We start from the raw sequence: 115,343 nt of genomic DNA on the forward strand, positions 1-115,343 counted from the left end.
AGTGTTGGTGAGAGATTGCGATTTTGATTACCTTTACTTAGTAACTTCACCCCAAGTTGATATTTTCTATAATATCAGTAATCGAACCACCAAAGGAATTGAAAATCAGATGACACTTAACGAAAAACTAGAAGAACTCAACATGCTCAAAATAAGAGCGAATACTTTACGTCCTCTGTCTGCTAATCAAACTGCAGAACTCGCGCAACACGTCCGAACTGCACACGTTTGGTCTTCCAATGCTATCGAAGGCAATACGCTCACTTACTGCGAGACAGTAGCAATTCTAAATACCGGAATGATTATTCATGCAGTTCCCGTCAAAGACGTTCTCGAAACTCTGGACTTGAACGAAGCTTACGAGTATATGATGACACTGGCTAGTCAAAAAACGCCCTTAAGTTCAACATTGATTCGGACGCTCAATCGAATTGTGACGCTACAAACAACCACGGACAAGGCTAATGCTGGTGTCTACCGAATTTTAGCTGCCTGGTCATATAGCAGTGAAGATAAGCCATACGTTGCCCCATTCGATATTGCGCCTCAAATGGATGATTTAATTACTTGGTCGCAAACTGCACAAAACGATCATCATCCTGTTCAATACGCCGCCGATCTCCACCAAAAATTCGTCTCGATTCACCCCTTCGCTGATGGCAATGGCCGCACCGCACGGCTACTCATGAACATGGCCCTAACCCAAGCAGGCTACCCCGTCATCAACGTTCAACCTAACAGGGAAGCCCGTAGTGCCTACATGGAGGCGCTGGCTAAGTCTCGTGAAGCGGGAGATCTCGAACCCTTCGAATCGTTGATTATCAAATACGTGCGAGAAACGCTGAACGAACGTATTAGTATCCTCCAACTTAACGAGAAGAATCAAAATGATGCGAAGAATGATGTCGATGAGCGCTTTGAAAAGTTCTTGAAAGAAAGGCAGCGGAAGAAGTAACGCTCTTGCCCGATAGTTTATTTAAAATCGCAATCTCTTGCCAACGCCTGGCAAAGAGATTGCGATTTTTTGATAACTAATCAGTCCGTATTTGCTTCCACTAATTCAACAACCAAACTTCTAAAATATAGCACCACCGGCTGAACCCCTCCGTTGCAATCAAATAACTTCCCGGCAAAGGCAACATCTTCTTACGCTTGGGCTTTTTCCCAACTCGTCTACCCATTCATTTCCCCCAATTGAGATTTTTTCTCAAAAATAAATATTCTGCTAAAGCCGCGCGCGATTATCGTGCCTATGTACCCCAAACGGCCGCCCCTCAATCCGAAGGCCGACCGCCGAGATGTTGCGTTACGTTTACCTTAGTGACTTGAGACTAGCTGACCTTAGACGGCGGGTGCCGGTTGTGGGCCACCCACTAGCGCCGTCTTCGTGGTCTCCACGATTTCGGCGCGCAGGGGTTCGGCGTACAGATCGACATCCCCCTTGGCGAACAACTTGGCCGCGGCGACCTGCTTCATCAGGTTTTCGACTTCCGCCGGCGCGAGGTCGGTGTTGACGTACTTGAGGCGCAGGTGCTTGACGCGTTTGTCGGAACCTTTAAAACTCAATTCTAATGTCTTCATTTAGAGACTTCCTTTCTATTCTGCGGGCGTGACGGTCGTTAGGCGACGGCGCTTTGCGTGGACACGACGGCGGTGCGGAACGGTAAACCAGTTAAGCTGGAGAGGTACCCGCCGAAATCTTCGACTTGCTTGGCGGCTGGCGCGTTAATCGCGTTTTGCAACACGATCTTAACGGGGGCCTCGTCGGTGTCGCCGAAGATAAAGGTGATGGTCGTTTTCTTCCAATTCGTTTGCATGGGTGGTGCTCCTTCCGTGGTGCGAGATTTTATAAGTGGCTGGCCAACCCTTACACTTATTACTAATGTAAAAAATGGCGATTTTGTTGCACGATTTCGGAAAAAAGTTTAAAAAAGTTTTTCCGGCGGCGTCAAAGTCCGCAGTAGACGGCGGGTGAGCGACCGGCGCCAGCGAAAGACGGTGGTCCGATTCACGTTGTACTTCGTCGCAATCTCCGCCGGGGTCAGTTGATCGACCACGGTGCCAACCAGAAACCGCCACTCGCCGGTGTTACCAGCCCCACCAATCAGTTGGATCAGATACGTCCGGTAATCATTGAGGCCAATCGCGGTGAGCACGTCCTCATCGCTCGGCAGTTCGGCAATGACCGGTTCGTGGTCGCCCGGTTCCAGGGGCAGTGCCTGTCGGCGGCGGTTGCGGAGCTGATTGCCCAGTTCCCAGATCAGTGCACGTTGGGCGTAGGCCAAGAATTGGTGTGGTTTTTCCTCCGGATCGTCGGGAAAGTTGGCGTAGATTTGCGGAAAGTACGCCCGCCCCTCCTGCAGATAGTCGTCGTACTCGTCCTGGTCGGCGCGTAGGCGCAGGTGTTTCAAGGCGGCATAAATAATCGTTTCGTGATCGCCAGCAAATAAGAAGCGGTATGCGGCGGCAGTATCGGTGGTCATCTCTGAATCATCCCTTCAAGTGTGGTGATCCATAGCGCTATGGTCAGCCCCCACCTTACCGGAGTTCTACTGGGCCCGCGAATGGCGTTTTTTCGTAAAAACCAGGGAAAATTCCCCAAAAATGTCCTTGCTTTCGGCATCGAAAGTTTCCCAATCCCGGCAACTTGCGATCCACCCCGTTGCCGGAAATTTCCGGATATGGCCGTTTTTTTCACTTTTTTGGCAAAAATAAATTTACCTGCGGCGGCCCGGTTATTTTGTGTTATAAATAGTTATGTAGAGAAAATTTAATGTCGTTGGACGTTCCGGCGACCCGACACCCGCCTGCCAGGCCCCGCACGGCGCACCAACCCATGATTCCAGGAGGAGTTTTACAGATGAACAAGACAGCAATTCTGACGACCGTCGCCGCGGCGGCCCTATTCTTCGGTGGCAGCACCACCCTGGCGCAGGCCAAGACGTATAACCAAAAGGGCAATGCCCTCGCTAGCTACAACGTCAAGAAGTACAAGACGGTCAAGAACAAGAACCTTTTCGTTAAGCGCTACACGTTTAAGACCAGCTACAGCAACATTTTCCAGACCAAGCCAACTAGTATTCACACGACCAAGGGTAAGAAAGCCACGTTCAAGTCCAACGTCTTTCTGCCAGTAACCTACAACCACTCCGCCGACTGGGGCAACCCACAGGCTGAGGTTCTCTCCAAGGACGGCAACACCCTCTACGAACTGATTACGCAGAGTAGTGGCAGCAACAAGGGCTGGATTGTCAAATACAACCTGGGCCAGTTGCGGCACAAATTTGGCATCAGCACTAGCCACATGGACGCCCTACGCCGGGCCAGCTACGACCATTCCGTCGGGAAGATGACCAGCAAGGACAAGCAAATCATGAAATACGTCAAGGTTGGGCCAAAATTCAACACGGGCCACGGCCAGTCGCTGGCCATGAATCCCAAGAACGGTCAACTCTGGTTCATCGGTAAGCCGGTCGCCGTCAAGACCAACGTCCAACGCATCGGTACCAGTAGCCTGAAGCCAATCACCAAGATTAACTTCAAGCTGAAGAGCACCGTCACGATGGGCTCCAACCTGACCTTTGACAAGCACGGTAACGCCTACTTCTTCACTTATTCCAACGGGGGCTGGGCGCCTAAGGGTGCGGTCAAGATCTACCAAGGTAAGATTGGCAGCAAATCCGTGAAATTCCATCTGGTCATGCAGGGACTGCGCAACCGTCCGGGTACCAAGCCACAGGCCATGGCCTACAACGCCAAGCGTAACCGCCTGTACTTCGTTTCCGACAGCAGTATCTCCTCAATCCCCGTTTCCAAATTGGGCAAGCTCAAGGCTAGCCAAGTCGAAGCAGCTAACTTCAGCGGCAAGCGCGAGTTCGAAGGCATCCAATTCGCCAAGAACGGTGCCAGCTACCTCTTGGTCAACAAGGGCGCCGAGTTGATGCAGGCCACGAATAACAAGTTCTAGTACCATTTGCCGCCTGCGAATGTCAGGGCTCCGCCTGCTGGGGGGACTATGGTGAAACCAGTCGCCTTACCGTTCGCCAAATCTGGGCTCACTCACGGCTAAGCCAGTGTACAGCCACAACAGCGTTTCCAGCCGACTACGACAGTGACGCCACAACTGGTCGTTATTTCTTATGAACATAGCCGGAGGAGGCCAGAGATGGCGCCAGCCGTGAGCGTGAAGTTAGCTGACGTCTCTTGTCAGGTTGCTTCACTGGACGCGTTTGAAGACGTGGGTTACGGCTTCAAACCGAGGTGCGAGACCGCTCTGTGGCTCGCACCGGTCCCCACCGCAGGCAGAATCTCTGGCAGCCGTAGGCGATCTCCACTCAAAAAATAAAAACCAGTTACCCACCCACCGTTTCAACGGGGAAGGTAACTGGTTTTGTATTTTATAGCATTAATCCCGTCCGAAAGCAAGGTTTTCGGACGAACCAGGCCGATGATTCCGTAAAATTTAACCGCTTTCTCAGCCCAATTACTGCTCAAACGCCGTGCACAATGTTATACTGGCCCCGAGACGGATTGACATTTTAGCCGAATCCGCCTGGAATAACTACCATAACTCAATCTCCAACAAAGGGAACACCAACGCTTGTCTGACGTTGACGTTCCCTTTGCTAGCTGTTACAGGGCTATAATAAAGCGAAAATAACCGCAATCATCATTAAGACGGCTAGGCCGATACCAGCCTCGTACTTGCCTCGGCGCGGTGTGCGCTCGACACTCAAGGTGAGGTGGGGTCCGTCGACTAACTTCATGATGGTCTCCTTTCACGTAACCCGCGTTACTGCGTTCTACCCAAATAGTGAAAGTCTGGATCACGACCCACGCGGTAACAGGCGAAGGCCCGCGTCAGTTCATTGTGAAACGTCACCAGGATGGCAGGCGTGGCCCAAGTCGAGGCCGCCCAGAAGACGGTATCGTCCGGCTCACGGGGATCGTTGGGATAGCGGTAGTAACCGCGGTCTTCATCCCAAATGGTCCCCTGCGTATTCAACCAATCCTCGGCCAACCCCGCCTGCACCACCGCCATGACATCGTGGTTATCCCGAATCAATGCGGCTAGCTTGTCCCAATCCAACTGCCAATCGTTTCTCTTCGGCAATTGGCTGCGTGTGCCCAGTGGCGTATGCCGCAGGGCAATCGGGGTTAAATCAATAAAATCCATGGTGGTTGACCTCCTTGTTCTTCGGGTCAATCATACCGCATTTTTAAGGTCCCAGCCTACTCACACGTTGGGGTACAAATGGTCCTCAGATTAACCAGCATCTGGGGGCCATTTTTCACTGCCTATCATACCTGAAAGCGCTTAGAATTGCGACCCTTATGCCCGCAATCCATTAAGCTGATTAACCAACAGCCTATCTCAACCATTAGTCAAAAGCGGCGGGTCTCGCTGTCCCCGCCGCTAGGTCTATTCATTATTTTTTTCGGCCGCTACGCCCGTCAGACACCGAATCTCCGTCAATTGGAGTTGACGATACTGGTCGTTCGCCAAGCGCACCACAATCTGGTCATCCGCGACCCCGGCAATGACGCCGTCGAGGGTCGCGATGCTCTGGTCATCATCCACGCTATTTAACTGCAAGTGCACGGGCCGCCCCGCACGCCAGGCCGCCGCTAATTGCCGACTCAACACCGGCAAGGCTTCCTGAGCATGGGCACGCTCAACCCGTTCTGCGGCGTGCATTTTCGCCAGGGCGCTGGTGTGATCGGACAGGTAAAACCCGCCCCACTTCAACATGCCACGGTCGCGATAATCACGGCGCAAGAACTCGGCAGCTAACCGATCATCGGGTGTCTGATGGAGAATCATGGGTCGTCACTTCCTTAACGAATCCAACGCTGGCTCACCGGCCATCGGACCCGCCCGAAATTCACGAAACGCAGGGACAACTGCGTCTGTTGCTGGAGCTCTCGAATCACCTGTTCCAAGACCGCCAAGTCGGTTGTCCGTAACGTATGCAGGGGGATCGAGCGTTCCCGATGATGCTGCCGTTGAATGTCCATAAAAAAATTAAAGGTCTGGCCGTACTGGTCGTTAACGACATCAATCCGGTACTGGCAGTGCCACTGCGTCGTGAACAGCTTGGCTAGCCGGGCATCAATCAAATCCGCTTCTTTTTTGGGCTCAATCAAAACTATTCCCCCCATTATGGCCACCGACCAGCGCTGCCCGCCGCAACATGGTACCGCCGGGCATGAGACTGCTGGCCGGAATCACCGCGGTCTTGCCGAACTTATCCCGGAGCTCGTCAATCACTCGGTCGAACCGTTCATCCTTAATCTGACGGTGGGGGTCCTGAAACATATCGAGTTGTAGGCCCCGACTCGCGTTTAGCCGCGACAGACCCACACTGATATTGCGAACGGCCTGCCCTGCCCAATGCTGGCGAAACAGCCGTAGGAGGGTGGCCACAATGGTCTGCGCGTTGTCGGTCGGTTCAATCCGACAGCTATGGTGAAAGCCACTCCGGCCGTCGTCCGCCTCATCCGCGCGGGCAAAGCCAATACCCAGACTGACGCACCCCGCCTGTTGATGGTGATGGCGCATCCTTGAAGTGGTCTGCTGACCAATCTCACGAATCACCAGCTCAATCTCCTGTTGGATTCGGTAATCACGGGGCAGTACCTGCGAATTACTCCAGCTCTTCTCCTTGGCCGGTCGCAGCTGATGGAGTTGACTACGGTCGATGCCCCACGCCAGCGCAAAGAGTTGAGCGCCAATTGCGCCCATCTCCGCACGCAATTCGTACGGATTCACCATCGCCAAGTCACGCATGCTGTGAATGCCCAGCCGCTGCAAATGAGCCGCCGTGCGATGACCAATGCTCCAGATACTATCCAGCTTGGTGATCGGCCAGATTTTTTGCGGAAAGGTCTCATAGGTTAGCCGGCCAATCAATTCATGGTCGTGTTTGGCCTGCAGATCCAGCGCCAACTTGGCCTGAACGGGATTCTCACCAATTCCCACGGTCGTGTACAACCCCATCTCACGGCGAATCCGCAACTGAATTCGGCGGGCGACTTGCTCGGGCGTCTGGCCGAAGAGGCGCCAGGACTTGGTCATATCCAGGATGGATTCATCGATCGAGTACGGAAACAGGTCGTTATCGGCCACGTACTCCCGGAAAATTTTATTGATCTTCAGATTCTCCTGAATATATAAGTTCATGCGCGGTGGTACGACCAAGATACGGGGGTCATCGGGCACTTCGTACTGGCGCGACACGTTACTGATGCCGAAGAGCTTCTTCGCCATGGGGGATGCGGCTAAGACTAGGCCACTGCCCGTGTTGTTCGCCTCCGACATCACCACAATCACCGAGCGCAACGGGTTGAGCCCCCTGGCCGCACTCTCCACGCTGGCGTAGAAGGACTTATTATCAATCATAAAAAACAAGCCATGCGGTTCATTGTGATAATCCATGTCCGTTCCCCCTCACTTGTTGTTTTTATTATACGAACATCTGTTCGGAAACGCAAGCTTAATTTTAAAAATTGTGTCGCGAAAAAGATCACGCTTCATCCGGGCTTTAGCCGGTATACAACGTAGACCATTTAAGCGCAAAATTAAGTCATTCAGTAAACTAGTTCACCGAACAAAGTGGCGATTCACTTAGGTTCTCGCTTCCTGACGTGCCCGTTTTATAAAAAATTAAATTTCAGCATTTAGGTAGCTTTTCTTGATTATCCGTGATACTATGTACTTGTGAAGTTAGCCCTAGTCAACTAGCTTCCTCAACTTTAAATGCAGGATCAAGTTTACCGTCACTTAAACGCGGTAAAACTGGTCCTGTTTTTTGTATAATTGATATTTTTCAAGACTGTTACAGTGTTAATTAATTGTTACAAACCGATAGTCAATCATTTTATCAACCGATAGACTAAAAAGGAGCAGTCACTGACCGGATGCTCTCCGGTTCAATTGACCACTCCTTTAGCTTATTTTATCTAATTAGGCGAAGGCTGTCCGCATGGCCAACGTATCGGCCTGCGGGTCCTGACTCCGCGTCAACAGGGTGATGACAGCCACCCCGGCCGCGCCCGTCGCCGCAATGGCCGGCAACGACGCCACCGTCACGCCCCCAATCGCCACGATGGGAACGTTGGCTTGGGCGACTAACGCCTGCAGACCCGCCACGCCCATCACCGGATCGGCGTCGTCCTTGGACGTCGTCGGGTAGATTGGCCCGCTACCAATGTAGGAAATGCCCGCGATCTGGTTGGCCTGGGCGACCTGTTCCGGCGTATTACAGGACAAGCCCACGAACATCTGCCGGCCGTCCACCGTTTGGAGTACCTTGGTAATCCGCTCGTCGCTTTGTCCCACGTGAATGCCATCCGCGTGTAGCGCCAGCGCCAAGTCAACGTCATCGTCTACGATGAAGGGCACACTCGCCGCGCGGCACTGTTCCCGCAAGTCGCGGCCTAGCGCTAGCCGCTGGTCGGGTGTCAGGGTACTAGCCCCTTTATCCCTGAATTGAAACGCGGTGATGCCGGCCTTTAGCATGGTCGCCAACACCTCACGCAAATCTTGACCGGGAACGTCTTGGCTCCCCGCCACAAAGTAGGCCCGTAAGAGTCCGGGCTCAAAAGTTACTGACATTATTCAGCGCCTCCTTGGCCAAACGCCCAATGATTCAAGGGTCCGTGGCCGTTTCCAACTGCAATGGGATTGGCAATGGCCGCCGTCACGTAGTCCTTGCCAATGCGAATGGCCGACTCGAAGTCTTGGCCCTTCGCCAATTCCGCCGTGATGCACGACGACAGCGTGTCCCCGGTGCCGTGCGTCCGCACCGTATCCACACGCGGTGCCGTCAACCAAAATGATCGGCCGTCGGCGAGCAACACGAAGTCGCGGGCTTCCTTCGGCGTGGTCTCGTGACCGCCTTTGATAATGACGTTCTTAGCGCCCAGGTCCTGCAAGACCACTGCGGCCGCCTCCATCGCCTGCTCGTCTTCAATTTTCACGCCGGTCAAGCGCTCAGCCTCCGGTAAATTCGGCGTCAACACGTCGGCCAACGGTACCAGTTCGTCACGCACCGTGGCTACGGCATCATCGGCCAGCAGTGCCGCGCCGCCCTTGGCAATCATCACCGGATCGACCGTCAAGGGGCCAAAGTCATAGCGCTTTAAATTCTCAACGACCCCGTGGACGTGCTCGGCATCCGCCAACATCCCCGTCTTGCAGGCCCGAATCTTCAGGTCGGCCGCCAGTGAGGCGAACTGTTCATCAACTAATTTCTGTGGTAAGGCCATGAAGTCCTGAACCCCCAGCGTATTCTGCGCCGTCACCGCGACCACCACGGCCGTTCCAAAGACGTTACGCTCCTGCATCGTCTTCAGGTCGGCCATGACGCCGGCGCCACCTCCGCTATCGGTTCCCGCTATCGTTAACGTCTGTGGAAATTCATTTGCCATCCTACATACATCCCTTCTACTGATAAGCCGCGATTGCCTCAATCTGGGCAGTCGTGGTTACTTGTAACCCGTCCAATAATTGGACGATGAAACTACCGGCCCCGAGGTTCGGGGTGGCCTGCGCGACCCGTTGACCGATCGCCGCGAAGACCAGGCAGGCCGTCTGGGCGGCTTCGAAATAGTCGTCATCCACGGCACAAAAGGCGGCCACGATACTCGACAACATGTCGCCGGACCCCACGTGAATCTGGAAGAGCGGCGTGCCGTTTAGAACCTTCACGACCCGCGTGCCATCGGTAATGATGTCGGTCGGCCCGGATAAAATGACGACACACTTTAATTTCTGCGCGCAGGCCTGTGCAATCGCCACGAGATCGCCGGACCCCTCACCGGCATCGATTCCCTTGGCCTGCCAGTCCACGTCGGCCAATGCCGCAATCTCACCGGCATTTCCCCGGATCACATCGGGTTGGAAATGCGTCAACAGGTTCACCGCCACGTGCTTGCGGTACGTTACCGCCCCCACGGCCACGGGATCAATCACCAATGGCTTGTGGTGCTGGTTAGCCAGCTCGCCAACCTTCCGAATCTGCTCGACCTGCGGCTGGGTGAACGCGCCCAAGTTCAGGCAAACGGCGCTGGCGAGGCCAACCATTTCATCGGCTTCGGTGACCTCTTCGGACATAATCGGTGAGGCGCCTAGCGCGTTCAGGCCGTTGGCAACGTCTTGGACCGTAACGAAGTTGGAGATGTTGAAGACGATTGGGTTCTGCTGGCGTAAGGTGTCTAACAAGTCTAATTTCATAATTTTCCCCCTTAGGAATCTGACTGGCAACTCTTCTACTGCAGGTACTGGGTTTGTGGTGGATAGCTGCCGCCTTGCCGTTCGCCAAATCTAGGCTGGAACGCTGGGGAAGAACCGGAGCGAGCCTGAGAACCGGTCTCGTTCCTCGCTTGGAACCGCCACAACCCGGCGTTTCCAAGACGTCAATACTTCCGACAGACTACGCAGAAGTCGCCAACTTAGCTGAATCAACCCATCCTTGCCAAACAGCACGGCACAGCCACTTCCACCCAACACCCACTCCATCCACTAGACGTGTCCCCCAATCGACCCTACTAAAAATGGGCCGCCCGCTCACAAGGTTTGTGAACCGGCGGCCCTTAAAGTGCCACGACACATTCCCTTCGCAAGTTCCAACTTGACAGGTTCCAAGGGATCACGGGCATTCCCGCATCTCAGTCCATTGTGGACACCCCTAGTGTTCTGGTTATTTCCAGCATAACAGGTTTTTCAATTACGTCAACGATTCTCGTGTTACCGTGTTATCTGTTCAGCCGCTTTACCAATCAACCGCCACAGGTGATCGAGGGCCTTGTCCGATAACAGCTTCCGGGCCAATAAGATTTCGTTGCCGGCCCCCGCCGTGTAACGGGTCTTCGGCCGCCGCGACAACGCCGCACGGTCGACGAGGCGGGCGATGACTTGGGGTTCGCTGGCGAAACGCTTGGCCGCCGTTAAGATGGCCGCTGCCCGGCGCGCGCCTTGTTCGTAAGGCCCCTGTGCGGAGGTTTCTTTCAGATGTGCCGCCGCAATATCCGACCATTCGGATTGGATACCACCCGGTTCAATCACAGCGACCTGAATCCCCTGGTCGGCCAGTTCAAAGCGCAGGGCATCCGATAGCCCCTCCAGCGCAAATTTTGATGCGACGTACCACCCACCAAAGGGCTGGTCCACCTTGCCATCGACCGAAGAGATATTGATAATCCGGCCGGCGTGCTGTTGGCGCATCATCGGTAGCACCGACTGAATCAGCCGGGCCACGCCAAAGACGTTAACGTCAAACTGGTTTTGTGCCTGATCTAGGGGCACCTCTTCGACGGCTCCCAGTAGACCGAAGCCGGCATTGTTGACCAGAATATCGATGCGCCCCGTCTCACTCACAATCCGATCGACCACGTGCTCCACGCTATCGGGGTCGGTGACGTCCAGGGCCAACGTGGTAATCCCCAAGTCGTCCAAATCATTCATCCGGCTAACCCGACGCGCACCCGCGTAGACCGTGACGCCGTTTCGCTGTAAATTCCGTGCAATCGCATTGCCAATGCCCGATGATGCTCCCGTAACCAACGCAACTTTTCGATGTGCCATACCCAATTACCTCCTAATTTGACGGACCAACTAACTGCTTACGTTCATTATAAAACTCGCGGTACGCCCAGTAACAGGCCAAGACCGACCCAATGCTGGTGGCCGAGGTCAACATGAACACGACCATAATCTGATACTTAATCGCCCGTACCGGGTCGACGCCGGCAAAGATCAACCCGGACATCATCCCCGGCAGACTGACAATTCCCATCGTCTTGGCCGAGTCGATGGTGGGCTGCATCCCCGTCTTGATACTGGCGCGGACGATTTCTCGCGAGGCATCCTTGAGGTCAGCCCCCAGCGCCAATTTTTCCAAAACGGCCTGTCGTTCCTGCTTGAACTGCGCGTTAAGATTGCGGTAGCACAGGCCGATGGCAACCATCGAGTTCGACGCAATCATCCCGGCGATGGGAATCATCTGCGACGGGATAAAGGCGATGGCCCCAGCCAGCATCAGGACGCCCAGCGTCACGGCCGTGCTGATCAGAATCGCCCCGACAGAGATCGGCAAGGCGTGGGGAATCCCGTTACTGCGCTGCTTGGCGTTATAGCCGGCATTGAAAATAATGATGAAGATTAGCGTGGCCGTCAGCCAAACGTTGTTGACGCGAAAGATGTATTTCAACAGGTAGCCGACCACGAAGAGTTGGACGACCGCCCGTACCACGCCGATGATCATGTCCCGGTCGATGCCGAGCTTCTCGTGCCAGCCAATCGCCAGCGCAATCATCACCAACCCCAGCGCCAAGAGTAACGATTGATTATTGACTGCTAAGTTCATTGTGCACCTCCCGCAACAATTCTGCCATTAACTAGTGTGACCAATCGCTGAGCCGTCTCAATCTCCGCCTGATCATGGGTAATGGCGATGATGGTGAGACCATCGTCGACATTGAAATGCCGAATCAGCGACCAGACAAACGCCTTGTTCTCGGCGTCCAACCCGGCCGTCACCTCGTCTAAGATCAAGACTTCCGGATAAATCATGACATTGCGTAATAGGGCCACCCGCTGGCGCTGACCGCCGGAAAGATCGACCACCGCCTTGTCCAGGTCACTTTCCGCCAAGCCGACATAATCCAGTGCGCTCACCGCGCGTTGCCGGTCAAATGGCAACTGGCGAATCTGATAGGGGAACTGGAGATTGTCCCGCACCGTCTCGCCAAAGAGCGTGGGCTGCTGAAAACTATAGGAGACGCGGCGACGATAGGCGATCGGGTCGTAATCGTCGATAGATTTACCCGCAAACGTCAGCTCCCCACTGGTCCGGCTCAATAACGAGGCGATAATTCGGACCAACGTGGATTTACCGCCACCGGAAGGTCCAGAGAGCGTCACCCATTCACCCGCGTCAATCGTGAGGTCGATATCCTGTAAAATTGGGGTTGCGCCAACGCGATACCCCACCTGCTTCAACGTCAATAAACTCACGGTTAATGGCCTCCTTCTCGGCTGTTTTGTCTGTCGCTTGGGCGTTGTCGGCCACCGCCAATCAGCGTGCCGACCGCCAGCACCACATATAAATTGATTATACCCAACCGGCGTTGGCTTGCCTATGGAAACGGCTTCATTTTCCCGAAAAAAACCGCAAAACCCCGGCGACCGCTAAAGTTTGGTATAATGTTGACGACCGTAACTGTTCGGAAGAAATAATCAGTACACTCATGTCAACCTAAGTAGGAGAACTATATGCCAAATTATGAGTCAAAGAATCACCGCGGTTTTCACAACGACCGCAACGACCGGCGTCAACACGGCGCTGGCAATCACAACCGTTCCAACACCTACCGTTCGAACCGCCAACGCCGCGAGACGCCGCAGGTTCAAGTCGAGATCGGCCAACGGTTTCCCCTGACGATCAAACGCATGGGGATTAACGGCGAAGGTATCGGCTATTACAAACGGATGGCCGTCTTCATCCCCGGCGCACTGACCGGCGAAGAGGTCGTCGCCGAGGTGACTAGCGTCGCCACCCGCTACCTGCGCGCCAAGGTTCACCGGATTCGTCAGACCAGCCCGCACCGGGTCGACCCCCGCGATAGCTACGCCGATCAAGTCGGTGGCTTCGAGCTGGAACACCTCGACTATCCGGAACAATTGAAGTTCAAACGCGATGTGGTCGCCCAATCTCTGGAACGCTACCAACCAGAGGGCTACCAGCACTACGACTTACGGCCCACGCTGGGGATGGACGACCCCTACGGTTACCGTAACAAGGCCCAGTTCCAAGTGCGGCGCAACGCCGAGGGACAGGTTGAGGCCGGTCTCTACGCCGAGCGCAGTCATGATTTAGTCGACCTGCCGACCTGTTCCGTTCAGATGCCGGTGACCATGCACGTCATGCGCGCCGTGGTCGCCATGCTCCAGGATCTCGACATGCCAATCTACGACGAAGAACAGGGCTCCGGGATCGTCAAGACGCTGGTCGTTCGCGCCGCCGCGCATACCGACGACGTCCAACTGGTCTTCATCACCAACTCGCCGAAGCTTCCGCACAAGCACGACCTGTTAACGCGGATCGCCGCCGAGCTGCCGGAAGTCACCTCGGTCATGCAAAATATCAACCCGGGCAAGACATCGCTGGTCTGGGGCGACGATACCCAGCACCTAGCTGGCGCGGAAGCCATTACCGAAAAGCTAGACGGTTTGGCCTTCAAGCTATCGGCGCGGGCCTTCTTGCAGTTGAACCCGTACCAGATGGAGGTCCTCTACGCCGAAGCCAAGAAGGCGCTAGACCTACAACCTGGTGAAACCGTGGTCGACGCCTACTCTGGCATTGGTACGATTGGCCTATCGCTGGCCAATGTGGCCGAAGAGGTTCGGGGCATGGACGTGATTCCCGAAGCCGTGGCCGATTCAAACGAAAACGCCGCCGCAAACGGCATCACCAACGCCCACTACGAACTGGGGACGGCCGAAGAGCTCCTGCCCAAGTGGATCATGGCCGGTTTCCATCCGGATGCCATCGTGGTCGATCCACCCCGCACCGGTCTGGACAGCACGTTAATTGAGACCATTTTAGCGGTCCGCCCGCCAAAATTGGTCTACATCTCCTGCAACCCGTCAACTTTGGCGAAGGACTTGGTTGAGCTGACCCACGACTATCGCGTCGACTACATCCAATCCGTGGATATGATGCCGCAAACCGCCCGGTGTGAAGCGGTCGTTAAGTTAAGTCGCCGTCAATAAGCCCCCCTCACGGCCGGACTATCAATAGATTAATAGGCACACACGTCTTTTCGTGTTAGACTTTTATTTAACGTAACCACTCAGAATTCTGTAGAAAGTTGCCAAATGACATGCAAGATCCTTTCAAGGGCTTTAACAACGATGATGATCCAGATAACCAAAATGGTGACGGCCCTCAAGGTCTGCCGTTACCGCCAAACTACGCAACCGTTGTTAATCCGGAGACGGGAAATATGCGTATCGCCAAGGTCGGCTTTTCTTGGACCATGTTCATCTTTCCACCGTTCCCTACGATGTTTCGCGCAGACTGGTACAACCTGTTCTGTATCTTAGGGGTCGAACTCAGCATCATGATGGTGCTGTCGATGATGGTGCCCGTCAATCAGCTCGCGCAGTTCTTCGCTGTCGGCGGTTGGGAAATGTTGCGAGGCTTCCTCTGGGGAACCCTCTACAACATGATGTACTTCAAGCACCTGTTCACCCGCGGCTTCGTGCCGGCAGACGAACGGTCCAAAGACTTGTTGACTCGCGCGCGTTACTGGTCACAACCTAAAGATAACGATTAAAGCTTAGGCAGACGTTCTTCACGGACGCCTGCCTTTTTTGGTGGTTGGTTCGATTGATTGATTGCTGACGAGGTCAGTTGGTCCTGGCCGCCTTCCGTTCGCCGAATCTGGGCTGGAACGCTGGGGAAGGCCGTTTCGAGCCATGGGGCGGTCTCGAAACTCTCTTGGAACCACCAAGGACCGGCGTTTCCAATTCGCCCACTGGTGGCTGGTTAGCCAGCCACCAGTTCCCCGGCTGAGCCCAGATTCGGCTCACTCACGGCTAAACTGATTTCAACAATAACTCCTGTTCAACCACAACCACCAAATAGCCCTGAGACCAATGACATTCGCGAATAATTTGCCAACCTCGCAAAAACTGGGTCAACCTATCAAGTAGCCGAGAGTGAAGCGAGAAATGAGATCAGCCGTGGGATTCCCTTAGCGGTGGGGTTTGCCGGTTAGGGAATAGCGACTTGAAAACACGTGGGCTTCGTGGTTTCAAGCGAGTCCCGAGACTGCCCCTCAGGCTCGGGGCGTCCTGCCCACCGCGTTCCAACCCAGATTTGGTGAACGGTAAGGCGGCGGCACTAACTGATTGCAAATTAAGCCTTAAGTTCCCGCCGTTTAAGTTGCGTCCGGGATAGAGATTTGATACATTAGGACTACTAATCCGACTGTTAACTAACTGATAAGGAGTAACGTATGCAAACGACGCGATCCGATAGCGCCATCAAACGCTTCTTCAAGGGCGTCATCATTGCCCTGGGCTTCATTCTACCCGGGGTTTCCGGTGGTGTACTGGCTGCTATCCTGGGAATTTATGAACGGCTACTGGGCTTCATGGCCCACTTTCGCCAAAATTTTAAACGCGACTTCTGGTACTTTGTGCCGGTTGGACTCGGCGGCATCGTGGGTATTGCCCTGTTGTCGGCACCGCTGGAATACTTACTGGCCCACTGGCAGGTGATTGTCCTCTGGGGCTTTGCCGGCGCCATCGTCGGGACGCTTCCTGCCTTGATGGCCACGGCCAGCTCGCAACGACCTCGTGATGCGGTTGATTACGGCTGGTTTTTGGGCACCCTAATCATTAGCGGGGGTCTGCTCTATTTCATGAGCGACCTCTTTGGCACGCTACCGGCGAACTTCTGGGGCTTCATGGTCGCCGGCGGCTTAATCGCGCTGGGCGTATTGGTTCCGGGGTTAAGTCCGTCCAACTTACTGTTGATTCTGGGGCTTTTCACGCCCATGTTGACGGGCTTCAAGAACTTCGATTTGCTCGGCGTCTACCTGCCAATTGCCTTGGGAGGCGGTCTCGCCATGATCCTATTTTCCAAGGGGATGGACTACCTGATTCACCGGTTCCACTCGCGCGTCTACCACTTCATCTTGGGGATCGTGGTCGCCAGTACTGTGCTGATTCTAGTTCCCAACCCACACGCGACAGAAGGCATTTCCTACGCTGGGGCCACCGGAACGACTTTTCTCTTCAGCCTACTGGCGCTCCTCGTGGGGGTAGCATTGGGTTACTGGATGAATCGCTTGGAAGTCAAATATAAATAAACATAAGTGTACGACTGGAACCAAAACGCTTGTGTTTTAAATTTAGATAGCTAAGGTTGAAAGTTTGCGAACACGCTCCGATCACCAGCTGACAGGGGTGATCACCATTAAACGAGTCGTCAACGCCACCTGCGGCTGTCAGAGATTCCGGCGCTGTGGGGACCGCCTGCGGCCTGAGGAACGGTCCTCCGGCTCGGTTTGAAGCCTAGCAAAATTCGCCAGTCTCCAAACACGTCCCGCGCTGTAAGCTGACCCGGAACGTCAGCTAACACCGCTGCCACGGCTACCTTCATCTCTGACTACCTCCGGTTATGATGGTTGAAAACCACTAAACGTACGGTGATATCGCTGGAGTAACAACGTTCGGCCAGCTTAATTGGATACCCTCAGGTAGCCGTGAGTGAGTCAAATTTGGTCTCAGCCGTGGGATTTTCCAAGAGTTCTTCTTGGAAAATGGCGCCTTTGAGACGCGGGCTGACGGCTCAAAGCGAGGGGAAAGACCGCCCTTTGGCTTGTCCCGTCCTGTACTAGTCCCTGTCAAGTTGTCATTCGAAATAATATAAAATGGATATTTACTCTAAGCGGCTTCATTCCAGTATTCTACTGGGGTGAGGCCGTTTCTTTCTGGGGAACGATCCAAGTAATTAAAGTAGTGGATGCCTTCGTTTACCAGCTCCACAAACTCTCGATACGTTTTTGGCATTGGATGACGTTCCATCCAATGCGCTTTAAATTCATTCCACCAACGCTCCATTGGCGCGTTGTCGTAAGGTGTTCCTGGTCGGGACATACTGCGCATCACTTTATGTTCTGACAGAAAGTTATTGAAAGCTTTAGCGGTGTAAGCAGCTCCACGGTCCGTATGGATCAGTGGGTGTACATCGCCAGCCTGTTCAAAAGCCTGTTTAAAAACCTGGATCTCTGCCACAGCTGTTTCTGTAGTGCTCAAAAATGAGGCGATCAGTCTCCGGCCGCATAGATCTAAAACACCACTCAGTCGGATTTTGAATTGACCCTTTGGTCCGTAAGACAACTCAGTCGAATCCGCAAGCCAAACCTGGTTGGGACCGGCGACTTTAAAGTTACGATTCAAAACATTGTCCTGAATGTATTGTTCCTGTTCCTTGATACGTTGGCGCTTCTTAACCCGAATCTGACACTTGATATTCAAGTTACGCATAATTCGTTTAACACGCTTGATTGTTACCTTAAACGTCACCTGTTCATCATGCTGTAGATTGGACAAGATCTTGCCAGCTCCGATTGCTTGATGATGTTGATTGAACCAATAAGTGATTCGCTTTTCTAGAAGCCGCTCTTGAGTCTCCCACGGCGTTTCTTGCCGATGAAAAGACTTGTTATAAGCTTGCCGACTAACTCCGATATGCGTCAATAATGTCTTAATGGCGCCTCGCTTTCCTTGACTGACCTCACTGATTGCCTGATATGCCAGTCGATGTTGCTGATTCACCCCTTGTGCTGAATTTCTTGAAATTTTTTTACGAATTCTTTCAGTAATTCCATGTCGGCGACTTGACCTTCTAGTTGCTTAATCCGCAAATTGGCCTTATCTAAGTCGGTTAATTCTCGTTGTGGCTTACGGTGTCCGCGTCGATCCTCTAAGGCGTTGTAACCACCTTTCTTAGCTCTAAGCACCCACGAACGGGCTTGTTGGTAGGAGACGCTGTAATGTTCAGCTGCTTCGTTATATGAGTGGTTCTGCTTGGTAATGTACTCAACCACTTCAATACGCTCTGCCAGAGTAGTTTTTCGGCTCATCGTTGGGACCTGCTTTCTAGACGGGGTTGCCGTCACAGTTTTGTCCCTATTATACCTGGAAACCCAGTAATTTACCTGCGTAGCTGAGCGCAAACCATACTTCATTGCTACTTCTCGTTGTGAACCTTCGCCGTTCAAAAAAGCATACACGACTCTTAGCTTAAAGACCTCACTGTATCTGCGACAACCTTTAGATTCTTTAAGCCCATCAAAGCCATCTCGTTTGTACAACGCCCGCCACCGAATGACCGCCTCCTTGTCTGCCAAACCATGTTCTCTGGCAAAGCCAATATTAGTTTGACCTGATGCTTCAAACTCATTAATCAACTCCAGCTTCTCCACGGCACTATACTTGATCTTCGACATGTCATATTCCCTCCGTTGATTGTCAGATGAATTATATTATTTCATTTGACAACCCCAAAGGGATCATAACATCCCTACCCACAGCGATCCAGACCAAATTTGGCGAACGGTAAGGCGGACAACACGTGACTAGTATATTATGCGTTATCCTTGTCACACTAGGGATTTTAGCTGTTTTCTAACTTTCAGCCCTTAGTTACTTTAACAATTATTGATTATCTGGTTTAAATGCCCGAGTAGCCTTCACCGCCTGCTTCCAGCCGGCATACAGGCGTTCGCGCCGGTCCGGCAACATATTCGGTGTGAATAACCGCCCGGCACTGCGAATCTGTTTGACCTCTTCCAAGCTCTTCCAGTAACCCACGGCGAGGCCGGCCGTAATCGCCGCCCCCATGGCCGTGGTCTCCTCATCGGCCGCCCGCTGAACCGGTGTGTCAATGATATCGGCTTGGAACTGCATCAAGTAACGGTTCCGCGAGGCCCCACCATCGGCCATCAGCTCGGAAATAGCAATTCCCGTATCCTGCTTCATGGTGTGAAGGACGTCGCGCGTCTGGTACGCGATCGACTGCAGGGTCGCCTTTACAAAGTCGTTGCGGTTCGTTCCACGTGATAGGCCGAAGACCGCCCCCTTGGCATCGGGATCCCAGTACGGGGCCCCCAATCCGTTGAAGGCCGGCACCACATAGACTTCATCATCGTCGGTTGAGGCCATGGCGGCCTGGCGGGATTCCGGAACGTTGTCGATAATCTTCATGCTTTCGTGTAACCAGGCCAGCGCCGTGCCGGCCACCAGAATGGACCCTTCGAGCGCGTAGGTCACTTGCCCATTCATCTTATAGGCAATCGTGGTCAACAGGTTGTGTTCGGACGTCCGCGGCTCATCCCCCGTGTTCATCATGACGAAGGCCCCGTCCCCATACGTGTTCTTGACAGTTCCCGGCTCCAGCGCCAGTTGCCCCAGTAAGGCGGCGGATTGGTCCCCGATAATCCCAGCAATCGGCACCTCGACGCCGTAGAACTGGAAGTTTTGGGTGACGCCGTAGACCTCGGAACTAGACTTGACCTCAGGCAACATGGCGGCCGGAATGTTCAGCCAGTCCAGAATGTCCTGATCCCATTTCAGCTCGTGAATGTTAAATAACATGGTCCGGCTGGCGTTACTGTAGTCGGTCACGTGAATCTTACCGCCGGAGAGCTTCCAGGCTAGCCAGCTATCGACGGTTCCGAACAACAGGTCACCGTTCTCCGCGCGTTCCTGTGCGCCGGGCACGTGGTCTAAGATCCACCGTACCTTGGTGGCACTGAAGTAGGCGTCCAGCACCAGCCCCGTCTTGTCCTTGATGGCCTTGGTCCGGCCGTCCGCCACAAGCTTCTTGGCCAGACTGGCGGTTTGCTGACTTTGCCAGCCGATAGCGTGGTAAATCGGCTCGCCGGTCACCTTATCCCACACGATCGTGGTTTCCCGTTGGCTACTAATCCCAATGGCTTGAATGTTCTCTGGATGAATGGACGCATCGATCAAGGCGCTGGCGATCACTGACAAGACGCTGTTCCAGATCTCGTTAGCGTCGGACTCAACCCAGCCCGCGTGCGGATAATACTGGGGAACCTCCTTGTAACCTTCAATGACTTTGCGCCCGGAGCGATCAAAGATCAATGCCCGCGTACTACTGGTCCCTTGGTCAATCGCTAAGATGTAATCTTCCGGTTGTTTAAGTGCCATATGTATTTACTCCCTCCATAACTGCTTTCGAATCGGAAGCGGTTCCAATTTTCACTTCACTAATCATAGCACGACCCTAGTGAAAAACACCAGATTTTGTATCGGCCATGACGGTGTTTGATCATTTCTTAAGGTTTACGACGGGCTTAAACAGTTAACCGGTGCCCCGCCAAAAACGACTGGGCGAAATCGGCCTCGTCCTTGACCCGCTTGCCGAACTCGTCGATCAGCGCGTGAAATTCTTGATAATCGCTCAGACCGAAGTCTAACTGACCCATCACCTTTTTCTGAAAGGCGGGATAGGTCTTGGGCATGGTCGCCCCTAGCCAGGTGAAGAGCCGACGTGCGTAGGTATCGACCATGAAGGCGCCGTGATCCAGCGTGTACATCAAGATGTAGTCGGCCGTTTCGTTGCCAATGCCCGTGATACTCAGCAGGTCGGCCCGTAGACTGGCGCCATCCCGTCGCTTCAACGCTGCCAAATCATCGTCGGCCTCACCCAACCACTCGGCTAGGGCCAGAATCGCCGCACTCTTCCGCCGGTAAAACCCACTGCTACGAATCACCGGCATCAATGTTTCCGGCGTATAGGCCCGCAACTTTGCCGGCGTAAATCCCGTCTGCGCCTTGAGTTTGATGAGCGACGGTTCGACGTTACGCCAGTTGGTATTTTGCACCAGAATGGCGCCCAACATGATCTCTACCGGCGTCTCGGCCCATGGCGTTCCCGGTCGTAACCACGGTTGTGGCCCCATCTCCTTGGCCATCGTGCGATATAGTTCTTCTAGTGTCACGTGCGCTACCTCCTCGCGGATCATTGCAATCCTTTCTATTCTAACGAACCTGCCCAGTCGACACCAGCGCTGGGACTCAAAAAGAGCTTGGATGCACCACCCAAGCTCCCGCTAATTCTAAAAATTTGAAACGTGCAACGAACTACCATAACCGTGATGCGTTGACGCTTAAACCCGCTTGATGACCAGGCGAATGTCTGCATCGCCTTCGGGGTTCAGTTCTTCTTTGTAGTCGAAGTTAGCACTCTTGAAATACTTCTTGATTTCGTCGTTTAACTCCTCAACAGGCCGAACGTCCTTGTCTTGTCGTTGTAATAAAAGCGTGTATTCCTTTGAATCCTCATCGACGTTTTCAAAGCTGTAAAGAATCGCTTCGGAATTCAAAATTTCTTGAATCACTTGCCGTTCTGTCATCATGTTTACCTCGCTTTATTTTTTTGTCTACTATTCTATTGTAGGTTTATTCAAAAAAATTGTGAACTATTTTGTCAAAATATATTTCGTCAGACTTCCCAGCCGGCGGTCAAGGCGTCACCAGTCTCGTCCCACCGCTGACGGCCACCCCACCATTGAGGACAGCTTGGCTGGTAAATCGGCGTGACAATCCGCCACCATCATGGGTATACTAAGCAGTATCATGGTTGCTTATGCTCCGTGACGACGACCAGAATCTGTCGATTGAACTGAAAGGAAGCGACGCTATGCGCCCACGAATTGCACTCCCCGCCGACACGCTCGACGAAGCGACAAACATTATTAACGAACGAAACGCAGCCTTTGCGCCCCGCCCTGCCGTCGAAGCCATCGTTAAGGCGGGCGGACTCCCAATTATTCTCCCGAGCGTTGACCCTACCGACGTGGCAGACTACTTGCCGTTATTCGACGGTGTGGCCTTCCTCGGTGGTGCCGACGTCGACCCCACCTTTTTCAATGAGGAGCCCCACCTGCGCCTGGGAAAGACCTACCGCAAGCGCGACCTCTTCGAAGTGGAACTGCTCAAGCAGTCAGTCGCCAGCGGCAAAGCCATTCTGGGCATCTGCCGCGGCCTACAACTGATCAATGTGGGCTTGGGCGGCACACTCTATCAGGATCTGAGTGAAGATCCCGATGCTCAGATCAAGCACAGTCAGGCCGCCATGGGCAATCAGCCCAGCCACCACGTGACCGTGCGTCCCGGTAGCATGCTTAGTCCCCTGGTCGGCGAACGGCCGTACGTCAACTCGCGGCACCATCAGGCCGTTAAGGACGTGGCACCCAGTCTCCAGGTAACGGCAACCGCCGATGACCACGTGATTGAGGCCCTTGAGTCCCCGGACAGTGACCAGATTCTGGCCGTTCAGTGGCATCCCGAGAATATGTACAAGCACCACAGCGAGTCACGGCGGATCTTCGAGAACTTTGTCCAGCGCGCGGCCAAGCGAACGAAAACTTTGTGAAAATAACTTCCCATCGCGGCCAAATTAAACTACACTAGATAATGGACTGAAGAAAGCAGGTGACGATTAGTGGCAAAGATGAAAGATTTTGGACAACGCATGCGCTTTTTGGTGTTCTCCATTTTTCTGAACTCCGCCGCTAACGCCCTCACCATCTCCACCAACCTCGGGAGTGCTGTCTGGACCGGGTCGTCTGTAAACTTGTCGAATTGGATTCACGTCCCACTGGGTACGACCCTATTTGGTTACGGTATCGTGGTTACCATCATGAACCAATTGTTCTTAGGCCACTTTGACCGTAAACGCTTCGTATCCAACCTGCTCTACATCATCCCCTTCAGTTACTTGGTCGAATGGATCGGCTACTTCTGGAACTGGATTGGCGTGAACACGCTGAGTCTGACCGGTCGTGTCATCGTCGACATCATCGGCCTGTTCGGGGTGGCGGCCGCCGTGTCTATTTATCAGCGTTGCAATATCATTATGCATCCCAACGATGACTTGGCTTACATCTTACGGTTCCGCTTTCTAAGGGGCTCCGCCGTCGTTGCCCAGTGGGCCAGTTACATTCCACCGGTTACGATTATCGTGCTGTCCTACATTTTTACGGGGCAGCTCCACGCCATTGGATTCGGAACGGTGCTGGCGCTGGTGGCTCAAGGCGCCGTCATGGGTTGGTCGGATTATCACGTCTTCCCGCAGTTGAAACACCACGTGGATGTTTAAAATTTAAAAATATTTTGATCACGAAACGCGACTGATTTTTTAAATCGGCCGCGCTTTTTTCATCCGTCCATTTAGGCGTGGGCTAACTTTTTCGTCTTCCCCCTTAACCTTATCTTGTTGCAACGACCAGTCTCGCTAAAGTTGATACCACTGGACTTGGACACTGATTTTTTCGAGGACTTGGCCCCCTTTAAACGTTTTTTAACATATTTATCGCCCGATTACCACAAGTTAGTTATCCTGAGCAACCAACATTTTTCAGCAAATATACGTTTATTCAAATAATATCAGTCCGCTTACATTGTTGATACAACAACATTAGCGGGTATTAATATAATTATAATTATGTTATACTGCTCTCTAATGAGTAAGCAAAAAGTATAAGGGGTGAGCTAAATGCTTAAAACAACACGAACACTTGTAACCGCCTGTCTAGCATTGATTCTCTTTGGGGGAGTCGTCAGTCCCAGTGCGGTTTATGCCGATAACTCTTCAACGGCGACAACAGCTACCGCGGCCACGACTAAGGCCAGCGACAGCGAGACAACGGCGCCTACGATTAGCTCGGTTGAGATGCCATACACCTTATTTAGCGACAAAAGTGGGCTTAACAAGGTATATACGTATCCCAAGGCACCAACCGTCTTAACCGCCGATCAAATCAATGACGACGCTTACATGGCCAAGCTGATTAAGGAAACTCCAGCTCTGGCAAACTTGCGAGATACGCTTCAAGCTATGGTTGCAGATGGGGCCAACCACAATTTAAAACAGAGCTATCTTGACATGGCCTATTCAAGTGATGAGAATGAATACACCAAAGCAGAGGTAGCGGAGATATCAGCCACTAGCATTTATAATATAGCTTGGTTAATCAGTCGAATGGCGCAGATTGATCTCCATCAACGGACTTTTGAACAGGTACAGACGGAATATCATGATTCCCTATATCTCAAACTCACCAAATATCCCGCGACAGCTTCCATACTTCAGATGTCGAACCCACTATTTGAAAATGAAGAAAATTACAATAATAGATGGAAACTAATCTACGAATCCTTCATGAACTCGGGCTCGTTCGCAGGTTACTCCGAACAAGAACTCAGTAGTCTGGATCCCGATGCCTCTTACCGCCAGACGGTCGCTATCATCAACAAGCCGATGTCCGATTTCTTCAAAAAACAAGCTGACGGCACTTACCAAATCGACGGTTTATTCTTAAACAACCTTATGGCATACAGCTTCTGGTATGAAGATAAGCCTGCCATCCCAGATCCCTTGCCCACACCACAGACTAGCCAGCCGGTAACGGTCCACTACGTCGATGACCAGGGGAAGACGTTGAAGCCTGACAAGACCTTGACCGGCGAGCTGGGGACGACCTACACCGCCACGCCACTCGATATTGAGGGGTATCAGTTATCCCAGACGACTGGCGAAGAGACCGGCACGTTCAGTAGTACGGCGAAGTCCGTGACCTACACCTACTCACCCGTTACGACAACCGGTGGTGCAGCCGATACCATTGCGCCCGAGGGGTCCGTCATCTATACCACTAAGAAGATTGGTCTCTACAAGAACGCCACCTTTACCAACCAGGCCCGCAAGCAATGGTACGCTAAGAAATCCCGAATTAATCGGCCAATGTTTGTCGTCACAGGCTACGCTAAATCCAAGAACGGGGTTGAACGCTACCACGTAAAGGACGTTAACCACCACAGTAAGACGGCTGGCCAGACCGGCTACGTCACGGCAAATGCCAAGTATACCAGTCGGGTTTACTACGCGACTAAGCAGAAGACCATTACGGTGATTAATCCCAAGGGGATCAACGCCTATGGCAAGAAGAATCTGACTAACAAGAAGGCCCACTACCGCCAAGGTCAAGTTCTGAAGGTCAAGAAGATTGTCAAACAAAACCTGACAACGCGTTTCGTCCTCAACAACGGGCGCTACATCACCGCCAACAAGCTACTGGTAAAGACGGGCAAACAGGCCCTACCTAAACGCATTCAGGCCAAGACCGCGCTGAATCGCTATAACAACGTAAACCTAACCAAGCAGAATAGACATTACACTAAGAAGACTCACGCAACCTTTAAGATAAAGGGCTGGGATTACTCTAACGCCAACGATTTCAGTAAGGGCGATACCCTGCGCTACCAGATAGCCGGGGGTTACATCACCGGTAATCGGCAGTTTGTTTCCGTCTTTGACTAAATTTAAACCGCTCTCCTGAAAATTGGGAGGGCGGTTTTTATATCCATACCGGCATTGACGCTGACCGCTCCCGTTTAACCCCCAAAAAAGGGGCGCTACCAGTCAACAACTGATAACACCCCTCCGCACATTTATACCAACTCACCCGTTAGAATAAACTGCTTAATCTCTTTAAAGGTTTTCTTCGACTCCGGTAAGTCCGGCCATAAGATATAATCATGCAACATAGACTTCATGGCGTGCGCCGTAAATGGCGTACCATCGGCGTCCGCTAGTTTCTGCAGCAGTCGCTGATCGTCGGCCCACAGCAATTCGTTGGTCCCATAGTACACCATGATGGGGCCCAGATTGTCAAAATTCCCATAGATGGGACTCACGACCGGATCGGTCACGGGCCGGTCACCAGCGTATTGATAGCCAATCTTCTTCAAGGTGGCCAACGTCAGGAACGGATCATGTTTAGCCGCGACATTGAGGTCGGGATTCATCATGCTTAGGTCGGTCCACGGTGAGATGAGAACCGTCCCCGCTGGCAATGTTTTTTGTTGTTCCTGCAACTGCTGAAGCACGGTCAACGCCAGGCCACCACCGGCCGAATCCCCCATCAAGAAGAATTGATCGTCCGGATACTGGGCCCGCAAATAATCATACGCATTCAACGCGAAGGACACGGTTTGGTCCACCGTGGCTTCGGGCACCAGAGGATAATCCACGTAAGATACGCGCAGATTGGCCTGTTGAACCAGGGCCACCATTAATTTACGATGGCCAATCGTCCCCTGCATGGTGTAGGCACCACCGTGCAAGAGAATCACGTGTTGGGGCAATGGCGCGCCGGAACCCGCAGTCAGAATTCGGCCCCCGAAAACCTCGCGTTCCTTCGTCACCACGGACTCGGGAAACTTCTGCGGGATCACGGCTTGATTCTGCCGACTAGGTTGTAAAAATGCTTGCTGCATCTGCTGTTTGAGCTGACTATGCTGGGTCTTGAAAAGTAACCATTTCCCACGCAAACTCACGACTATCACCCTATCTTTTTGCCTTCACCAGTCTCTTTCTCTCGTGTTTCTACCCTGATGCCAGTATACAGCGTTTGACGAAAAAACGCCCCCCTCAGAATCAATTACTAGGTAATTTTCGCAAAAACCGTTAGAATAGAACGCGTAGCAACTGATAGGAAAGGGTGGAAAATTAATGACAAACAACCGAATTTTAGCCGTGACAGGTGGCCACAACTTCAGAGAACTCGGGGGTTACCCCACGGTTGATGGGCACACCGTTAAATGGCGTAAACTGATTCGGACTGCCGGTTTGGCCAACCTCACCCCCGCTGATCAGCAGCATCTCAGTGACTATGGTGTCGTGGCGGATGTGGACTTCCGATCCAAGGACGAACAAGCCCAAGCCCCCGACAAGGTTCCAGCCGGCGTCAAATATCATTTTCTCCCCGTCTTTCCGGCCGACGACGAGACCGACGCTTCGGCCTCGCAGATTCAACTGGCCCAGCGTTTCTCGAAAGATGACCAATCCGGCTACCGACACATGCTGGATGTTTACCGGCAGATGATGACATTGCGGTCCGCTCAGGTCGCCTACCACGATTTCTTTGACACGCTACTGGCCAATGACCAGCCCAACCAGTCCGTCTTGTTTCACTGTACGGCGGGCAAGGACCGGACTGGGATGGGCGCCTACTTTGCGTTAAGTGCGCTGGGCGTTGATCCCCAGATTATCCGCGAAGATTACCTGCTCACCAACAAGGTTATTGCCCCCCGCATTGCGCAGCAGAGCGCCGACGCCAAGCAACGCGGACTAGGCGACATCTTCGTCACCAACATGCGGGCTTTGTACACCGTTAACGCCGACTACTTCGACGCGGCGACTAAGATCGTCAACACCCAGTATGGCGGCGCCCAGGATTACTTGCGCGACGTTCTCGGTCTGTCCAATCGCGACATTACCGATTTGAAACGCCTCTATCTCGACTAACTCACGGCCAGACTAACTGTAACTTGGTTAGTCTGGTTTTTCACCCCAGAAAGGACTTGATTGATTGAAGAAGAAAACGTTGACTTGGACCCTCCCATTGGCAGGGATTGCGGCGACGTCACTGATTGCGAGCGAACACCTTTTTAATTTCGCGTTTAAGCGGGTCAATTACGTCCCCGAAACCTCGGCGGATAAGCAGAAATACGCCGATGCCTACTACGCCTACGTGGATTGGTACAAGGCCATCCCCAAGGAGAAATGGTATCTCCACGAACACGACCCCAACAACCGGATGGTGGCGGAGTACATTCCTGCCGAGACGCCGAGCACCCGAACCGTGATTATCTCCCACGGCTACAAGGGTAACGGCGAGACCATGGCCAACTTTGTTCAGATGTATCACCGCCTGGGCTTCAACGTCTTGTTACCAGATGACCGGGGCCACGGCGAGAGTGCCGGCAAGTACATTAGCTTCGGCTGGCTCGATCGCTTGGACTATTTACAGTGGATTCAGCAGGTTATCGACCGGGCCAACGCCGACGTGAAGATTCTCCTCTTCGGCGTCAGCATGGGTGGGGCCACGATGGAAATGCTGTCGGGCGAAAGCTTGCCGCCACAGGTGAAGGCGATCATCGCCGACTGTGGCTACTCCAGCATCGAAGCGGAATTAACCTATCTATTGAAGCGCCAATTTCATCTACCGAAATACCCGATTGAACCGCTGGTCAGCACCATTTCTAAGCGTCGGTTGGGCTACTACCTCGGCGACGTGACGTCCACCGATCAGCTACGGAAAAACAAGCGGCCGATCCTCTTCATTCATGGTGAGAAGGATGTCTACGTGCCGGTCGGAATGGCCTACGAGAACTACGCGGCTACCCATGCGGCCAAGCAACTGTGGATTGTTAAAAATGCCTCGCACGCCGAGAGTTTCTGGATCAATCCCGCTCGGTACCAAGCACACGTGGAAGAGTTTCTCCAGACTTACTTTGACCCCGAACACTAGAAAAACTTTAGACGTTTAGATTTCCTTTAATAAATGGTCAAAAAGTCGTCACAGCTTTCCCCCGATTCTATTCACAAACGTCGGGTATAGTTATAACCATAGTAATTAGCCGATAGCTGTTACTACTCAATTCTATATCCAATCCCTTTTTAGATTCTCTCCCCCTAAGAGAATCAATCCCTGGTTAGGTTCCCTCAAGCCTAGCCAACTCCTCTAAACTGAGTGTCACTCCCCCTTAAAGTGACCTCACTCCTCATGAAAAATCCGCACCGTCTCTCCCCGAGATGATGCGGATTTTTTGTATTTTCGTGTGCGCTTTGCCTGCGACTGCGCCGACAATCAAACTAACGTCGACTGTCTTCAGTACGCTAACCTGCCGATTACACTAGAGGATTAGCCAATCACAGCACCGAGAAATTACAAATGCCCCCACGCGCGGTACAGGTCCGCACGGTGGTGTTGCTCCGTGGTTTCCTTGGTTGCGAGGAGTTGCTTTTGAATCGCCGCCCAGCGGTCTTCGCTGAGGAGAACGGCGCCCTGATGATTGCCTTCAATTTTAACTGGTTTTCCCGCGTTAGCCGCTTGCATCAATGCTAAGAAATTCTGTTGTGCGTCAGTCAGTGAATAGGTCGTCTTCATACGCCATTCCCCCTATAGTCGTTGGCTAGTCTAAGCCTAGTCGATGGAAAATATAATCTACGCGTCGTAAGTGATAGTGATAATCAAAGGCATCTTCAATCTGATCGGGCGTCAACCGGGCCGTAATCTCGGCGTTAGCCTCTACCAACGGCCGGAACTGCACCTGATGATCCCAAGCCTGTGCTGTCAACGGTTGAACCAGATCATAAGCATCTTCGCGGCTCAGGCCGGTCTCAATCAGCTTCAATAATAGTCGCTGACTGTAAATCAACCCGTACGTCCGCCCCATGTTGGCCTTCATCGTTTCGGGGAACACGTCCAAATTCGTCAAAATCCGGTTGATTCGATGCAACATGTAATCCAATAACGTGGTGCTCTCCGGTAAAATCATCCGTTCCGCCGAGGAGTGGGAAATATCCCGCTCGTGCCACAGGCTAACATCCTCATAGGCCGTAACCATGGTGCCGCGTAAGACCCGGGCCAGCCCCGTCACGTTCTCCGAACCGATCGGATTGCGCTTGTGCGGCATCGCCGAAGAGCCCTTTTGGCCGGGATTGAAGTGTTCCTCGACCTCATGAATCTCCGAGCGTTGCAAGCCCCGAATCTCAGTCGCAATATTTTCGACACTGGTGCCAATCAACGCCAAGGTCGCCACGTAATCCGCATGAAGATCGCGGGGCAAGACCTGCGTTGCGATCGGCTGTGGCGTAATGCCCAGCTGGTCACAGACGAAGGCTTCCACCTCGGGCGGCACGTTCGCAAACGTGCCCACGGCCCCACTGATCTTGCCGGTCTCGACTTCGACGGCCGCACGATCGAAACGACCCAAGTTACGTTGCATCTCTTCATAGAAGCGCGCCATCTTCAGCCCAAAGGTGGTTGGTTCGGCCTGCACACCATGTGTCCGCCCAATCATGACGGTCTTCTTGTACCGTAAGGCTAGCGTCTTCAGGGTCGCAATCAGGTCGACCAGACTCTGACGAATCACCACGTTAGCTTGCTTCAAGCGATAGCCCTGCGCCGTATCGACGACATCGGTGCTGGTCACGCCAAAGTGAATCCACTTTCGTTCGGCACCCAGTGATTCCGAAACGTTGCGGGTGAAGGCCACAATATCATGATGGGTGACGGCTTCAATCTCCGCGATGCGATCCACATCAAAGGTCGCGTTGGCCCGGATTTTCTGGGCATCGGCTGCCGGAACTTCGCCCAACTGAGCCCACGCTTCGTCGATGGCCACTTCAACGGCTAACCAAGATTGGTATTGATTCTCTAGCGACCAGATCTGACCCATTTCTGGTCGGGTATAACGTTCTAACATACGTTTCCTCCTATGAATATGGACTAAAACCCGAACATTATTTTAATTGTTCCGTTTATTGCTCCACAAGGTATTTTACCACAGATCATCCCACTTTCGCCAGTATTTTTCATTGATTGCGCCCCATAATTACTTTTATATAGATATAAATAGAACTTTATTAGCCATTAATATAAAAATAGTTCGCTTTTAAGTTGATTTTTAATCCCGAACTTGTTACACTAATTCTTGCTGGGTGTTCGGCCTAGCAAAATAAAGTAATGAGGTGTTGTTATGTCATCAACAGTTGTAGTCGGTAGCCAATGGGGCGATGAAGGTAAAGGAAAGATCACGGATTTTCTAAGTGAGAAGGCTGATGTCATTGCCCGCTACCAAGGTGGTGACAACGCCGGTCATACTATCGTTTTCAACGGTCAAACGTTTAAACTGCGGTTGATTCCTTCGGGGATCTTCTACGCGGATAAAACCAGCGTCATCGGCAACGGTGTCGTCCTGAATCCCAAGTCATTGGTTGAAGAGCTGACTTATCTGCACGATAACGGTGTGGCCACCGATAATCTCCGGATTTCCGATCGGGCCCACGTGATCCTGCCTTACCACATCCTGCTGGATCAAGCCCAGGAGAAGACGAAGGAAAATAAGATTGGGACCACCAACAAGGGGATCGGCCCCGCTTACATGGACAAAGCCGAACGTATCGGGATTCGCGTGGCGGATTTGCTCGACCACGACATCTTTGCCGACAAGTTACGGCAAAACTTAATTGAAAAGAATAACGTTTTAACCAAACTCTACGATGAAAAGCCATTAGACTTTGACGAGATTTTTGAAGAATACTACGCCCTCGGGCAACAAATTAAGCACCACGTCACCGACACGTCCGTCGTCATCAACGACGCACTCGACGCCGGTAAGAACGTCCTCTTTGAAGGTGCACAAGGCGTGATGTTGGACATCGACCACGGAACTTACCCATTCGTGACGTCCTCTAACCCCGTGGCTGGTGGGGTAACCATTGGCGCCGGCGTTGGTCCGACGAAGATCGACCACGTGGTTGGCGTCTGCAAGGCCTACACGTCTCGGGTCGGCGATGGTCCTTTCCCTACTGAACTCTTCGATGAGATTGGCGACACCATCCGGGAGACCGGTCACGAATACGGCACGGTAACGAAGCGCCCTCGCCGGATTGGCTGGTTCGACAGCGTGGTCCTTCGGCATGCCAAACGCGTGTCCGGCTTGACCAGCCTGTCACTGAATTGTCTGGATGTCTTGACTGGCCTAAAGACCGTCAAGATTTGCAAAGCCTACGAACTTAACGGCGAGACCATCTACCACTACCCAGCTAGCCTCGTGGACCTGGACGCTTGCCAACCAATTTACGATGAACTGCCCGGCTGGACGGAAGACATCACCCACTGCCACTCGGTTGAAGAACTACCCGTTAACGCCCAAAACTACGTGAAACGACTGGCCGAACTGGTAGGCGTGGACATTGCCACGCTTTCCGTTGGCCCCGACCGCGAACAGACGAACATTTTACAAGACGTCTGGAACGCCTAACTTACACGACTAAGGAGTGACCCCTATGCATCCTGCCGAAGTATTTGATTACGAAGATATTCAACTCGTTCCTAACAAATGTATCATTGATAGTCGCCACGACGCCGATACCAGTATTGAATTTGGCCCCCACCGCTTTAAGATTCCGGTGGTTCCTGCCAATATGGAAACGGTCATCAACGAGCCCTTAGCCGTTTGGTTGGCGCAAAATGACTATTTCTACGTCATGCACCGGTTCCAACCCCAAGAACGTCGGGGATTCATCGAACGGATGCACGACCAAGAGTTGTTCGCCTCCATCAGTGTTGGGGTGAAACCCGACGAACACGCCTTCATCGATGAACTGGCGGCGGCCAACCTAGTGCCGGAATACATCACCATCGATATCGCCCACGGCCACAGTGATTCCGTGATTCGGATGATCCAACAGATTAAGTCTAAATTGCCGGATAGCTTCGTCATCGCCGGTAACGTGGGGACGCCTGAAGCCGTACGTGAACTGGAAAATGCCGGTGCGGACGCAACCAAGGTCGGCATTGGCCCCGGTAAGGCCTGCATCACCAAGCTCAAGACCGGCTTCGGGACTGGCGGTTGGCAGTTAGCGGCCCTCCGTCTCTGTGCGAAGGCCGCGCGCAAGCCCATCATTGCCGATGGCGGTATCCGCTACAACGGCGACATCGCCAAGTCCGTACGTTTTGGCGCTAGCATGGTCATGATCGGGTCAATGTTGGCCGGTCATCAACAATCGCCGGGTAGTCTCCTGACGATTGACGGCCGGACGTTCAAGCAATACTGGGGCTCCGCTTCCGAAAAGCAAAAGGGCGCCTACCGCAACGTGGAAGGCAAGCAGATGCTAGTGCCTTTCCGTGGCGACATCGCCGACACGCTGACCGCCATGCAAGAAGACCTCCAGTCCTCAATTTCTTACGCTGGTGGCCGCAACCTGCTGGACATTCGGACGGTGGATTACGTCATCGTCAAGAGTTCCATCATGAACGGCGACAACTACTAGTCGTCCCGTTCCACTTAAACTCGTGCACCCTTGCAATACTCTAAAATCACACACAAAGTCGCCCCCTGCCGTTCGGTACACCACCGCATGACAGGGGGTGGCTTTTCGTGATGACTGCTTTACTAGAATTATTGGGTTACGTTGGTCTGAGCTGGTCGCCTTACCGTTCTCAGAATATGAGCTGGATCGCGGTGGGCAGGACGCCCCGAGCCTGAGAAACGGTCTCGGCGCTCGCTTGGAACCACCAAGGATCGGTGTTTCCAAGTCGCCATTATCTAACCGGCTGACGCCGCTGAGATAATCCCACGGCTGAGCTCATATTCTGCTTCACTCACGGCTAAGTTAGCGGTCAGCCTCGACTTTGACCTGTTTACGTGACACACAAAAGTAGCTGCCAACACGGCCGGAGGCGGCCAGGAATGGAGCCAGCCGTGACGACCCAGTTAGCTGGCGTTTTGAGCCAGGTTACTGGGTGGGACGACTTGGGAGACTTGCGGTCCTGGCAAGGCTTCCAAGCGAGGTGGAAGCCCGCTTCTTGGCTGGAACCGTTCCCCACAGCAGGCGGAATTCCTGGCAGTTGCAGGCCACTTTGTCCGCTCATATTTTGCAAACGGTAAGGCGGCCAGTTACCGACCAGTCATCGAACCACCAGAACCGTGATGGGCGCGTACTTGGCCATGTAGGCGGCTTGGCTCCCGAAGTGCCGGCTTAATCCGCGCTTGGCCAGCGATCCAATCACCAGGATATCGGGCTTAACGTCCGGAATCACATCCTTCACAATGCTCTCGCCGGGTTCCCCCGTGGTAATCATCATCCGGACATCGGCGACCCCCGCCGCCATGGCTTGCTGGCGATACTGCCGCAAGCGTTGCTCCAACTCGACGTGTTCACCGTGAAGATAGTCGCTATCCAACGTCTGGTAAATACTCAATTGTTCATTTTCCAAGACCGTCACAATCACCAACTCAGCCGCATCGCGTTTGGCCAGTTGAATCGCCGCGTTTAGGGCGAGTAAGGCATCCTTTGATTCATCCACACCGACTAAGATCCGTTTAAATTTGGTCATCAGCGGTCATTCCTCCTTCAACTCTCTGCTTATGCTCTTACCTTCCAGTGTACTCACCGGGCGGCGCCACCCGTCACGAAGCAGTCGTATCTGAAAGGTAACGCAGCAAACCACGCGAAAAAAAGCCGCTAAACTGGAAATTCCCAGCTCAGCGGCTTCAGTTATTTAAAATTATTTAGCGAATGACCAGCACGGAGATTGGCGAATACTTGGCCATGTAGGCGGCCTGACTCCCGAAGTGTTTCCGAGCGCCCTTCTTGGCCTCCGACCCGACAATTAACAGATCGGGCTTAACGTGGGGAATCACATCCTTGACGATCGTTTCGCCAGGATCACCCTCAGCCACCAACATCTTAACCTTGTTGACACCGGCGTCTTCGGCCTGCTTTTGATATTTCGCTATGTGCCGCTCCAACTCACGACGTTCACCGTGAATGTAGTCGGAATCCAACGCCTGGTAGACGTTCATATCATCATTTTCCAGAACAGAGACCACCACCAACTCGGCATCGTCTCGCTTGGCCTGATGAATGGCGTAGTTAAAGGCTAATAACGCGTCGGCCGAATCATCGACCCCTACTAGAATTCGTTTAAATGTCGTTGCCATTGCTGATCTCCTCCTTAGTGACGTTCCTGATTACCGGCTGCTGCATCGGCTGTCATCTGCTTAGCACTCCGGTGAAGTTCGTAAACGGTCCAAGCCAGTAAGACAATAATCGCGAGATTCAAGCCCCAGGCAATGACCGTTGCCATTGTGGTGTCACTGGCCGATGGCGTATTGCCGAAGAAAGCTAAGATAGAAGCCGGCATGTTGTACAGGTTCAAGCCCGTCAATAGAAGAACGGAGAACCAGCCGAGCCCCTTAATCCACCAGGAGTTCTTGAAACGCTGGCCCATTTCCAGCTTGCTATCCGTCATCATCAGCAACGGTAACATGGAGAATGGTAAGGCGAAGGCTAAGAAGACTTGCGAGTTGTTCATCAAATCATTCAACGCGGTGTGTTCATCGATCGCACTCTTACCGCTGGTTAACATGACACAGATCAGCACCGGAATAACCGAAATCAACCGGGTGACTAACCGCCGTAACCACAGTGGCATCCGCATGTGGACGAACCCTTCCATGATGACCTGACCCGTTAAGGTCCCGGTGATGGTTGAGTTTTGCCCTGAAGCCAGTAAGGCGACCGCAAACAAAGTTGACAAGACCCCGGTCTTAGCGACACCGGCCAGTAAGCCATTGCTCATGGTGCTGGTATCGGATAAGGCTTGGAACAGACCGAAGAAGGAAGGATCCTTAACTGTCCCACTCTTGAAGACAGCCACCCCCATGATCAACAGTAAAGCGTTGACGAAGAAGGCCAAGGTCAGTTGAATGTTGGAGTCGAGGCTGGCGAACTTAACGGTCCGCGCAACATCGTCCTCATCCTTATGGTTGATCTGCCGCGTTTGTGAAATCGCCGAGTGGAGATACAGGTTATGTGGCATAACCGTCGCCCCGATGATCCCTAAGGCCCCACTGATTGGCGTTTGACCGCCAACCGTTGGCGAGGACGCAATCGTCTTGGCGTTTGGAATCAAGCCGGCAAAGACACCGGCCCAGTCTGGCTTAGATAAGGCTACTTGGTAGGCGAAGACGAAGAGAATGACCAGAATCAAGCAAACCACGATGGCTTCGATCTTCCGGAATCCAATCTTGGTCAACAGTAATAAGAGCAAAACATCGAAAACCGTGATAAATACGGCGATGACCAATGGAATGTGGAAGAGTAGGTACAGCGCAATCGCCGCCCCAATAACTTCGGCAATATCCGTGGCCATGATAGCAAATTCCGTCATGATCCACAGGACAATCCCTAACGACTTACTGGTCCGGGCCCGAATAGCTTGGGCTAGATCCATCTGACTCACGATGCCAAGTTTAGCCGCCATGTATTGCAGTAACATCGCGATCAAACTTGAAATCAAGATAATGGACATTAAGAGATACTGGAAGTTTTGCCCACCGGTAATGGATGTTGACCAGTTCCCGGGATCCATGTATCCCACGGCAACCAGCGCACCAGGCCCGGAATACATAAACAGCGCCTTCCAAAAACTAATATTCTTGGGAACTGCCACCGTACCGTTAATTTCTTCTAGCGAACGGCCGTTGGCATATTCAATCAATTTGTGCTTCTTAACATTATCGCTCATGTTAAAAGCCTCCTCCTCGAAAATTCTAACCGGGATCATTGTACCGTAAAAGTTAGTCCTTGCAAATACTTTTTTAGGCCCACTTAACTTTAAAATATGAATAAATTAAGAAAATTTCGTGATTGTTAAGCGGTTACATTCCCATGGATTTAGCCTTCTCACTTGTGAAGCTGTCTTTTCTAATCCAACGAAAAGTTTTTTTGACTTCCTTAACATCCAATCGACTAAATGCCCACAAATCAACGTTTTGTCTACAAAATATACTAAACTTTCATAGCCGCCAATCTGACCAAATTCAGAAAAAGTTGCAAGATAGCCCCGCATCCACTAAAATTCATATTTGGAAATATATTTTTTAGGGGACCTTAACTATTTTTCAAATCACTGGGGAGTTGATGAGATGTTACATCATCGGAATACTTATTTAAAAATCATTGCCGAGTGCAGCTTTGCCCGGCCCCGCGTCAGCAATAAACAAATTATCCACTTTGCCGCGGTGACCCCGGCCACCGTCACCGAGATGACCCGGTCGCTCCAAGCGGCCGGGCTGGTCAACCGGCGGCGGTACACCGGCGTAACCCTCACGGCCGCGGGTCAGCGACTGGCGAGTCAGCTCCTGCACCACTACCGGCTCTGCGAGACCTTTCTCGTGCGAAAACTCCAGCTACCACTGGCTGCCGTGCCCGACCAGGCCTGGGCCATGGCGAATACATTGACGCCGGAGACCGCCCTAGCCTTGAAACAGTACCTGGCTGACCCCCAGCGTAGCCCCTTTGGTGGTCTAACCGACCCGGATAGCCTACTTGACGACCACCAGATCCAACGGCTCAGTACCGTCACGGCCCCGACAACCGTGATTCTAGAAAGCTACTTGGAGACGGCCTCATTGGTCGACTACCTGCAGCATCTCGCCTTACCATTAGGCGTGCCGCTTCACGTGACCAAGTACGATGCGAGCCTGAATTTATTCTATTTAGAAGACGCAGACCATCATGAGATTACCGTCAATGACCAGGCGGCCGACTACATCTACGCTAAAGTTGATACCCTAAAAAAGGCGTGAGCTCACTGCTCACGCCTTTCAGAGGATGCGATTATTTAAGTCCGTATTCCGGTCGCCAGTCAGTGAATTCTAGACGTTCACTGACGCCCACAGTGGCCGACGCGGAGAAATCATTTTTTGTTGGTGACTAAGCTCCTTGGCCCTCACGACCTGGTTCGGCCATGGTTGCGGCGGAAGCACTGCTGTCATCAGTGGATGGCAACCGCTTCAAGCCCACGCCCGTGAAACCACTGAGGATGGAGAAGATCGGTGACAACAGACTGAAGAAGCAGAATGGCAGGTAAGCCAGCGTGGAAACGCCCAACGTGTTGGCGGCAAAGACGGCAGCAACCCCCCAAGGAACCAGGTAGTTGATGACGGTCCCACCATCTTCAAGGACCCGACTCAAGGCTAAGTTGTCTAAACCTAGTTCGTTAAAGGTCTGTTTGAAGGCCTTCCCAGGTAAGATGACGGACAGGTACTGTTCCCCAACGAAGATGTTGACCCCAATCCCGGAGAGAACGGCGGCTGTAACCACGGAACCGGTATTCTTCAACCGTTGAGCCAGTGGTACCATGGCCGTCTGGATGATGTTGAATTTCATCAACAGACCACCTAAGGTCAGCGTCAGGATAATCAGCGAAACGGTGGACATCATGGCGCTAATTCCGCCACGCGTCAGTAAGGCGTCGACACTGGCGTTCCCGGTCTTGGAAACGAAGCCAGATTCAATCATCGTGGCAACACTGCTGAGTGACGTGCTAGGCTTTTCGATAAATAACATCACAATCCCTAATCCAACGTTGAGTAATAACGTGGCGATAGCTGGAATCTTCCGCCATGCGCAGACGAACATCAGAATGATGGGTAAAGCGGCCCACCAAGTGATGGAGAAGTTACCATTCAATGTGGCAATCGTCTTGTTAATCTTGCCCAATGCGTTGGCGTCAGAAGAACCGGTGCCCATGAAGAAGTACAGTACCAGCGATACCAAGAAAGCAGGAATCGTCGACCACATCAGGTTCTTGATGTGGGCAAATAATTCGGATTCGGCGATGGCCGACGCCAAGTTGGTGGAGTCGGACAGTGGTGACGTCTTGTCCCCGAAGATGGCTCCGGAGATGATGGCCCCGGCAACCAGTGCGGGGTTGAAGCCCATCGTGGTCCCCATCCCGAACAGGGCAATCCCAATCGTGGAAATAATGGTGAAGGCACTCCCGATAGACGTACCGACAATCGCACAGACCAGGAAGACGGACGGCACGAACCACTGCGCAGAAATCAAGTGGAACCCGAAGACCATCATGGATGGAATAATCCCAGCGGCAATCCAAACACTAATCAATGCCCCGATTAACAGGAAAATGAAGATAGGAATAATCCCCGTCTTGATGCCGTCGATAATCCCGCCGTGAATGTCATCCCATTTGGCACCACGTAACTTAGCCCATAAGATAACCAACGCAATGACCAATAATACGGGAGTCATCGGGGATAAACCAAACTTGATAACGCCTAATCCCATAACCAATAACATCACAATTAAGATAATCATGGCTTCGCCGAAACTAACCGGCTTCCAGTTTTGCTGACTGTTTTGTTCTTTCATAGAAATCGCTCCTCTTGTTTATGCCTAGATTATGTACAAAAAAATCGCCCCCGCTGCAATCAACATTGCAACAGGGACGATTTAGACTTCAACCGTGGTACCACCCAGCTTGAGCCACTGGTTCTAGACCCAGTAACTCCACTCACTAGATGGTAACGGCTCTAGTTATTCTCCGCCTGCCGAAGCAGGACATTCCACTGTATTTCGTCGTAATCACCCTGATCGGTTCGCAGCAACCACCGACTTTCTGACACCCAGATGACACGCTACTTGGTAATGGAAATTAGCGTTCGTTATTTGATTGATTTGATAATAGCACGATGAGAAAAGGGCGTCAACCTTTAATCCAAAACTTATTTAAACGACGCGGGGTATTCGAGCATCCCCCCGACCCGAGCCAAAGCCCCAGCCGTCAGCGGTTTAATCAGGTGACTACCCATCGGTACCGCCAGGCTATTATGAATTGAAAAATCTTCCGCCATGACGTAGCCACGGCTCCCAAAGAAATTCATGTCGCCGACTACGCTAACGGCGGCAAAGCCGGCCAACCGAGCCCGGGCTTCCAATTCACTCAGCAGTTGACTGCCGATAGCTTGCCCCTGCCAGGTTGGATCCACTGCCAGTGACGCCAGCGCAAGGATCGTCGTATGCCGATTTCCCCGAACGGTGACGGGACTCAATAGGCCATGGCCGACCACCTCATCAATCTTGGGCTTGGCCACAACCTCTAGGCTGGGTTGATAATCGTAGGTTGACCGCAGCCGATGAACCAAGTTACCCGCAGTTCCCGCAGTTGCTTGGGCGGGCGTAAAGGCTGCCGTAACCAATTGGTCTACCTGGTGGTAATCTTCTGGTTGGATGGTTTCAAAGCTTAAATTCAATTCATTTACCTCTCATTTCCAAAGCGGTCTGCATCAATACTGTGCTATTATACACGACTCACCATTAAATGCGAAATTTTCGTTTGGCCTTAACGATGACCTAAGTAAATCTTAAAGAGTCCCTCGGTGCTTTTCAAGCCAGTCGCCCCCGCTCGCCCCAGAAAGTTTGGTCACCACCGTTTCATTCGACGAATCCGGGCGAACCTACACCCACTGATGATAAAAAATGACTTGAAATTTGGCCGCAAAGTCCGTAAACTAGACAAAATCATTCAAGAATCGAGTTGAACCGCATGACCTCCAAATTATTTTGGGCGATCATTTCAATCTTACTGTACGTGGCCTTCGTGGTCGTCGCCATCTTCACCAACATCATTGACCCACAGCAAGTGGGCCTGGAATGGACCATCTTCTGGTATTTCACCGCTGCTGGTCTCTGCTACTACTTTTACTTCAAGAACGTCAGTTACCGCGAAGTCATTTATTACGCCAAAAAACTAGGTTATCACAAGGATGACCTAGTCTCAATGGTGACTAAATTAAAGGAAACGCAGGACGTGCCCGACCCGGACCACCCGCGCCTCTTCAGTCCCTTTGCCAAGGTGCCGCTCAGCGTGGTCAATCAATTAACCGACCAACTGGAAGCCCAGGCTAAGGCACAAGATATTCCCCGTTACCGCTAGTTATTTACGGCTGGAGTAGCTTTGCGATTGTTTGAGCCAGGCCTCATCGGCTGGATCGGGACCCACCCGTTTGCCGGCGTCTAGGTCACTGATGGCCCGCATCTCGTCTTCATCCAAGCCAAAGGCAAAGACGTCTCGGTTCTGTTGAATCCGTGCTTCATGGGTAGACTTAGGAATCACAATTTCTTCGCGTTGAATGTGCCAACGTAAAATAATTTGGGCAGCACTGACATCGTGGGCGGCGGCCAATTCGTTAATCACGGGATCGGTCAACGCGCTGTTCTTGCCCCCACCTAATGGACTCCAGGCTTCGTGCAAGATGCCCTGCGTCTCCAAGTAAGCGTGTAAGTCGTCTTCTTGGAAATACGGGTGCGTTTCGATCTGGTCGACCACGGGCTTCACCGTCGCCGTCTCCATCAGTTTCTCCAATTGCGCTTGATTGAAGTTGGAAACCCCGATATTCTTGATCTTACCAGCCTTGTACAGGTCTTCCATGGCCCGCCAACTTTCGGCGTAACCGGGAGCTGGCCAGTGAATCAAGAACATGTCCAGGTAGTCAAAGCCCAGCTTGTCCAGCGTGGTCTGAAAGGCCTTCTTGGTCTCGTCATAGCCGCGTTCACTGTTCCACAGTTTGGACGTGACGAAGATGTCTTCACGCTTCACGCCGCTCTCGCGAATGGCTTCGCCGACCCACTGTTCATTGCCGTAATATGCAGCCGTGTCGATGTGACGATAGCCCGCAGCCAACGCCCATTTGACGGCGTTCTTAGTATCTTCGGCGTTGTCGACTTGAAAGACGCCCAGACCAAGTTGGGGAATCCGGTTGCCGTTATTTAGAGGTAATTCAGGAATGTCATTATGCAAAATAAAAACCACCTTTCAAACTTAGTTCCACTACCATCATACAATATGCTGACCGTTTCCGCGGTAAGAAAGCAAGGAAATCGTAAAATTTAGGATTAAAATTTTCTTCTCCGGCCATTTTGCGTTAAGATGAAGAGTGTGGTAGTTTGTCGTTTCAGCGACAAGCTTGTTTTTTCACACCGTTTCTGACATGGAGGTTTTTCAGTTGAACAACCAAGAACCAAAATCACGCGTACAACGGTATAACTTTAATCAGGACCCTAATCGGCCTACCCGTCAACGGCCACGTAAGCCGCGACGCTGGTGGCCGTGGGTCATGACGCTATTAACGTTGGCCATCGCAATTCTGTTGGTCTTAGGCATCACTCACCATAACAAATCAGTCTCCAATACCGCTTCCTCCACGAGTAACAGTGCTTCACTCGTGGCCAAGGCTTCATCTGTCTCCGAGCAGAGTGCCTACGAGAGCTTCAAGAATAAGTACGATGATTACAACGATAACGGCATTACCGTGACGCAAAAACAAAAGTTGCAGAACATCATTAACGACGAGTCGAACAGCGCCGTGCAGTCCCGGGAACAGAAACTCTTGGACCAAGCACAAACGAAGTCGTCGGCCACATCTAGTAGCAGCGCGGCCAGCTCATCGGAAAGTAGCCACAATCCGACGTCCTTTGATTCTGTACACACCTTCTCTTCTGTTGATGACGCCCAAAATTGGGCACAAGCCTCTAAGAATCAATGGCTGCAAGCGGGCTACACGACCTACACGATTACGTCGGATGGTCAAGGAAATTACAATTTACAGTTTGTTCGTTAAACGCGACGCTCTCCGGGGCGGACGCGTTTTTTTATGGCCTCGAGTGAGTCTTGGACCTAACTGGCAGCGACAACTGCTGACAAACACAGGCAACGAATTTCATCCAAAGATTGGTCGGAGAACACAGTTCGCTCAGTTATTGACGCTGATCATGCTTGGCGGCATCCAACTGGTGTTGTAGATGGTCAACCTTCTCCGTGAGCGCGTCGATCTTCGTCAGCAGCTGGTCCAGATCCGCCTGTTCATGGTCTTCCTGTTGCGCGGCCACCCGCTGACTGCGGTCGGCCACAAAGCCACTGATGGTGCTCGTCAATAACCCAATAAAACCGATCCCACCAACCATCAGAACGCTCGCAATAATCTTGCCAAAGACCGTGTGAGGCGTCTCGTCACCGTAACCCACGGTGGTCGCCGTGGTCATCGCCCACCACAGTGAGTTAGCCAGACTCTGCTTTTCCGTGAGTGAGAAGAGAAAGGCGCTGAGAACGATGATGCTAACACTGATGGAGAAAAGATAAATGAAGCCGGTTTTATAGATAAACTGATGGTAGGCGCGGGTCCATTTGCTATTAATCCGTAAATGCCAAAACAGGTGGTGGTAGCGAATCAGCCGCACGAGACGACCCAACCGGAAGAACGCGAAGACCGGATGGAGTGGAATAATTCCCAGCAAATCGAAGGCCGACTGAATCAGAAAAATCTTACGGTCTGGTGCTAGGATGAGGCGACTAAAATAGTCAATGGCAAACACCGCCAACAACCCATTAATCAGGGTTAATTCCAGGGTACGATCGCCCCAATCCATTAACAGCAAACTCACCAAGATAATCGACAATAGCGTTAACAGTGTGATGCCCACATGATAGGCCATCAATCGGTAAGCTTTACGTTTAGCCATGTTACTCCTCTCCCCGTTTACAATTATCTTCAACTGCAAGCTGAAAGCTAAAAAACAGCTAGAATCCGTAGTGTGATAAGGATAACGCCCACTATAATAGGGTAGCCGCGCGCTGACCGCCTTACCGTTCGCCAAATTTGGTCTGGATCGCGGTGGGAAGGATCGGGAAAAGCCAAAGGACGGTCTTTTCCCTCGCTTTGAGCCGTCAGCCCGCGTCTCAAAGACGCCATTTTCCAAGTAGAACACTTGGAAAATCCCACGGCTGAGACCAAATTTGACTCACTCACGGCTGCGTGAAGGGTATCCAATTAAACTGGCTGAACGTTGCCACGCCAACGATTTCACCCGTTTAGTAGCTTTCAACCATCGTAACCGGAGGCAGCCAGAGATGGTGGTAGCCGTGACAGCGGTGTTAGCTGAGCATCAGCTTACAGCGCGGGACGTGTTTGGAGACTGGTGGATTTTGCTAGGCTTCAAACCGAATCGGAGGACCGCTTCTCAAGCCGCAGGCGGTGGTGATGACTCGTTTAATGGCGGTAAACCTTGCCAGTTGGGGACAGGAGCGTGTTCGTAAACTTTCAACCTTTAGTCTTCAATATAAACCGTCCTGGGAGAATTACCAGTCCAGCGTCCGAAATTTTAGAAGTTTGCTAGCTTCTATAGGTAAACTTAAGCATTGAACCGAAGCGACTGTTGGACAATAAAAGCGCGTCCCTCATGGTTGGGGACGCGCTTTTCTACTGGATTTAAACTTCTTCGGTCTGCTGCACACTGGCTAAAAACGCCGGTACCAGCGCCTCATAAACCGCTACGGCTTGAAGGTATTCTTTAATCGAAATGTACTCATCGACCTGATGCGACGTGTTACTGCCCGGGCCAATTTCAATGCTCGTAAAGTCCGCCTTGGCCCGTAAGAATTCGGCACCATCGTTTGCGCCACCGGACCCCACAATCTGGGTGTCGTGACCACAGACCTCATCGCTAATCTGCTTGGCGAGCTGGACCAGTGGCGCCTGGGGATTGCCGGGAATGGCCTCCTCGGGGAAGCTGTAGCTCAGATCAAGTTGGACTCCGGGTTCCTGATTGAGTTGGGCAATCAGGGCTTCCAATTCATCATAGATGACTTGGTTGGGATAAGCGGGAATGGTCCGCATATTGGCCATAAGTTCGGCGTGCGCAGGGATCGAGTTGACCTGTTCCCCGCCGGAGATTAAATCGACGTTATGGAGCAGCCCCCCCAAGACGGGGTCGGTCTGGGTATATTTAGCCATCACCGGTCCCACGGCGTTGTAAAATTTCATCAAATTATCAATGGCGTTGATGCCCTTCTCTGGTTGGGCACTGTGAACGCCCTTGCCGGTAGATACGACCTTGTAGTCAATGACGCCCCGCGCCGTATACACCACATTATCCAAGCCGCTGGGCTCCGCAATCACGAGGCCGGCAAGGTGATCGGCATAGCCCGCATCGGTCAGTTGGGCGGCGCCGTATTCGCCGGTCTCCTCACCCACGGTCGCCAGCAACCGAATACTACCGGGAAGTTGCGTGCCCTGTTCCAGGAATTCCAGCATGGTGATGACGATGGCGGCGAGGCCACTCTTCATGTCCGAGGCTCCCCGACCAAAGAGTTGATCATCGACAACTTCTCCCGCAAAGGGCGCATGTTGCCAGGCGGCTTCGTCCCCCGCGGCAACAACATCCATGTGGCCACAGAGACCGAGCTGTGGGCCAGCGTTCCCAATCGTGATGACCAAATTGTCACGGCCAGGGGCATAGGTGACCTTTTCAATTTTAGCTTGAGGATAGGGTGCAAACAGGCTGGCAATGTAGTCGGCAACTTGCGCCTCATGGTCGTTTACTGAAGGAATCTGAATCAAATGCTGTAAAATTTCAATCTTTGCTTGAGGGGTCATCCGCGTCAATCCTTTCGTCGTTTCGCTAAGTTGTTCTTAGCATACGCCCTTTTGTGCAAAAATCAAGCTATTTTTGCAATTATATTAGTTATATTCTATTTATTCGTATTTTTATACATTATTCATGAATATTCGCGACTCGTGAATGACTGCGGTATAATGAAGAGTGTGATTAATATCTAGGAGGGATTTCATGCGAATCGTTGTGCCAACCGAAGAAAATGGCTTTTTAGCCGATGAATTTAGCAAATATGCGACGGGCGATGACGTCTATGGCGGGCAACCCGTTAAGTCATTTCCCATCAAGCTTCATAAGATTCCGAAGAAGACCCAAACATTAGCGTTGAACCTCATTGATTTCGATGCCGTTCCCGTAAGTGGATTTCCATGGATTCACTGGGTCGCTGCCAACTTTCCTGGTAGTACCCGGGATATTCCGATGGACGTCTCCCGGACCAACGCCATCCCCCACGTTCACGGTCGCAACAGCAATGCCGGTTCGCTCGTGGGTAACACGGACCCACTGATCAACCAGAATTACACGGGACCCTTCCCACCGAACGCGGATCACGACTACAGTCTGACCATTTACGCGCTAAACACTAAGCTTGATTTGGCCGATGGCTTCTGGTTAAATGACCTCCTCCATCAAATTAACGGCCACGTCCTGGACACCGCCACTATCACTTTACGCGGACGCGTCTAGGGTCAATTCAGTTCAAAGAAGAAGGCTAATTATGGGACAACAATACCAACAGATCTTAGTGCCCGTCGACGGCTCTGTTCAAGCGGAGTTGGCCCTCAAAAAGGCGGTGACCGTGGCCCAACGCAACCACGCTCACGTCGATCTGCTCAATGTCTTGCGGATCAACCACTACGGCTTCTATGCCAGCGGCTCGATGCCCGGCAGCGTAATTCACGAACTGGCCACCGATGCCACGTCTTATTTAACTTCACTAATGGAAACAACCAAGGCCGCCACGGGCTTTACCGATCTCGACATTCACGTGCGGTTCGGTAATCCCAAGACCGTGATTGCCCACGAATTTGTGCGCGACCATCACAACGACCTCATCATGTTGGGCGCTACCGGGATGAGTGCGGTCGCACGGATGGTTGAGGGCTCGGTCACCGCGTACGTCAGCCGGATGGCCCAAGTCGACGTGTTGGTCGTCAGAACAGATGAAGACGGTCAACTGGTCGATACCAAACAAGTTGCCGTTGAGAACCAGGACCAACCGAAACTTTAATTTTATGATAGAAACGAAAAAGCACCGTGATTGCCACATTGGGCAGTCGCGGTGCTTCGTTATTTTCTTATAAGAGCCGTCGGAACCAGCAGACTCCATATGTCACCACGCTGAGGAGCGTGCCGATTAGGCCAACCCAGCCACCGGGAACGTGATAGCTCACGACGACGTGATTATTGCCGGGCGTTACCGGAATCGCCGTCATATCGCCTAAGACCGTTCGCGGCTTAACTGGCTGATTGTTGACCGTGATTCGCCAGCCTTGCTCCTGTGGCAGACTCAGGTAGGCCCACCGCTTCGTCGTGGGCGCACTGAGCATCCCCTGATAGTCCGTGTGTAAATGCCCGCGCTGACGTCGAAGAATCAGGTGGTGCGCACTCACAGACCGGTGAACCGCCGCCATGCAACTGGCCGGTAGGGTTGCAACCACTAGCGACTTGGGCGTTGGCCGATTGCTGGCGTATGTGATCGTCAGCGACTGACTACGCCGATACTCACCTAAGTTAATCATGCTGGTATTGCCGTCCGTCAGCATCTTGGGCGCTACGGCATGCCCGTTAACCCGCATCGTTGAATACTTACTAGAGCTGGTGGGATCAAACAGATACAGGCGGCCCGTCGCTTGCGGCGTCACGTGCCAGACGTGATTGTAAACGAAATTAGTCGGATGATTGTTCACGCGCCAGATGGCTTTGACCTGATCGTGTCCGGCAACCACCGGTACAAAGTAGGCCTGGCGACTCGGCCGCAACGCCTGTAGGATGGCCTCTTGGTTTTCAATCGCGTTAGTCGTCAATTTAAGCTGCGTGAACCGTGGACCAACCGCAAATCCCATTCCGCTGTAGCTACCAACGACAACGGTCCCGGCCTTAGTCAACTTTTGGCGAATTCCAAAGAGCATCTCCGTGACGGGCGTGAACCCTTGATTGCTCAGGCGCCGCTCGTTACGGGTGTATAGGCCCAAATCCTTGGCCATGGCAATGGTGTTGGCTAAAATGGTTGAACTGTAGGCGGTCGACCCGTTGTACCCCAGCCACATGCCGTCATTATAGGGATTGTAGTGCCCCTGAAATCCCGGTGCCACGGTCGGAGTGTCGTTGCGAATCCGGTAGAGCGTCTGGGCCGTCGTAATCGGCCGCAGTCGTTTGACGGACTGGTCGTAAGCCCGCGCATAACGCTGCTGGCTCCCGTAATCGACGCCGACCAGAGCAAAGCTAAAGTTAATCGTGACTTCAACGACCACGATAACGCCGAGCCATAACGGCTGGACTTTTCCGGTCCATAGCAAGCTGGCCGTGATGGTGAGTATGAGCAGACTGGTGATGATTGCCGGCCAATTTAATGGCAGTAGGCTAGCATAGTAGCTGGACTGGGTCAGCGTCTGCATCAACGGGATGAGCGCACTTCCCAGTAGCATCAAGCTACCGAGCCCCAGCGGAATTCCCCACCGCCAACGTCGTGGCAACTGCGAAATACCCGCGTGCCAAGCACTGCTGGCGAGGAGAATTAAGACAAAACTGAAGAAAAAACTATTGCGAAATGGATAGCCCGCGGGCGGCGTCATCAAGTGCCAAATGGTATTGAAACCGCGAAGCCACATGCCTAGAAATAACAGCAAGAGCAAGCTGGCGGCCCGGCCCTTGGCCCACCGGGTCACTTGTGGCAACCCGAAATAGGCCACGACTAGGAGCACAACCAAGGAGGATGCAAAGATGGCCGGTCCGTGATTGAGCCGCTGAAGATAGTTCGCAGATCCGACGCCCAGTTGGCTGAAAAATTCAAGACCAAACGTTGGGACGAGGTGGAAGTTTCCCGCCTGCGATTGGGTCTTCGGCGTTTCCAACATGCTTAAAACGGTGGGAAGTAACAGCGTCAACGTACTGCCCACGCTCAATAGTGAGGCGGCCAGAAAACGGAAGATGAGCCGTTGCTTAGTATGTAGCCACGCACGAATGGACTGTCCAGCGGGCCACTCCGCCGTCAACATGTAACTAAAGTAGCCCACGACGAACAAACAGGTCATATAACCTAAGTAATAGTCGGTCAACACGCTAACGAATAACCAGCCAAAATAGCCACCGGTGCGACCGGAAACCACTAGCCGATCGAGCCCCCACGTCACCAACGGCAGAAAGATGAGCGCGTCCAGCCACATCAAATTGAAGAAGTTCAACGCGACAAAACCACTGAAGGCAAACGCTAGACCAAATACAACCACAAACGACTGCTGGGTCCGCCAGTGTTCCTGCAGGTAGAATTTCATGGTTCCCGCCATAGTCGCAATCTTCAATAAGATGATGATCGCTAACGCCACGGGAATCTGACTGGCCTTGAAGAAGACGAGTAGCAGGTTAAACGGACTGAGCAAGTAGTAGGCGATGACTGGCACCCAGCTACCGCCAAATGCCTGATGAAAATTATATAAATCCCAGGTGTGGCCGTGAATGAGCCGCGTAAAGTCCGTAAAAAACGGGATGTACTGCGTCCCCAAATCCCCGATGAGGAGGTTGTGATCCCCAAACGGCGTCACCCCCCGAACCGCAAACAAAAAGGTCAACACCGCGAGGGCCAATAGCCCTGCTAGCACCGGCAAACGCCAGTGGTTGAACCGTAATCTTTCTCGTCGCATTTTTCTAAAAATCTCCCCGATAATTCAAATTACACCGTATCGACAGAGGCGCCATCAGCCCCTAACTGATCGCGTCTCTATCCGATCGTCAGCCACGTGAACTGGCCGACTGAAGCTTTTCTCATTGTACCATTTACCCTCAGCAAAATGGGGGTTGGTCAATGTAAATTTCGCTTGCACAACACATTTAATAAAACTGCTGAAGATTGAAAGTCCGCAAACACACTCTGGTACTCAGCTGATGAGGTTTACCGCCATTAACCGAGTCACCAACACCACCGGAGGCAGTCAGAGATTCCAGGACTCAAAGCGTCAGCTAACACCGCTGTCACGGCTACCTCCATCTCCGACTACCTCCGGTTACGGTGGTTGAAACCCATTAAACTTACGATAACATCGCTGGCGTGACCACGTTCTGCCGATTTAATTGGATACACTTCAAGTAGCCGTGAGTGAGTCAAATTTGGTCTCAGCCGTGGGATTTTCCAAGTATTCTGCTTGGAAAATGGCGTCTTTGAGACGCGGGCTGACGGCTCAAAGCGAGGGACAAGACCGCTCTTTGGCTTGTCCCCGTCCTGCCCACCGCGATCCAGACAAAATTTGGCGAACGGTAAGGCGACCAGTACGCGACTAGCATATTATAGTAGGCGTTATCCTTGTCACACTAAGGATTCTAGCTACTTTCTAGCTTTCAACCTTCAGTAAAATCACAAAAACCGGTTCCTTCCTATTGGAAGAAACCGATCATTTAATAGCATTATCTACTTACGCCAGAAGGTCGTGCAGGCCACTTTATCGGCGATATTGAACGCAATGATCTGGTGTAAAAGTGCATAATCCACTGGCTGCGTCCACCTGATCCGGCCGAACTTCTTCCCGGGATTGTACTGATCCGCAGCAATCTGCTCGGCGAATTTGGCCATCGCCGGACCTTCGGGCGCAAAGGCCAGGTGAGGCTTGGCCACGCTAAAACCGATGATAAACGTACCATGATCGGTAAACATCGGCTGATTCCAGGCGTAACGCGGTTTTAACTGGGGAAATTCGGTCTGGACCCAATTCAAGACTTCTCGGACGCGCGCTTGTTGTGTTGGGTCCTCGATTTTACGCAAGTATTCTTCAAATTCAGCAATCATGGTGTCACCCCACAGATAGTTGGTTAAATCTCCATTTAGTATAGCATTGCGGGCGAACTGACGGGTCATTATTCCGAAATTAATGACGAGCGTTACCAAATCTCTACACAATCTACATGTGAATAATACATTGGTCAGATAAGCTAGACCTAGACAATAAAAAGAGGTCACCCTCTCAGGAGTCACCTCATTTTAAACATGATTCATTTAAACTACTTCGTGGCACTAGCCGGTTCTGCTTCGCCAGCCTTGGCACGTAACGTGGCTTCGATCTCTTCCAGAGAACGGTTCCGCGTTTCGAAGACCTTGGCGTGAACGAACCAGATGGCCAATAAGCACAAGACACCGTAACCGATGAACAGGCTCCCAGTGCCGAAGAAGTCCAGCAAGGATGGGAACGTCAACGAAACAACCATGTTGGCTCCCCAGTTAATAACACTGGAGAAGGAGTTCCCTAACCCACGAATATTCAGTGGGAAGACTTCACCAATCATAACCCACATAACAGGACCCCAAGTAGCGGAGAAGAATGCGATGTAGATGGTTAAAGCGATAACGGAAATGATAGCAGCCACGTGTGACCCACCAGAGAACTTCATCCCGAAGCTCATGACGAACAGCGAAACCGCCATCCCGATAGCCCCGTAAATCAGCATCTTCTTCCGATCGACTTTATCCATAATCATCACGGCAACGGCCGTCACAATAACGTTGAAAATCCCAATCCCGATGTGGGCCAACAGCGCAGCGTTAACCCCGAAACCAACATCCGTAAAGATGGTTGGCGCGTAGTACAACACGGTGTTGCATCCCATAACTTGTTGGAAGATCGCCAAGCCTAGCCCAATGATTAAGGATGGACGAACCATCTTGCTGAAGAGTTCACTCCAGCCACCACTCACAATTTTAGCTTGTTCCTGAATCTGAGCCAATTCCTTGTTAACGGCCTTGGTATCATGCTTGTTCATGGTATCCAGAACTTCACGCGCATTATCAACGTGACCCGTCTTAACTAAGAACCGAGGACTTTCTGGTAAGACCAGCCCACCGATGAACAGCAAGGCAGCTGGAATGGCAGCAAAGCCTAACATCCAACGCCAACCAGTGTACATCCCGGCGAAGGAGTAGTTGGTGATGTAAGCCAACAGAATCCCAGTCATAACCATCAGTTGGAATAGACTGGACATGGCTCCCCGCTTATCAGCAGGTGACAATTCAGCCAAATACGTTGGGATTAAGGCGGAGGCGGCCCCAACGGCCATCCCTAAAATAATCCGTGAAACGATTAACGTCCAGAATTCCGGTGAGAACGCGGAACCTAAAGCCCCAATGAAGAAGATAATAGCAGATAACAGTAAGAGCTTCCGCCGACCAAACCGGTCAGACGATGGCCCAATAATCGCGGCACCCAAAACGGCACCTAATAAAACGGCACTAACGACCCAGCCTTGTTGCCAAGATCCCAGGTGCATTTGCTTCTGAATAAACAGAATAGCTCCCGAAATTACCCCGGTATCATACCCAAAGAGGAGACCTCCCAAGGCGCCGAAGAAGTAAACGAATCCGGTAGATACTTTTCGCATTAATATTACTTCCTTTTACGGTTCATCGCCGTTGAATTATGCAATATGTAAGTTAATTAGCATTTGTTGGTTGATTGCGGCAACCAACTATGTGTCTATGATAACACTTACATTTTATTTTTGAAAGCGTTTACCGAGAAAAAAGTAGCAAATTTACATGATTTTTGAAAATTAGTCATCAGATTACCATTGGCCAGCCATTCCAGCGCCTGGTTCGACGGCCCACCGATTATTTTAAATTTCTGCGATTTTTACACCTTTTATACATAATGTTAATCAAAACTACACATCAATTCGGTACACTTAACGCTATTAAAAAAGAGATTACCTGTGCTAGGCAATCTCTTCGAGCGAGCTTGAGACAAAACTTCCCCAACGCCTGCATTTTAAATTTAGATAATCGAAGCGGGCCCCCAAAGGTAGCCGATTCCGCTTCCTAAGTCTTCGTTTATTCTTGCCACAGCGGCTCACTGGCATCTTTATCTGATACAAAGGGTCCTGGCACTGCGGAAACACCCCGATGGTTGCCGAAGTAGTCTTCATTGAAGATGATATCGTCGCCATTTGGTTGCTCGTACCGCTGTTCGGGTTCAAAGGCCTCACCCAAGGTGTCCGTGGTAACAATTCCTTCATAGTAATCACCAATCAGGTCGTACAGGTTCGTTTTAACGGAAACTTTGCCGCCGTCTTCAACCAGCTCAACAGTGACTTGATCACTCGTGTTGACCAAGTTGTCTGTTTCCTTCTTCCAGGCTTTAGCACCGTTAAAGTAAACGTTACCCGCAGCCCAGACTGGTAAGTGGCCATAGTGGGCACTCATCAAGTCGTTCATGTCCGTTTCCTTGGCAAACGTCCCATCAACGTGACTGAATTGTGCGTACCATTCGTCATAGGTTGGATACTCATCAAAACCGTTCGTCCCAACTTGTTCGGTATCTTCGTGTTCCCGATCGACCAATGTTTCGTTTTCTGGATCTTCAACTGGCCAGTTCTGAACGAAGATGTTGTTGTAGAAGCGATCGTCCCCGTGCAGGATGGTCATAAAGCCAGCAACTTCAGTCCGGTGTTGAATATGATAAGGCGTAAACCGTGGTTGGTTCTTACCATCCACAAAGAAGTCGGTATTCGCACCAATCGAAGTAATGGAACCTAACATCAGATTGTGGACACAAGCGACACCTTGAGTCGCCAACCGTAACGAAGCCTTAGACAACAGCAAGTTATTATCAATTAAGGTTGGTCCGTGGCCGACTTCAACGAAGATGTCTTGGCTTTGCATCGCCCCAACGATCCGTTCTGCAGTGCCAGTAGGCGCATAGTTGTGATCCAACAAATTCTGCGTGATCCGCGTCCCTTGGGCTTCCCAGTCGGTCCAAATCCCCATCGTGCAATCGTTGATGTGGTTGCGGCGAATGATGACATCGATTGCCGCGTGCATCTTGATCCCGGCAATTTCGGCACCAGCCAATTCTTGCATATTGTTGATGTCATGAATGTGGTTATCTTCAATGATACTGAAGACGCCACCCTGCCTACCAACAATCCCATCTTGTTCGCAATGATGGATATTGTTCCGTCGAATGATGTGATGACCAATATTTTCCTTTAACCAACCGTGATACTGACCGCGGCAGACGGCGTCACGTTCCATTTGCGTTGGACTCTTCACGTGCTTGTAGGTGAAGTACTGATTGTTAACCGGATCTTCGTACTTCCCTAGTGAAATGCCGGCACAACGACTATGACTAATGTCACAATCTTCAATAATCCAGCCCTTTGACCAGTGCGGCCCAATCATGCCATCTTGATAAGATGCAGGCGGTGCCCAAGTCGTGGCTGCTTTATTGACGTTGAATCCACTCACGGTGATGTTGTTAATTCCCGTTACTTGTGGCATAAAGACTTCCCGCCGAACGTTAATTTCAACGTCTTCTTGATTCGGATTCTTGCCTTGGAAGTTGGCGTAGATGACCGTTTCATTCCGGTCGGTGTCCTGTTCGGTATACCACTTGTAAACGGAATTCTTACGTTCCCATGACCGCGCGTAAACCTTGGCTTCAACACAGTCTTCAAGCGAAGTCGTTTCGTAGAATTGCCGGTCGTTCATGTAAACCGCACCGGTATGCTTGTTCACAGGGCCAAAATACCAATCACCCATCACAAACTCGGTGTAGGGATTGTAAGAACCGAACAAACCATTGTTAATTCGGCTCACCCAGACGTTGCCTTGATAGTGTTGCCAATTCTTAACAGCTTCCGCACCGGTAATTATTGCTTTTAAATGTTCGACACTGCGATATGTAATCCGTTCGTCTTCAGTCCCACCGTGCTTAGGATTGACATATTCTCGGTAAGTTCCCGGAAATACCAAGACTTCATCACCCGGTTGGGCAACTTGGGCAGCCGTATTTATTTGTTTATACGGTGCCACTTTAGTCCCATTACCATCGTGGAGCGCTTGAGCATCAACATAGATCTTCATGAAAAATTGCCTCCTTATTTCTAACAAATATCCTTAACGTCGATTCACGGGAAAAAAGCATATAAAGCGCTTACACAAAATATTTTACCGAGCATTTTGGCAATTTGTTTGAAGAAACATCTGATTTTTTGAATATTTCGGATATTCTGTTTTCTCCCCCAAATAGAATTGACCGCCAAAAAAGGAGGCCACCCTTCAGCAAGCCTCCCTCACCCTATCAAATTCTATTTAACAGTACTTAAGTCTTCGGCACCAGCCTTGGCCCGTAACGTCGCTTCGATTTCTTCCAGTGAACGGTTCCGCGTTTCGAAAACCTTCACCTTCACGAACCAGATGGCTAAGAAGCACAACACACCGTAACCGATGAACAGGCTCCCAGTTCCGAAGAAGTTCAGTAACGTTGGGAACGTCAAGGAAACGACCATGTTGGCCGACCAGTTAATCACACTGGAGAAGGAGTTCCCCAATCCACGAATGTTCAATGGGAAGACTTCACCAATCATAACCCACATCACTGGTCCCCAAGTTGCCGAGAAGAAGGCAATGTAGATGGTCAAGGCAATAACCGAGATAATGGCGGCGGCTTGTGAGCCACCAGAGAATTTCATCCCAATACTCATAACGAACAAGGAAAGTCCCATCCCAATGGCACCGCCGATCAGCATCTTCTTTCGGTCAATCTTATCCATAATCATCACGGCAATTGCAGTCACGATCACGTTAAAGATCCCAATCCCAATATGTGCTAACAGCGCGGCGTTGACGCCAAACCCAACATCGGTAAAGATGGTTGGCGCGTAGTACAACACCGTATTACAACCCATAACTTGTTGGAAAATTGCCAAGCCCAGACCAATAATCAGAGATGGCCGGACCATCTTACCGAAGAGTTCACTCCAGCCACCGTTTTTCATCTTGGCCTGTTCTTCAATTTGAGTCAATTCCTTATCAACGGCAGCCGTGTCGTGCTTGTTCATGGTATCCAAAACTTCACGCGCTTGATCGGAGTGCCCCGTCTTCACTAAGAACCGAGGACTTTCGGGAAGAATTAACCCCCCTAAGAAGAGTAAAGCCGCTGGAATTGCCGCAAATCCTAACATCCACCGCCAGCCGGTGTAGATGCCAGCCCAGGCGTAGTTGGTGATGTAGGCAAATAAAATCCCAGTCATCACCATCAATTGGAACAGACTCGACATGGTTCCTCGTTTATCGGCCGGTGACAATTCGGCCAAATACGTTGGAATCAGAGCTGAAGCTGCCCCCACGGCCATCCCTAAGATGACCCGAGAGATAATCAAGGTCCAGAATTCTGGTGCAAATCCAGAACCCAAGGCCCCAATGAAGAAAATAATAGCAGATAATAACAGTAACTTCCGCCGACCATAACGGTCAGAAGATGGTCCAATAATTGCAGCCCCGAGAATCGCACCCAAAAGTACGGCACTCACGACCCAACCTTGTTGCCAGGACCCCAGATGCATTTGTTTTTGGATAAACAGGATGGCCCCGGAGATAACCCCAGTATCATAACCAAACAGCAATCCACCTAATGCACCGAAAAAGTAAACAAATCCGGTCGAAACTTTTCGCATAGATATCGCTCCTTAGTGCGGCATTTGCCGTAGTGTCAGCAGTGGCAATGTATGTAGAGAAGTATAGCTGAAAATGTAAGTTGGTTGCTTCTGGGTTGGTTGAGGTTACCAACCAACCATGAATACAGAATAACATATTTCTAGCGCAAATGGAAGCGCTTTCTAAAACAACCACATTCTCCCCCAAAAACGTGGCGAACAGACTGATTATCACGGACATTTCCCTAATAATCGTCAGCAATTTATGACGAAGTACGCCACCGGCCTGTAGTTTACTTATCTTTACGGGGACGATCAAAACCGCCAAACCACGGGAAGCCTCTTTTCTTCATAACGCCAATCAAAAAAGCCCAGGATTTCTCCCAGGCTCCACAATCTCAATTAAAGTTCTTCACGCCGGTAATCCAACAATTGTGCACTGATACTCTTAGTTTGTTGGTAAACCTGCTTGTAAATCTTGTGCATCTTAGCATATTTCGCTGCATTTTCTGGATTTGGTTCGTAGGCCTTGCCGAAGTGGACAAACGTTTCGGCACAGTCTTGCAAGGAATCAAACCAGCCCAGGCCAGTTGCCGCAATCATCGCAGCCCCCATACCAGGACCCTGTTCGTTCTTCAAGCTGACGACTTTACGGTTAAAGATGTCGGCCTGAATCTGTAGCCACAGCGGACTCTTAGCGCCCCCACCGATGGAAACAACCGTATCAAAGTCACCACCGTTTTCTTCGTAAATATCAAATAGGTCTCTGAAGGAGAAGACAATTCCTTCCAGAACGGCCCGGACGAAGTCGGCACGCGTATGGGTCCCATCGACTCCGGTAAAGCTCCCCCGGATATCAGCGTCGGCGTACGGTGCCCGTTCACCCACGATGTAAGGGGTGTAGAGCAACCCGTTAGCGCCAACCGTCGATTTCGCCGCACTGGCAACAAATTCCGTAAAGTCTTCAGCCGGTGCGAAGGTCTTCTTGAACCAACTGAGGGAATACCCAGCGGCCAGCGTCACACCCATGGAATAGTACTTGTCTGGAATGGCATGGTCTTCGAATTGGACGACACCGTGGTAGTTCACATCCGGTGTGTCCTCATACTTCAAGACAACGCCAGATGTTCCGATACTGGACAAGACCATGTTGGGATGTAAAATACCAGCACCAACGGCCCCAGCGGCGTTGTCAGCGGCCCCACCAAAGACTTTGGTAGCCGTCGTCAACCCGGAAAATTCAGCGTAAGCCGGCGTTACCGTCCCCGCAAAATCAACGGACTTGATTAATGGTGGGCACATGCTCAGCGGAATATCGAAGGTTTCACAAATTTTCTTGCTCCATTCGCCCTTGGCCACGTCGAGTAAGACGGTCCCGGTGGCATCGGAGTAATCCATGGCGAGATTCCCGGTCATGCGGTAACGGACGTAATCCTTAGGCAACACGAAATACTTTGCCTTGGCCCAGATATCAGGTTCGTTTTCCTTAACCCACAACAACTTGGTCAGCGTGAAGCCTTCCAGTGGTTGGTTCCGGGTGATATCGACGAATTCGTCGCCCATTTTGGCTTCGATTTCTTCCCGTTGTGGCGTGCTCCGCGTATCGTTCCACAGAATGGATGGCCGCAAAACCTTCTTGTCCTTGTCCAGCAGAACCAACCCGTGCATTTGTCCAGAAAAGCTCAAGCCTTCGATATCATCCGCGCTCAAGTGGTCGTTCAAGATCAACCGCACAATGGCGACGGTCGTCCCGGAAACCCAGTCCTCAGGATTCTGCTCGTTATAGCCGGGCTTCTTCTGAATTAAATCGTAATCAAAACTCTCTTGGGCGACGATCTGCCCACTGTGATCTAGTGCTGAAACCTTAACGGCACTCGTCCCTAGGTCAACACCGAGTACATACTTTCCCATCGGTCATTCCTCCTAATTGTCGATTCGTCTGTTTAATCTCTGATTTAGAAATAAAAATGACGAACGAACACACCGTCCGTCCGCCATTCTATTGATATTTATTTTCGCAAAGTCCGCGATTACTTGCTCAACGTGTCAATGATGTAGTGGTTAATCGTATCCTTGACTTCTTCCAAGTGATCGGAGTGCGTAGCAGCAATCAATTCTGATTGTGGCTTGTCGATAGCGTACTTTTCAAGGGACTTGAAGTCAGCCTTGCCGCTTTCGATGTCAGCACCGATACCGGATTCGTATGAGCTGTAACGGTCAGCCTTCAGCTTGTCTAAGAAGCCGTCCTTCTTCATAGCAGCAGCAACCCGTAAGCCGGCAGCAAAGCTGTCCATACCTACAATGTGGCCGTAGAAGAGGTCTTCTGGGGCGAAGGATGAACGACGAGGCTTAGCATCGAAGTTCAAACCACCGCGAGGGCCGATACTCCCGTTTTCAACGACTTCGTACATAGCAGCAGTCGTTTCGTACAAGTTAGATGGGTATTCATCAATATCCCAGCCAATCAACTTGTCACCTTGGTTGGCATCCAATGAACCTAACAAGCCTGCTTCACGGGCAACACGGATTTCGTGTTGGTAAGTGTGACCAGCCAAGTTAGCGTGGTTACCTTCCAAGTTCAACTTGAAGTCTTTATCCAAACCGTATTCTTTCATGAATGCGATCGTGGTTGCGGCATCGAAGTCGTATTGGTGAGTCGTTGGTTCCTTTGGCTTTGGTTCGAGCAACATTTGTGCGTCGAAACCAATTTCGTTAGCGTAATCCTTAGCCATGTGGAAGAACTTAGCAGCGTGTTCTTGTTCTTCCTTCATGTTCGTGTTCCAGAGTGATTCGTAACCTTCACGGCCACCCCAGAAGACATAGTTTTCAGAACCGACACGCTTACCAATTTCCAGACTGTGCTTCAATTGTGCGGCACAGTAAGCAAAGATATCAGCGTATGGTGAAGTTGCGGCACCTTCAACGAAGCGAGGGTTCGTGAACATGTTTGACGTGTTCCATAGAACCTTCATGCCACTCGTCTTTTGGTATTCAACGATCTTGTCAACGACTTTATCCAGGTTCTTGTTGGTTTCACGTAAAGTGTCGCCTTCTGGAGCTAAGTCACGATCGTGGAAGCAAAGGTAATCTACACCCAATTTATCGTAAAATTCGAATGCAGCATCAACCTTGGCTAATGCCAAGTCCATAGGATCAGTGTACTTGTCGTATGGACGTTGCGCAGTCCCATCACCGAATGGGTCAACCAAACGTTGATCAAAGGTGTGCCAGTAAGCTACGGCGAACCGTAACCAATCTTTCATCTTTTTACCGGCAATAACTTCTTCCGGATTGTAGTATTGGAAACCTAAGCCTGACTTCTTATCTTGATGGCCGACATATTGAATCTTGTCGATACCTTTCCAGTAACTTGTTTTAGTATCCATAATTTATAAAAACCCTCCTAGTTAGTTCGTTGCGACAACCAACTTACAAATTCAATTATACAAGGTTTTATCGTTAATGCAAGCGTTTTCGAGAAAAAGATTTAAAAAGTTGTTAGCGATTTCTAAAGGCGCGGATATAGGATCTTGGGAGTGAGCTTAGGGCGCTTATTTGGGAGATGGAACCGATGAACGTTTCCTTTGAGAGCGTAAAATATCTTGTGTAAACGCACAAAAGATTTCTAAATTGTATAGAAATAGGGAATGCCTTCCCTTATGATATTTAGTAACCACAGAAAACATCACAGGAGGCATTCCCCATGAATGAACTTACCACAGAAATTATCGCTGCACTAGCCCAAAAACAAGATTTGGACGAAGTTTTTCGTCACCACCTTGAAATCGCCATCAACCAGCTGCTTCAAACTGAATTGGCAGAGTTTTTGGGTTACGAACGCTACTCATACGCTGGGATTAACACTGGTAATAACCGCAACGGCAGTTATGAGCGCTCGTTTGATACGAAGTACGGCCAACTTAACTTAACCATTCCTCGAGATCGCAATGGCCGGTTTGAAAATCATACCTTGCCAGCCTACGGTCGGCACAGTGATAATTTAGAAACAACGGTTATTCAGTTGTATACCAAGGGAATTACCACTGCTGAAATTGCCGAACTCATTGAGAATATGTACGGTGCTCACTACTCCAAAGCCACGGTTTCCAACATGACTAAAGCCGTCAATGAACAGGTTCAAGCTTTCCAGCAACGTCGACTGGCTTCACAATATGCGGCTATCTTCTTAGATGCCACTTACTTGCCGTTAAAGCGGGATACCGTTCAAAAAGAAGCGGTTCATATTGCGATTGGCATTCGTCCAGATGGTACGAAAGAAGTGCTGAACTACCAAGTGGCGCCGACGGAATCAACTGGGATCTGGACTGAATTACTGGGAACCCTGATTAAGCAAGGTGTCAAAGATGTGCTGTTGTTTGTGGCCGATGGGTTAGTTGGTTTGGATGAAGGTTTAAATCGGCATTTTCCCAAAGCTAAACGACAACGTTGCCTGGTTCATGTTGGGCGTAATTTGATAAACAAAGTTCGGGTGAAAGACCGTAAGGCCGTGATCAATGACTTTAAACAAGTTCATTGGGCTGCCAATCGTGAAGCAGCCGAACTGAAACTGAATGAGTTCGCCAACAACTGGCATCGTACCTATCCCAAGTTAATCAAAGATCTGCTTAAAATGCCGAATCTGCTCACTTTCATGGACTTTCCACCAGCCATTCGGCAATCACTCTACTCCACTAACTTGATTGAGAACTTTAACAAGCATCTCAAGCGCACCACCCACCGCAAAGAACAATTTCCAACGGAAGATTCACTGGATCGATTCCTGGTTTCTCAGTTTAATGCTTATAACGAGAAGTCTCTGAAGCGGATCCACCGAGGCTTTAAAGGACTCCAGGACACCTTGGAAGCATCATTTATTTGAGTTAGTTACATATTATATGTACGAAGGCATTTCATTTACACAAGATTCTTGACGCTACCTTTCCTTTATATTTAGTTGATAAAGGTCATGCCTAATAATTGGCGATCACTTCACCTCTCGTCGGTCTGGCGCTCCTCTTAGGTTCACTGATTGGCTTCACCGGTCGTCGTAAACGTAACTAACCACAAAAATACTGGCTCACAGGATAATCCCGTGAGCCAGTATTTTTGTGCCTACACTTCAGTCGCCTTAGCGCTAGGCCGTTCAAAATTCAATTCATAGCCGTTTAAATTCAAGACCCGGTGGGTAATAAGTGAGCATCCACCCAGTACCGTAGCCAGTCGCGCATTGTTGGTCAACTCGATACCCCGGTCGTCATTCTCAGATAACTTGCGGTAAGCCACCCGAATCTTCGGCAAGAGATCTGGCAGTTCTTCCACCAATGGCGAGTTAATGAAGAAAGCGTCGGGATCCAGCGTTCGCATAGTATTGTAAATGAGTCCAGCAATTCCCGTCACGAAAGTCTTCAAAATCTTAGTGGTTGCGACATCATTTTCCTGATACAAACGGACAATATCATCCCGATCCAGATTGCTCAAGCCCTTACGCTCCTCAACCTGCTGGATAATCGCGTCTTCGGAACAAATATCTTCCGCGTGAATGGGCCGGGCATTGCCGTCAGCGTCAAACTGAAGACTGGCGACCGTCCGCCCGATTTCACCGGCATCCCCGTGTTCACCACGGAAAAGATCGCGGTGCAAGACGACGCCGGCCCCAATCCCACGGTGAATACTGATAGTTACCGCACTATTGAGATTCCGCGCACCGTTAAAATCACGTTCATAGACGGCGGACAGGTTAGCTTCGTTTTCCAAAACTACTGGCACGTGACAGGCCTCGGTGAAGACCTCTTCCAAATCAACGTCGGCCATATCAATGAACGGCGACGTCACAACTTTATTGTCCATAACAATCCCGTGAATGGAGAAACAGATACCCAGGAGCCCATGACTACTGGTATCCGCCGCCTGCGTATCGGCAATGTACTGCTTAATTCGCGCCACCATTTCATGAATCGACTGGTCCTTGGTCTCAATCCGATCGTATTGCCAGATATGCCCATCCAAGCGGGTTGCCAGCGCATGCAAGTGCCGGTAGCCCAAATCAAACGTCAACGTATACCCATAATTCCGATTAATTTCAACTAACGTTGGCTTGCGCCCACCCGCAGTGGAAGCCTCCCCCAGACCTAATTCTGTCAAGTAACCGTCGGCCATCAGCGTGTTGTATAGCGATGAAACCGTTGACTTATTTAGGTGAAGCTGGTGAGAAATCTCGATCCGCGAGGTGGGATGGTTATTAAAAATCTGTTGCAGAACAAACTTCAAGTTCTGATCATGCAGCTGATTACGATTCATACTACGACGAACCATCCAATCCCTCCTTATCGCTCGGTCGTTCTTGCACCACTTCTCAAGTCCTTACTGTTAGTGCGGCAGATCGCCCAACTAACCTGACCATCTGTCGTCTTGCTTATAATTCGATTGGAAGCGATAACAGAAACTAGCATCATGGTTCAGTGAACCAACTAACCACAGTATCGCCCACACCTTGTGAAATTTCAACCGTTTACGCTAAATTTATTTACATTTCTTGTCATTTACGCCCTGATTAGGTTATTGGGACAACGAATAGCATCATTACATGGTGAAACGCAAAAGAAGCGCTGTCGATTGGCAGCGTTTCTTTTGTGGTGGCATTATTGGAAAAATGCACGGAAACTCCCGGGCGTCACTTTCTCACGCTGCTTAAACGTGGTGATAAAGTAACTATTGGTATTGAACCCAACCAGTTTCCCAATCTCTTCAACACTCTTATCGGGATAATTCGCCAGTAGCTCCTTCGCCTTCCGAACACGATAATCCATCAGTAAATGATGGGGAGAACTATCAAAATAGGCACGAAACACTTCTAAAATGTACTGTAAACTATAGTGAGTCTGCTCAACAAAGTCTGCATTTTTCAGATCATGCATGTAGTTAGCTTTGATGTACTCCAGAATCGGTGTCACAATAACGGCCATTAAATGCGGACTAACATCGTTTTTTATCTGATTTTTCTTAATCAATAATAAAAATTCGTAGACCAATACCGAGGCTTGATAGGTGTCAACCTTCCTTGCTTGAATTTGCTGATAGCTTCGATCAACGAACTCACGTAATTGTTGATCAGGTGCCTTAATTTGAATGTACTGACTGAACCGCAACGTTGCCAGCATTTCTGTAATCAGCTCACCACCAAAAGTGAAGTAAGCGGTAAGCCATTCGCCGCTCACGGCATGGTAAGCGTGCGGAACATCCTTATCAATCAGAACGCCCTGTCCTGTGCGAAGCTCAAACCGTCGATCGCCCACCATAATTTCACCAACACCAGCAATGGTTTGTAACCAATGCACATATGGATAGCCTTTCTTACGATTAATCGATTCCTGTGGCCAGCGGTTACTAATGCTATCAATGTACAGTGGCAGCGAATAATCCGTTATTCCAAAGCTATAGCGCATATTTTCCACTCCATCAGCTACTGTATTTTTGCAGAGCTATCATCTTCTATTCCAAGACCCGATTGCGTTGCGTATATTTTTGCATTAACTCTGCGTATTCAGTGTAAGCGTCACACTGGTTAAATTCAAAACTTGTGAGCTTAGACTTGAATGACTCGAAGCTCATCGTCTTTAAAAGTGGAATCAAGATACTCTCCTGTTGATAACGATAGAGAATTCCTCGTACTCTGAATTGCGCTTCATAATTCAAATCATCATCATGAAAATCAAATTGATCTGCAATGCCATCTACAATTTTATTTGCTTGGTCCATTTCCGCATAATGCGTCCACTTCTGATGAACTTGATCAACGAACTTCATCCATGGTGAATCCGTCTTTGGATGCGTTAAGCCCATAAAACAAGCATCTTTGTAGGCCCACAGACACCAAGAAATATGATGATTTTCAAACAAATCGACCGTATCTTCCAGCAATTCCATACTGAAGCCAACATCGTTAGCATCAATATCGTAGCCAGCCTCACCACAAATCAACGGATGATGAAGATCGTGCATCGTCGATAATAAGTCCACCAAACCATTATCAAATTCTTGTTTCCGTTCCGCGCGGTCCAAATCACGGTCGAGCAGGTTTTGCTTCCAGACTGTTGGGTAATAATGGAAACTCACAATCAGCTTATCATCCTTAATATCCTTAAGACCTGAGAAATCCATTGCGAAGTGATCGCTCTCCAAAATTACGGCATGATTGGTATCGCTCTTGCGAATGCTAGTAACGGCGTCTTGAAAGTATTCATTCATCGTGTCCCACGTCGCCATAGCGGGCTCATTTAATAAATCATAACCTAAAAGATAACTGTATTTGTGTCCAAATCGCTTTGCTATCTCCCCCCAGACACTAACCAATTGATTTCGTAACGCTTTGAATTCCCAAAATTGTGGAACTCCAGTCCGGTTGTCACTATGCCAATCCGGATTCTGACCACCTGGTGCCGTATGCATATCCAACATACAGAAGATATGGTACTGTTCACAATAATCCAGCAATCGCTGAACCTTTGCAAATCCGAATTTTTTAAATTCTAATGTATTATCGTCCATGAACAACCGATAATTAATAGGCACTCGAAGAAAGTTTACGCCCAGCTTCTTCAAGAATTTAAAATCGTCTTCACCAACGAAATTATCGATATAGGTATCTAAAAATTCATGACCTTTTCCTTTACCATAAGCACGGTCAATACTATTTAAAATCATACTCTGTGGTCCGGGCATTCCGATCATAAAATGTTCAATATTTAGCCAGGTTCCAATTCCTAGCCCCCGTAGCGTTAACGGCTCGCCCTTAAAGTACAATTGATCTTGTTTAACTTCGATATAATCAGTCATCGTAATTTCCTCCTAAACTCGCATCAATCTGTTACCTTTGCCGACAGTGGCTTGATGACAAAAAGCATTAAGATACCAACAATTACCAGAATCCAGCCAAAGAACAAGAACGTAAATCCTAAGTCACTGCTTGAATGGAACATGCCAATCCAGCCCAATACCAGTGGCGTCACGAAAGTTCCAATATTGCAGCCCACAATCATCAACGATGTCGCTAAGTTAAGGGAGTTCTTAGGAGCCACATCGGCAGCTAAATTAAAGACATAAGCCACCACAACCCCGGAAATCATACTGGTCAAAATAACTCCGGTTCCAATAATCCAAGCATTTGTAGACAAAGCAATCATCAACTGTGCAACCCCAGTTAAAGCAATCGTTATCGGCTCAAATGTAAACTTTAATACCCGGAGCATCGGGCCAAAGATGATCCCAGTCAGGATCCCAGCAAACTGCGCTAAGCTCAAAGCCGTGGCAATCGTTGCTAAACTTAAATAGTGATTCGTAGTGACATACTCTGTAATCCGCGTGTAAGAAGCGATAATTGGGATTAAGTAGAGAATACAGAAAATTGTCCAGAAAACGACTTTCCCATTTACACGTTGCTTTTCCTTTGTTTGCGGCCCTTCAGCAGCAGCTTCTCTGGCCTTGGCCTCGTCAGAAGGTTCCGGTACATAGATGGCAAAGAGGATCGTCAATAAGAATGCCAGACCATAAACCCAGAATGCAGCGTGCCAATTAAAAGAAACCAATAAAATTCCGGCAACATAGGTCGTCAGTGAACTTCCCAGCTTTTCACAAGAACTCCGATAGCCCATTAGGTTGGATCGTTCATGACCGGAGAAAAACATCCCAATCATACTTACCGCATATGAATTAACTAATCCAAAACCAACCCCGAGCATGAGTCGGGAAGCAAAGAATGCCCCATAACTAGTGACCAATGCTGGTGTAATACCTGAAAATCCAGCAATCAGTAAACCAACAATTACAGTTCGCTTGACCCCAATCCACTTAGCAACCCAAGTACTTAACAACGTGGCAAAGACCACTGAGATTGACGGTAACGTCTGCAATAATTCAACATTAGACCGCGCAACATTCGGAAAGGCTTTGAGCCAACTCGGAATTGTTGCCGCAATAGCTGAACCTGAAGTTAAAATAATCGAAACAGACAATAGTGATGTCTTCATCATCACAGAATATTTTTTTGGTTGCGCTTCAGTTGTTTCATCCATGATTTTCACTCCTTATTTTTAAATCGTTCGTCTTAAAATCACAACATCATAAGGCTTCAAGTCTAACTTAGCAGTTACTGGTTCCGTTGCCACTACTGGCGTTGCTTCCGGTGCCGGATTGGTCACAAATTGTGGTTGATCGCTCGTATTGATAATAAAAATAAATTGCTCGTCACTAGTCGCTCGCGTCGTTATCTCAACTGCCGGCGTTGCCTCTAATGGCAACCCAACAGTATTGTTCATTTGTTGCAGTAAGTAACTCAAGCCCGCCTGATTCAGACTGGCACCACAATAATAAGCGTAGCCTTGACCAAAATGATTACGTGTCAATGTTGCATAATCCTCGTAGAAAACATCACTAGAATAGTGAGCAAGTATCGTCGCTGTATCAGGAATCACTAAATCACAAATTCCCGTGGCTGATCCGATTTTCGTTTGATCTGGCGTTAAAACGCGTACAGTCTGTTGCGGACTACGTGCATCTCGCTCATCCACGTGGATTCCGAGCAACTCACGTAACGGGCCTGGGTAACCGCCTAAGTAAATATTATCTGTTTGATCGGTCATCCCAGAAAGATATGTCGTAAGGAAATTCCCCCCTTGCTTAACGTAATCGGTAATGTTAGTAACAAATTTCGAATTCAATAAGTAAAGTACCGGCGCTACAACCAACTGATATTTTGAAAAATCAGCCTCCTTAGAAACGACATCCACCGTCAGACCGTGGTTATAAAGCATCTGATAAAAACGTTGAACTTCCCGTACATAGCTAAAGTCTGCTAAAGGCCCGATGGCGTTCTCACTTCCCCAATAGCTATCCCAATCAAAAACTATCGCAACCTTAGCTTGGACATTTGCTTTCTGAAGAAGATTCGGCAAGGTTGCAATCTCTTTGCCAAGCTGTTGGACCTCTTTGAATGTCCGTGTTTTCACCGAGTCACTATGACTAAGTACTGAGCCGTGAAACTTTTCGGGTCCACTCCGCGACTGCTTAAGTTGGAAAAATTCGATGCTGTTAGCACCGTGGGCGATGGCCTGATAACTCAACATTCGCATTTCTCCAGGCTTTTTAAGTGCATTGTATGGATACCAATTTTGTTGATTTGGCGTCTGTTCCATCAGCAAAAAGGGTTGGCCCTTTAATCCCCGCATCAAATCGTGTTCTAAGGCATTATCACTGGCTGTATCTCCTGGCATAGGGTAGCTATCCCACGAGACAATATCCATTTCTGGGGCCCATCTAAAATAATCAAGAGCTTTTTGTGAACCAGTTAAGTTAGTTGTTACGGGATGAATATAATCATATTGCTTGATAATATCGCGTTCCATTTTATAGTTGGCCAACAAGCTATCCGACTGGAATCGTTGATAGTCCAGTGCCGCACCGTTAAGAACCGGCTTACCATTATCAAACAAATCAGTCGTCATCATCGGCGGCTCAATCTCAGACCAATCATGATAAGTATGACTCCAAACGTTGCTATCCCAAGCACGGTTGAGTTGTTTTAAATTTTTGTATTTACTTTGTAACCACGTACGAAATGCTGCTGCGCATTGATCACAATAGCAATATCCTTCGTACTCATTGGAAACGTGCCAATACGTTAGCTCTGGGCAATCCTTATATCGCTGAACCAACTGTGTCACTAGCTTTCTAGCCAGGCGTTTAAAATCTGGACTATTGGGACAGGCGTTGTGCCGTTTTCCCTGCTTCTGTTGGATACCATGTACGTCCACCCGGGCTACACTAGGATACTTATGAATCACCCAAGCCGGAATGGCTGCGGTCGATGTTGCCAACACAATCTTTATTTGATTACGTTCTAGCAAAGACACGATACGATCGAGTTGTTCAAAATTAAAGACATCTTCTTGTGGTTCCAGCAGTGCCCACGAGAAGACATTAATCGTCGCGACGTTAATGTCAGCCTGCTTTAATTTATCAATATCGTCCTGCCACGTATCCTCCGGCCATTGCTCTGGATTGTAGTCACCACCGAACAGAAAGGTGTCCTGTTTACTTTCATTCACACTGCATTCACCCCTAGCACTATAATTAAATTGCTTGTTTGGAAAGCGCTTTCAGTAATTATATTAGCATGTGAGCTACTCCCTGTAATTAAGGAGAATGCTGATAAAATATCATAAATTGAAACTCTTCTGTTTATCAATCCACATGAGATAATCTAATTCTTAAAAAATCGATCAAAAAAGACGACTTACTAAAATATAGTAAAGTCGCCTGTTCTTTTAACAACGTAACGTGCACATCAGTTAACACCTGTCTCAACTAAATTCCTTACCCGCTCCTCAACTTCATCGCGAACCTGACGGAAAACTGCCAGCACCGCCGCATCATCCCCTGTCGCCTGGGCGGGGTCTGGCAACGGCCAGTGGCGCTTGGCCACACTCGGCGGCGTCATTGGACATTTGTCTCGGGCATCGCCGCACAGGGTGACCACCAAGTCGCAACTTCTGAGATATTCAGGATCAATTAACGTCGACTCCTGCCGACTGATGTCGATACCCCGCTCTGCCATAACCTTTACGGCTAACGGATTAAGGCCGTGGCGTTCAATTCCCGCACTTGCGATCCGCCAATCCTGCGGCACTAACTGACGGGCGAATCCCTCCGCCATCTGGCTTCTGCAAGAATTACCGGTACAGAGAAAATAGAGTTGTGGCATCGTATAGCCTCCCAAAAGCATTTTGGCTAAAGTATACCATGTTCCCTTCCAATTCTTTACAACCGATTATCCCCCATCTCTCCGGCCCGTTCACTGGCCCAGCGCAGACGGCCCCAAACGATCCCTAGTACGAAGCCAATGAATGTTGGAACCAGCCAGCCAAGGCCCAAGCTCGCAAATGGAAGCAGCTGGTGATACGCAGTGAGCGTGGCCGCAACTGGTCCCCAACTTGTCACAACTTTAGGCGAGTTGGCCAACATATCCAGAATTGCTGGCACCACGGTGAAGGCAATCGTCAACTTGTATACCAACCCGGCATACGGGCGTTTGGCTACCGTCAACGATACCAGAATCAACGCCAAGGACAGTGGATACAGCAACATCAGCACGGGCAACGACCACGCAATGATCGTGTTCAGTCCGGCGTTGGCCACCAAGAACGAAACAAACGTGGTCACGCGTAACCAATTGAGGTAGCTGACCTTGGGAAACAGCTTATGAAAATCCTGAGCAAAGGACGTGACCAATCCCAGAGCCGTGGTGAAGACACCTAACGTCACCAGCACACCCAAAAAGGCCGTCCCAAAGCGGGTGAAGTAGTGGCCCACAATTTGTGAGAGGGCCACCGCACCATTGGCGGATAATGTTAGTTGACTGAGACTGAACGCCCCAAGGAGAACTAAGCCAAAGTAGATCAGAATTTCTAGACCAATGCTGAGCGTTCCCGCTTTCGCCGTTAATCTTGTCAGTTCACGGTCATGATAACCCAAGCCCCGAACCGCATGAACAAACGTCACACTCAACGCCAACAGCGCCACGGCGTCCACCGTGTTGTAACCTTCCAAAAAACCACTGATAGGCGCGTTGCTCTGGTAAGCCGCCGTCGCCGCATGGTCCAAGCCACCCATGGGGGTAATGAAGGCCACCACGAAGATGACGGCCAACATCGCCAGAAATCCCGCGTTCAAATACTTACCGACTACTTTAACCAAATTATTCTGATGCGTGGCTAGGCGGTAAGCCGCGCCAAAGAACAACGCGGTGAAGATTAACATCCCCACCGTATCGAATCGTTTGGGGAGAAAGGGTTGGAGCGCCATCTCATAGGCCGTGGCCGCCGTCCGGGGTGTCCCGAAGAATGGTCCAATTGTCAGATGAACCAAAATCAAGAATAAAGCCGCGTAGTGCCGGCCCACCGGTTTGGCTAAATCGTACAAGCCGTCACTTTTCGTCACGACAACCGCTAGAATCGCCAACAGGGGAAACAAGGACCCTGAGATTGCAAAACCCAGCGCCGCCGTGAACCAGTGACCCCCCGCCATTTGACCCAAATGAACGGGAAAAATCAAGTTGCCCGAACCAAAGAACATTCCAAAAATCAGCGAACTGACCACTAATAACTGACCCCAATGACGACGCGGCTTGCTTTCTGTCTGATCCATACTGATTCCTCCACAACTTTTTAGTTTAAACGTCAAAAGAGCCCTTCTCCCACTACGGGAAAAGGGCTCTACAAGTAGAACGGTACCACCTTTTTGAGGCAGTCGCCCACCTCACTCATCACGGACTAACATCCGCTAGCCAAGTAATGGTGGCCACCACGATTGCCTACATATCAGCATCGAACTCGGAATTGATGTTCACCGGCGCTTGCTGGTCACTTTTCACTCAACGTGACTCACTGGGCAACGCGACGCCGGCTACTACTTTCCTCAACGTTTTTAAATATTGTTTGTATTATAGTTGGTTGGAGATGATAAATCAATGGTAAATTTAATCGTTTTATAATTTATTTGATGTAGCCCCTATTCAGCTACAACGCCACGGACCGTTTATAAAACACTCAATCATCCGTCTGATTATTTTTTCGATGATCGCGCCGCCATTGCTTGACGTAATCCAGTCGTTTCTTAAAGAGGTTCTCCCGACCCTGATCCGTTGGCTGATAATACTCGTGACCCACCAGAGAGTCCGGCAGCGTTTGCATTGTCGTCAACTTATCCTTCGTATCGTGGGCGTACTGGTAGTCCTTGCCGTAATCCAAGTCCTTCATTAGCTTGGTCGGTGCATTTCGAATCTGGAGGGGGACCGGCTCATCGCGGGTTTCCTTGACATCACGTTTTGCCGCCAACCGCGCCTTATAAATGGCATTGGATTTGGGTGCCAACGCCAAGTAGGTAACCGCCTCCGTCAAATGAACGTCACACTCCGGCATGCCCAAGAATTGGCAAGCTTGGAAGACGTTCATGGCGACATTCAGCGCGTTGGTATCGGCCAACCCAATATCTTCGCTGGCAAACCGGACCAGTCGCCGCGCAATGTACAGCGGGTCCTCGCCGCCCTCCAGCATGCGTGACAGCCAGTAGATGGCAGCGTCCGGATCGCTATTACGCATGGACTTGTGCAGCGCAGAAATAATATTATAGTGCTCCTCACCAGTTTTGTCATAAAGCACAAACTTCTGCGAAATCAGCTGCTTCAGGTCATCCATGTTTACCGTCACGCGATCGCCTTGCTTATTACCATTGAGGACCGCCATTTCCAGCGTATTCAGCGCACTACGCGCATCCCCGTTGGCAAATTCAGCAATGGCACGTTGCTCATCCGCCCCAATCGTAACCTTACCTTTGAAACCCTCGGGATTGGCCAGCGCATTGGTGAGTATCTGCTCGATGTCTTCGGTCGATAGCGCCTTGAGCACAAAGACCTTACACCGCGATAACAGCGCGGAATTAATCTCAAACGAGGGATTCTCCGTAGTCGCCCCAATCAGAACGATGCTACCACGTTCCACGTAAGGCAGAAAGGCATCCTGCTGGGCTTTGTTGAACCGGTGAATTTCATCCACGAAGACAATTGTCTTTTCACCCACGGCGAGGTCGTTACTGGCCTGTTTCATAATTTTTTTATCTGACTGATACTGCTGTCAACCGCACTGAATCGTAGAAACTTTGCCTGCGTCTGCCGCGCGATAATTTCAGCCAGCGTGGTCTTACCAACACCCGGTGGCCCCCAAAAAATCATTGAGGACACCTCATCATTTTCGATCAGCTCGCGGAGAATTTTTCTCGGCCCTAATAGATGTGATTGGCCCACAAAATCAGCCAGTGACCGTGGCCGCACGCGGCTGGCCAACGGCGTATTCTGTTGATTGGCAAATAACGACTCCTGCTCCACGAGAATCACCACCTTTTAGGTCAATGATAACCCGTTTAGACGATTAACAAAAGTCATTAAAACCTGTCTACACCACCGACTAGCCAGCCAATTCGCTTAACCCCAACGTTAATTTCGTCCATACCACTTGCGTTCATGGCCCAACAATAATTTCTAAATTCTTGGTACACCATAGTCAGTAATCGGGTAACCATATTATCCCATCAGCCCACACTTAATTTCCTAGTATTTTGAGCTCATATCCCGTATGATAAAAGAAATCCAATAAGCTTAATCCGCTAAGAAATGGATAAAACCCACTTACAAAGGAGCCTCACACCTCATGGAAGACTACGTTGCCCTCGACATCAAAACTGCGAACTCCTCGCGCGCCGCGATCTGCGCCATTGGCCTCGCCCAATTCAAAAATGGCGAGCTGACCAATAGCCTCTACAGCCTCGTCAACCCGCACGAACCTTTTGCCGAACGCAACACCGCCAACCATGGGATCGATGCCGCGGCGGTGGCCCAAGCGCCGACTTTTCCGGAATTGCTGCCACTCTTGCATCGCTGGCTCGACCATCAACTCGTGGTGTCCCATACCAATTTTGATATTTCGGCACTGCGCCAAGCTCTGACCAAATACGCCCGGCCCCAGTTCACGTTCAAATACTTCGATAGCTACATCATCTGTCAGCAGCTCGTGAATTATTCTCAACACCGCTTAGCCGACATGGCCGCTTACTTCGGCATTCGCAATCCGCACGAACACCACGCCCTCAATGATGCCCAGACGTGCGGCCACATTGTCGCGGCACTAGTCAATCACCGACAGGCCCCATCACTCAACAGTCTCTTAAACAAGGCTGGCTTCCACCAGTTAGGCGTCTCATCTCAGTTGGAACAGAAAAAATTCCAGCGCACCAGCGTTCTAGACCTGATCGACATTGCTCCCGCGGTCAAGACCGCCGATTTCAACCGGTTCACGCCAGCCGCCCTGTTCTACCAACGAAACGTCGTCCTTACCGGTAAGCTTCAATTGATGACACGCGCCACGGCCTTTCAAAAGATCATTGCCGTCGGTGGGACGCCACAAGACGCGATTACCGATACGACGAATTTTCTCGTGGTCGGCCATACCAATCCACAAGTTGTCGGTGCCGATGGGAAATCCCCTAAGATTCGCAAGGCTGAGGAAATTAATAAGATTTTCCCAGTGATTACGATTATTGATGAATCCGACTTTCTTAAGGCAATTGCGCAATAAAAAAAACGAGAATATAACCCCGAACACTACCGTTTAACCGCATCAGTCTTTTTCAATAATGTCTGTAGATAATTCATAAAGCTCATTGTAGAAGATTCTTTTCCTTGTTTGCTATAGTGCTGAGATTCAATCAAGTTATCAACTAACTTTTCAACCTCTGGAATACTTCCAAAAAGCCCATCTCGCCGCATATTTCGGATAACATTCTGAGCCTTATCGCCCAATACGATCAAATGCTTAGGCTGGACAATCTGACACTCTTTAATAAAGAGCATCGCACTTTGTCGATACTTTTCCTGATTGTGCCGAATCACTTTTTCATACGCTTGTGCACTATCAAAAAATTGATCGGCATTTGGCTTGGTCAAATCGCGAACATAAACATTAATAACTTGGCTATCCTTGATCGTAATTGTGTTACGATCATTATTTTTGACCAAATTCTCTTTATACCGCTTGAGATATCCCGGATAAGCTTTAATCGCTAATTTTTTGATATTTTCGTCACTTTGATCAAGAAAGATCCCTGGATTCTTACTCTCCTGGCTGACAAAGTAGTCGGCATCAATATTGGCTGAGCTACTATCCACAGTATTTTTCAAAATATCTGTAATATAGCTACCGCGAAAGCGTTCGTGGTTTGTCATAAGAGCAAACTTATAGGTTGGTGTCTTAACTACCATATCATGGAATTGGCCCCACTCGTTATTCACTGCCTGCCCTTCTTTACGCTCGGCAATGTTCAGCGCTACAAACATGTAATCCGACTTGAATGGCAAGTCTTGTTTAGCAGGGTTGGTAAACACAGAATCATCAACGCTCAAATCAACTGACAAATACTGCCCAATATTATTTGGTGTCAATTTTACTGATCGCCTTTCCATTTCCTCTTTAATCTTCTCATTCTCAGGTAATTTCTTAAAAGAAACAATCGACCCACAATCTGACAAATATAGCATTCGCCGGTGCCCTTCTGTATCTGGTAACGAGAGTCCAACCTCCGTTTTCTTCAATCCCCGACAAACTTCTCCATTAGTTGGCATACGTATCACTCCTCTGACATTTCATCTTCTTTTAACGGACAACTTAAAATCTATCGCATCACAATTAAATTCCCGCACATTTTCATCCTAATCACTAACAACAAAAGAGCCGACAAGTTAGTCTCGCGACCTACTCATCGACCTCATCCAAGATATCCTATTGCGTCCCCGGGGAATCGAACCCCGATCGAAAGGACCGAAATCTCTCGTGCTATCCGTTACACTAAGGACGCCTAACATCCTTAGTGTAATCCAAAATTAGTTTTAACGCCAAATAATTTAACGCGCTCCTGAAGCTCGCACCGCTTCTTGTTCCAGATACAGCTCTAATTTATCCGCACTCTCGCGGAAATCCACGTTAAATGTAGTTCCTTGTGGGGTTACCGTGGCAGTCTGGACGCCATCAATATCCGTCACAATCAACGTTTCACCCTGCCAACTGGCGGTATCGTAGTGGCCATCCTCTACCTGATCCAAGAAGCCTTGAAAAATATCGAGCACCGCCTGGTTAATAATGTCATCTTCCGTACGGTCCTCGCCATGTTGTTTCAATTGTAGTTGGCGCAGCTGCACCTCGTCCATATCGGTTGGTATCTGAATAAACACTGGAATGCCTCCCATAATTAGTTTTACTGCTATTCTAGCACTTCCTGACGAAGAAACGAGTGCGAATGTTATCCTCTATTCAAATCTGGTGTAAACTAGGAGTAAGCAATTGTGATTACACTGACAACTACCTAGGAGGTGGCTCATGGAAGACTCGATACTAGATTTTACTACGAACCTGGCCATTCTCCATCGGCAATTTCAGCGAGCAATGAATCAGATTCTAGAGGCCGACGAGATGCCGGTCAACATTACGGAGTTTTACCTGCTGGTGCTGGTCTCCGAGACCAGTCACCTGAATCAGCGAAAGGCGGCTTGGACCATGGCCGTGGACGAAGGCCTGATGGCACGGATGGTCCAACACCTGGTCAAGCTTTCCTTATTACAAAAGGAAACGGGCCCTCACGATCGGCGCAACCGGCGTTTAAAACTCACCGCTGACGGTAAACGTATGGTCAAACAAGCCATTGAAGTCCTTCACGATTGGTGGGAACAGGTCACCCCAACCGACAGCGACTTCGACTACGCTGGCATTACGGCCCAATTACAACTACTATCAAGCCGCGTATTGAAAGACCAACAGACAGAACATGCACATTCGTAGATTTTTTTGATTTTCTCACCTGAGGAGGGATTCATGATGAGTAAAGCCATTACTATTGCAGAAGCCCAGCGTTATGACGCACACACGATCAACGAAATCGGTATCCCCGCATTGGTTCTCATGGAGCGCGCCGCCTTGGCCACCTTCAACAATCTATTAAATGATGATTTTGATTTAAGCCGCGTCGTGGTCGTTGCCGCCACCGGTAACAACGGCGGCGATGGTCTCGCGGTCGCACGGTTACTTCACATTCGGGGAATTGACGTGGAGATCTACCTGTTAGGCGATCCCGACAAGGCCACCCCACAGACCGCGCAACAATTAAAGATTGCCAATTACTACCACATTCCGTTCACCAACGATCTCAACCACGTAGTCAACGCCACGCTGATTGTCGATGCCATCTTTGGTGTCGGCCTGTCCCGTAACATCACCGGCAAATTCGCCGATGCCATCAACGCAATTAACGCCGCTGATGCCAAGACCGTTTCCATTGACGTGCCTTCCGGGGTCAACGCCGACACAGGGGAAGTCATGGGCGTCGCGGTTGTCGCCGACAGCACCACCACCATGGCCTACAACAAGATCGGTCTCCTGACGATCACCGGTAAGCAACACAGTGGGACCGTCCACGTTGCCGACATTGGCATTTACGCCCAAGATCACTTGGAGCACGCCCGTTAAAGTCGGTGAGCGAACCAACTCTTTCAGTTTAATGTGTGTTTATCACGCGTCCAGTGTAGACTAAGGGCACGAAAGTAGAGTGACTTTCGTGTTTCTTGACTGCGACCAGCATCCCCTCCTGAGGTGCTGGTCGTTTTTTGAACTGATTGGCGTTAAGCACCGCTAGCTATTGACTGGAGCACATTTCAACTAACCGTCATCCAAGTCCCAACCCGCCAAGCCATTTCACAAGCTTTTCTTCCACAGACCCGGTATACTAGGCTTAATACTATTGGGAGGTGCCCCACATGTCACAACTAGAAACTGGTTTCACCAACGTCCAAGCGCTGAACCCCAGCATTATTGTCGACCTGCGCTACGCCACCACGGATAATTTTACTCATCAAGTCATTTATGATTTCGCTACTGCCATCGCACGCACGGGTTCCGCTAAGAAGCTGGCCCGAGCCAGCGAACGACTCAACGAACAGGGTTACCGCCTGAAGGTCTGGGATGCCTACCGTCCCGTTGCCGCACAGGAGCGGCTGTACGACGTTTATCCCGACCCCTCATTCGTGGCCAAACCCAACCCGAACTTTTCCCACCAAAAGGGCGTCACCTTCGATGTCACGCTGTGTGACGCCGCGGGTAACGAGTTAGAAATGCAGACGGAATTCGACGACTTCACCATCGCGGCACACCGTGACTTCAACCGAACTCCACTGCAAGAAAAACACTATCAGATTCTCGATCAGGCCATGCAGGCCGCCGGCTTCTTCGGCTATGAAAACGAGTGGTGGGACTACCGCGACACCCAGATGGACAGCTACCCACCGGCAACCGCGGACCCCAATGATTTTCAAACCGCTGAACACGCCTAATTACGCAAAAATTGGAACTTGCTCACTATGAGCTGGTTCCAATTTTTTTGTGTTATTTATCTAAAAGTTGAAAGTTTACAAACAAGCTCCGGTCCCCAACTGACAAGGTTTATCGCCATTAAATTAGTCATTACCGCCACCTGCGGCTGCCAGAGATTCCGGCGGGGGACCGCCTGTGGCCTGAGAAGCGGTCCTCCGGCTCGGTTTGAAGCCTGACAAGAAACGTCAGTCTCCAAACACGTCCCGCGCTGTAAGCTGACTCAGGACGTCAGCTAACACCGCTGTCACGGCTACCTCTATCTCTGACTGCCTCCGGTTACGATGAGTGAAAGCCACTAAACGTGCTGTGAAATCGCTGGCGTGACAACGTTTGGCCAGCTTAATTGAATACCCTTCACGTAGCCGTGAGTGAGTCAAATTTGGTCTCAGCCGTGGGATTTTCCAAGCGGTTTGCTTGGAAAATAGCGTCTTTGAGACGCGGGCTGCCGGCTCAAAGCGAGAGACAAGACCGTCCTTTGGCTTTTCCCGATCCTTCCCACCGCGATCCAGGCCAAATTTGGCGAACAGTAAGGCGGTCAGCACGCGCCTATCATATTATAATTGGAGTCATCCTTATCACACTATGGATTCTAGCTATTTCTAACTTTCAACCTTCAGTTATTTATCAAAAAAAGTTTGGGAAAATTCCCAAACCCTTGTGCTTCAAGATAGCCGAAACGTGCGCCAAAAGGCCGCCGGTTCTGCTTTCTTCGTCTCGCTTTAATTGGTGTAACCCGAATCCTTTAACATAAAGGAATGATCTGGAATCCGAATCAACGTGAAGCGGTCCGCCAACCGACCGGCGTGTAGTCCGATCCCGTTGACGAATGACTTCTTATAGGTGGTCTCGATAACGCCGACCCACGCCTTTTGGTGACGTTGATCGTACTTGGCAACCTTTTTTTCATCCCACTTGTAAGCAGATGCCGGCAGGTTGATCGGCTTGTTGCCATCCGAAACGGTGGCATCGTTGCTGCTGACTTGGTATTTTTCACCCTCCGTCAGGTAAGTGTAGCGTTGCACCGGTTTCTTACCATTACTGTTATCAACCTCAACGTAATAGGCCGAACCGGACGTGGCCCCCGTGTTGATGACCAAAGGTTCGTAACGGGTGGTCTGCGTCACGCGTCCGCCCAGTTGGTTAACATTTTGGAAGAAAGTCGTATAGCTCATCCCGCCGAAGAACAACACCCATACGACCAGTTCAATCGTCGAAATGGTGAAGTTCTGCCAGGAGAAACTCCGATGCTCCTTCACGATTAATCGGATACGACGGACCCGCATGTCATGAACCATCCAAACGAGTGTTACGAGGACGATTAACCACAGGCCCATCCCCACTAAGTTCCATGCTGATTTCATAGTTCCCAATTCCCTTCCAAGAAACAAACCACTTATGGGTATTTCTGTTCTCTATTAGCTTACGAGATTCACGTCACGAATACAAGCGCTAGTTTCATGGATTTCATCATAAATTACACGGCGCCACGCCATCCCTAATGACCTTTAACTCTACCACAGCGTAGGCTATACTTAAATTAATTGCATCCTACTAAGGAGGAATGTCTTGTGTGTACGAGTCTAACCTATACATCCGCCGCCGACCACCACTTCTTCGCCCGGACGATGGATTTTCCAACCACGACCCCCTGGCGGCCGGTGTTCATCCCCCGCCACTACCGCTGGCAAACGGCACTCCACGACGCCCGAACAACGCGGTACGCCTTTCTCGGCGGTGGTCGCGCCGCCGCTGACTTCTCGACCTACCTGATGGCCGATGGCATAAATGAAAGCGGCATCACTTGTGCTGAACTCTATCTGCCGGGCGCCGCCGAATACGCCGCCGATCCCCTACCCGGTCGCCTCAACCTCACGCCCCAAGACTTCATTAACTGGGTCTTAGGCGAACACGCCAGCCTAGCCGCCGTCGTGGCCGACCTGCCGCGAGTGACACTGGTCGCACGGCGCTGGGGCACGGATGCCTACGTTTACCCCTTTCACTGGATTCTCAGCGATCGTAGCGGCCAAACGTTAGTCATCGAACCCACGGGAGGCCCGCTGAAAGCCCAGCGTAATCCCGTCGGCGTCCTCACCAACACCCCCGTTCTGGCCACACATTTACAAAACCTCAACGCCTTTCTGAAAGTCCCCGGATCCGACTTCACGGGTCAAACGGTCACGGCTGCCAGCGATTATCTCGCCAGCGGCGCGCCACTCCCCGCGGGTCCCGTGCCCACTAAGCGCTTTATCCACATGGCACTTCGCCGTTGGGGAACGCCCCCGATGACCACAACCGCTGCTAGCTTACACCAGATTTTCCATTGGTTAGCCGAGGTTAGCCTGCCCTACGACCCCGCTAGACGACACCAAGCGAACCATAATTACACCCATTATCGGGCCGTCATCGATATTTCAACGGCAACTTATACCTTTATTTCACGAAAATCTGGGCGTTTGCAACAAATGACATTGACGCCAGAAATGGCGGCCCACCGGCATTATCCTCACGCCTATTCGGCAAAATAAACGTGAATGTTGCAAACCTTAAGTTTAGCTTTAATCCGATTGATATTCGTTTGAGACATTTCTGTAACAACTCCCTGATAGTATTAAGCATGTTGAATCGAACGAAAGAACATTTAATACTAAAAAATAATTGAAATTAAGGAGTTTGTTTACATTTATGAAGAAGACGCTAACTAAAATTGTATTATCTCTGATCGCTATGGTGGCCTTTACGGTTGCCGGCATCGCCGTTAACCAACCCGTTAATGCTTCCGCAAAGACGGTTTCCTACAGCAAATTACATAAGGTTGCGAAGGCCCAACTGGGCAAACCTTACGGCTGGGGTGCTACTGGTCCTTCCCGTTTCGATTGCTCTGGCTTTACCAGCTACGTTTACAAGAAGGGTGCTTCCAAGAAGATTCCACGGACGGCCCAAGCACAGTACAACAAGTACAAGCACGTTAGCTACAAGAATATTAAGAAGGGTGACTTGGTCTTCTTCGGTGGTTCTAAGCGTTCTATCTCTCACGTGGGGATGTACGTGGGCCACGGTAAGATGATTGATTCCCAAAACCGTGGTGTGGTGACCGAAGCCGTTCACGCCCCATGGTGGCACGCCGTTGGTTACGCCCGGGTCGCAACTGTTAAGTAAGTTCTCGCTAACCTTCATAAATTAAATAAACGGTATCCCCCATCGTGCGTCGCGATGGGGGATTTTTGTGCGACGAATTTACAATTGAAGTGCAACAAGTAAGAAGATAAAAAAGGAACTCATAGCCTGAGTCCTGTAAAATGAAGTCACCACAACAATCATTTAAAGGAGACTTTAGGCTATGAGTTCGTACAAACATCTTACCTTAAAAGACCGAGAATGCATACTGTTAGGCGTCACTTTAAACGATAGCTATCAAGTTATTGCGGAGAAAATTGGCTGTTCTAAAGCCACTGTATCACGTGAAGTTACACGCAATGGCGGTCGTGATGCATACTCAGCTGTCAAAGCACAAGAGAGCTACCAAAGGCGCCGACTGAAGAGCCGCCGTCCTAGACTCCTAACTGACCTGAAATTACGAGATTTTGTCCTTCGCTGCATCGTTCAATACCAATGGTCTCCCGAACAAATCTCAGGGCGTTTACTTCACGAAAATAGTGGATGGCGAATTAGTTACAACACCATTTATCGCGGAATTGAACGTGATAATTTGGGAATTAAACGTAAGAGTCGTGGCGCTCGTGGTTTTGCCCGTAAACTCCGCCATCGTGGCAAAACTCGCAAGGTCAAAGGAACAATCAATGAACGACGGGGGCGGTTTAATGATGTTCCTTCAGTCCATGAGCGGCCAGTTTCGTGTGATAACCGGAGCTGGTTTGGCCATTGGGAAGGTGACACCGTTCGAGGTAAGACTGGACGTTCAGCTTTAGTTACGTTGGTGGACCGTAAATCACGTTACTTACTATCTCAACGAGTTTCCAAAGTAAACGCCAAGAACGTTACACAAGCTATGATTGACTTATTGCATACTGTGACGCCCAAACGAGTTCGTACGCTTACGCCGGATCGTGGAACTGAATTCGCAAGATATCGTGAAGTTAGTCAAGAGCTAGGTATTCCGGTCTATTTTCCAGATCCACACGCACCACAGCAACGGGGAACTAACGAGAATACAAATGGTCTTATTCGTGAGTATTTCCCAAAAGGAACTGACTTAGATCAACTCACTGACCAAGATATCTGTCAGTTCATTGAAACATTAAATAACCGACCACGTAAGGTCTTAGGCTGGAAGAGTCCATCAGAAATTTTCTTTGGAATAAAGTTGCGCTTGACTTGACAATTCGTCGCGCCGAAAAAGTCGCCATCCGCTTACACGTGGACGGCGACTTTCTTAACGTTCATAACGCGATTAAGGTCGAAACATGGCCACAACCCACCCCAGAGCAACTAACAGTGGAAAGATCATCCACCAATTTTTAGAAAAGAACTCCCAGCCATTCATGGGTCGCTGGCCTTCCGGTAACACGCTACGCGACTTGGCGGGTTGCGAATCGGTTGTGGCAGCCTGCCCGCCGACCAATTCGTTGAGATCGACCTGCAGGAGATTGGCCAACTTGACGACCGTATCCAAATCAGGCGTGGTTTCACCCTGCTCCCACTTTGAAATAGATTGCCGCGAGACAAAGAGCTCGTGGGCTAACTGTTCTTGTGATAAATTTTGCTGTCGTCGTAACTTAACGAGTTGTTGTCTGAACACATTTTCCATTAGACTCATCCCCCTTAGCTTGGCTTAATCATACCCAAAACCTCGCGGGCATACTAGCGAACAGCACCGAACAACCGGCACTTTGCCCGAGCGAGTTGCGCCCGTCACGGTTGCGAAATGGGTTGCGAACCCACCATTACAGGCATTCTCCATGAAATTCTACCCTAATAGAAAAGTCCAGACTCATCGTCTAGACTTTCACCGGTTAACGCCGGAGTTCAAGTTTCAAAGGCCGCTTAAAGACCAGCTCCGCAACGCCCAATCGATTGGCCAACCAGACGTACAGACCCACCATCATTAGGCCCAGAACGCCAACATACCCCATCGTTAGGAGTTTCCCCGTAAAGAAGGTACTCCCTACCAGCCACTGACAGCCGTCAACTAGAATCGTCGCCAGCACGGCAAAGACCAGGTTCAGCCGAACAATCGGAATAATTGCCGTCAGTTCAACGGCGTAGCTCCGCCGAATCAACCGCCAGCTCACCACGGTAATCCAGCCGAAGGCGAGCGCCGTCGTCAGCAACGCCCCGTATCCTTGGAAGCAGTAGACCAACGGCAGTTGCAGGACAATCTTGATGCCCAACCCCGTTAGTAGGTAAGTCGTGGCCTTTTTACTCATCCGCAACGCTTGAAGGACCGTTAACAAATCCAACGCCAGCCCAAGAATCAGGCTTTGCCAGACGTTGGCGATCAGATAGGTCGCCCCATCCCCATCGAAGTTAAAAAAGATACCATAGGTGGGAAAGGCAAAAACGCTGACCAAAATCACTAGCGGCAACAGAACAAACGTCAAAAGTTGAAAATTATTCGTGAGTAAGTCGCTGATCTGGTGCCGGTTCTTCTTAATATCGGCCAGCTTTCCCGCCAACAGTGGCAAGGAGGTTTCTGCCACTGCCATGGCGAGCGACACGATCACCGTCGTAATCTTATTGGGATTAGCCGAGAAGATCGTGAAGACGTACTGGGTCATGGCGGCCGACTGATGCAACAGACCTTGCATAATTTGCTTAAAGAACAGCTGATCCACCAATTGACTCAGGGTAATGCCAGAGCCGACAATCACGAACGGAATCGACTCGTAACCAATCATTTTGAGTAATTTCCCGGCCGCATGCTGCTTGCCAGTCTGGCTCTTCGCCGTCATCCGTCGGTAGTCGCCGCGCTGTCGCCACAGATGACCCAACAGGTACAGATAACTGGCGATCGCGCCCACAAAGGCCGCCGCCACGCTGACGAAGACGGCCGCGACATAGCCCTGATGGCTGACCTCAATCAGCCAGTAGGTGCCGCCTAAAATCACAATAATTCGAATAAACTGTTCCCACAACTGGGAAATACCAAACGGCTTGAGATCGCCATTCCCCTGAAACCAGCCCCGCAGAATGCTCATCGACGGAAGGATCACGATGGCCGGCACCAAGCAGCGAATCGCAATCGTCGCGTTTTTCACCGAGCTCACCGGACTATTCGCCGCTAGTACGGGCGCCAATCCATAGAGTAGGACCCCGCAAATCAGCCCCGAGACCACCATGAAGCCGAAACCGGCAAACGCAATGTGTTTGGAATTAATGAAACTATCTTCCCCATTAAAGAAGGCCACCCGCCGCGCAATGGCGGACGGGAACCCCGCCGTCCCCAGCGCAATGAACAACGCATAGGGCGTATACGCCGTGTTAAACAGCGCCTGTGCCACGGTTTGATGTTGTGGTGACCCAATCATCGCTAACCACGGAATGAGGTAAACAACTCCCAAAATCCGCGAAAAAATACTCCCAAACGAGAGCCAAAATGAACCTGAAATAATTTTTTTATCCATTAGATTTGAACACACCAATTCAGTCTAAGTGTCAAAGCACCACTCGCAAGGATACTCTTCTCCCCCGCCAGTGTACATGGCCAATCCGCAGACACCGGGGAATTTTACGCGTAAATAGGTGACCGGCGCTTAACTTTAAGCCGTTTAAAAAACGAGGCCACCTGTCGGATGGTCTCGTCTTCATAATCTGTTCAGTTACTCAGCATGATTGACCGCTGGGTGCGCCGTGAACCAGCTCGTCATGTCGTCGATTCGTTGAATCCGTAAACTCGGCAACCCATTTCGCGAGACCCCGTGGAAGCTTTGTGGGTAGCGAATGAGGTCCGCGTCGACGCCGTTGCGTTTAACCGCGGTGAAGAATTCCTCGGATTGACTGATGGGGCAACGCATATCCCATTCTCCGTGAAGCAAGCGAATCGGTGTGGTCACGTTCTGAGCGTAAGCTAACGGCGACTGTTGCCAGTAAGCCGTCACACCACCCTCGGCGAAGAGGTCAATACCCAGCTCCTCAGGATTAAAGTAAAACCCGATGTCACTGGTTCCAAACAAGCTAATCCAGTTGGTAACCGACCGCTGTGAGACGGCCGCCGCAAACCGCTGGGTGTGGCCCACCGCCCAGGTCGTCATAAACCCACCGTAGGACCCGCCAGCGATGTATTGCCGCGTCACATCCAACTCGGGAAACTTAGCCAACGCCACGTCCAGTCCGGTCATGACGTCGCTGAAATCATCCTCACCGTAGTGGCCATTCACGTGGCTTTCAAACGCCTGACCATAGCTGGTTGATCCCCGCGGATTGAAGAAGACAACCCCGTACCCACGGCTTGCGTGGACCTGAAATTCATAGAAGAAGGCGTCGCCATAGTTTGCATGGGGTCCACCGTGAACATAAAGTAATACCGGCGTCTTCGTGGCTGTCGTCTGGGCAGGTAAATACCACCCTTCCAACGCCTGCCCATCGGCAGCGGTATAGTCAAAACGCTGGGGATGGGCGAACTCATGGGTATCTTCGTAGGCCGCGTTTGGATCGTAACGGACGACTTCCCCTTCGCCCGCCAGCGAGAACGTAACGAGTTGGCTGGGGCAATCCTGGTAGGAAACGCTCAGCGCCAACGTCTCACTGTCAATCACATCGAAGTCTACGATTTGACGGGCCGTATCGTCCACGCGCTGAATCCCCGCTTGATTGCCCACGTAGAGTTGACTGTGCCCGTGATAGCCCGTCACAAAGACCACGCGCTGGGCGTCCAACCACCGCACTAATTTCTGCCCGGGCTGTTGTGCAAAGTCCCCGGCGAATTCCGGCGCGGCGTCCGCATCCAGATCGTCGGTCAGGCTCGTCAGTTCACCACCCGCGGCTGCTACTAAATAGACGTTCGCAACCGTATGGCGGCCGGCCGCCCCGTTATCACCAACGAGGGCCACCTGCCGGCCATCCGGCGATAACGTGGCGTCTTCGAAGTGCCCGTGCGTCAGACTCGCTGTTAAATCAACTGTCGCTCCGGTCTGCGTGTCCAAACAATACGCACCGTGGGTGAAGTCGCGGTCATTGGCGGGATGGTCCGCCTGTAAGAGCGTCACGTACCGGCCATCGGCGCTCACCGAGGTCAGTTCAAAATCAAATCCCCGTTGGTAGACCTCTTCTACGGCTCCCGTGGCAGGTAAATACCGCCGCAACCGGTAGGCCGCATCCTGAGGTAGCCAACCGTAACCATCGGCCTTGTTGATCAGCCGCGTGACGTGCCGTGTCTGGGGAAAGGTTTCTTGGTTTGGTAACTTGGGTAACTCCGCCGTCTCCACGGTTTTGAAATAAACGCTGTGGCCATCCGCCGCCGCAATCACCGTCTCGACGGCCTCATCCGGTGTGGTCGACGTCAGCCGGGTCGCCTCACCCCCGGTCGTGGCGATCGCATACAGCTGGGGCTTGGCGTCCGCCACTTTGGCGGCGTAATACAGTCGATCATCAGCCACAGCCGGTTGAACATTCAATTGGCCATTGACCGCCACATTCTGGGGATGGCCGTCCTGATCAACGCGTTTCACCCGTGCCAGATAGTGATTGCTGGCCTCATCAATACTATTTTCAACGAAATAGACCTGTTGGCCCACCGCCAACGTCTGCGAAACCGACTTTAATTTGAATAAATCCTGCGCCTTTACACTTTGGGACATGTCCATCGCTCCTTCATTTTATAAATACTCTCATTGTTTTCTCATTAAATAGTTGTTTCCAATATTAAGCCAGCACCTGATGGATGTCAATTATCAATCACGGGGATTGGCGCCCCGCTCCCACGGGAAACCTGCTACACTGGAAGTAACTAATTCTGAAGGAGTGAGCTTGAAATGAAAATTGCAATTGCCGGTGCGGGTGCCATGGGTAGCCGTTTTGGTGTAAAACTTCAATCAGCTGGTAATCAGGTCACACTGATCGACAACTGGGCCGACCACGTGGCGACCATCAATCAACAAGGTCTGACGGTCACGACCGATGATGGGACCAATCATGTCTATCAGATGACGGCCAAGAAGCCTCAAGACGTCACGGAGCAATTCGACCTTGTCATCCTGTTTACCAAAGCCATGCAGATGGACCAGATGCTCCAACAACTCAGCGGGGTATTGGGCAATCAACCGGCCGTCTTAACGCTGGCCAACGGGATTGGCAATATCGAAACCATTGAACGCCACGTGCCCAAGGACCATATCGTCGCCGGCACCACGGTCTGGTCATCCAGTCTGACTGGCCCCGGACACATCACGGTGACGGGAACCGGGAGTATTTCTCTTCAAGCCATCGTTCCCGATAAATTCCCCGACCTGCCCGGTTTAATTGCCACCCTGAACGGCGCTGGCCTAAACGCTAGCCCCGCCGAAAACGTCCTCGCGGCCATCTGGAAAAAAGCTGGCCTGAACAGCGTGCTCAATACCTACTGTACCCTGTTTGACTGCAACATCGCCGAGTTCGGGAATCTACCCAACTGGCGTGAACTCAATAATGCCGTCCTCAATGAATTCGAAGCCGTGGCAACAGCGGCGAAGATTCAGTTCAGTGCGGCCGACGATACGGCCCTGATTGCCGCGCAGTTCGACCCTAGCAAGAATGGTGGTCACTACCCGTCCATGCACCAGGATATGGCGAAGAAGCGCCCAACCGAAATCGATTTTCTCAATGGCTACGTCGCACGGCTGGGGGCTAAGCTCAACGTGCCTGCCCCGACGAACGCCCTGTTGACCCAACTGATTCACAGTCAAGAAAGCCTCAAAGGAATCAAGTAACGTAAAATTCGGGACACCACGCTCTGTGGTTTTACTACTACATGTAGAATTTGTTCAGTTTTTCGCACTATATCTAGTTGTAATTTGGTGGAATTCATCGTAACATAGACTTATACTCAATTTCGACGGGCCCGAGTATGCTGTGCTTAACGGGCCCGATAAACCTAGGAGGGCTAAAGACTATGGACGTTTTAAGAAGATCACAGACGACGATGCATCCAGGTGGTCTAACTGTGGAAAATCCAGCTGGTGAACACGCTCCGTTTAATCCCCGGCAAATTCACGCCGCGTTAACTGCCCTCACCAATGACCCCACCGTCGTGCACCGGGTTGAAAGCCTGATTGTCGCCCAGTTAGCAGGCTTTGACGTGGTGGCTACCGGGACGATTGAAGCAACCGTGGTCGACACCTTGGAGCAACTGGGGTACACCAATATGGCGCGTAGCTACCGCAAGCAACAACACGTATAGTTACTTTTAATTGAATTGACCGATAGGCGTGCTGCGTGATTCCCCCGGCACGTTTGCCCTCATCGTCAAAATTCAGACCACAACAAAAAAGCGATTACCCACAGCCTCTCGGTTGCCGGGTAATCGCTTATCTATTTATTTAGGTTAAAAATCGCTTGCCACAAAAAACCGACCAGCACTCCCCCGAGAACTGATCGATTCGGCCTATGAGCTTAATTGTGATTCCAAATGGTGTAATTCGGCCGTCCGCACTTCACGTGGTAAGAACCGGCGAATTTCCTCTTCGTTGTAACCAACTTCCAAACGCTTGTCATCGAAAATGATGGGACGCTTGATGAGGTCTGGGTACTTAACAACTAAGTCAACGAGTTGACTCACTGATAAACTATCGAGGTCCACGTGTAATTCTTTAAACACGTTCGACCGGGTAGAAATGATGTCCTCGCTGCCATTTTCAGTTAAGCGAAGAATCTGCTTAACCTCGGCGGCATTCAATGGCTTGGACTTGATATTCCGTTCGTTGAACGCAATGTCATGGTCCTTGAGCCAAGCCCGTGCCTTCCGACTGGATGCGCTACTTGGCGCAATATACAAATTGATCATATCTAAGCACTTCCTTATCGTTGGATTGAGTAACGATAGAAAAAACAACTGACTTCTTTTGGTTCCCCCCGAACATTTCACTGAACTATCTAGTAGAACCAACTTATATGTTACCACAATTGAATGAATAATCAACCCTTTTTGGAAACTTTCTAAATAGCAGCCGACATTTATAAGGGGGTTGGTTGGGTTTGCCAACTATTTTTCACGGGCAAAATCAGCTTGTGATAATTTATTAATATCGCTGTAGTTACCGCTATCTAGGCTTCCACAAAGTTAGGTTACTCACACAACTATCTACAATTATCGCCTAATCACTCAAAAATGAACCAGCCAGGCGTCTCTTTTTATCCTTAATGTATTTATATTCATTACTAGTGTTTAATTATTCATTAGCGCTTTCAGCCACGTTTATAAAAGCGCTTACTCAAACTAACCGAAGTGGCCAATTTTTTCATTTTACGTGTCTTTCCTACGCCTTTTTTAGTTCGATTGGCGTAGAATAGGAGCAACTATTTTATCTTGGAGGAGTTCGCCGTGCTAGCCTTTTATGCCGTTATCTTACTCATCTTGGCCACCATCGTCGCTAATACCATCTATCCTTATTTTCCCGTCATCCCCAAAGCCTTCTACCAGATCTTCATGGGCGCATTGCTTTCACTGGTGCCGATGTACCACCACTTTATCCTTGAACCCGAGATGTTCATGCTGATCATCATCGCACCGTTGATGTTTTACGACGGGCAAAATGCCAACGCCCATGAGCTCCGTAAAAATGTGGGGTCCATCGTCTCCATGGCAGTCGTCCTCGCCGTACTGACCGTCATCGGCATGGGCTATCTGAGCCACGCCATCCTCGCCAGTATTCCGCTAGCGCTCGCCTTCGCCCTGGCGGCAATCGTCACGCCAACGGATGCCGTCGCAGTCTCTTCGATCACCAGCAACATGGCCGTCCCGGAGCGTGTCATGGGGATGCTGGAACGTGAATCCCTCTTCAACGACGCCTCTGGGTTAGTGGCCTTTAACCTAGCACTAGCCGCGTTCACCACCGGTCAATTCTCCGTGGGGGCCGGGATCAAACACTTCTTCGTCGTTTTCCTCGGTGGGCTGCTGATCGGTCTTGTATTGGGGATTGCCGCCGTCATGGTCCGCGTCTATCTGGTGCAAAGCGGCAAGGATTCTTCCAGCGTCATTGTACCCTTCGACATCATGGTGCCCTTCTTGATTTACCTAGCCGCCGAACACCTCGATTTATCCGGCATCCTAGCGGTGGTTGCCGCCGGGCTCATCTACAGTGCCTCGACCAACCAATTACGCCTATCCAGTACGCAACTCCAGTTAGTCTCACGCTCGACGTGGAGCATCTTCACCAATATTTTAAACGGCTTCGTCTTCGTCTTGCTCGGGGTCTCACTCCCCACCGTATGGGTAAATATTCAACAGGATCATAATAAATCATTAACGCAATTCATTCTCCTAGCCGTTATCTTATATCTGGTCATGTTGGCCTTACGTTACCTCTGGATTCGACTGGACTGGGCCTTGATCCGCTCTAAAAAAGACGAGCGGCCACACAATGCCTTGATTGGCGCGCTTTCTGGGGTTCACGGAACCATTACTTTGGCCATGGCCTTTTCACTGCCCCTCACCCTCCACGGCACGGCCTTCCCGTACCGTAACACGATGATTTTCATCGCGGCTATCGTGATTATCCTGAGTTTGCTGGTGCCCACGCTGGTTCTGCCCTTCATCCTACCGAAGAAGCAAGTCGCCGTAGATCCCGCAACCATCGCCCAACAACGTAAGGCGCTCGTGGCCTATGCATCCGAGCGCTTGGTCCAGGAAAACCCCGACCATCCGGCTGCCACGCAAGCGGTCATTGAGATCTTAAATAGTCAGGCCACCGGTGCGCGTCCTGATAAGAAAAAGATTCGTGAGCTCCTGAATCAAGCCACCCAGATTGAGGTTCAGACCGTCCAAGAACTGGCAGACACCGGCGTCATCCCCAACGGTTATGCCAACCGTTACGTCCGGATGCTGGTCCTGAAATCTCAAATGACGAGCCACAATCCCTTTGTCAATCTGACCCTATGGATCCGTTTCGTCTGGCACCGCCTCAAATTCATGTTGAGTCGTAAACGGCGCCGCAAACAGCGAATTGCCCAACAGCAACAACAGCTCCAAGCGAGCCACCCTACTCCCCAACAGCTTCAACGGCAACAGCAGCGCATTCAGCAAGAAAAGGGGCAACTCCGCCGTTCCGCTCGCCGCGACCCGCGTGCAAGTGCCCGCCAGCGCGAAAACTTCTTAAAGATTGAACAGGATATCTACACCAACGTCATTGCCTTTTTGACGGAAATCTCCACGGTCGACAACCAAGCAGAGGTTAACTCCGTGCGTAATTACTACAACGCTCGCCACCGACGCTTCGAAACGACCAAATCCAACGACCACCAGAATGAATTATTTATTCAGGCCTTTCAGTACGAATACACCTACATTCGTCAGCAAAGAACGGCCGGCACAATCCCCGCCGAATTGGCCGATGAGCTCTATCAACAGGTCTCGACTGACCAGATGTTATACACCCAAGAAATTGCGGAAACTGCCTAACTTTCTGAACCACCGTCATATTTTCTTCACAATTACCTGTTATAGTTAGCCACATAACTTACGAATTTACGAACGAATAAGTTGATAATTTTACTCCTCCAAAGTAAAAATTACGGTCGACCCGCTATGGTATCGGCCAAACTCCAAACGTAATAAACGTTTTTTCTTCAAGCAGCAACGCGGACATTTTGGTTCGGTTGCTGTTTTTTTGTATAAGAGCGTGAGCCCCGGCGCTTAGGTCCTGAGCATTAGGGAGTTAAGGGGCTTCTGTTCGGCCTCGCCGGACAGGAGTCACTTAACTTTCTAAGCGCAGGGACCTGCCGGAGGGAACGCGTTTCAGAGGCCGCAAGTTTCCCTAACATAAACTACGAGAGAAAAACCTAACGCTCCGAACAAAATTAGCCAACAATGACCACCAACCGAGTCGCTGCTTATCGGGGTTAAGCGGAGGGGGCTGCCCGAGGGAACACGTTTCAGAAGCCGCAAGTCTCCGTAACATAAACTATGAGAACAAATCAGATAACCCAATTAACCCACAACACAAAGATTAACTATCACCACAATCCTTAAGCTTCACTATCTCGGTATTCCCTCAAAGAAAGCGGTTACTCCACCCTTTTACCCCGAATTTGTGAGAAAACTCCTCATAATTACAGAGAATTTGCCATCGTAAATTTACACTCGCAACAAACTAGCTTATAATTTCTTTAACACGTTATAGATTTGGCGGCTGTTCGCTAATAATCTGTTAGACGTTATTGGAGGGTGAGATCTAATGAAGCTGACAATTTTATCCACAAGCGATACCCACGGGTACGTCTTTCCCACGAATTACGTGAAGAAGGGCAGTCACTTGGGGTTCGGACTGGCCCGAGCAGCCACCGTAATTGCTCAGGAACAGGCCATCGCGAAGACGCAGGGCCCCGTGGTGACCATTGAAAACGGTGATTTTTTGGAAGGTTCACCGCTGGCGTACTACGTGGCCCGGGTCAAGCCTGACCGCGACCCGCAGCCACTGATGGCCATCTATAATCAAATCGACTATGATTGCGGAATTCTGGGCAATCATGAATTCAATTACGGCCAAGACTACCTACAGGCTGCCATTCGTGACGCCAAACGCACCATTCTCTGCGCCAATATTCTGGATAACAATGGCGATCCCGAATACGGCCAGCCTTACCGCATTATCGAAAAAGACGGCATCAAGATTGGCGTCTTGGGACTCACCACCCAAGCCGTCTATAAATGGGAAAAGGCCACCAACATCAGCGGCCTGCAGTTCGAGTCTGCCTACATCGCCGCGAAAAAATACGTACCGATTATTCGCGAACAGGCTGACATCGTCGTGGTGTGCTATCACGGCGGCTTTGAGCGTGATTTAACCACCGGTAAGCCCAACGACATTCACGTGGGCGAAAACGAAGCCTACCACATTTTAGAGGCCATTCCGGGCATCGATGCTTTGGTCACCGGCCACCAGCATCGTCAGCTCGCCACCGATGTTTTTGACATCCCCACGACCCAACCGGGTTTCCGGGGTCAAGCCATTGGCAAGATTACGCTGGACTTGGAGCGCGACGCCACGGGCAAAATCACCGTCGTCGACCACGATTCCGAATTGGTCTCCGCAGCCGATGCGCCGCTTGATCAAAAGGTCTTAACGGCCGCGGACGGCTTGAATCGTGAGGTCGGTCACTGGCTCGATCAGCCCCTCGGCCACATCAAGGGCGATATGACCTTCACCGATCCCTTTGCCGCTAGAATTGACGAGACACCTTACATTGAATTCATTCAAAAAGTCCAAATGGCCACGATGGGCACGGACATCTCCGCTACCGCCCTCTTCAACGATGAGGCCCGGGGCTTTGAAAATCCCATTACCATGCGTAACATCATGACAAATTACGTTTATCCCAACGGTCTATCCCTCTTAAACATTACCGGGGCGGACTTAAAGGGCGCGCTGGAAGTGACTGCCCGTTACTTCAGCTCGCAGGATGGCCAGATCATTGTCAATCCTGCCTTTATTCATCCTAAGCGTCGCCAATACAATTACGACATGTACGAGGGCGTCGACTACCGCATTAACGTCGCCAAGCCGATGGGCCACCGCATCGAAAACCTCACGTATCACGGGCAACCGATTGCCGATGACCAACACCTCCGCATCGCGTTGAACCAATACCGCGCGGTCGGTGGCGGCCATTACCCGATGTACAGCGCCGATAAGATTCGCGCCGAAAGCCAAGGGGCAATGAGTGAAATCATCGCCGATTATCTCCAAGCGCATCCCACGATCGATGCCACTGCGAATAAGAACTTCTCCGTGGTTTACGATCCCGAATAATTTTTGCGTTGCTAAAAAGCCGTTATCACGGTTATCTCTTAAACGAGATACTCGTGATAACGGCTCTTTTTGGCTTTAACCAAGGTCAATCTAAAAACAGCCACATCCAGCGCTAACTTTCGCTGAGACGTGACTGTCTACTAACGGCTGCCGTACTAAGCGTTGGCCGCCTTTTTCTTCTTCTTTTTCTTCTCGTCACCGACGTATTCTACCGCCGTTGACGTCCGAATCGTCGTGACCTTAATCTTACCCGGATAGGTCAACTTCTCTTCGATCTGTTGCGCCACCTCTTGGGTGAGGTTGGCCGCCGCATGATCGTCCAGTTCCTGCGGCTTCACAATAATCCGGAGCTCCCGACCGGCTTGAATAGCGTAACTTTCTGAGACGCCATCCTGGTCGTTGGCGATCTTTTCCAGCGCCCGCAGTCGGTTGATGTAATCCTCAACTGATTCGCTCCGCGCACCCGGTCGCGCACCGGAGATGGCATCAGCCGCCGCGACCAGATCCGAGAGCGGCGAGGTCTTCTCGACATCCCCATGGTGGGCCGCAATGGCATTGATGACGACTTCATCCTCACCGTATTTCTGCGCAAATTCCGTCCCAATCTCCACGTGAGTGCCCTCGACTTCGTGGTCAATGGCTTTCCCTAAATCGTGCAGGAGACCGGCTCGCCGCGCAAGTCGGGTGTTGTAGCCTAACCGAGCTGCCATAGCCCCTGTCAACTGGGCCACTTCAATCGAGTGCAGCAAGACATTTTGCCCATAACTGGTCCGGTACTTGAGTCGTCCAATCAGCTTCATCAAATCGGGGTGCATCCAGCCCACGTGTAGGAGACTTACGGTCTGTTCCCCAGTCTCCCACAGGCTGTGATTGACGTCACGCTGGGCGTTTTCAACCTGCGTCTCAATCTGCGTGGCCGAAATACGCCGACTCGCGACCAGATTCGTCAGGGCCACCCGGGCCACTTCCCGACGAATCGGGTCATGCGTGCTGATAAATAACGTGGTGTTATCGTCCGGCACAAAAATCAAATCCGTCCCGGTCAACGTCTCGAGAAGCCGAATATGTTGACCCTCGCGCCCGATAATCTTACTGCGAATCTCACCGTTTGGCACGGTGACGGTGTGCTCCAAGTGTTCCTTAGGCAAGTCCTGAGGACCACTCTCGGTGGCGGAAAGTACCACGTCCTTGGCCCACCGTTCGGCACTGGCTTCCGCGTTATCGTTCAAGGCCTTAACCTCAACGTCACGGTCGCGCTTCAACGCCAACTCGGTGTCTTGAACCACCTTGTCTTGGGCGGCCTTCGTATCCATCTCCGCCTGCTCGGCCAAAGTCTCCTCGCATTTCTCGCGGAGTTGGCCGGCTTGATCATGGAGGAGATGAATGGCCTGGCGTTGCTCACGGTTGGCCTGATTGCGTTCGTCCAACATGGCCGTTTGGTCGTCCAATCTCACGGCCATTTGGCCCAGCAACTTCTCACGCTGTTGCCGGCGTTGTTCTCTTACCTGTATATCATTCTGCTGTTCGGTCAGTTCGTCTTTTACGGATTGTTGATAGGCCAAGGTGGCGCGTTGACTCTTCTCGTGGAGTTGGTCCACCTTTTCCTTGGTCTGCTCGGTTGCCTGGGCAATAATCTCGCGGGCCTTGGCTTGCACCGCCAATAATTCCGTGCGGTGCTGCCGCTGTCTCACGAGGTAGCCGAGCACCAGCCCGATCAACAACAGACCGATGATTAGTCCTGTTATTAACAATATGCTGTGCTCCTTAGTTTTCAGTCCCGAGAGTTTCTCGGGTGGGTTGGTCACTTATCTCGTTAATTATACGCTATTTACGGCCACAACCCAACCGTTCACGCCGTTGGTTTTTCCATCGCAGCCGGAACGAACAACCAGCAGAGCAACAGGGCCTTGAACCCGCTGGCCACCCAAAGAACATCGATAGCCGCTAAATTCGCTAGCCACACGCCTACAGCACAGCCCACCAGAAACGTAACCAGTACGCCAGCTAGCTGACTGAGGCGATGCCGCGCGACCCGATCGTGGTCAAAGAGCGCCCGATAGCAACTCGTTGCCAGCCCCTTCGTATTGCCCGTCATGACGCCATTATTAATGGCCACGCCACCTACCTGACGAAAGGTCGTCAGCTCATAGCCAGCCACAATTCCCAGCAAAAAGAGGAGCCACGGATCGGCCAAGTCTTGCTGGAAAAAGGCAATCAGCGCGTAGGCCACGACATCAATCACCATGAGCCAACGCATCTGCCGGCGCGGATTCCCCTGACTCAGCTGCTCACTCAGGCCTTGCGCCACAAAACAGCCGATAAAGTAGCCGATCCACACGACGCCGTTAGTCCAAGCGGCCTGCCAGCCGTCCGTGACCAGCTTGACCACGCCCACAACCAAATTCCCGGTCTGAGCGCTGACGAAGGCCTCACCGTGTTGGAGAAAGGTATCGGCGTCGATTATGCCCATCAAGAGCGTGGCATCCAGAGCCAAGATGGTGTCGGTTAAGGGACGAAATTGCTTGGTGACCACGGTTTCCATGACGCTTCATCTCCTCCAGATTAGTGAATGTACTCGGCCAGAAAGGCCTTCACCTTTTGCGTGTAGCGGGCCGGACTGTGCGATAAGGCCGCGGCGTGCTTGGCGCCCGGAACGACCAGTAACTGCTTAGGGCCGGCATCGGCACGGTAGACTTGGTACACCATCCGCGTGGGCACGAAGGCATCGGCGCCCCCGTGAATAAACAGCATTGGCTTGTGGTTCTTCTTGACCGCGGCTAAAGCGTTGGCGTCTTTAAAATTAAACCCGGCCTTTGCCTTGGCTACCGCACTGGTCAGCGGGACCAGCGGCCAATAAGGAATGTTATACATCTGCTTAGCCTGATAGGTAATCTCCGCCTGCGCATCGGTATAGCCACAGTCTTCAATGTAGGCCTTCAGTTGACTCGGCGTCTTCAGACCACTGGTCATCATGGTCGTGGCCCCGCCCATGGACACACCGAACAGGACGACCTGCGCGTGTTGGCCTTGTTTGGCAATGACTTGGTTGACCCATTTCAAATAGTCCTTGCTTTCGTAATACCCATAGCTGATGACCTTGCCTTGACTCTGACCCTGTCCGCGAGTGTCGGGAATCAACGTGTTGTAGCCCAGCCGATGGAACATCGCCACGTAACCTCCCATGGCTTCCTTGTTGGACCCAAAACCGTGGACCAGGACCACCGTCTTCTTAGTGGTCGTCGCGGCGGGGATGTAGTCCGCGACTAATTTCAAATTCGCACCGGCCGCCTTTTCCGTCCAATGCTGCTTTGGCACATCACGATACCACTTCTTCTGTTGATACAGCGGATCATTCTTCTTCAGAGTTGTACTGGTGGCCACAAAGCTCTTCTTCCCACTAGCGACCGTCATGTTGTAGAAGTACAGGCTCGCGCCCAATAGCCCCCCAACAATCAATACGACCAGGATACCGAGGCTAATCAGCCCCCATCTTTTTCGTTTACTCACAGTTGTTGCCTCCCAATTCTCGGGCCACGCAATGCCAGTGGCCACATTTCTCTCTTGTGTTAGTATACGAAGTTCTTCGAACCAGCGCAATCTATATGAAGTTTGCTATAATAGGCTCAACCCGTGCCTAGTTTTTGGCTAGAATCACGTGACTAAGGGTTGAAAGATAAGCTGAATCATCAAATACTAGTCTGATTCTGTTTTTTGACCATGAATTGGCCGCTTCCGACGATCTCCGGCAGAACAGTTGCTTCCAGCGTCAGCCCGTGTTCGCATTCTATCTGAATACGGCAACGCGCATTGTCAAGTACACAACCATCGTAGCCGTGAGTGAAGCGAAATCTAGGCTCAGCCGGGGCATTTACCAGCGTTCCAGCCTAGATTTCGCAACGGTAAGGCGACCAGGCCACGTTGCTCAAAACATCCGATTTTGAAATATTTAGTCACGGTACGGCTCACCTTTTACTATTCAAGACAATCCGCAGTACGTGGCCAACTTAGGAGGCTTTATTGATGAAATATTCGTTGAATTGGGATTTGGATTCACTCTTTAGCGGCGGGATTAATTCCGCGCAATTAAAAGCAAAATTAGCAAAATTAAAGACGGCCATCGCAACGCTCGGTGACTTGCTAGATCGTTGGGACGCGGCCAGCGATGCCCCCCAGTATCAGCAATTTATCAAGCTTATCACGCAACTTCAGGCGATTGAGGCCGGGATTGGCCAAGCCGGGCTGTTCATCTCTGCCGTGGGTTCGGCCGACATCAACAATCCCGAAGTGGCGCCGGTGAACGCGCAACTCAGCCGGCTGGAGACCGAGGCCGAGAACGTCAGCGGTAAGCTCAAGAAGGTCTTGGTTCAGGTTCCCGATGCCAATTTCACCGCGATGCTGGCCCAGCCTGATCTCCAACCGCTGGCCTTCAACCTCCAAGAGATGCGTGACGATGGGAAAGAATTACTCGATGACAAGACGGAAGCCCTGATTAGTCGCCTGGATCTCGACGGCAAATCCGCCTGGAGCGCCCACTACGATTCACTGGTGGCCACGGTGAACGTGCCCTTCCACGATGCGTCCGGACACCCCATCACCCTTTCCGCCGGGCAAGCCGACAACAACCTCTTAGGCAATGCCGACCCCCAGTACCGCGCCGACCTACTCCCCGCTTGGGAACAGGCGTGGACGGATAAGGAACAACTCTTTGCCGATACGCTGAATCATTTGGCCGGCTTTCGGTTAACTGAGTACGCTGCTCATGGTACCACTGACTTCCTGCGTCAACCGCTCAAGGATAACCGATTAAGCGCGGCAACACTCAACACCATCTGGCAGGTTGTCGACGATAACAAGCAATTTCTCCTCGATTATCTCGACCGTAAGGCGGCCTTACTGGGCAAGAAACACGCCGGCTGGCAAGACGTGGAGGCGCCGTTGAATCTGCCAGGTAGTCAGCTCCATCACTTTACGTACGACGAGGCGGCAGCCTTTATTATCAAGCACTACGGTGAGTTTTCGCCCAAGATGGCGGCGCTGGCCCAATACGCCTTTGAACACAACTGGATCGAGGCCGAGGACCGCGCTGGCAAGGCACCGGGCGGCTGGATGGAAAGTGCCCCCGAGACCCATGAATCACGGATCTTCATGACCTTTACCGGCTCGCCAAATGACGTATCCACCTTGGCCCATGAGCTGGGGCACGCCTTCCACTCAAGCGTAATGAGCGACCTGCCTTACTTCCGTCAGGACTACGCGATGAATGTCGCGGAGACGGCTTCGACCTTTGGTGAGCTCATCGTCGCGGACGCCAATGTCAAGGCGGCTAAGACCCCCGCCGAGAAGATCTCCCTGATCAACGCCAAGATGGACAACCCCCTGGCCATGTTCCTCAACATTCGGGCCCGGTTCCTCTTCGAGACGCGCTTCTACCAGTTGCGCCAGCAGAAGTTGGTGACGCCGGCCGAACTGAACGAACTGATGTTAAATGCCCAAAAGGAAGCATTCGGCCACGACCTGTCGACCTACTCACCACACCTCTGGGCCAGCAAGCTCCATTTCTACATCGACGACCTGTCCTTCTACAACTTCCCTTACGTCTTCGGCTACCTCTTCAGTCTGGGGATTTACGCCAAGGCGCAACAAGAGGGTAACTTCGAGGACCGCTACATCGCCCTGCTGCGGGATACGGCCAATATGTCTACAGAAGACTTGGCTCGCAAGCATCTCGGCGTCGACCTAACGAAGCCGGATTTCTGGTTAGCCGGCGTCAAATTAATCAAACGCGACGTGGCAGCGTTCATGCGGCTAACCGATTCACTGGTCAACTAGTCAACTTTCGATTAAAAGCAACGCTAAGTGGTATAATGAAATTAAAGACTATCGAAAGAAACGGGTGAGTTGAATGTTTTCTGAACGACTTCGGGCTTTACGGCGCGGTCAACACATTACATTGGAACAACTGGCAACGGCCTTAAATGAACAACAGTCCGTGGGGCCGGATGATCATCCAAATACGGCTTCACAGATTGGGAATTGGGAGCGGGGCATTCGGACCCCTTCATTCATCGAGGTTCGCAAGCTCGCGGAATACTTTGATGTCACCATGGATTATTTGACCGGGAAGGCGGAACGCGACGAGTACGACCTCGGCCGTCTGTTCCTCTCGGGGAAGCAATTGAGCTTCAACCGAGAACTGTTGAGTGGCCGCGATCGCTATGAGATTTACCAGCTGATCGACGGCTATCTACACGGCCGGGAAAATCGGGTCACGCCACCGGATACGAACCAGCAAGAAGAATTGGATCTGCACTTAGATGACCATTAGGGGTCAGGAGTCGGCCGGTGTTTATCGGTCGGCTTTTTCGTGACCTTAGCTCGGTACTTTAGAAAGGACCTTTCCATGAATCCTAAGAAATTACGACAACTAAAAAAGAAGATTCGCCATCAACCCTTGGCGCAGCGCAAGACGGCTTACATCGCCCGCATGACGGACTATTATCATCAATTCGACGGCATTCCGGCCGCCAAGATTCTCATCAGTAACGTCCTGTTGGCTGACCGCATGCTGGCGGCGGGCGATTTGCCCCAGCAGGTGCCCCTCCTGCAGCTCCCCGATGATATTCAAGACCAGATCTTTAAAAAATTGGGCGAACAGTATCCGGCGGGTGATGCTACCGGCGATAAGATTTGGAACGACTTGACTGCGGCGCTCCCGGACCTGGACCACGACTTGCGGTCATTCCGGGACTATCTGGAAAATCACTACGGCATGTGGGCCTACACCTCGGCGCCATTCGTGGCTGACTTGGCAAACTTTGTGGGCGACCGAGCCGTGCTGGAAGTCATGGCGGGCAACGGCTACATCTCCAAGGGCCTGCGTGATGCCCACAAGACCGTCTACGCCACGGATAGTCAGGCATGGACCGCCGAGAACGAGACGGGGCGGCATCCCCTGACTCCGATTGAATCCTTGGCCGCCGTGGACGCCTGGCAAAAGTATCAGGATAAGGTCGGCGTAGTCGTCATGTCCTGGTCACCAGATGGCCTGCCACTGGACTGGGAACTCCTGCAGGCGCTGCGGGCAACCAACCGCGACGTAGACTTCGTTGTGATTGGCGAACCTCACGGGGCCACGGGATCCGAGGCCTTCTGGAATCACGCAGAGTTACTGGAGAATAGGGCCACGCGTGACCTCAATCGCCATTTCACCCAGATTGATCTGGTCCAGGACCACGTCTACCTCGTGAAGTAACGCGCGAAATATTACAAATGAAAAAACTCCCCGTTACCGGTTTACCCATTATTAACCATTTGATAATATAGTGAGGGTTAATCGGCAGAGGGAGGAACCAGTCATGGTCGCATTTGGGAACATTTTATTTTACGGCTTGGGAACTTTACTGATCATCGCAGTGGGGTACGCGGCATTTGCCAGCTACCAAGCTCATCGTGACGAATAATACAAGAAGCACTAACCGGTGGCGGTTAGTGCTTCTTTTTAATTAGGCTCAAGTATGTTTCTTACTCCGGAATTCTTTCTTGATAGCGGCTAAAGTGTATTCCTGACCTCGACAGGTCACTGCTATCATTTGGATGAGCACTTCAGGCGCGGCATTTTCTCTGTCGCATTCGCCGTCAACTTCCTTTCACCACTTTTTTACTTATCATTGATACTCCGCCCAAACCAACACGAGACTCAACAAGAACATCAGCCCGATGGCAATCGCGTGCCAGCGCTTGTTGCCCACGAAAATAGCGATGTACTCGCGAATAATGGCGTTGGGCAAGAAAAATTTAGCAGTATGGGCGCCAATCCCGTTGGCTGGCACCCCCGCCTTGCGGGCAATCATCCCCGCCCGAAAGGTATGGTAGCCGTTAGTCACGAAGGTAATCTTAGGTTGAACGGTGCCCCGCGCATCGATAATCTTTTTAGAAAACACCATGTTCTCGTAGGTTGTCTTGGATTGGTCCTCGGCAATCGCCTGTTCCGGTGGGAGGCCGTGGTCAATGGCGTACTGGCGCATGGCCACGCCCTCAGCCACCGTTTCGTCGCCACCCTGACCGCCGGAAAAGATAATCACGGGGCCTTGGCCAATCTTACGGAATTGCTTTCGATAAAATTTCAGTGCGCGATCGATCCGCTGCCCCAGTAGTGGTGACACCTCGTTACCGTTGAGCAGGCCAGCGCCCAGGACAATCAGGTAGTCCTGACGATAGCGCGGATGATTAAATTGATAAATGACCAGCATCGTCAAATAGTTGTAGAACCAAAAGAGCACGTAAAAAATAACCATCCCCGGGAAGAGGTTAATGAAAGTTGCCAGCGGCCCCGGCAGATAGAGCGAGGTCCAGCGCACAACGAACGGCGCCAGCAGAATCGCCACGCCTAAGAACAGCGTCAGCATGTTGGCCAGTGTATGGCTCTCCCGGCGCCAGACAATCCACGCATTCCACAGCAGGAGAAAGGCTTGGAGCGCGAACGCCAGACCTATCAGGAGCAACACCCCAACAAAGAGAATCAGGCTGATGGCAAACAGCCATTTATTACCAAAACCAATGATGGCGACCGCCAGCATCGCCATGGTGGAATAGAAAAAAAGCGAAAACCAAATACCATTGCTCAACCGGCGCTTCTCAATCGCGTAACGGGTGAAGAAGATAGCGCCGAATAACAGCGGCACCAGCCACCCCCAGTAGACGACCGGGGGAATATTAAATAATTCATCTTGCATGGAACGCCTCCCAAAGACTTGATACCCCTAGGATACCATGAATTCCACGAAAACAGACGGTTACTGTCGGCCGGTGTCAGGGCGGTCAATTCCTACTACCATGAAATTAACCCAGACGATACGTTTAGAAGCACATCATGGTTTATAGACGGTGTAAATAAGGTCCGACACGATGAATACCCGTCCATCTCGCTCCAAAAAATTTCTTTCAAACTCTAAAAACGCGATCGAATCGTCTTCGACCACGCTTTTATAATACCGCTTGTTTTTAAAGGGTAGCCAAGTGGCAATCCCTCCCGTATACTGAGCAAACTAGACAGTAGTCACCCACAATTCAGGCGTCACCCCTGAAAGATTGGCCCGACGTAATTTCCCTGCCGGTGCCGTCCCGGACGATGCTTCCGACTGTCACCGCTCGCGTGGTCCCAACCGGTGACATCGATCCCAGCCCCCTTCTGATAGGCCTGCACCACATTCGTCAAATTAACATCTTCGTACCGACGCACCGCTGTCTTTGCCCGCACTTGTTTGGCACGGGGCTTCGCCGGTGAGACGAACTGCTTATTGCCCGTGATGTAAGTGCCGTTAGACAACCGGAAGCGCGTCACCTCCCCGTGAGTCACCACCCGGACTACGGCTACGGCAGCGCCCTGCTTGACGTGGCTAACTTTGCCCGTCAGGTGGCTCGTCTCATAGACGTTAATCCCCTGCGGTGCCGTCACGTACAACCGGCGATAATGACCACCCCAGTACAACTTAACCGCGTAGTCATCATTGGCCGTCACCACGGTCTCTTTGAATACCCGATCCTCACGAGATTGAGCTGTCTCAACTATTGTGAAGACCGGATCGTTGGGCCGCACTTGCTCGAAACGAGCGGTGACCATCGCTTGCGCGGTCAACGCGCCCACGTTGACCTGACTCCGTGACCAGATGAAATTCCACACGAAGCCAACGCCCAATACGACGCCCAGAATCAACAACCCACCATAGAATATCTTCATCATAGTTTTCTCCTTAATTGATCGCCTTTATTCATTAGTTTTTTGTGTATAAAAACTATAACATTTATTTTATATAAAAGAATACCACACTTTTTATTGTATGGATAGTTTTGTTCGATATAGTTTCGTTCTATGTTTCTATTAACACCATATAGTTAACCTGCCATTTAACGAATCACTGATCAGCCGGATATTTGTTGCCGGTCACTCAAAAAAGCTAGTCCTGAAGACGTTACCCTCCAAATACTAGCCATTCATATTTCCTATTCTTCGTCTGTTAACCCAACTTGAGTCATAGGTCTCGCAGGGACGGGCCGCGTCAGTCTTCCCATGATGACGCTTTCTTGAAGAAATCCATAAAAAAACGCCCGCTCCATCCCTAAGGACGAAACAGACGTTTTTACCACAGCATTCGCCGAAACGAATGGATTTATCTCGGAATCCACATTCCCTCAAAATCAGACACGTCACAATACGGTGACATATGTGCCCTGCTGACAAATTCACCTAGCCGCTTGCGCGGACGCCCCTTGCAAGCAAGGAACGCGTGATTTCTCGACTCATCGCATAAGAACAATATTACCACAGCGATGGACGCAACGCAAGGTTATTTCTCCTTGACGTCGGTCTCGTCCTTGTTGGTGGCTGCCGCTTGAAGTTTTTCAATCTGCAAGGCCAACCAATCGTGGAGACTCTGATCGGCCGTCTGGGCCTGATCCACGTACGTCGTAGCTGGCGCCAAGGCGTCGATTCGCAGACCGGACGCATTGATGTCCGGCGTCTCAATGACCGCGTAGACGTTCAGTTCCTGTTCTACGTTGGTTTCCATAATCTTACCAATCGTCTTGGTGTCTTGGAGCGGCAAATTAATGACGCTCATCTCCAACCGCACGGAGACGGCCGTGTCGGTCAGCGTTAATTCGGCTTGAGCCAACTGGTCCGCGGCAATCTGTTGGCGAATGAACGCCGCTAGCGGTGCCATGGCGCCATCCGGATCGGCAAAGAATTTATCCTGAGTGGTCTCCGCCGTAAAATGTTCAATTTGATCATCTGCTACTGCATCCATAAATGCCTGTACTTCTCGCTTCATTTACCCACCTCGTTTTAATGCCCGAATCGTTTACGATCACGCTTGTCTCGTTCCGCCTTACGCAACCGCAACGCGAGAACCAACCAGTAAGCGTTGGCCACCATCACGGCAATGCTGCCGATTGACATCAACAGCCGTACCATCAGTGAGGTGTGGTCGTAGCTCCACATGGTGATCAGCACGCTGATCAGTGACAGGGAGTACATGGCGATGACCAATCCCATCAGGTAGAAGGATGGCCGCCAATCCAACGCCGCCAAAACAATCGTAATGGCGTACAGCGCAACTGCCAAGGCAGACGACCGCCAGAATTCACTCATGGACGTTGACAAACCGACAAACGAGCGCGACATCAGAAAATTAATAACTAGGAAGCCAAACAGTGAAATGATGGCCCAGGCAATCACGTTACGATCTTTCATTTAAAATTAAACTCCTCAATAATTGCTAAGTAATTAAAAGCGCGGCCAGCAATCGACCACGCTTTCGTCAATTTCATGTTCTATTCTAACGTATCTGACCACTAAAATCAGCAAATCCGCCAATTCTTAGGCGAGATTTAATCGACTAAGAGGTCCAAGACGTCCTTGGTGTCAATCCCGTTGAAGTAGAGCTGCGTGTTGACACTGTTCAAGACGGCGCCGACATGTTCACGGTCGTAGCGCACGCCTTTCAACTTATCCGCCAATTCCGTGGCATCACTGGGACCGAAGAAATCACCATAGAACTTGATGTTTTCAATCTTCCCGCCGTCGACCAACAGCCGCGCGTCGATGGTTCCGGCCGTAAAGTGTTGCCGCTTCTTAACCGTAAATTCGGGGGAATTTCCGTAAACCCAATCCCAGTTTGCGTAGTATTCATTGAAAATCTTATCAATGGCCGCCTTTTCACTATCGGCAATCTGAACTTCCTTGTTGGCAATGGCATCGAGGTTGTCCACGTGGAATAATTCCTTCAACAACGTGTCGCGGAATTCAGGAACCGTCAAGTTTTGATATTCTGGTGCTAAGTATGGCTTTAAATTCGTGACCCGAGAGCGGACGGACTTAATCCCTTTGGACTTCATCTTGTCTTCTGGGACGTTCAACGCGTGAGCGATGACGTCTTGGTCCACATCAAGCATCAGCGTGCCGTGGGAGAAGGTCTTGCCGCTGTGAGAATACATCGCGTTCCCGGAGAACTTCTTACCGTCGACCAAGATGTCGTTACGGCCAGAGACTTCCACGGACTTGGCCCCCATGGCGTGTAAGGCGTCGACGATGGGTTGGACGAAAGATTTGAAATCGCCAAATTCTTCACTATCGCTATCAACCACGAAGCTAAAGCAAAGGTTGCCGAGATCTTGATAAACAGCGCCGCCACCCGATAACCGACGGGTAACCGTGATGTTATTTTCTTCTACGTATTTCTGATTGATTTCTTCCAACGTGTTCTGATTCCGCCCAACGATGATGCAGGGCCCTTCGTAGTAGAACAAGACCAGTGGCTCATCAAACTTCTTATTGTTCATTAAGTACTGCTCGGTTGCTAAGTTGTGCCGAATATCGTGTGACTTCATGGCATACCAATACATAACTCAAAAACCCCTTTCGTAATAACCAATCGTCGGGTAACGACCCCCGACTATCCTAAATCATAGCACGCATTGGAACCGATTACAATTTACCGCCAATATAATGGAAAAGTACGTGTAACTTCCCAAAAATTGGTCCCGCTGACGGCACGTTCATCGCCCCAAGGGCAACAAAAAAGGTCTCCACACTTGGCGGAGACCCAGCCCCCGTCAGAGTTCACCCCTGGCGGTTCTGACTGTTATTAATGGTGGCCTTAGTCACCATTCGATTTTATACCCTCATTATAACGCCGCTAACTAAAGTTTAGTAGCATTTTGCTCACTAGGTTCAGTCGTTAATTAGTCGACGGAAATAACCGTGGGCGTGCAAGTCTTCCTTGAGGTCCGTCATCGTAAATTGATGATAAAACTTGCGGTAATCCTCATCGGCCAGCGTGAAGAGGTCCGTCAACGTCTGCGAAATGTTGGCCGAAATATCGGTCGCGTCCGTATGCTTCGTTCCCTTGGAATCTCCAGTAATAAACCGCGCATAGCTAATGGTTGGCGGGATAGTCAAATCATAGAGTTCCCCCACGTTAATCTCGTCTAGGCTACGAATCAACTGGTAACCCCCATTTTTGCCGACAGAACCTTCGATGTAACCCTGCTTGTGGAGCACGGAGAGAATGTTGCGGATCATCACCGCATTCAATTGTAGTGACGTTGCCAATTCACGGCTCGCTATCTTCCGAGGACGATTCTCGTCCAGATACAGCAAGCTATGAACGGCAACGGAAAAGTCTAATCTCATCGGTCTAGCCATCGCTTTCAAAAAGTCTGTAATCAATACTGGTATCATACCACACTCTTCCGGTCAGTAGCGGTGCTTCCTGGAATCCCTTAGCATATTCTCATCTGAAATATACATGCATAACTTTCCAGATAATTGTATACATTACCCCTGTTAATTATTGGTTTAGCAAGCAAATTGACCAACTTAACTCTTTCAAGTTAAATTTTTTATCATTTTATTCAATTTCTGCGAAGATTGATATATCAAATCTTATGAAGACTTTATGAATAAATTATGACTGTCAAGAGAAATATAGGGGTTGTAAATGAGAATTTGATTAACTATAATCAAAAACAATTATTGTTCGTAAGCAAATTGAATACGCCTAGACGTTTATTCATCAAGCTTCATCTACAAATGAGAGGTAGATTAGAACATTGGGAGGGATTTCCGTGGAAACCGCATCAAACTTTCTAAACATTAAGGACGTCAGCACGGCTTTCAAGATTGACGGCCACTACTACGACGCCATCTCCCACATTAACCTCCAGGTCCAACACGACGAAATTCTCGCCATCGTTGGTGAATCAGGTTGTGGTAAAAGTACCCTAGCCACTACCATCATGGGACTCCATGATCCGGCAGAGACTAAAATTTCCGGTGAAGTTGACTTTGAAGGCACCGACCTCCTCAAACTTGATGAACAAGGTTACAACCAGTTTCGTGGCGCGAAGATCGGCATGATTTTCCAAGATCCTCTGTCCGCCTTGAACCCTTTAAAGCGAATTGAAGAACAAATCAGTGAAGTTATGGATTACCACACCGACCTTTCCACCGAGGACAAACATAAGCGCGTCCTCGAGCTTCTTGATCAAGTTGGGATTGTCAATCCACAACGGACTGCCCGACAGTTTCCCCATGAACTCTCCGGCGGAATGCGGCAACGGGTCATCATCGCCATTGCCATCGCCTGCAAGCCCGACCTCATCATCGCCGACGAACCAACGACGGCTTTGGACGTGACTATTCAGGCCCAAATTCTGGACGTGTTGCGGGACATCCAAAAAGAAAATCACGCCGGCATTATCCTCATCACCCATGACTTGGGTGTCGTCGCTGAAACCGCCGACCGGGTCGCCGTCATGTACGCCGGACAAATCGTCGAGCAGGGAGCCGTGGAACAGGTCTTCAATACGCCCGAGCATCCCTACACCCGCTCGCTACTACGGTCGATGCCGCAACGCGACAACGAAAACGATGACCTCTACGTCATTCAGGGCAACGTTCCTTCCTTACAGAAGATGCCCGCCACGGGTGACCGGTTCGCCCCGCGGATTCCGTGGGTACCAGCCGAGGCTCACGAAGCCAATCCAACGATGCATGAGGTGGCCCCGGGCCACGAGGTGCGATGCACCTGTTACAAACATTTCCAATTTCCAGATGAGCAAGGGAGCGTGAAGGCATGAGCCTAATCGAAATTAAAGATTTAAAAGTTCACTACCCGATCCGTTCCGGCTTCTGGAACCGCATCACCGACTCCGTTCGTGCCGTGGATGGCGTGAGCTTTAACATTGAAGCCGGTGAAACGTACGGCCTCGTCGGTGAATCCGGGTCTGGCAAGTCCACGACCGGTAAATCCGTGGTCGGCCTTGAGAAGGTCACCAGTGGGTCGATTCTCTACAAGGGGGTCGACATTACCAAGGCCGAGAATCGCCGAAAGTTGGACTACAACCATGATGTACAAATGATCTTTCAGGATTCACTGTCTAGCCTGAATCCCCGGAAGCGGATCGAAGACATCATCGCGGAGCCACTCCGGAACTTCGAGCACCTGAGCAAAGACGATGAAAAATTACGGGTTTTACAATTATTAAACATTGTCGGTCTGGACGCAGATGCATTGTATAAGTATCCCCACCAATTCTCCGGTGGACAACGGCAACGGATCGGCGTTGCCCGGGCGGTCGCCACGAATCCCAAGCTCATCATTGCCGATGAGCCGGTCTCCGCGCTGGACCTGTCCGTGCAAGCACAGGTCTTGAACTTTATGAAGAAGATTCAACGTGAATTTGGTATCTCTTATCTCTTCATCTCCCATGACTTAGGGGTGGTGCGGCACATGTGCAATAACATTGCCATCATGAACCGCGGTCGGCTGGTCGAGATTGGTACCCGGGATGATATTTACAATCATCCCCTCCACATCTACACCAAGCGTCTGTTAGCCGCCATTCCCGAAACCAACGTCAACTCTCGTGAGGCGCACCGTGCGTCCCGGCTGGCCGTTGAGGAAGTCTACCGTGAACAACAGAGTAAGTACTACGACGAACAGGGCGAGGCCTATCCGCTGGTTCAAGTCACCCCGACCCACGCCGTTGCCTTATCGCAAAACGTTGCGCAACAGCTCGCTCGTCAGGAAGGGGAGGTGCAGGCCTAATGTGGAAAACAATTCTCCGGCGTTTCTTAATCATGATTCCCGAAGTCATTATTCTAAGTATTCTGGTCTTCCTTCTGGCCAAAGCGATGCCCGGTGATCCCTTCACCGGCTCCATCAACCCCAAGGCGGACCCCGCACAAATTCATCATTTAATGAAAATCAACGGTCTGTATGACCCCTGGTATCAACAGTATTGGAATTGGGTCGTCCACCTGTTCCACGGAAACTTAGGGAACAGTTACCAGTACCAAGAACCCGTTACTCGGTTGATTGGTGGTCGGGCCGCCAACACCCTATGGTTGGCGCTGTTTACCATGATTCTAACCTACGTCTTCGCCCTACCCATGGGAGTCTACGCCGGGCGGCATGAAGGTAAACTCCCCGATACCATCATCCGGGTCTACACCTACGTCACCTACTGTATTCCCTTCTTCGTTATCTTGGTCATCGGCATTTGGATCTTCGGTTACGTGTTGGGTTGGTTCCCTACGACCGGGTCGATTTCCTCGGATGCCAACGGCTGGATACAAACCTTGGGATCGCGCTTCTACCATATTCTCCTACCCGGTTTACTCGGGGCGCTATTCGGGACTGTCAACATCGTCCAGTACCTGCGTTCCGAAGTGATTGACTCCAAGCATTCCGATTACGTACGGACGGCGCGGTCTAAAGGGGTTCCTAGCAAGGATATCTACCGGCATCACATCTTCCGGAATTCCCTGCTCCCCATCGCCGCATTTGCCGGCTACTCCATCACCGGTCTGTTGAACGGGTCAATCTTTACCGAAACGGTCTTCTCCTATCCCGGCATGGGGCTACTCTTCGTGAACTCCATTAGCTATCGGGATTACACCGTTATCACGGCTTTGGTCCTCATCTACGGGATCTTAAACCTGATTGGGACCTTATTATCCGATATTATTTTAAGCATTGTCGATCCACGAATTCGAATCCAGTAAAGGAGGCTAAACAGAATGGCAGAAAATTTCGAACAACACTCAGATATTTCCGCGGCTGATTTAGCCCGGCTGACCCAGGAAGCGCAGGCTGAGGCCACGCCTTCCACGGCTAAAATTATCTGGAGTGAATTCAAGGCGGACAAGCCCGCCATGGCGGCACTCATCATTATCGTTGGGTTCATCCTCTTCGTGATGATTGGGGCGCTGTTCATCAACACGCCTAAGATGATGGAAACCAACATCATGGGTTACTTCAATCAACCGTTCACCGCTGACTATTGGCTCGGCGCCGATTCGGCGGGACGGTCAGTGGCTAAACAACTGATCGTTGGCTCCCGAAACTCCATTGGGATTGCCATTGGGCTGACCGTAATTTCATCGACCTTTGGGATTTGCTGGGGGTTAATCTCCGGTTACTTCAACGGTTACATCGACTGGGGCATGCAACGGATTTATGACTTCATGATGATGTTGCCGATGACCATGATGATCATCGTTTTGGTCACCATCATCCCCCACTACAACTCCGTCACCTTGACGTTCATCTTCTCCATCTTCTACTGGGAAGGCACGTCTCGGTTGATTCGGTCGCGAACATTAGCCGAAGCGGAGAAGGACTACGTGGCCGCCTCTAAGGCCTCCGGAACCAGTCATTGGAAGATTATCTTTAGAGAAATCATGCCCAACATTTCGTCGCTCATCATCGTTGACTGTACCCTTTCCTTCGCCGAAAACATCGGGGTTGAAACTGGGCTATCCTACCTGGGCTTCGGGCTACCGAGCCAGACACCATCGTTAGGGACGATGATCGCCAACGCCAATGATCCAAACAACATCACCCAATACTGGTGGACTTGGTTCCCGGCGGCGTTAGAAATTATTATTCTCTGTCTATCAATCAGCTACGTTGGTCAAGTGCTCCGCCGCGCTGCAGATTCATCACAACGTCAAGGCTCAATCAACTAGCTTTAAGTTGCTATCTATTTGAGGAGATGGTGCCCACTTATCAAGCAGGACGTTCAATTCACCGTAATGACGGGTGATCCTGAGGAGAACCACTCGTCAGTCTCATCGAGGATTTTTAAAAATCAAGGGGGAAACATAGTATGGATAAGAAAAAGCTCGCCTTGTCCGCCATGGCGGTTCTCGCAACCGTCAGTCTCGCGGCCTGTTCCAGCAAGAGTTCATCCAGTTCCAAGAGCGGTACTAGCGGCGCTTCCGTGCAGTTAAAGACCGCTTATAAGAACACGAAGGCAACCGATAAGACGGCCACGAAGAACAGTACATTGAAGCTGGCCGAACCAAATGATTCGCCATTCCAAGGGATCTCCGATCCCGTTCTGTCGACCAACTCCGAAGATACCGACGTCTTCTCACCTGGTGGTGATCAGGCCAACAACACCAACGGCCTGTTCCACACCGATAAGAACTTCAAGATCGTCAAGGGTGGCCTAGCCAACCAGACGATCAACCGGAAGGCTAAGACCGTCACGATTACGTTACGGAAGAACGCCAAGTGGTCCAACGGTGATCCCGTCACCGCTAAGGACATTGAGTATCCGTACGAAGTCATCGCTAACAAGAAGACGACTTCGCAACAGTACTCCGCCGACTTCAACAACATCAAGGGGATGGCGGCCTACCACACGGGTAGTGCCAAGACTATCTCTGGGATTACCTTCCCGGATGGCCAAAAAGGCCGGACTGCCGTCATTCATTTGACCAAGGTTACACCAGCCATGCAATACCTGGGAAACTCTTTCATCTGGGGCACGGTTGAGCCTTACGAATACATCAAGAACGTCCCAATTGCCAAGTTAGCTTCCTCCAAGCAAATCCGGAAGAACCCTATCTTCACGGGTCCTTACAAGTTGGATAAGGTGGTCGAAGGTGAATCCACCACTTGGTCACCAAACAAGTACTACTACGGCAAGACGCCTAAGATCAAGCACATCTCAATCAACGTGGTTTCTTCCAACAACATCGACAAGGCCATCCAGTCCAACAAGTACGACTTCACGATGCCTTACGGTGTTCTACACGGAACCGACTACAAACAATTGAAGAGTGTTAAGAACTACCAGATTACGGGGCAACCCGCACTGTCTTACGATTACTTTGGCTTCAACGTAGGGCATTACGACACCAAGACCCAAAAGAACGTCATGGACAAGAACAGCAAGATGGCCAACAAGAGCCTGCGTCAAGCCATGATGTACGCCCTGAACCTCGATGCCATCAGCAAGAAGTTCGGTAACGGGATTACTTGGCGGGCCAACACCCTGATCCCACCAATCTTCCAGAAGTACTGGGATTCTTCAGCCAAGGGCTACCCACTGAACATCAAGAAGGCCAACAAGTTGCTGACCGATGCCGGTTACAAGAAGCGTGACGGCAGCAAGTGGCGTTCCGATCCTAACGGCAAGAAGTTAACCATCTACTTCGGGGCGATGACGGGGACTTCAGCTCAAGCCGCCGAATACCAAGACTACCTGCAACAATGGCACAAGGTGGGCTTGAACGTGAAGTTTGCCACGGGTAAGACGATGGAAATGAACAGCTTCTACTCGACGTTACAAGCACCTAAGCAAAGTAAGATTGACGTCTACGCCGCTGCCTGGGGCTTATCATCCGAACCAACCCCTACGCAAATCTACGGTGAAGACGCAACTTACAACATGGGCCACTTCGTTTCCAAGAAGAACACCCAACTGATGAACAACATGAACAACAGCAAGGCCTGGAACGAAAATTACCGGATCAAGGCCTTCAAGCAATGGCAAGAATACATGAATGATCAAGCGGCCGTTGCCCCTGATTCATTCAGCTACAACTGGGCACCCGTTAACAAGCGGGTTAAGGGCTTCAACATGAGTCCAGCCAACAGTAACTTCTGGTCTGGATTGTCCTTAACTTCTTCAAGCATGAAGTAAGTTAGGCTCATCTAGTCCGACTGAACCGTCACATCCTTTGCGATGTGGCGGTTTTTTATGGTGGCAATCGCCACGGCTAAACGCTGAGAATCTTGGCGCTGGCTGGCCCGGTTCACATAGCTGACCACCAACCCAAAAACGGCTCCCGGAATAAGAAAACCGAGGAACGGAACAACCACCGTGATTCCAGCGGCCACTGCCCCCAGATGGGCGTGATACCGCGTAGACAGCCCCGCAATCACGGGTAACAGCGGAACGAGGCTCAAGGCCCACCAGCGTGCTAGCCGGGGATGATCCCGGCCAAGCCACAGTTGACTGATTCCCAGCGCAACAAACCAAAAACACAGCCCACCGCCGGCTTCCAGGAAGGCCCCCATCGTCCCATGGCCAAGCGGCGTTGTCAGAATGGCCGTCTCCCGGGGAAGCGGCGCCAGTTGGTCCAGACTCGTTAAGAGTAACAGGCCGTATGCTAGGTTCAGTAGCCCACTGGCCCCGACCTGACGCCATGCCCGCCAGCTTCCCTCCATCCTACCGCGCCCAGCGTTGCATTAAGGGCCCCAAGACGAGACCCGGCAAGAGTAAGCTGATGAGGCCCAACAGTGGTAAATGTGCAACCTGGAAGTCTCCCGTCACATAACGATGAAAACGCAACAGCGCCACGGGGCCTTGCAGAACCAGACCACCTAAGCTAAACGCAAGGCCCACGCCTAACAGCCCTACCGCCCGAACCCCTTGTGTTAGCCACCGTTTGTGTAATCCTTTCATCGTGCCTCTCCCCCAATTCATCTCGATTTCTGTACTCGCCACTATACGCGAAAACGATGGGTCTGCCAAGCCCAGATTCCTTGATATTTCAGCGTTTATAATCATTTTAATAACGGCCTTAGTCCCGGCCAACCACCCGAGAATCGACTAAATTCCCGTCAAAAAATCTCGGCCGATATTTATTTTATTATTGCCCGGCGCCTTAACGGTCATCCCTTTGGATCAAACCTAGACGTTTCGCGCCTTAATTTTGCGTCCACGCCAGGGGGTGACTAGCAGGCGTTGGCCGTATTTTGGGTAGACGCGTTCATCCTAGATTGACACCACGCATTTTCAATTGTGAGTAGCAGATTTTTTTGATTTCCACCAAGCCCCGTAAAATACGGGTTTTTCACGTCCTTTCACTGTGGGACGGGCAATTAAGTGCTTACACAGTCGCCAATAAATGATATAGTATAGGTAAAGTATCAACATGTCTCGTGAAGGGGTGGCATTCTATATGTTACAACAATACAAGAACATTCTGGTTCCCGTTGACGGTTCTAAGGCAACCCAACCAGTTTTAGAAAAAGCAATCGAAGTCGCTAAACGTAACCAAACGCATCTTGATATCTTAAACGTCCTAGAAGTTAACCAATTCAGCGATACTTATGGTGGCGCTGTAAGTGGCGATGTCATTTACAAGCTCTCACAAGACGTTCAAGACCGGCTGGAAAGCTTGAAGCAACAAGCGATTAACGCCGGTGTTCCCGACGTCAGCATTCACGTGCGGTTTGGGAATCCTAAGCCCGTTATCGCCCGAGAATTCCCTGCAGACCACGGTTCCGAGTTAATCGTGATTGGGTCAACCGGACTAACCGCCGTTGAACGCTTAATGGTGGGTTCCGTTACCAACTACGTTAGCCGTTCTGCAATTTGTGACGTGTTGATTGTTAAGCCAGAATTGACTAAATAAATGAATCCTTAAAATGGCCTGCCGCAGTCGCGGTGGGTCATTTTGTCTGAAATCGCCCGTTACGCCCACTTCTAGAAAGGAGACATCCATGCACTGGTCCTATACCATTCCCCTACCGCTCGCCCAAGCGCCCTTACCTCTGCGTCAACTGCTCAGCGCTTGGCGCATCCCCAAGCATCTGATTCACGACCTGCGCGTTAGCCAACGCGTCGTGGTCAACGGCACCTATCGTTCAATGAACCAACCGGTCTATGGCGGCGAAGTGGTCAGTCTGACCTTCGTGCCGGTTGACTTCGCCGAACCCTTTCCCGATGTGGCACCGGACAGCGCCGCAACCGTGACGGTTCTTTACGAAACAGCTGATCTGCTGGTCATTAACAAGACCCGCGGCAGTAAGACCCATCCCAACCAGCCGGGAGAACGGGGGACCACCCTGAACCACGTGGCGGCCTACCTCGGCGACCAGCAACCCGGTCCCTATATTTTAAGCCGTCTGGACCGGGAGACGACGGGCGCTCTGTTAATGACCAAGACGCCGGCCGTGGTCCCCATTATGGTACGACAGATTGCGGACAAACAGGTGCAGCGGACCTACCTTGCCTGGGTTCACGGCGACCTCCGGGGAGCGGGAACCTTCACTGCCCCTATCGGTCGTGATCCTCACGATCGGCGTAAACGTCAGGTCAACGGGGTCCAAGCTCAGCCCGCCATCACCCACTACGACGTATGCGACCACCAGCCCCATGCCACATTGGTGAAGCTCTGGCTGGAGACTGGACGCACGCATCAGCTACGCGTTCACCTCGCCGCAGCCGGACATCCATTGATCGGTGACCCGCTATATGGCCCACCCAGTCAAGACCGTTTACGGCTTCACTGCTGGCGCTTAACCTTTCCCCAACCATTTACCATCAATGGTCCTTTAACGACGGTGACGGCCCCCATACCGGCAAATTTCGCCATGTTTAGCGCCAAATAACCGAGCTGTCAACTCTAAACTCTTAATCGTCAGATTTTGCACGATAAGGACGATTGTGGTTGTTAATCATCGGTTTTCGCTATACTAAGGGCAGTTGATATGGCTAGGGGGGATTTGATGCGCTGACAACAAAAACTAGCCCTAATCATTCTC

At 50.9% G+C, this 115,343-nt stretch carries 101 protein-coding genes, 1 tRNA gene, 1 pseudogene and 1 riboswitch; of the genes and pseudogenes, 39 read left to right on the forward strand and 64 right to left on the reverse strand.

What is annotated here, in order from left to right:
* Window positions 1-109: 109 nt before the first annotated feature.
* On the forward strand, window positions 110-955 hold the full coding sequence (locus tag KB236_08420; GenBank protein UIF30330.1) for a Fic family protein: 846 nt from the start codon (window positions 110-112) through the stop codon (window positions 953-955).
* Between the two features lie 386 nt (window positions 956-1,341).
* On the opposite strand, the gene KB236_08425 is transcribed toward KB236_08420, so the two are convergent.
* The 3 genes from KB236_08425 to KB236_08435 form a co-directional block, all read right to left on the reverse strand.
* A complete protein-coding gene (locus tag KB236_08425) occupies window positions 1,342-1,581 on the reverse strand; it encodes a DUF2922 domain-containing protein (protein UIF28565.1) in 240 nt (79 codons plus the stop codon).
* Between the two features lie 38 nt (window positions 1,582-1,619).
* The gene (locus KB236_08430; protein ID UIF28566.1) at window positions 1,620-1,817 is read right to left on the reverse strand and encodes a hypothetical protein; all 198 of its coding nucleotides are present in this window, start codon (window positions 1,815-1,817) and stop codon (window positions 1,620-1,622) included.
* A gap of 108 nt (window positions 1,818-1,925) precedes the next feature.
* Window positions 1,926-2,483: a sigma-70 family RNA polymerase sigma factor gene (locus KB236_08435; protein ID UIF28567.1), complete on the reverse strand. Its 558-nt coding sequence runs from the start codon at window positions 2,481-2,483 to the stop codon at window positions 1,926-1,928.
* A 377-nt stretch (window positions 2,484-2,860) separates the two neighbouring features.
* Here KB236_08435 and KB236_08440 point away from each other — a divergent pair, with 377 nt between their 5' ends.
* Window positions 2,861-3,967 (forward strand): hypothetical protein, encoded by a 1,107-nt coding sequence (locus KB236_08440; GenBank protein ID UIF28568.1) that lies wholly within the window; start codon window positions 2,861-2,863, stop codon window positions 3,965-3,967.
* A gap of 825 nt (window positions 3,968-4,792) precedes the next feature.
* On the opposite strand, the gene KB236_08445 is transcribed toward KB236_08440, so the two are convergent.
* The 11 genes from KB236_08445 to KB236_08495 all read right to left on the reverse strand — a co-directional run bounded on the left by KB236_08445 (window position 4,793) and on the right by KB236_08495 (window position 13,018).
* Complete coding sequence (locus KB236_08445) at window positions 4,793-5,176, reverse strand: hypothetical protein (protein UIF28569.1); 384 nt, start codon at window positions 5,174-5,176, stop codon at window positions 4,793-4,795.
* Between the two features lie 246 nt (window positions 5,177-5,422).
* Window positions 5,423-5,824: a hypothetical protein gene (locus KB236_08450; GenBank protein UIF28570.1), complete on the reverse strand. Its 402-nt coding sequence runs from the start codon at window positions 5,822-5,824 to the stop codon at window positions 5,423-5,425.
* A gap of 14 nt (window positions 5,825-5,838) precedes the next feature.
* Window positions 5,839-6,147 carry a hypothetical protein gene (locus tag KB236_08455; GenBank protein UIF28571.1) on the reverse strand — a complete coding sequence of 103 codons (309 nt, stop codon included), beginning with the start codon at window positions 6,145-6,147 and terminating at the stop codon, window positions 5,839-5,841.
* A complete protein-coding gene (locus KB236_08460) occupies window positions 6,140-7,438 on the reverse strand; it encodes a Y-family DNA polymerase (protein ID UIF28572.1) in 1,299 nt (432 codons plus the stop codon). The genes KB236_08455 and KB236_08460 overlap by 8 nt, the downstream gene beginning before the upstream one ends.
* Window positions 7,439-7,966: 528 nt before the next feature.
* Complete coding sequence (gene thiE / locus KB236_08465; protein UIF28573.1) at window positions 7,967-8,617, reverse strand: thiamine phosphate synthase; 651 nt, start codon at window positions 8,615-8,617, stop codon at window positions 7,967-7,969.
* A complete protein-coding gene (thiD, locus tag KB236_08470) occupies window positions 8,617-9,432 on the reverse strand; it encodes a bifunctional hydroxymethylpyrimidine kinase/phosphomethylpyrimidine kinase (protein ID UIF28574.1) in 816 nt (271 codons plus the stop codon). The genes thiE and thiD overlap by 1 nt, the downstream gene beginning before the upstream one ends.
* Window positions 9,433-9,448: 16 nt before the next feature.
* The gene (gene thiM, locus KB236_08475; protein ID UIF28575.1) at window positions 9,449-10,237 is read right to left on the reverse strand and encodes a hydroxyethylthiazole kinase; all 789 of its coding nucleotides are present in this window, start codon (window positions 10,235-10,237) and stop codon (window positions 9,449-9,451) included.
* 90 nt (window positions 10,238-10,327) lie between these two features.
* Entirely contained in the window at window positions 10,328-10,522 is a 195-nt protein-coding gene (locus KB236_08480; GenBank protein ID UIF28576.1) for a hypothetical protein, read from the reverse strand.
* A 75-nt stretch (window positions 10,523-10,597) separates the two neighbouring features.
* Window positions 10,598-10,703, reverse strand: a riboswitch (TPP riboswitch).
* A 47-nt stretch (window positions 10,704-10,750) separates the two neighbouring features.
* Entirely contained in the window at window positions 10,751-11,587 is an 837-nt protein-coding gene (locus KB236_08485; GenBank protein UIF28577.1) for an SDR family NAD(P)-dependent oxidoreductase, read from the reverse strand.
* Window positions 11,588-11,600: 13 nt separating this feature from the next.
* Window positions 11,601-12,368, reverse strand: coding sequence for an iron export ABC transporter permease subunit FetB (fetB, locus tag KB236_08490; GenBank protein UIF28578.1), 768 nt, complete (start codon window positions 12,366-12,368; stop codon window positions 11,601-11,603).
* Window positions 12,365-13,018, reverse strand: coding sequence for an ATP-binding cassette domain-containing protein (locus tag KB236_08495; GenBank protein ID UIF28579.1), 654 nt, complete (start codon window positions 13,016-13,018; stop codon window positions 12,365-12,367). The genes fetB and KB236_08495 overlap by 4 nt, the downstream gene beginning before the upstream one ends.
* Window positions 13,019-13,276: 258 nt before the next feature.
* Here KB236_08495 and rlmD point away from each other — a divergent pair, with 258 nt between their 5' ends.
* The 3 genes from rlmD (at window position 13,277) to KB236_08510 (ending at window position 16,884) form a co-directional block, all read left to right on the forward strand.
* On the forward strand, window positions 13,277-14,776 hold the full coding sequence (gene rlmD, locus KB236_08500) for a 23S rRNA (uracil(1939)-C(5))-methyltransferase RlmD (protein ID UIF28580.1): 1,500 nt from the start codon (window positions 13,277-13,279) through the stop codon (window positions 14,774-14,776).
* A 110-nt stretch (window positions 14,777-14,886) separates the two neighbouring features.
* On the forward strand, window positions 14,887-15,342 hold the full coding sequence (locus KB236_08505; GenBank protein ID UIF28581.1) for a hypothetical protein: 456 nt from the start codon (window positions 14,887-14,889) through the stop codon (window positions 15,340-15,342).
* A gap of 684 nt (window positions 15,343-16,026) precedes the next feature.
* On the forward strand, window positions 16,027-16,884 hold the full coding sequence (locus tag KB236_08510; GenBank protein UIF28582.1) for a DUF368 domain-containing protein: 858 nt from the start codon (window positions 16,027-16,029) through the stop codon (window positions 16,882-16,884).
* Window positions 16,885-17,461: 577 nt separating this feature from the next.
* Here the strand turns inward: KB236_08510 and KB236_08515 are convergent.
* From KB236_08515 to KB236_08535, 5 genes are all read right to left on the reverse strand, one after another.
* Window positions 17,462-18,355, reverse strand: coding sequence for an IS3 family transposase (locus KB236_08515; protein ID UIF28583.1), 894 nt, complete (start codon window positions 18,353-18,355; stop codon window positions 17,462-17,464).
* Entirely contained in the window at window positions 18,352-19,029 is a 678-nt protein-coding gene (locus KB236_08520) for a transposase (protein UIF28584.1), read from the reverse strand. Before KB236_08520 ends, KB236_08515 begins: the two co-directional genes overlap by 4 nt.
* Window positions 19,030-19,237: 208 nt before the next feature.
* Window positions 19,238-20,755, reverse strand: a complete 1,518-nt coding sequence (glpK, locus tag KB236_08525) for a glycerol kinase GlpK (GenBank protein ID UIF28585.1) — start codon at window positions 20,753-20,755, stop codon at window positions 19,238-19,240.
* A gap of 146 nt (window positions 20,756-20,901) precedes the next feature.
* Window positions 20,902-21,549, reverse strand: coding sequence for an endonuclease III (locus KB236_08530; GenBank protein UIF28586.1), 648 nt, complete (start codon window positions 21,547-21,549; stop codon window positions 20,902-20,904).
* A gap of 168 nt (window positions 21,550-21,717) precedes the next feature.
* Complete coding sequence (locus KB236_08535; GenBank protein UIF30331.1) at window positions 21,718-21,963, reverse strand: hypothetical protein; 246 nt, start codon at window positions 21,961-21,963, stop codon at window positions 21,718-21,720.
* A gap of 287 nt (window positions 21,964-22,250) precedes the next feature.
* Here KB236_08535 and KB236_08540 point away from each other — a divergent pair, with 287 nt between their 5' ends.
* The 3 genes from KB236_08540 (at window position 22,251) to KB236_08550 (ending at window position 25,931) form a co-directional block, all read left to right on the forward strand.
* Window positions 22,251-22,985, forward strand: a complete 735-nt coding sequence (locus KB236_08540) for a gamma-glutamyl-gamma-aminobutyrate hydrolase family protein (GenBank protein UIF28587.1) — start codon at window positions 22,251-22,253, stop codon at window positions 22,983-22,985.
* 69 nt (window positions 22,986-23,054) lie between these two features.
* Window positions 23,055-23,711 carry a hypothetical protein gene (locus tag KB236_08545; GenBank protein UIF28588.1) on the forward strand — a complete coding sequence of 219 codons (657 nt, stop codon included), beginning with the start codon at window positions 23,055-23,057 and terminating at the stop codon, window positions 23,709-23,711.
* A 396-nt stretch (window positions 23,712-24,107) separates the two neighbouring features.
* Window positions 24,108-25,931 carry a MucBP domain-containing protein gene (locus KB236_08550; protein ID UIF28589.1) on the forward strand — a complete coding sequence of 608 codons (1,824 nt, stop codon included), beginning with the start codon at window positions 24,108-24,110 and terminating at the stop codon, window positions 25,929-25,931.
* A 131-nt stretch (window positions 25,932-26,062) separates the two neighbouring features.
* Here KB236_08550 and KB236_08555 read toward each other — a convergent pair whose 3' ends face one another.
* Window positions 26,063-26,950, reverse strand: coding sequence for an alpha/beta hydrolase (locus tag KB236_08555; protein UIF28590.1), 888 nt, complete (start codon window positions 26,948-26,950; stop codon window positions 26,063-26,065).
* Window positions 26,951-27,125: 175 nt separating this feature from the next.
* Here KB236_08555 and KB236_08560 point away from each other — a divergent pair, with 175 nt between their 5' ends.
* Both KB236_08560 and KB236_08565 read left to right on the forward strand, forming a co-directional pair.
* Window positions 27,126-27,920, forward strand: coding sequence for a tyrosine-protein phosphatase (locus KB236_08560; GenBank protein ID UIF28591.1), 795 nt, complete (start codon window positions 27,126-27,128; stop codon window positions 27,918-27,920).
* 64 nt (window positions 27,921-27,984) lie between these two features.
* A complete protein-coding gene (locus tag KB236_08565) occupies window positions 27,985-28,926 on the forward strand; it encodes an alpha/beta hydrolase (protein ID UIF28592.1) in 942 nt (313 codons plus the stop codon).
* A 417-nt stretch (window positions 28,927-29,343) separates the two neighbouring features.
* Here KB236_08565 and KB236_08570 read toward each other — a convergent pair whose 3' ends face one another.
* The gene (locus tag KB236_08570; GenBank protein UIF28593.1) at window positions 29,344-29,565 is read right to left on the reverse strand and encodes a hypothetical protein; all 222 of its coding nucleotides are present in this window, start codon (window positions 29,563-29,565) and stop codon (window positions 29,344-29,346) included.
* 25 nt (window positions 29,566-29,590) lie between these two features.
* Complete coding sequence (gene purB, locus KB236_08575; protein ID UIF28594.1) at window positions 29,591-30,886, reverse strand: adenylosuccinate lyase; 1,296 nt, start codon at window positions 30,884-30,886, stop codon at window positions 29,591-29,593.
* A 273-nt stretch (window positions 30,887-31,159) separates the two neighbouring features.
* Between purB and KB236_08580 the strand changes: the two genes are divergently transcribed.
* Window positions 31,160-32,446, forward strand: a complete 1,287-nt coding sequence (locus tag KB236_08580) for an adenylosuccinate synthase (protein ID UIF28595.1) — start codon at window positions 31,160-31,162, stop codon at window positions 32,444-32,446.
* Window positions 32,447-32,471: 25 nt separating this feature from the next.
* Window positions 32,472-33,458, forward strand: a complete 987-nt coding sequence (locus tag KB236_08585; protein ID UIF28596.1) for a GMP reductase — start codon at window positions 32,472-32,474, stop codon at window positions 33,456-33,458.
* Window positions 33,459-34,095: 637 nt separating this feature from the next.
* Here the strand turns inward: KB236_08585 and KB236_08590 are convergent.
* The 3 genes from KB236_08590 to KB236_08600 all read right to left on the reverse strand — a co-directional run bounded on the left by KB236_08590 (window position 34,096) and on the right by KB236_08600 (window position 36,720).
* Window positions 34,096-34,527, reverse strand: coding sequence for a universal stress protein (locus tag KB236_08590; GenBank protein ID UIF30332.1), 432 nt, complete (start codon window positions 34,525-34,527; stop codon window positions 34,096-34,098).
* 172 nt (window positions 34,528-34,699) lie between these two features.
* Window positions 34,700-35,131 carry a universal stress protein gene (locus KB236_08595; GenBank protein UIF28597.1) on the reverse strand — a complete coding sequence of 144 codons (432 nt, stop codon included), beginning with the start codon at window positions 35,129-35,131 and terminating at the stop codon, window positions 34,700-34,702.
* A gap of 14 nt (window positions 35,132-35,145) precedes the next feature.
* On the reverse strand, window positions 35,146-36,720 hold the full coding sequence (locus KB236_08600) for an Nramp family divalent metal transporter (protein UIF28598.1): 1,575 nt from the start codon (window positions 36,718-36,720) through the stop codon (window positions 35,146-35,148).
* Window positions 36,721-37,120: 400 nt separating this feature from the next.
* On the opposite strand from KB236_08600, the gene KB236_08605 reads away from it, so the two are divergent.
* Window positions 37,121-37,783, forward strand: coding sequence for a metal-dependent transcriptional regulator (locus tag KB236_08605; protein UIF28599.1), 663 nt, complete (start codon window positions 37,121-37,123; stop codon window positions 37,781-37,783).
* A 127-nt stretch (window positions 37,784-37,910) separates the two neighbouring features.
* On the opposite strand, the gene nhaC is transcribed toward KB236_08605, so the two are convergent.
* Together nhaC and KB236_08615 are read right to left on the reverse strand one after the other, a co-directional pair.
* Window positions 37,911-39,371 (reverse strand): Na+/H+ antiporter NhaC, encoded by a 1,461-nt coding sequence (nhaC, locus tag KB236_08610; GenBank protein ID UIF28600.1) that lies wholly within the window; start codon window positions 39,369-39,371, stop codon window positions 37,911-37,913.
* Window positions 39,372-39,724: 353 nt separating this feature from the next.
* On the reverse strand, window positions 39,725-40,252 hold the full coding sequence (locus tag KB236_08615; GenBank protein UIF28601.1) for an N-acetyltransferase: 528 nt from the start codon (window positions 40,250-40,252) through the stop codon (window positions 39,725-39,727).
* A gap of 293 nt (window positions 40,253-40,545) precedes the next feature.
* Between KB236_08615 and KB236_08620 the strand changes: the two genes are divergently transcribed.
* Window positions 40,546-40,935 (forward strand): hypothetical protein, encoded by a 390-nt coding sequence (locus KB236_08620; GenBank protein UIF28602.1) that lies wholly within the window; start codon window positions 40,546-40,548, stop codon window positions 40,933-40,935.
* On the opposite strand, the gene KB236_08625 is transcribed toward KB236_08620, so the two are convergent.
* Window positions 40,936-41,799: an aldo/keto reductase gene (locus KB236_08625; protein UIF28603.1), complete on the reverse strand. Its 864-nt coding sequence runs from the start codon at window positions 41,797-41,799 to the stop codon at window positions 40,936-40,938. It abuts the gene before it with no gap.
* Between the two features lie 205 nt (window positions 41,800-42,004).
* On the opposite strand from KB236_08625, the gene KB236_08630 reads away from it, so the two are divergent.
* Window positions 42,005-42,619, forward strand: a complete 615-nt coding sequence (locus KB236_08630; GenBank protein UIF28604.1) for a hypothetical protein — start codon at window positions 42,005-42,007, stop codon at window positions 42,617-42,619.
* A 136-nt stretch (window positions 42,620-42,755) separates the two neighbouring features.
* On the opposite strand, the gene KB236_08635 is transcribed toward KB236_08630, so the two are convergent.
* Both KB236_08635 and KB236_08640 read right to left on the reverse strand, forming a co-directional pair.
* Window positions 42,756-43,517 carry a potassium channel family protein gene (locus KB236_08635; GenBank protein UIF28605.1) on the reverse strand — a complete coding sequence of 254 codons (762 nt, stop codon included), beginning with the start codon at window positions 43,515-43,517 and terminating at the stop codon, window positions 42,756-42,758.
* A 746-nt stretch (window positions 43,518-44,263) separates the two neighbouring features.
* Entirely contained in the window at window positions 44,264-45,430 is a 1,167-nt protein-coding gene (locus KB236_08640) for an ArgE/DapE family deacylase (protein ID UIF28606.1), read from the reverse strand.
* A gap of 193 nt (window positions 45,431-45,623) precedes the next feature.
* Between KB236_08640 and KB236_08645 the strand changes: the two genes are divergently transcribed.
* Complete coding sequence (locus tag KB236_08645) at window positions 45,624-46,136, forward strand: YbhB/YbcL family Raf kinase inhibitor-like protein (protein ID UIF28607.1); 513 nt, start codon at window positions 45,624-45,626, stop codon at window positions 46,134-46,136.
* Between the two features lie 31 nt (window positions 46,137-46,167).
* Entirely contained in the window at window positions 46,168-46,680 is a 513-nt protein-coding gene (locus tag KB236_08650; GenBank protein UIF28608.1) for a universal stress protein, read from the forward strand.
* A gap of 67 nt (window positions 46,681-46,747) precedes the next feature.
* Here the strand turns inward: KB236_08650 and KB236_08655 are convergent, their stop codons facing one another.
* The 7 genes from KB236_08655 to xylA all read right to left on the reverse strand — a co-directional run bounded on the left by KB236_08655 (window position 46,748) and on the right by xylA (window position 59,467).
* Window positions 46,748-49,309, reverse strand: a complete 2,562-nt coding sequence (locus KB236_08655; protein UIF28609.1) for a YfhO family protein — start codon at window positions 49,307-49,309, stop codon at window positions 46,748-46,750.
* 761 nt (window positions 49,310-50,070) lie between these two features.
* Entirely contained in the window at window positions 50,071-50,442 is a 372-nt protein-coding gene (locus KB236_08660) for a DUF1801 domain-containing protein (GenBank protein UIF30333.1), read from the reverse strand.
* A 215-nt stretch (window positions 50,443-50,657) separates the two neighbouring features.
* Window positions 50,658-52,028, reverse strand: coding sequence for a sugar porter family MFS transporter (locus KB236_08665; GenBank protein ID UIF28610.1), 1,371 nt, complete (start codon window positions 52,026-52,028; stop codon window positions 50,658-50,660).
* A gap of 448 nt (window positions 52,029-52,476) precedes the next feature.
* Window positions 52,477-54,510, reverse strand: coding sequence for a right-handed parallel beta-helix repeat-containing protein (locus tag KB236_08670; protein ID UIF28611.1), 2,034 nt, complete (start codon window positions 54,508-54,510; stop codon window positions 52,477-52,479).
* Between the two features lie 224 nt (window positions 54,511-54,734).
* Entirely contained in the window at window positions 54,735-56,102 is a 1,368-nt protein-coding gene (locus KB236_08675) for a sugar porter family MFS transporter (protein UIF28612.1), read from the reverse strand.
* 381 nt (window positions 56,103-56,483) lie between these two features.
* Window positions 56,484-57,992: a xylulokinase gene (gene xylB / locus KB236_08680; protein UIF28613.1), complete on the reverse strand. Its 1,509-nt coding sequence runs from the start codon at window positions 57,990-57,992 to the stop codon at window positions 56,484-56,486.
* A 119-nt stretch (window positions 57,993-58,111) separates the two neighbouring features.
* Complete coding sequence (xylA, locus tag KB236_08685; GenBank protein UIF28614.1) at window positions 58,112-59,467, reverse strand: xylose isomerase; 1,356 nt, start codon at window positions 59,465-59,467, stop codon at window positions 58,112-58,114.
* A gap of 317 nt (window positions 59,468-59,784) precedes the next feature.
* Here xylA and KB236_08690 point away from each other — a divergent pair, with 317 nt between their 5' ends.
* Window positions 59,785-60,960 (forward strand): IS256-like element IS1310 family transposase, encoded by a 1,176-nt coding sequence (locus KB236_08690; protein UIF28615.1) that lies wholly within the window; start codon window positions 59,785-59,787, stop codon window positions 60,958-60,960.
* A gap of 233 nt (window positions 60,961-61,193) precedes the next feature.
* Here the strand turns inward: KB236_08690 and KB236_08695 are convergent, their stop codons facing one another.
* The 8 genes and pseudogenes from KB236_08695 to KB236_08730 all read right to left on the reverse strand — a co-directional run bounded on the left by KB236_08695 (window position 61,194) and on the right by KB236_08730 (window position 72,012).
* Window positions 61,194-62,393: an ROK family protein gene (locus tag KB236_08695; protein ID UIF28616.1), complete on the reverse strand. Its 1,200-nt coding sequence runs from the start codon at window positions 62,391-62,393 to the stop codon at window positions 61,194-61,196.
* Between the two features lie 326 nt (window positions 62,394-62,719).
* Window positions 62,720-63,523: an AraC family transcriptional regulator gene (locus KB236_08700; GenBank protein ID UIF28617.1), complete on the reverse strand. Its 804-nt coding sequence runs from the start codon at window positions 63,521-63,523 to the stop codon at window positions 62,720-62,722.
* Between the two features lie 46 nt (window positions 63,524-63,569).
* On the reverse strand, window positions 63,570-64,913 hold the full coding sequence (locus tag KB236_08705) for a glycoside hydrolase family 5 protein (protein UIF28618.1): 1,344 nt from the start codon (window positions 64,911-64,913) through the stop codon (window positions 63,570-63,572).
* Window positions 64,914-64,936: 23 nt separating this feature from the next.
* On the reverse strand, window positions 64,937-66,148 hold the full coding sequence (locus tag KB236_08710; GenBank protein ID UIF28619.1) for an MFS transporter: 1,212 nt from the start codon (window positions 66,146-66,148) through the stop codon (window positions 64,937-64,939).
* Between the two features lie 18 nt (window positions 66,149-66,166).
* Window positions 66,167-68,179: a beta-galactosidase gene (locus KB236_08715; protein UIF28620.1), complete on the reverse strand. Its 2,013-nt coding sequence runs from the start codon at window positions 68,177-68,179 to the stop codon at window positions 66,167-66,169.
* A gap of 239 nt (window positions 68,180-68,418) precedes the next feature.
* On the reverse strand, window positions 68,419-68,835 hold the full coding sequence (gene arsC / locus KB236_08720) for an arsenate reductase (thioredoxin) (protein UIF28621.1): 417 nt from the start codon (window positions 68,833-68,835) through the stop codon (window positions 68,419-68,421).
* Window positions 68,836-68,891: 56 nt separating this feature from the next.
* Entirely contained in the window at window positions 68,892-70,277 is a 1,386-nt protein-coding gene (brnQ, locus tag KB236_08725; protein ID UIF28622.1) for a branched-chain amino acid transport system II carrier protein, read from the reverse strand.
* A gap of 401 nt (window positions 70,278-70,678) precedes the next feature.
* A pseudogene (locus KB236_08730) lies at window positions 70,679-72,012 on the reverse strand (replication-associated recombination protein A).
* Window positions 72,013-72,334: 322 nt separating this feature from the next.
* Here KB236_08730 and KB236_08735 point away from each other — a divergent pair.
* Window positions 72,335-73,258, forward strand: coding sequence for a 3'-5' exoribonuclease (locus KB236_08735; GenBank protein UIF28623.1), 924 nt, complete (start codon window positions 72,335-72,337; stop codon window positions 73,256-73,258).
* Window positions 73,259-73,284: 26 nt separating this feature from the next.
* Here KB236_08735 and KB236_08740 read toward each other — a convergent pair whose 3' ends face one another.
* The 3 genes from KB236_08740 to KB236_08750 all read right to left on the reverse strand — a co-directional run bounded on the left by KB236_08740 (window position 73,285) and on the right by KB236_08750 (window position 74,907).
* Window positions 73,285-74,301 (reverse strand): hypothetical protein, encoded by a 1,017-nt coding sequence (locus KB236_08740; GenBank protein UIF28624.1) that lies wholly within the window; start codon window positions 74,299-74,301, stop codon window positions 73,285-73,287.
* Between the two features lie 161 nt (window positions 74,302-74,462).
* Window positions 74,463-74,534 (reverse strand) — tRNA-Arg (locus KB236_08745).
* 46 nt (window positions 74,535-74,580) lie between these two features.
* On the reverse strand, window positions 74,581-74,907 hold the full coding sequence (locus KB236_08750) for a hypothetical protein (GenBank protein ID UIF28625.1): 327 nt from the start codon (window positions 74,905-74,907) through the stop codon (window positions 74,581-74,583).
* A gap of 145 nt (window positions 74,908-75,052) precedes the next feature.
* On the opposite strand from KB236_08750, the gene KB236_08755 reads away from it, so the two are divergent.
* From KB236_08755 to KB236_08765, 3 genes are all read left to right on the forward strand, one after another.
* Window positions 75,053-75,511 carry a MarR family winged helix-turn-helix transcriptional regulator gene (locus tag KB236_08755; GenBank protein UIF28626.1) on the forward strand — a complete coding sequence of 153 codons (459 nt, stop codon included), beginning with the start codon at window positions 75,053-75,055 and terminating at the stop codon, window positions 75,509-75,511.
* A gap of 33 nt (window positions 75,512-75,544) precedes the next feature.
* Window positions 75,545-76,195, forward strand: coding sequence for an NAD(P)H-hydrate epimerase (locus KB236_08760; protein ID UIF28627.1), 651 nt, complete (start codon window positions 75,545-75,547; stop codon window positions 76,193-76,195).
* Between the two features lie 287 nt (window positions 76,196-76,482).
* A complete protein-coding gene (locus KB236_08765) occupies window positions 76,483-77,055 on the forward strand; it encodes a M15 family metallopeptidase (GenBank protein UIF28628.1) in 573 nt (190 codons plus the stop codon).
* 759 nt (window positions 77,056-77,814) lie between these two features.
* Here KB236_08765 and KB236_08770 read toward each other — a convergent pair.
* Window positions 77,815-78,456: a hypothetical protein gene (locus KB236_08770; protein ID UIF28629.1), complete on the reverse strand. Its 642-nt coding sequence runs from the start codon at window positions 78,454-78,456 to the stop codon at window positions 77,815-77,817.
* Between the two features lie 207 nt (window positions 78,457-78,663).
* Between KB236_08770 and KB236_08775 the strand changes: the two genes are divergently transcribed.
* From KB236_08775 to KB236_08785, 3 genes are all read left to right on the forward strand, one after another.
* Complete coding sequence (locus KB236_08775; protein UIF28630.1) at window positions 78,664-79,620, forward strand: linear amide C-N hydrolase; 957 nt, start codon at window positions 78,664-78,666, stop codon at window positions 79,618-79,620.
* Between the two features lie 157 nt (window positions 79,621-79,777).
* A complete protein-coding gene (locus KB236_08780) occupies window positions 79,778-80,251 on the forward strand; it encodes a C40 family peptidase (protein UIF28631.1) in 474 nt (157 codons plus the stop codon).
* Between the two features lie 181 nt (window positions 80,252-80,432).
* Window positions 80,433-81,431: an IS30 family transposase gene (locus tag KB236_08785; GenBank protein UIF28632.1), complete on the forward strand. Its 999-nt coding sequence runs from the start codon at window positions 80,433-80,435 to the stop codon at window positions 81,429-81,431.
* Window positions 81,432-81,503: 72 nt separating this feature from the next.
* On the opposite strand, the gene KB236_08790 is transcribed toward KB236_08785, so the two are convergent.
* From KB236_08790 to KB236_08800, 3 genes are all read right to left on the reverse strand, one after another.
* Window positions 81,504-81,860, reverse strand: coding sequence for a helix-turn-helix domain-containing protein (locus KB236_08790; protein UIF28633.1), 357 nt, complete (start codon window positions 81,858-81,860; stop codon window positions 81,504-81,506).
* Between the two features lie 205 nt (window positions 81,861-82,065).
* Window positions 82,066-83,676, reverse strand: coding sequence for a polysaccharide biosynthesis protein (locus tag KB236_08795; GenBank protein UIF28634.1), 1,611 nt, complete (start codon window positions 83,674-83,676; stop codon window positions 82,066-82,068).
* A gap of 195 nt (window positions 83,677-83,871) precedes the next feature.
* Window positions 83,872-85,848, reverse strand: coding sequence for a S9 family peptidase (locus KB236_08800; GenBank protein ID UIF28635.1), 1,977 nt, complete (start codon window positions 85,846-85,848; stop codon window positions 83,872-83,874).
* 174 nt (window positions 85,849-86,022) lie between these two features.
* On the opposite strand from KB236_08800, the gene KB236_08805 reads away from it, so the two are divergent.
* Complete coding sequence (locus tag KB236_08805) at window positions 86,023-86,955, forward strand: 2-dehydropantoate 2-reductase (GenBank protein ID UIF28636.1); 933 nt, start codon at window positions 86,023-86,025, stop codon at window positions 86,953-86,955.
* 182 nt (window positions 86,956-87,137) lie between these two features.
* Window positions 87,138-87,425, forward strand: a complete 288-nt coding sequence (locus tag KB236_08810) for a hypothetical protein (GenBank protein UIF28637.1) — start codon at window positions 87,138-87,140, stop codon at window positions 87,423-87,425.
* A gap of 204 nt (window positions 87,426-87,629) precedes the next feature.
* Here the strand turns inward: KB236_08810 and spx are convergent, their stop codons facing one another.
* Complete coding sequence (gene spx / locus KB236_08815; protein UIF28638.1) at window positions 87,630-88,028, reverse strand: transcriptional regulator Spx; 399 nt, start codon at window positions 88,026-88,028, stop codon at window positions 87,630-87,632.
* Between the two features lie 537 nt (window positions 88,029-88,565).
* Between spx and KB236_08820 the strand changes: the two genes are divergently transcribed.
* Window positions 88,566-90,641, forward strand: coding sequence for a sodium:proton antiporter (locus KB236_08820; protein ID UIF28639.1), 2,076 nt, complete (start codon window positions 88,566-88,568; stop codon window positions 90,639-90,641).
* 775 nt (window positions 90,642-91,416) lie between these two features.
* Window positions 91,417-92,991 (forward strand): bifunctional metallophosphatase/5'-nucleotidase, encoded by a 1,575-nt coding sequence (locus tag KB236_08825; GenBank protein UIF28640.1) that lies wholly within the window; start codon window positions 91,417-91,419, stop codon window positions 92,989-92,991.
* A gap of 155 nt (window positions 92,992-93,146) precedes the next feature.
* On the opposite strand, the gene rny is transcribed toward KB236_08825, so the two are convergent.
* The 3 genes from rny to KB236_08840 all read right to left on the reverse strand — a co-directional run bounded on the left by rny (window position 93,147) and on the right by KB236_08840 (window position 96,498).
* A complete protein-coding gene (rny, locus tag KB236_08830; GenBank protein UIF28641.1) occupies window positions 93,147-94,742 on the reverse strand; it encodes a ribonuclease Y in 1,596 nt (531 codons plus the stop codon).
* Window positions 94,743-94,840: 98 nt separating this feature from the next.
* Entirely contained in the window at window positions 94,841-95,533 is a 693-nt protein-coding gene (locus KB236_08835) for a DUF1275 domain-containing protein (GenBank protein ID UIF28642.1), read from the reverse strand.
* 20 nt (window positions 95,534-95,553) lie between these two features.
* Entirely contained in the window at window positions 95,554-96,498 is a 945-nt protein-coding gene (locus KB236_08840; protein ID UIF28643.1) for an alpha/beta hydrolase, read from the reverse strand.
* 513 nt (window positions 96,499-97,011) lie between these two features.
* Here KB236_08840 and KB236_08845 point away from each other — a divergent pair.
* The 3 genes from KB236_08845 (at window position 97,012) to KB236_08855 (ending at window position 100,243) form a co-directional block, all read left to right on the forward strand.
* Entirely contained in the window at window positions 97,012-98,820 is a 1,809-nt protein-coding gene (locus KB236_08845; GenBank protein ID UIF28644.1) for a M3 family oligoendopeptidase, read from the forward strand.
* Window positions 98,821-98,893: 73 nt separating this feature from the next.
* On the forward strand, window positions 98,894-99,316 hold the full coding sequence (locus tag KB236_08850) for a helix-turn-helix domain-containing protein (protein UIF28645.1): 423 nt from the start codon (window positions 98,894-98,896) through the stop codon (window positions 99,314-99,316).
* A gap of 75 nt (window positions 99,317-99,391) precedes the next feature.
* Window positions 99,392-100,243, forward strand: a complete 852-nt coding sequence (locus KB236_08855; protein UIF28646.1) for an SAM-dependent methyltransferase — start codon at window positions 99,392-99,394, stop codon at window positions 100,241-100,243.
* A gap of 412 nt (window positions 100,244-100,655) precedes the next feature.
* Here the strand turns inward: KB236_08855 and KB236_08860 are convergent, their stop codons facing one another.
* From KB236_08860 to KB236_08885, 6 genes are all read right to left on the reverse strand, one after another.
* The gene (locus KB236_08860; protein UIF28647.1) at window positions 100,656-101,723 is read right to left on the reverse strand and encodes a YdcF family protein; all 1,068 of its coding nucleotides are present in this window, start codon (window positions 101,721-101,723) and stop codon (window positions 100,656-100,658) included.
* A 341-nt stretch (window positions 101,724-102,064) separates the two neighbouring features.
* Window positions 102,065-102,730, reverse strand: a complete 666-nt coding sequence (locus tag KB236_08865) for a hypothetical protein (protein ID UIF28648.1) — start codon at window positions 102,728-102,730, stop codon at window positions 102,065-102,067.
* A gap of 604 nt (window positions 102,731-103,334) precedes the next feature.
* Window positions 103,335-103,817 carry a hypothetical protein gene (locus KB236_08870; protein UIF28649.1) on the reverse strand — a complete coding sequence of 161 codons (483 nt, stop codon included), beginning with the start codon at window positions 103,815-103,817 and terminating at the stop codon, window positions 103,335-103,337.
* Window positions 103,818-103,831: 14 nt separating this feature from the next.
* Window positions 103,832-104,239 carry a hypothetical protein gene (locus KB236_08875; protein UIF28650.1) on the reverse strand — a complete coding sequence of 136 codons (408 nt, stop codon included), beginning with the start codon at window positions 104,237-104,239 and terminating at the stop codon, window positions 103,832-103,834.
* A 137-nt stretch (window positions 104,240-104,376) separates the two neighbouring features.
* Window positions 104,377-105,390: a lipoate--protein ligase gene (locus tag KB236_08880; protein UIF28651.1), complete on the reverse strand. Its 1,014-nt coding sequence runs from the start codon at window positions 105,388-105,390 to the stop codon at window positions 104,377-104,379.
* Window positions 105,391-105,718: 328 nt separating this feature from the next.
* Window positions 105,719-106,180, reverse strand: a complete 462-nt coding sequence (locus KB236_08885) for an Rrf2 family transcriptional regulator (GenBank protein ID UIF28652.1) — start codon at window positions 106,178-106,180, stop codon at window positions 105,719-105,721.
* A gap of 434 nt (window positions 106,181-106,614) precedes the next feature.
* On the opposite strand from KB236_08885, the gene KB236_08890 reads away from it, so the two are divergent.
* The 5 genes from KB236_08890 (at window position 106,615) to KB236_08910 (ending at window position 112,491) form a co-directional block, all read left to right on the forward strand.
* Entirely contained in the window at window positions 106,615-107,628 is a 1,014-nt protein-coding gene (locus KB236_08890) for an ABC transporter ATP-binding protein (GenBank protein UIF28653.1), read from the forward strand.
* A complete protein-coding gene (locus tag KB236_08895; GenBank protein ID UIF28654.1) occupies window positions 107,625-108,599 on the forward strand; it encodes an ATP-binding cassette domain-containing protein in 975 nt (324 codons plus the stop codon). The genes KB236_08890 and KB236_08895 overlap by 4 nt, the downstream gene beginning before the upstream one ends.
* Entirely contained in the window at window positions 108,599-109,558 is a 960-nt protein-coding gene (locus KB236_08900) for an ABC transporter permease (protein ID UIF28655.1), read from the forward strand. The genes KB236_08895 and KB236_08900 overlap by 1 nt, the downstream gene beginning before the upstream one ends.
* Window positions 109,559-109,573: 15 nt before the next feature.
* Entirely contained in the window at window positions 109,574-110,524 is a 951-nt protein-coding gene (locus tag KB236_08905; GenBank protein UIF28656.1) for an ABC transporter permease, read from the forward strand.
* 140 nt (window positions 110,525-110,664) lie between these two features.
* On the forward strand, window positions 110,665-112,491 hold the full coding sequence (locus tag KB236_08910) for an oligopeptide ABC transporter substrate-binding protein (GenBank protein UIF28657.1): 1,827 nt from the start codon (window positions 110,665-110,667) through the stop codon (window positions 112,489-112,491).
* Between the two features lie 11 nt (window positions 112,492-112,502).
* Here the strand turns inward: KB236_08910 and KB236_08915 are convergent, their stop codons facing one another.
* Together KB236_08915 and KB236_08920 are read right to left on the reverse strand one after the other, a co-directional pair.
* A complete protein-coding gene (locus tag KB236_08915; GenBank protein ID UIF28658.1) occupies window positions 112,503-113,018 on the reverse strand; it encodes a hypothetical protein in 516 nt (171 codons plus the stop codon).
* A gap of 1 nt (window position 113,019) precedes the next feature.
* Entirely contained in the window at window positions 113,020-113,256 is a 237-nt protein-coding gene (locus KB236_08920; GenBank protein ID UIF28659.1) for a hypothetical protein, read from the reverse strand.
* A 499-nt stretch (window positions 113,257-113,755) separates the two neighbouring features.
* Between KB236_08920 and KB236_08925 the strand changes: the two genes are divergently transcribed.
* Both KB236_08925 and KB236_08930 read left to right on the forward strand, forming a co-directional pair.
* A complete protein-coding gene (locus KB236_08925) occupies window positions 113,756-114,211 on the forward strand; it encodes a universal stress protein (protein ID UIF28660.1) in 456 nt (151 codons plus the stop codon).
* Window positions 114,212-114,299: 88 nt separating this feature from the next.
* Window positions 114,300-115,190, forward strand: coding sequence for an RluA family pseudouridine synthase (locus KB236_08930; protein UIF28661.1), 891 nt, complete (start codon window positions 114,300-114,302; stop codon window positions 115,188-115,190).
* Window positions 115,191-115,343: the final 153 nt, after the last annotated feature.

Source organism: Levilactobacillus brevis (assembly GCA_021383565.1).
Classification (GTDB): domain Bacteria; phylum Bacillota; class Bacilli; order Lactobacillales; family Lactobacillaceae; genus Levilactobacillus; species Levilactobacillus brevis_B.

Coding starts and splice junctions, on each gene's coding strand:
- KB236_08420 (UIF30330.1), top strand. CDS start 110: ATGACACTTAACGAAAAACTAGAAGAACTCAACATGCTCAAAATAAGA.
- KB236_08425 (UIF28565.1), bottom strand. CDS start 1,581: ATGAAGACATTAGAATTGAGTTTTAAAGGTTCCGACAAACGCGTCAAG.
- KB236_08430 (UIF28566.1), bottom strand. CDS start 1,817: ATGCAAACGAATTGGAAGAAAACGACCATCACCTTTATCTTCGGCGAC.
- KB236_08435 (UIF28567.1), bottom strand. CDS start 2,483: ATGACCACCGATACTGCCGCCGCATACCGCTTCTTATTTGCTGGCGAT.
- KB236_08440 (UIF28568.1), top strand. CDS start 2,861: ATGAACAAGACAGCAATTCTGACGACCGTCGCCGCGGCGGCCCTATTC.
- KB236_08445 (UIF28569.1), bottom strand. CDS start 5,176: ATGGATTTTATTGATTTAACCCCGATTGCCCTGCGGCATACGCCACTG.
- KB236_08450 (UIF28570.1), bottom strand. CDS start 5,824: ATGATTCTCCATCAGACACCCGATGATCGGTTAGCTGCCGAGTTCTTG.
- KB236_08460 (UIF28572.1), bottom strand. CDS start 7,438: ATGGATTATCACAATGAACCGCATGGCTTGTTTTTTATGATTGATAAT.
- thiE (UIF28573.1), bottom strand. CDS start 8,617: ATGTCAGTAACTTTTGAGCCCGGACTCTTACGGGCCTACTTTGTGGCG.
- thiD (UIF28574.1), bottom strand. CDS start 9,432: ATGGCAAATGAATTTCCACAGACGTTAACGATAGCGGGAACCGATAGC.
- thiM (UIF28575.1), bottom strand. CDS start 10,237: ATGAAATTAGACTTGTTAGACACCTTACGCCAGCAGAACCCAATCGTC.
- KB236_08480 (UIF28576.1), bottom strand. CDS start 10,522: ATGGAGTGGGTGTTGGGTGGAAGTGGCTGTGCCGTGCTGTTTGGCAAG.
- KB236_08485 (UIF28577.1), bottom strand. CDS start 11,587: ATGGCACATCGAAAAGTTGCGTTGGTTACGGGAGCATCATCGGGCATT.
- fetB (UIF28578.1), bottom strand. CDS start 12,368: ATGAACTTAGCAGTCAATAATCAATCGTTACTCTTGGCGCTGGGGTTG.
- rlmD (UIF28580.1), top strand. CDS start 13,277: ATGCCAAATTATGAGTCAAAGAATCACCGCGGTTTTCACAACGACCGC.
- KB236_08505 (UIF28581.1), top strand. CDS start 14,887: ATGCAAGATCCTTTCAAGGGCTTTAACAACGATGATGATCCAGATAAC.
- KB236_08510 (UIF28582.1), top strand. CDS start 16,027: ATGCAAACGACGCGATCCGATAGCGCCATCAAACGCTTCTTCAAGGGC.
- KB236_08520 (UIF28584.1), bottom strand. CDS start 19,029: ATGTCGAAGATCAAGTATAGTGCCGTGGAGAAGCTGGAGTTGATTAAT.
- glpK (UIF28585.1), bottom strand. CDS start 20,755: ATGGCACTTAAACAACCGGAAGATTACATCTTAGCGATTGACCAAGGG.
- KB236_08535 (UIF30331.1), bottom strand. CDS start 21,963: ATGACAGAACGGCAAGTGATTCAAGAAATTTTGAATTCCGAAGCGATT.
- KB236_08540 (UIF28587.1), top strand. CDS start 22,251: ATGCGCCCACGAATTGCACTCCCCGCCGACACGCTCGACGAAGCGACA.
- KB236_08550 (UIF28589.1), top strand. CDS start 24,108: ATGCTTAAAACAACACGAACACTTGTAACCGCCTGTCTAGCATTGATT.
- KB236_08560 (UIF28591.1), top strand. CDS start 27,126: ATGACAAACAACCGAATTTTAGCCGTGACAGGTGGCCACAACTTCAGA.
- KB236_08570 (UIF28593.1), bottom strand. CDS start 29,565: ATGAAGACGACCTATTCACTGACTGACGCACAACAGAATTTCTTAGCA.
- purB (UIF28594.1), bottom strand. CDS start 30,886: ATGTTAGAACGTTATACCCGACCAGAAATGGGTCAGATCTGGTCGCTA.
- KB236_08580 (UIF28595.1), top strand. CDS start 31,160: ATGTCATCAACAGTTGTAGTCGGTAGCCAATGGGGCGATGAAGGTAAA.
- KB236_08585 (UIF28596.1), top strand. CDS start 32,472: ATGCATCCTGCCGAAGTATTTGATTACGAAGATATTCAACTCGTTCCT.
- KB236_08595 (UIF28597.1), bottom strand. CDS start 35,131: ATGGCAACGACATTTAAACGAATTCTAGTAGGGGTCGATGATTCGGCC.
- KB236_08600 (UIF28598.1), bottom strand. CDS start 36,720: ATGAGCGATAATGTTAAGAAGCACAAATTGATTGAATATGCCAACGGC.
- KB236_08605 (UIF28599.1), top strand. CDS start 37,121: ATGTTACATCATCGGAATACTTATTTAAAAATCATTGCCGAGTGCAGC.
- nhaC (UIF28600.1), bottom strand. CDS start 39,371: ATGAAAGAACAAAACAGTCAGCAAAACTGGAAGCCGGTTAGTTTCGGC.
- KB236_08620 (UIF28602.1), top strand. CDS start 40,546: ATGACCTCCAAATTATTTTGGGCGATCATTTCAATCTTACTGTACGTG.
- KB236_08635 (UIF28605.1), bottom strand. CDS start 43,517: ATGGCTAAACGTAAAGCTTACCGATTGATGGCCTATCATGTGGGCATC.
- KB236_08640 (UIF28606.1), bottom strand. CDS start 45,430: ATGACCCCTCAAGCAAAGATTGAAATTTTACAGCATTTGATTCAGATT.
- KB236_08645 (UIF28607.1), top strand. CDS start 45,624: ATGCGAATCGTTGTGCCAACCGAAGAAAATGGCTTTTTAGCCGATGAA.
- KB236_08650 (UIF28608.1), top strand. CDS start 46,168: ATGGGACAACAATACCAACAGATCTTAGTGCCCGTCGACGGCTCTGTT.
- KB236_08655 (UIF28609.1), bottom strand. CDS start 49,309: ATGCGACGAGAAAGATTACGGTTCAACCACTGGCGTTTGCCGGTGCTA.
- KB236_08665 (UIF28610.1), bottom strand. CDS start 52,028: ATGCGAAAAGTATCTACCGGATTCGTTTACTTCTTCGGCGCCTTGGGA.
- KB236_08670 (UIF28611.1), bottom strand. CDS start 54,510: ATGAAGATCTATGTTGATGCTCAAGCGCTCCACGATGGTAATGGGACT.
- KB236_08675 (UIF28612.1), bottom strand. CDS start 56,102: ATGCGAAAAGTTTCGACCGGATTTGTTTACTTTTTCGGTGCATTAGGT.
- xylB (UIF28613.1), bottom strand. CDS start 57,992: ATGGGAAAGTATGTACTCGGTGTTGACCTAGGGACGAGTGCCGTTAAG.
- xylA (UIF28614.1), bottom strand. CDS start 59,467: ATGGATACTAAAACAAGTTACTGGAAAGGTATCGACAAGATTCAATAT.
- KB236_08690 (UIF28615.1), top strand. CDS start 59,785: ATGAATGAACTTACCACAGAAATTATCGCTGCACTAGCCCAAAAACAA.
- KB236_08695 (UIF28616.1), bottom strand. CDS start 62,393: ATGGTTCGTCGTAGTATGAATCGTAATCAGCTGCATGATCAGAACTTG.
- KB236_08700 (UIF28617.1), bottom strand. CDS start 63,523: ATGCGCTATAGCTTTGGAATAACGGATTATTCGCTGCCACTGTACATT.
- KB236_08705 (UIF28618.1), bottom strand. CDS start 64,913: ATGACTGATTATATCGAAGTTAAACAAGATCAATTGTACTTTAAGGGC.
- KB236_08710 (UIF28619.1), bottom strand. CDS start 66,148: ATGGATGAAACAACTGAAGCGCAACCAAAAAAATATTCTGTGATGATG.
- arsC (UIF28621.1), bottom strand. CDS start 68,835: ATGCCACAACTCTATTTTCTCTGTACCGGTAATTCTTGCAGAAGCCAG.
- brnQ (UIF28622.1), bottom strand. CDS start 70,277: ATGGATCAGACAGAAAGCAAGCCGCGTCGTCATTGGGGTCAGTTATTA.
- KB236_08735 (UIF28623.1), top strand. CDS start 72,335: ATGGAAGACTACGTTGCCCTCGACATCAAAACTGCGAACTCCTCGCGC.
- KB236_08740 (UIF28624.1), bottom strand. CDS start 74,301: ATGCCAACTAATGGAGAAGTTTGTCGGGGATTGAAGAAAACGGAGGTT.
- KB236_08755 (UIF28626.1), top strand. CDS start 75,053: ATGGAAGACTCGATACTAGATTTTACTACGAACCTGGCCATTCTCCAT.
- KB236_08760 (UIF28627.1), top strand. CDS start 75,545: ATGATGAGTAAAGCCATTACTATTGCAGAAGCCCAGCGTTATGACGCA.
- KB236_08765 (UIF28628.1), top strand. CDS start 76,483: ATGTCACAACTAGAAACTGGTTTCACCAACGTCCAAGCGCTGAACCCC.
- KB236_08770 (UIF28629.1), bottom strand. CDS start 78,456: ATGAAATCAGCATGGAACTTAGTGGGGATGGGCCTGTGGTTAATCGTC.
- KB236_08780 (UIF28631.1), top strand. CDS start 79,778: ATGAAGAAGACGCTAACTAAAATTGTATTATCTCTGATCGCTATGGTG.
- KB236_08785 (UIF28632.1), top strand. CDS start 80,433: ATGAGTTCGTACAAACATCTTACCTTAAAAGACCGAGAATGCATACTG.
- KB236_08790 (UIF28633.1), bottom strand. CDS start 81,860: ATGGAAAATGTGTTCAGACAACAACTCGTTAAGTTACGACGACAGCAA.
- KB236_08795 (UIF28634.1), bottom strand. CDS start 83,676: ATGGATAAAAAAATTATTTCAGGTTCATTTTGGCTCTCGTTTGGGAGT.
- KB236_08800 (UIF28635.1), bottom strand. CDS start 85,848: ATGTCCCAAAGTGTAAAGGCGCAGGATTTATTCAAATTAAAGTCGGTT.
- KB236_08805 (UIF28636.1), top strand. CDS start 86,023: ATGAAAATTGCAATTGCCGGTGCGGGTGCCATGGGTAGCCGTTTTGGT.
- KB236_08810 (UIF28637.1), top strand. CDS start 87,138: ATGGACGTTTTAAGAAGATCACAGACGACGATGCATCCAGGTGGTCTA.
- spx (UIF28638.1), bottom strand. CDS start 88,028: ATGATCAATTTGTATATTGCGCCAAGTAGCGCATCCAGTCGGAAGGCA.
- KB236_08825 (UIF28640.1), top strand. CDS start 91,417: ATGAAGCTGACAATTTTATCCACAAGCGATACCCACGGGTACGTCTTT.
- KB236_08835 (UIF28642.1), bottom strand. CDS start 95,533: ATGGAAACCGTGGTCACCAAGCAATTTCGTCCCTTAACCGACACCATC.
- KB236_08845 (UIF28644.1), top strand. CDS start 97,012: ATGAAATATTCGTTGAATTGGGATTTGGATTCACTCTTTAGCGGCGGG.
- KB236_08850 (UIF28645.1), top strand. CDS start 98,894: ATGTTTTCTGAACGACTTCGGGCTTTACGGCGCGGTCAACACATTACA.
- KB236_08855 (UIF28646.1), top strand. CDS start 99,392: ATGAATCCTAAGAAATTACGACAACTAAAAAAGAAGATTCGCCATCAA.
- KB236_08860 (UIF28647.1), bottom strand. CDS start 101,723: ATGCAAGATGAATTATTTAATATTCCCCCGGTCGTCTACTGGGGGTGG.
- KB236_08865 (UIF28648.1), bottom strand. CDS start 102,730: ATGATGAAGATATTCTATGGTGGGTTGTTGATTCTGGGCGTCGTATTG.
- KB236_08870 (UIF28649.1), bottom strand. CDS start 103,817: ATGAAGCGAGAAGTACAGGCATTTATGGATGCAGTAGCAGATGATCAA.
- KB236_08875 (UIF28650.1), bottom strand. CDS start 104,239: ATGAAAGATCGTAACGTGATTGCCTGGGCCATCATTTCACTGTTTGGC.
- KB236_08880 (UIF28651.1), bottom strand. CDS start 105,390: ATGTATTGGTATGCCATGAAGTCACACGATATTCGGCACAACTTAGCA.
- KB236_08885 (UIF28652.1), bottom strand. CDS start 106,180: ATGAGATTAGACTTTTCCGTTGCCGTTCATAGCTTGCTGTATCTGGAC.
- KB236_08895 (UIF28654.1), top strand. CDS start 107,625: ATGAGCCTAATCGAAATTAAAGATTTAAAAGTTCACTACCCGATCCGT.
- KB236_08900 (UIF28655.1), top strand. CDS start 108,599: ATGTGGAAAACAATTCTCCGGCGTTTCTTAATCATGATTCCCGAAGTC.
- KB236_08905 (UIF28656.1), top strand. CDS start 109,574: ATGGCAGAAAATTTCGAACAACACTCAGATATTTCCGCGGCTGATTTA.
- KB236_08910 (UIF28657.1), top strand. CDS start 110,665: ATGGATAAGAAAAAGCTCGCCTTGTCCGCCATGGCGGTTCTCGCAACC.
- KB236_08915 (UIF28658.1), bottom strand. CDS start 113,018: ATGGAGGGAAGCTGGCGGGCATGGCGTCAGGTCGGGGCCAGTGGGCTA.
- KB236_08920 (UIF28659.1), bottom strand. CDS start 113,256: ATGAAAGGATTACACAAACGGTGGCTAACACAAGGGGTTCGGGCGGTA.
- KB236_08925 (UIF28660.1), top strand. CDS start 113,756: ATGTTACAACAATACAAGAACATTCTGGTTCCCGTTGACGGTTCTAAG.
- KB236_08930 (UIF28661.1), top strand. CDS start 114,300: ATGCACTGGTCCTATACCATTCCCCTACCGCTCGCCCAAGCGCCCTTA.